This window comes from Kitasatospora sp. NPDC023176, from assembly GCF_055560495.1.
On sequence record NZ_JBVHIP010000003.1, the window covers coordinates 167,165 to 261,637 of the forward strand.

91 protein-coding genes, 8 tRNA genes, 1 pseudogene and 1 riboswitch (1 of these 101 running past the window's edge) are annotated in these 94,473 nt (G+C 72.4%); of the genes and pseudogenes, 24 read left to right on the plus strand and 76 right to left on the minus strand.

Features of this window, described 5'->3' with window-relative positions:
- Both fmt and def read right to left on the minus strand, forming a co-directional pair.
- A protein-coding gene (fmt, locus tag ACZ3YL_RS06710; RefSeq protein WP_188307388.1) for a methionyl-tRNA formyltransferase crosses the window boundary here: on the minus strand, positions 1-226 show its 5' portion. The gene continues 734 nt to the left of window position 1, outside the view; the window shows 226 of its 960 coding nt (coding positions 1-226); its start codon is at positions 224-226; its stop codon lies beyond the left edge, outside the window.
- Positions 227-263: 37 nt separating this feature from the next.
- Positions 264-809 carry a peptide deformylase gene (def, locus tag ACZ3YL_RS06715; RefSeq protein WP_188307389.1) on the minus strand — a complete coding sequence of 182 codons (546 nt, stop codon included), beginning with the start codon at positions 807-809 and terminating at the stop codon, positions 264-266.
- Between the two features lie 254 nt (positions 810-1,063).
- Between def and ACZ3YL_RS06720 the strand changes: the two are divergent.
- Positions 1,064-1,531, plus strand: a pseudogene (locus ACZ3YL_RS06720) (hypothetical protein); the annotation flags it as partial.
- Positions 1,532-1,899: 368 nt separating this feature from the next.
- Here the strand turns inward: ACZ3YL_RS06720 and ACZ3YL_RS06725 are convergent.
- The 14 genes from ACZ3YL_RS06725 to pyrR all read right to left on the minus strand — a co-directional run bounded on the left by ACZ3YL_RS06725 (position 1,900) and on the right by pyrR (position 18,435).
- A complete protein-coding gene (locus ACZ3YL_RS06725; protein ID WP_465655936.1) occupies positions 1,900-3,984 on the minus strand; it encodes a primosomal protein N' in 2,085 nt (694 codons plus the stop codon).
- Positions 3,985-4,081: 97 nt separating this feature from the next.
- Positions 4,082-5,290, minus strand: coding sequence for a methionine adenosyltransferase (gene metK / locus ACZ3YL_RS06730; RefSeq protein ID WP_188310002.1), 1,209 nt, complete (start codon positions 5,288-5,290; stop codon positions 4,082-4,084).
- Between the two features lie 150 nt (positions 5,291-5,440).
- Positions 5,441-6,658: a bifunctional phosphopantothenoylcysteine decarboxylase/phosphopantothenate--cysteine ligase CoaBC gene (gene coaBC, locus ACZ3YL_RS06735; RefSeq protein WP_465655937.1), complete on the minus strand. Its 1,218-nt coding sequence runs from the start codon at positions 6,656-6,658 to the stop codon at positions 5,441-5,443.
- Between the two features lie 156 nt (positions 6,659-6,814).
- Positions 6,815-7,084 carry a DNA-directed RNA polymerase subunit omega gene (gene rpoZ / locus ACZ3YL_RS06740; protein WP_188297240.1) on the minus strand — a complete coding sequence of 90 codons (270 nt, stop codon included), beginning with the start codon at positions 7,082-7,084 and terminating at the stop codon, positions 6,815-6,817.
- Positions 7,085-7,121: 37 nt separating this feature from the next.
- Positions 7,122-7,679 (minus strand): guanylate kinase, encoded by a 558-nt coding sequence (gene gmk, locus ACZ3YL_RS06745; RefSeq protein ID WP_188310000.1) that lies wholly within the window; start codon positions 7,677-7,679, stop codon positions 7,122-7,124.
- 48 nt (positions 7,680-7,727) lie between these two features.
- The gene (mihF, locus tag ACZ3YL_RS06750) at positions 7,728-8,054 is read right to left on the minus strand and encodes an integration host factor, actinobacterial type (protein WP_188309999.1); all 327 of its coding nucleotides are present in this window, start codon (positions 8,052-8,054) and stop codon (positions 7,728-7,730) included.
- Positions 8,055-8,426: 372 nt separating this feature from the next.
- Positions 8,427-9,260 carry an orotidine-5'-phosphate decarboxylase gene (pyrF, locus tag ACZ3YL_RS06755; protein ID WP_188309998.1) on the minus strand — a complete coding sequence of 278 codons (834 nt, stop codon included), beginning with the start codon at positions 9,258-9,260 and terminating at the stop codon, positions 8,427-8,429.
- Positions 9,261-9,289: 29 nt separating this feature from the next.
- Positions 9,290-10,393, minus strand: coding sequence for a quinone-dependent dihydroorotate dehydrogenase (locus ACZ3YL_RS06760; RefSeq protein ID WP_188309997.1), 1,104 nt, complete (start codon positions 10,391-10,393; stop codon positions 9,290-9,292).
- Between the two features lie 89 nt (positions 10,394-10,482).
- Entirely contained in the window at positions 10,483-13,791 is a 3,309-nt protein-coding gene (carB, locus tag ACZ3YL_RS06765) for a carbamoyl-phosphate synthase large subunit (protein WP_188309996.1), read from the minus strand.
- Entirely contained in the window at positions 13,784-14,941 is a 1,158-nt protein-coding gene (gene carA, locus ACZ3YL_RS06770; RefSeq protein ID WP_188309995.1) for a glutamine-hydrolyzing carbamoyl-phosphate synthase small subunit, read from the minus strand. Before carA ends, carB begins: the two co-directional genes overlap by 8 nt.
- Positions 14,938-15,510: a PH-like domain-containing protein gene (locus ACZ3YL_RS06775; protein WP_188309994.1), complete on the minus strand. Its 573-nt coding sequence runs from the start codon at positions 15,508-15,510 to the stop codon at positions 14,938-14,940. Before ACZ3YL_RS06775 ends, carA begins: the two co-directional genes overlap by 4 nt.
- Positions 15,507-16,811 (minus strand): dihydroorotase, encoded by a 1,305-nt coding sequence (locus ACZ3YL_RS06780; RefSeq protein ID WP_188309993.1) that lies wholly within the window; start codon positions 16,809-16,811, stop codon positions 15,507-15,509. Before ACZ3YL_RS06780 ends, ACZ3YL_RS06775 begins: the two co-directional genes overlap by 4 nt.
- Entirely contained in the window at positions 16,808-17,806 is a 999-nt protein-coding gene (locus ACZ3YL_RS06785; RefSeq protein ID WP_188309992.1) for an aspartate carbamoyltransferase catalytic subunit, read from the minus strand. The genes ACZ3YL_RS06780 and ACZ3YL_RS06785 overlap by 4 nt, the downstream gene beginning before the upstream one ends.
- A 5-nt stretch (positions 17,807-17,811) precedes the next feature.
- Entirely contained in the window at positions 17,812-18,435 is a 624-nt protein-coding gene (gene pyrR / locus ACZ3YL_RS06790; protein ID WP_188309991.1) for a bifunctional pyr operon transcriptional regulator/uracil phosphoribosyltransferase PyrR, read from the minus strand.
- A gap of 334 nt (positions 18,436-18,769) precedes the next feature.
- Between pyrR and bldD the strand changes: the two genes are divergently transcribed.
- The gene (gene bldD, locus ACZ3YL_RS06795; RefSeq protein WP_030056198.1) at positions 18,770-19,273 is read left to right on the plus strand and encodes a transcriptional regulator BldD; all 504 of its coding nucleotides are present in this window, start codon (positions 18,770-18,772) and stop codon (positions 19,271-19,273) included.
- A gap of 153 nt (positions 19,274-19,426) precedes the next feature.
- On the opposite strand, the gene ACZ3YL_RS06800 is transcribed toward bldD, so the two are convergent.
- From ACZ3YL_RS06800 to rpmB, 10 genes are all read right to left on the minus strand, one after another.
- Entirely contained in the window at positions 19,427-20,347 is a 921-nt protein-coding gene (locus ACZ3YL_RS06800) for a hypothetical protein (RefSeq protein WP_188309990.1), read from the minus strand.
- Between the two features lie 172 nt (positions 20,348-20,519).
- Positions 20,520-21,341: a thioesterase family protein gene (locus tag ACZ3YL_RS06805; protein ID WP_188309989.1), complete on the minus strand. Its 822-nt coding sequence runs from the start codon at positions 21,339-21,341 to the stop codon at positions 20,520-20,522.
- Between the two features lie 176 nt (positions 21,342-21,517).
- The gene (gene nusB / locus ACZ3YL_RS06810) at positions 21,518-21,955 is read right to left on the minus strand and encodes a transcription antitermination factor NusB (protein ID WP_188309988.1); all 438 of its coding nucleotides are present in this window, start codon (positions 21,953-21,955) and stop codon (positions 21,518-21,520) included.
- A gap of 4 nt (positions 21,956-21,959) precedes the next feature.
- Positions 21,960-22,523, minus strand: coding sequence for an elongation factor P (gene efp, locus ACZ3YL_RS06815; protein ID WP_188309987.1), 564 nt, complete (start codon positions 22,521-22,523; stop codon positions 21,960-21,962).
- Between the two features lie 78 nt (positions 22,524-22,601).
- The gene (locus ACZ3YL_RS06820) at positions 22,602-23,708 is read right to left on the minus strand and encodes an aminopeptidase P family protein (protein ID WP_188309986.1); all 1,107 of its coding nucleotides are present in this window, start codon (positions 23,706-23,708) and stop codon (positions 22,602-22,604) included.
- Positions 23,709-23,838: 130 nt separating this feature from the next.
- A complete protein-coding gene (gene rpmF, locus ACZ3YL_RS06825; protein WP_188309985.1) occupies positions 23,839-24,012 on the minus strand; it encodes a 50S ribosomal protein L32 in 174 nt (57 codons plus the stop codon).
- A gap of 10 nt (positions 24,013-24,022) precedes the next feature.
- Positions 24,023-24,286, minus strand: a complete 264-nt coding sequence (rpsR, locus tag ACZ3YL_RS06830) for a 30S ribosomal protein S18 (protein WP_188309984.1) — start codon at positions 24,284-24,286, stop codon at positions 24,023-24,025.
- 56 nt (positions 24,287-24,342) lie between these two features.
- On the minus strand, positions 24,343-25,512 hold the full coding sequence (locus ACZ3YL_RS06835; RefSeq protein ID WP_465655940.1) for a CobW family GTP-binding protein: 1,170 nt from the start codon (positions 25,510-25,512) through the stop codon (positions 24,343-24,345).
- 5 nt (positions 25,513-25,517) lie between these two features.
- On the minus strand, positions 25,518-25,823 hold the full coding sequence (rpsN, locus tag ACZ3YL_RS06840; protein ID WP_188309982.1) for a 30S ribosomal protein S14: 306 nt from the start codon (positions 25,821-25,823) through the stop codon (positions 25,518-25,520).
- Entirely contained in the window at positions 25,823-26,059 is a 237-nt protein-coding gene (gene rpmB, locus ACZ3YL_RS06845) for a 50S ribosomal protein L28 (protein ID WP_188309981.1), read from the minus strand. Before rpmB ends, rpsN begins: the two co-directional genes overlap by 1 nt.
- Positions 26,060-26,191: 132 nt before the next feature.
- Here rpmB and rpmG point away from each other — a divergent pair, with 132 nt between their 5' ends.
- A complete protein-coding gene (gene rpmG, locus ACZ3YL_RS06850; RefSeq protein WP_359829676.1) occupies positions 26,192-26,356 on the plus strand; it encodes a 50S ribosomal protein L33 in 165 nt (54 codons plus the stop codon).
- Positions 26,357-26,447: 91 nt separating this feature from the next.
- A complete protein-coding gene (locus ACZ3YL_RS06855; RefSeq protein ID WP_188309979.1) occupies positions 26,448-26,696 on the plus strand; it encodes a type B 50S ribosomal protein L31 in 249 nt (82 codons plus the stop codon).
- 66 nt (positions 26,697-26,762) lie between these two features.
- Here the strand turns inward: ACZ3YL_RS06855 and ACZ3YL_RS06860 are convergent, their stop codons facing one another.
- A complete protein-coding gene (locus ACZ3YL_RS06860; protein ID WP_188309978.1) occupies positions 26,763-27,335 on the minus strand; it encodes a helix-turn-helix domain-containing protein in 573 nt (190 codons plus the stop codon).
- 151 nt (positions 27,336-27,486) lie between these two features.
- Here ACZ3YL_RS06860 and ACZ3YL_RS06865 point away from each other — a divergent pair, with 151 nt between their 5' ends.
- Positions 27,487-28,338: an EamA family transporter gene (locus tag ACZ3YL_RS06865; RefSeq protein ID WP_465655943.1), complete on the plus strand. Its 852-nt coding sequence runs from the start codon at positions 27,487-27,489 to the stop codon at positions 28,336-28,338.
- A gap of 18 nt (positions 28,339-28,356) precedes the next feature.
- Here the strand turns inward: ACZ3YL_RS06865 and nicT are convergent, their stop codons facing one another.
- Positions 28,357-29,472 carry a Nickel transporter NicT gene (gene nicT / locus ACZ3YL_RS06870; protein ID WP_465655945.1) on the minus strand — a complete coding sequence of 372 codons (1,116 nt, stop codon included), beginning with the start codon at positions 29,470-29,472 and terminating at the stop codon, positions 28,357-28,359.
- Positions 29,473-29,504: 32 nt separating this feature from the next.
- Positions 29,505-29,698, minus strand: a riboswitch (cobalamin riboswitch).
- Between the two features lie 81 nt (positions 29,699-29,779).
- On the opposite strand from nicT, the gene ACZ3YL_RS06875 reads away from it, so the two are divergent.
- Both ACZ3YL_RS06875 and ACZ3YL_RS06880 read left to right on the plus strand, forming a co-directional pair.
- A complete protein-coding gene (locus tag ACZ3YL_RS06875; RefSeq protein ID WP_188309975.1) occupies positions 29,780-30,163 on the plus strand; it encodes an ArsR/SmtB family transcription factor in 384 nt (127 codons plus the stop codon).
- Between the two features lie 69 nt (positions 30,164-30,232).
- Positions 30,233-31,906 (plus strand): hypothetical protein, encoded by a 1,674-nt coding sequence (locus ACZ3YL_RS06880; protein ID WP_317621519.1) that lies wholly within the window; start codon positions 30,233-30,235, stop codon positions 31,904-31,906.
- Between the two features lie 46 nt (positions 31,907-31,952).
- Here ACZ3YL_RS06880 and ACZ3YL_RS06885 read toward each other — a convergent pair whose 3' ends face one another.
- The 9 genes from ACZ3YL_RS06885 to mltG (ACZ3YL_RS06925) all read right to left on the minus strand — a co-directional run bounded on the left by ACZ3YL_RS06885 (position 31,953) and on the right by mltG (ACZ3YL_RS06925) (position 41,802).
- Positions 31,953-33,956: an AAA family ATPase gene (locus ACZ3YL_RS06885; RefSeq protein WP_465655948.1), complete on the minus strand. Its 2,004-nt coding sequence runs from the start codon at positions 33,954-33,956 to the stop codon at positions 31,953-31,955.
- A 72-nt stretch (positions 33,957-34,028) separates the two neighbouring features.
- Entirely contained in the window at positions 34,029-34,838 is an 810-nt protein-coding gene (locus ACZ3YL_RS06890; RefSeq protein ID WP_188309973.1) for an Fpg/Nei family DNA glycosylase, read from the minus strand.
- A gap of 67 nt (positions 34,839-34,905) precedes the next feature.
- On the minus strand, positions 34,906-35,808 hold the full coding sequence (locus ACZ3YL_RS06895) for an AAA family ATPase (RefSeq protein ID WP_465655950.1): 903 nt from the start codon (positions 35,806-35,808) through the stop codon (positions 34,906-34,908).
- Positions 35,809-35,921: 113 nt separating this feature from the next.
- The gene (aroQ, locus tag ACZ3YL_RS06900) at positions 35,922-36,350 is read right to left on the minus strand and encodes a type II 3-dehydroquinate dehydratase (protein ID WP_188310087.1); all 429 of its coding nucleotides are present in this window, start codon (positions 36,348-36,350) and stop codon (positions 35,922-35,924) included.
- Positions 36,351-36,358: 8 nt separating this feature from the next.
- Complete coding sequence (gene aroB, locus ACZ3YL_RS06905) at positions 36,359-37,450, minus strand: 3-dehydroquinate synthase (protein ID WP_465655952.1); 1,092 nt, start codon at positions 37,448-37,450, stop codon at positions 36,359-36,361.
- Complete coding sequence (locus ACZ3YL_RS06910) at positions 37,443-37,964, minus strand: shikimate kinase (protein ID WP_188310084.1); 522 nt, start codon at positions 37,962-37,964, stop codon at positions 37,443-37,445. Before ACZ3YL_RS06910 ends, aroB begins: the two co-directional genes overlap by 8 nt.
- The gene (gene aroC / locus ACZ3YL_RS06915; protein ID WP_188310083.1) at positions 37,961-39,145 is read right to left on the minus strand and encodes a chorismate synthase; all 1,185 of its coding nucleotides are present in this window, start codon (positions 39,143-39,145) and stop codon (positions 37,961-37,963) included. The genes ACZ3YL_RS06910 and aroC overlap by 4 nt, the downstream gene beginning before the upstream one ends.
- Before the next feature lie 163 nt (positions 39,146-39,308).
- Positions 39,309-40,139, minus strand: coding sequence for a shikimate dehydrogenase (locus tag ACZ3YL_RS06920; RefSeq protein WP_188310082.1), 831 nt, complete (start codon positions 40,137-40,139; stop codon positions 39,309-39,311).
- Between the two features lie 34 nt (positions 40,140-40,173).
- Entirely contained in the window at positions 40,174-41,802 is a 1,629-nt protein-coding gene (gene mltG / locus ACZ3YL_RS06925) for an endolytic transglycosylase MltG (RefSeq protein WP_188310081.1), read from the minus strand.
- Here mltG (ACZ3YL_RS06925) and ACZ3YL_RS06930 point away from each other — a divergent pair.
- Entirely contained in the window at positions 41,791-42,009 is a 219-nt protein-coding gene (locus ACZ3YL_RS06930) for a hypothetical protein (RefSeq protein ID WP_465655955.1), read from the plus strand. The genes mltG (ACZ3YL_RS06925) and ACZ3YL_RS06930 overlap by 12 nt on opposite strands.
- Positions 42,010-42,194: 185 nt before the next feature.
- Here ACZ3YL_RS06930 and mltG (ACZ3YL_RS06935) read toward each other — a convergent pair whose 3' ends face one another.
- The 5 genes from mltG (ACZ3YL_RS06935) to ACZ3YL_RS06955 form a co-directional block, all read right to left on the minus strand.
- Positions 42,195-43,424: an endolytic transglycosylase MltG gene (gene mltG / locus ACZ3YL_RS06935; RefSeq protein WP_188310079.1), complete on the minus strand. Its 1,230-nt coding sequence runs from the start codon at positions 43,422-43,424 to the stop codon at positions 42,195-42,197.
- Positions 43,425-43,583: 159 nt separating this feature from the next.
- Positions 43,584-44,075, minus strand: coding sequence for a Holliday junction resolvase RuvX (ruvX, locus tag ACZ3YL_RS06940; protein ID WP_188310078.1), 492 nt, complete (start codon positions 44,073-44,075; stop codon positions 43,584-43,586).
- Entirely contained in the window at positions 44,075-46,744 is a 2,670-nt protein-coding gene (alaS, locus tag ACZ3YL_RS06945; RefSeq protein WP_188310077.1) for an alanine--tRNA ligase, read from the minus strand. The genes ruvX and alaS overlap by 1 nt, the downstream gene beginning before the upstream one ends.
- Positions 46,744-47,184, minus strand: coding sequence for a DUF6167 family protein (locus tag ACZ3YL_RS06950; RefSeq protein WP_465655959.1), 441 nt, complete (start codon positions 47,182-47,184; stop codon positions 46,744-46,746). Before ACZ3YL_RS06950 ends, alaS begins: the two co-directional genes overlap by 1 nt.
- Positions 47,185-47,188: 4 nt before the next feature.
- A complete protein-coding gene (locus tag ACZ3YL_RS06955; RefSeq protein ID WP_188310075.1) occupies positions 47,189-47,668 on the minus strand; it encodes a DUF948 domain-containing protein in 480 nt (159 codons plus the stop codon).
- A 219-nt stretch (positions 47,669-47,887) separates the two neighbouring features.
- Between ACZ3YL_RS06955 and ACZ3YL_RS06960 the strand changes: the two genes are divergently transcribed.
- Entirely contained in the window at positions 47,888-50,107 is a 2,220-nt protein-coding gene (locus ACZ3YL_RS06960; protein ID WP_465655961.1) for an ATP-binding protein, read from the plus strand.
- 48 nt (positions 50,108-50,155) lie between these two features.
- Positions 50,156-50,473 carry a tetratricopeptide repeat protein gene (locus ACZ3YL_RS06965; protein WP_188310073.1) on the plus strand — a complete coding sequence of 106 codons (318 nt, stop codon included), beginning with the start codon at positions 50,156-50,158 and terminating at the stop codon, positions 50,471-50,473.
- Between the two features lie 94 nt (positions 50,474-50,567).
- Here ACZ3YL_RS06965 and rpsD read toward each other — a convergent pair whose 3' ends face one another.
- The 7 genes from rpsD to ACZ3YL_RS07000 all read right to left on the minus strand — a co-directional run bounded on the left by rpsD (position 50,568) and on the right by ACZ3YL_RS07000 (position 58,336).
- Complete coding sequence (rpsD, locus tag ACZ3YL_RS06970) at positions 50,568-51,182, minus strand: 30S ribosomal protein S4 (RefSeq protein WP_030240707.1); 615 nt, start codon at positions 51,180-51,182, stop codon at positions 50,568-50,570.
- Between the two features lie 312 nt (positions 51,183-51,494).
- Positions 51,495-52,961 carry a replication-associated recombination protein A gene (locus ACZ3YL_RS06975; protein ID WP_317621530.1) on the minus strand — a complete coding sequence of 489 codons (1,467 nt, stop codon included), beginning with the start codon at positions 52,959-52,961 and terminating at the stop codon, positions 51,495-51,497.
- 48 nt (positions 52,962-53,009) lie between these two features.
- On the minus strand, positions 53,010-53,828 hold the full coding sequence (gene ppk2 / locus ACZ3YL_RS06980; RefSeq protein ID WP_317621529.1) for a polyphosphate kinase 2: 819 nt from the start codon (positions 53,826-53,828) through the stop codon (positions 53,010-53,012).
- Positions 53,829-53,951: 123 nt separating this feature from the next.
- Positions 53,952-54,470 carry a GNAT family N-acetyltransferase gene (locus ACZ3YL_RS06985; RefSeq protein WP_188310072.1) on the minus strand — a complete coding sequence of 173 codons (519 nt, stop codon included), beginning with the start codon at positions 54,468-54,470 and terminating at the stop codon, positions 53,952-53,954.
- Between the two features lie 97 nt (positions 54,471-54,567).
- Complete coding sequence (gene aspS, locus ACZ3YL_RS06990) at positions 54,568-56,358, minus strand: aspartate--tRNA ligase (RefSeq protein ID WP_188310071.1); 1,791 nt, start codon at positions 56,356-56,358, stop codon at positions 54,568-54,570.
- Complete coding sequence (hisS, locus tag ACZ3YL_RS06995; RefSeq protein ID WP_188310070.1) at positions 56,355-57,617, minus strand: histidine--tRNA ligase; 1,263 nt, start codon at positions 57,615-57,617, stop codon at positions 56,355-56,357. Before hisS ends, aspS begins: the two co-directional genes overlap by 4 nt.
- 11 nt (positions 57,618-57,628) lie before the next feature.
- The gene (locus tag ACZ3YL_RS07000; protein ID WP_465655969.1) at positions 57,629-58,336 is read right to left on the minus strand and encodes an MBL fold metallo-hydrolase; all 708 of its coding nucleotides are present in this window, start codon (positions 58,334-58,336) and stop codon (positions 57,629-57,631) included.
- A gap of 240 nt (positions 58,337-58,576) precedes the next feature.
- On the opposite strand from ACZ3YL_RS07000, the gene ACZ3YL_RS07005 reads away from it, so the two are divergent.
- Both ACZ3YL_RS07005 and ACZ3YL_RS07010 read left to right on the plus strand, forming a co-directional pair.
- Positions 58,577-59,407, plus strand: a complete 831-nt coding sequence (locus tag ACZ3YL_RS07005; protein WP_188310068.1) for a peptidylprolyl isomerase — start codon at positions 58,577-58,579, stop codon at positions 59,405-59,407.
- A gap of 264 nt (positions 59,408-59,671) precedes the next feature.
- On the plus strand, positions 59,672-60,901 hold the full coding sequence (locus ACZ3YL_RS07010) for a DUF349 domain-containing protein (RefSeq protein ID WP_188310067.1): 1,230 nt from the start codon (positions 59,672-59,674) through the stop codon (positions 60,899-60,901).
- A gap of 68 nt (positions 60,902-60,969) precedes the next feature.
- Here ACZ3YL_RS07010 and ACZ3YL_RS07015 read toward each other — a convergent pair whose 3' ends face one another.
- The 16 genes from ACZ3YL_RS07015 to pgsA form a co-directional block, all read right to left on the minus strand.
- Positions 60,970-63,483, minus strand: coding sequence for a RelA/SpoT family protein (locus ACZ3YL_RS07015; RefSeq protein ID WP_411293108.1), 2,514 nt, complete (start codon positions 63,481-63,483; stop codon positions 60,970-60,972).
- Between the two features lie 96 nt (positions 63,484-63,579).
- Positions 63,580-64,131: an adenine phosphoribosyltransferase gene (locus ACZ3YL_RS07020; protein ID WP_188310065.1), complete on the minus strand. Its 552-nt coding sequence runs from the start codon at positions 64,129-64,131 to the stop codon at positions 63,580-63,582.
- A 27-nt stretch (positions 64,132-64,158) separates the two neighbouring features.
- The gene (secF, locus tag ACZ3YL_RS07025) at positions 64,159-65,256 is read right to left on the minus strand and encodes a protein translocase subunit SecF (RefSeq protein ID WP_188310064.1); all 1,098 of its coding nucleotides are present in this window, start codon (positions 65,254-65,256) and stop codon (positions 64,159-64,161) included.
- 4 nt (positions 65,257-65,260) lie between these two features.
- Positions 65,261-67,111: a protein translocase subunit SecD gene (gene secD / locus ACZ3YL_RS07030; protein ID WP_465655973.1), complete on the minus strand. Its 1,851-nt coding sequence runs from the start codon at positions 67,109-67,111 to the stop codon at positions 65,261-65,263.
- A 146-nt stretch (positions 67,112-67,257) separates the two neighbouring features.
- Positions 67,258-67,665: a preprotein translocase subunit YajC gene (yajC, locus tag ACZ3YL_RS07035; RefSeq protein WP_465655975.1), complete on the minus strand. Its 408-nt coding sequence runs from the start codon at positions 67,663-67,665 to the stop codon at positions 67,258-67,260.
- Positions 67,666-67,924: 259 nt separating this feature from the next.
- Positions 67,925-68,995 (minus strand): Holliday junction branch migration DNA helicase RuvB, encoded by a 1,071-nt coding sequence (gene ruvB, locus ACZ3YL_RS07040; protein ID WP_188302434.1) that lies wholly within the window; start codon positions 68,993-68,995, stop codon positions 67,925-67,927.
- 118 nt (positions 68,996-69,113) lie between these two features.
- On the minus strand, positions 69,114-69,725 hold the full coding sequence (gene ruvA / locus ACZ3YL_RS07045; protein ID WP_188302435.1) for a Holliday junction branch migration protein RuvA: 612 nt from the start codon (positions 69,723-69,725) through the stop codon (positions 69,114-69,116).
- Positions 69,722-70,291 carry a crossover junction endodeoxyribonuclease RuvC gene (gene ruvC / locus ACZ3YL_RS07050; RefSeq protein ID WP_188302436.1) on the minus strand — a complete coding sequence of 190 codons (570 nt, stop codon included), beginning with the start codon at positions 70,289-70,291 and terminating at the stop codon, positions 69,722-69,724. The genes ruvA and ruvC overlap by 4 nt, the downstream gene beginning before the upstream one ends.
- Positions 70,292-70,480: 189 nt before the next feature.
- A complete protein-coding gene (locus tag ACZ3YL_RS07055) occupies positions 70,481-71,239 on the minus strand; it encodes a YebC/PmpR family DNA-binding transcriptional regulator (RefSeq protein ID WP_188302437.1) in 759 nt (252 codons plus the stop codon).
- 89 nt (positions 71,240-71,328) lie between these two features.
- A complete protein-coding gene (gene pdxT, locus ACZ3YL_RS07060) occupies positions 71,329-71,946 on the minus strand; it encodes a pyridoxal 5'-phosphate synthase glutaminase subunit PdxT (protein WP_188302438.1) in 618 nt (205 codons plus the stop codon).
- A 96-nt stretch (positions 71,947-72,042) separates the two neighbouring features.
- Positions 72,043-72,954 (minus strand): pyridoxal 5'-phosphate synthase lyase subunit PdxS, encoded by a 912-nt coding sequence (pdxS, locus tag ACZ3YL_RS07065; RefSeq protein WP_063346811.1) that lies wholly within the window; start codon positions 72,952-72,954, stop codon positions 72,043-72,045.
- A 128-nt stretch (positions 72,955-73,082) separates the two neighbouring features.
- Positions 73,083-73,628, minus strand: coding sequence for a LemA family protein (locus ACZ3YL_RS07070; RefSeq protein WP_317620867.1), 546 nt, complete (start codon positions 73,626-73,628; stop codon positions 73,083-73,085).
- A 43-nt stretch (positions 73,629-73,671) separates the two neighbouring features.
- Entirely contained in the window at positions 73,672-74,040 is a 369-nt protein-coding gene (locus ACZ3YL_RS07075; protein WP_188302439.1) for a 5-carboxymethyl-2-hydroxymuconate Delta-isomerase, read from the minus strand.
- Between the two features lie 227 nt (positions 74,041-74,267).
- On the minus strand, positions 74,268-75,443 hold the full coding sequence (locus ACZ3YL_RS07080) for a glycosyltransferase family 4 protein (protein ID WP_188302440.1): 1,176 nt from the start codon (positions 75,441-75,443) through the stop codon (positions 74,268-74,270).
- 48 nt (positions 75,444-75,491) lie between these two features.
- Positions 75,492-76,469 carry a phosphatidylinositol mannoside acyltransferase gene (locus ACZ3YL_RS07085; RefSeq protein ID WP_188302441.1) on the minus strand — a complete coding sequence of 326 codons (978 nt, stop codon included), beginning with the start codon at positions 76,467-76,469 and terminating at the stop codon, positions 75,492-75,494.
- 16 nt (positions 76,470-76,485) lie between these two features.
- A complete protein-coding gene (gene pgsA, locus ACZ3YL_RS07090; RefSeq protein WP_188302442.1) occupies positions 76,486-77,133 on the minus strand; it encodes a phosphatidylinositol phosphate synthase in 648 nt (215 codons plus the stop codon).
- Between the two features lie 242 nt (positions 77,134-77,375).
- Between pgsA and ACZ3YL_RS07095 the strand changes: the two genes are divergently transcribed.
- Positions 77,376-79,424: an elongation factor G-like protein EF-G2 gene (locus ACZ3YL_RS07095; RefSeq protein ID WP_465655984.1), complete on the plus strand. Its 2,049-nt coding sequence runs from the start codon at positions 77,376-77,378 to the stop codon at positions 79,422-79,424.
- Positions 79,425-79,481: 57 nt separating this feature from the next.
- On the opposite strand, the gene ACZ3YL_RS07100 is transcribed toward ACZ3YL_RS07095, so the two are convergent.
- Positions 79,482-79,925 carry a thiol-disulfide oxidoreductase DCC family protein gene (locus ACZ3YL_RS07100; protein ID WP_188302444.1) on the minus strand — a complete coding sequence of 148 codons (444 nt, stop codon included), beginning with the start codon at positions 79,923-79,925 and terminating at the stop codon, positions 79,482-79,484.
- 200 nt (positions 79,926-80,125) lie between these two features.
- On the opposite strand from ACZ3YL_RS07100, the gene ACZ3YL_RS07105 reads away from it, so the two are divergent.
- On the plus strand, positions 80,126-81,772 hold the full coding sequence (locus tag ACZ3YL_RS07105; RefSeq protein ID WP_465655986.1) for a hypothetical protein: 1,647 nt from the start codon (positions 80,126-80,128) through the stop codon (positions 81,770-81,772).
- 88 nt (positions 81,773-81,860) lie between these two features.
- Here ACZ3YL_RS07105 and ACZ3YL_RS07110 read toward each other — a convergent pair whose 3' ends face one another.
- The 4 genes from ACZ3YL_RS07110 to ACZ3YL_RS07125 form a co-directional block, all read right to left on the minus strand.
- The gene (locus ACZ3YL_RS07110) at positions 81,861-82,421 is read right to left on the minus strand and encodes an HIT family protein (protein WP_188302446.1); all 561 of its coding nucleotides are present in this window, start codon (positions 82,419-82,421) and stop codon (positions 81,861-81,863) included.
- Between the two features lie 86 nt (positions 82,422-82,507).
- Complete coding sequence (gene thrS, locus ACZ3YL_RS07115) at positions 82,508-84,487, minus strand: threonine--tRNA ligase (RefSeq protein ID WP_465655989.1); 1,980 nt, start codon at positions 84,485-84,487, stop codon at positions 82,508-82,510.
- Between the two features lie 96 nt (positions 84,488-84,583).
- A complete protein-coding gene (locus ACZ3YL_RS07120) occupies positions 84,584-85,750 on the minus strand; it encodes a hypothetical protein (protein ID WP_188302448.1) in 1,167 nt (388 codons plus the stop codon).
- A gap of 32 nt (positions 85,751-85,782) precedes the next feature.
- Entirely contained in the window at positions 85,783-86,337 is a 555-nt protein-coding gene (locus tag ACZ3YL_RS07125; RefSeq protein WP_465655991.1) for a DUF4365 domain-containing protein, read from the minus strand.
- A 149-nt stretch (positions 86,338-86,486) separates the two neighbouring features.
- On the opposite strand from ACZ3YL_RS07125, the gene ACZ3YL_RS07130 reads away from it, so the two are divergent.
- Positions 86,487-87,254 carry an exonuclease domain-containing protein gene (locus ACZ3YL_RS07130; RefSeq protein ID WP_465655993.1) on the plus strand — a complete coding sequence of 256 codons (768 nt, stop codon included), beginning with the start codon at positions 86,487-86,489 and terminating at the stop codon, positions 87,252-87,254.
- A 62-nt stretch (positions 87,255-87,316) separates the two neighbouring features.
- On the opposite strand, the gene ACZ3YL_RS07135 is transcribed toward ACZ3YL_RS07130, so the two are convergent.
- Positions 87,317-87,388, minus strand: a tRNA-Val gene (locus ACZ3YL_RS07135).
- A gap of 212 nt (positions 87,389-87,600) precedes the next feature.
- A tRNA-Val gene (locus ACZ3YL_RS07140) sits at positions 87,601-87,672 on the minus strand.
- A gap of 435 nt (positions 87,673-88,107) precedes the next feature.
- On the opposite strand from ACZ3YL_RS07140, the gene ACZ3YL_RS07145 reads away from it, so the two are divergent.
- Positions 88,108-88,521 carry an SsgA family sporulation/cell division regulator gene (locus tag ACZ3YL_RS07145; protein ID WP_030056266.1) on the plus strand — a complete coding sequence of 138 codons (414 nt, stop codon included), beginning with the start codon at positions 88,108-88,110 and terminating at the stop codon, positions 88,519-88,521.
- A gap of 415 nt (positions 88,522-88,936) precedes the next feature.
- Positions 88,937-89,506, plus strand: coding sequence for a CGNR zinc finger domain-containing protein (locus ACZ3YL_RS07150; RefSeq protein ID WP_188302451.1), 570 nt, complete (start codon positions 88,937-88,939; stop codon positions 89,504-89,506).
- Between the two features lie 24 nt (positions 89,507-89,530).
- Here ACZ3YL_RS07150 and ACZ3YL_RS07155 read toward each other — a convergent pair whose 3' ends face one another.
- Complete coding sequence (locus tag ACZ3YL_RS07155; protein WP_465655995.1) at positions 89,531-89,986, minus strand: hypothetical protein; 456 nt, start codon at positions 89,984-89,986, stop codon at positions 89,531-89,533.
- Positions 89,987-90,098: 112 nt separating this feature from the next.
- Here ACZ3YL_RS07155 and ACZ3YL_RS07160 point away from each other — a divergent pair, with 112 nt between their 5' ends.
- A complete protein-coding gene (locus ACZ3YL_RS07160) occupies positions 90,099-90,599 on the plus strand; it encodes a DsbA family protein (RefSeq protein ID WP_188302453.1) in 501 nt (166 codons plus the stop codon).
- Between the two features lie 25 nt (positions 90,600-90,624).
- On the opposite strand, the gene ACZ3YL_RS07165 is transcribed toward ACZ3YL_RS07160, so the two are convergent.
- From ACZ3YL_RS07165 to ACZ3YL_RS07175, 3 genes are all read right to left on the minus strand, one after another.
- Complete coding sequence (locus tag ACZ3YL_RS07165) at positions 90,625-91,482, minus strand: GNAT family N-acetyltransferase (protein WP_188302454.1); 858 nt, start codon at positions 91,480-91,482, stop codon at positions 90,625-90,627.
- Between the two features lie 80 nt (positions 91,483-91,562).
- Positions 91,563-92,393: an aminotransferase class IV gene (locus ACZ3YL_RS07170; protein WP_465655998.1), complete on the minus strand. Its 831-nt coding sequence runs from the start codon at positions 92,391-92,393 to the stop codon at positions 91,563-91,565.
- A gap of 12 nt (positions 92,394-92,405) precedes the next feature.
- Positions 92,406-93,491 carry a chorismate-binding protein gene (locus tag ACZ3YL_RS07175; protein ID WP_465656000.1) on the minus strand — a complete coding sequence of 362 codons (1,086 nt, stop codon included), beginning with the start codon at positions 93,489-93,491 and terminating at the stop codon, positions 92,406-92,408.
- A gap of 347 nt (positions 93,492-93,838) precedes the next feature.
- Between ACZ3YL_RS07175 and ACZ3YL_RS07180 the strand changes: the two genes are divergently transcribed.
- From ACZ3YL_RS07180 to ACZ3YL_RS07205, 6 genes are all read left to right on the plus strand, one after another.
- Positions 93,839-93,911 (plus strand) — tRNA-Gly (locus tag ACZ3YL_RS07180).
- Between the two features lie 40 nt (positions 93,912-93,951).
- Positions 93,952-94,025: transfer RNA gene (locus ACZ3YL_RS07185), tRNA-Cys, on the plus strand.
- Positions 94,026-94,059: 34 nt separating this feature from the next.
- Positions 94,060-94,131: transfer RNA gene (locus ACZ3YL_RS07190), tRNA-Val, on the plus strand.
- Positions 94,132-94,172: 41 nt separating this feature from the next.
- Positions 94,173-94,244: transfer RNA gene (locus ACZ3YL_RS07195), tRNA-Val, on the plus strand.
- A gap of 44 nt (positions 94,245-94,288) precedes the next feature.
- Positions 94,289-94,360 (plus strand) — tRNA-Val (locus tag ACZ3YL_RS07200).
- A 44-nt stretch (positions 94,361-94,404) separates the two neighbouring features.
- Positions 94,405-94,473: transfer RNA gene (locus ACZ3YL_RS07205), tRNA-Val, on the plus strand.

A 94,473-nucleotide genomic window follows, 5' to 3' on the forward strand; every position in this document is an offset into this window, starting at 1 on the left:
TGAGCCGGGCGACGAAGTCCGGGTCGCTGGGCTTCGCCGGCTTGAGGACCTCGATCCCGGCCTCCTCGGCGCGCTGGGCGACGGGGCTGGCGACCAGCTTGCGCCCGCGCCCGGCGGGGGCGTCGGGGCGCGTGACCACCGCGACGACCTCGTGCCGGTCGGAGGCGATCAGCGCGTCCAGGGCGGGAACGGCGACCTCGGGGGTGCCGGCGAAGACGAGACGCATCAAGTGCCTTTCTGCATACGAAAATCGAGGAACGGGCTCAGCGCGCGGAGCCGAAGGTGCTGTGCGGCGAGACCTTGACGACGGGCGCCGGCCCGCTGCCCCAGTCGGCCTCCCGGATGGCCTTCAGTGCGGCCTTGCGCTGCTCCCGGTCGAGCCGGTCGATGAAGATGATGCCGTCCAGGTGGTCGGTCTCGTGCTGGATGCACCGGGCGAGCAACTGGGTGCCCTCCAGCGTGACCGGGTCGCCGTACATGTTGAAGCCCTTGGCCACCACGCCGTGGGCGCGCTTGGTGTCGTAGCGCAGTCCGGGCAGCGACAGGCAGCCCTCCGGGCCCTCCTGCTCCTCCTCGCTGAGCGACAGGTCCGGGTTGATCAGGTGCCCGGTGACGCCGTCCACGTGGTAGGTGAACACCCGCAGCGAGACGCCGAGTTGGGGCGCGGCCAGGCCGGCGCCGGGGGCGCCGAGCATAGTGTCGGTGAGGTCGGCGACCAGGTTCCGCAGTTCCTTGTCGAAGGTGGTCACCGGCTGGGCGGTGGCCCGCAGGACGGGGTCTCCGAAGAGACGGATCGGCTGGATCGCCACGGGGTACGGGCTCCTGTCCGGGTGGGCGCGGGCTTCGGGCGACGACTGTTCCCCGCAAGTCTATGCAACCCGCTCAGGCGCCCCGACGGGCCGTCCTCGGACGCCCGCATCTGCTACTGGCATATCCCGAACCTGCCGAGCCGCGTTACCCCGGCCCCCGCTTCGGCGTTGGTCAAGAGAGATTGACCGGGGCCGGGCGCACGGGACACCGCGCCCCGGCCGAGCTGAACCGTACGGAAGGTGGCACGTAGGCCATGGCCGAGCAGATCAATCACGACGCCCGGGCGCGGGCGAGCCTGCACCTGCTGGTGCGGGACATCGAGCGGGTGAGGCGCCAGGTCGACGCGCTGCGGACGCTCACCGCCCAGCTGGGAAACGTCTACCGACCGCGCCGTCCGAGCACCTCGGCCGGCTTCGTGGTGTACGGACGGGCGCCGGCGCCGACCGTGCGCCTGGCGCAGGAGCTGCGGGAGAGCGTGGAGACCCTGGTGGCTGCGGCGGTCGAGTTCGACCGGGCGCTGGGCTTCTCCTGGGACTCGGTGGGTTCCGCCCTCGGGGTCACCAAGCAGGCCGTGCACCGCCGCTACGGCATGCGCCGCCCGACCAGCGAACTCCTCGCCGCCAGCGGCGCCGTCCCGGGCCCCGCCCGGCCGGACCGCTCCGAGGAACTCCCCGCCCCCACCGAACGCGGCGGCCTGGCCACCACCGTCCCCGCGGCCCGACAGGGCGGCCTGGACCGCTCCAGCCTGGAGCGCAGCGCCTTGGAGCGCAACGCCATCGACCGCACCCCGCTGGACCGCGCTCCCATCGACCGCGACCGCACCCCGGTCGAGCGCCCGCAGACCGGCATCCCCCTCCGCGGCTGACCACCCCCGACCACGCCCGGGCCACCCGGGGCGGGGTGGCCCACTCACCCCGCCCCCAGCGCCCCACCTCAGCCCCACCTCAGCCCACCTCACCCCGGCCGCCCCCGGCAGCGGCCCCCAGCGCCCCACCCCGCCCCCAGCACCCCGGCGACCGAGCCCTCAGCGGCCGAAGCCCTCAGCAGCCCGGGCCGCTCGGCGACCAGAGCCCCCGGCCGCGGCCCCCGCTACCCGATGTCCGTCGGATCCACCCGCACCCGCACCGGTTCCGCCGTCCGCAGCGCGATCCGCGCGATCTGCGCCGCCTTGAGCGCCGCCGCCAGCGCGGTCCCCTGCCCGGGCGCCACCCGCAGCAGCGCCCGCTCCTGTTCCTCCCCGCGCAGCGCGGGCACCGGCACCGGCCCGAGCACGTCCGCACCCTCCGGCAGCCGGATCAGGTTCAGCAGGTCGGCGACGGCCGCCGGGCTCCCGCTCACCGCGGCCATCCGCGACACCGGCGGGAAGTGCAGCTGAGCCCGTTCGTCCCGCTCCAGCCCAGCGTGCCCCAGCGGGTCCCAGCGCACCAGCGCCTGCACCGGCCGGGCCGAGGGCTCGGCGACCACGACGACCGTCCCGCCCTCCGTCGAGGGCCGGGCGAGCGCGGCCGCGGCGAGCCAGAGCCGCAGGGTCTCCTCCCCGGCCCGCAGGTCGGGCCGGCTGAGCAGCGCCCAGCCGTCGAGCAGCAGCACCGCGCCGTACCCGGAACCGCCCTCGACGACCGGCTCCGCGCCCGGGGTGGAGATCACCAGCGAGGGCTCGTCGGGCACGGTGTCCAGCACCGCGTCCCGCCCCGAGGTCCGCACCGGGATCCGCGGGAACGCCTTGCCCAGTTCCTCCGCCGTGCGCCGGGCACCGACCACCTGGGCCCGCAGCCGGAAGGAGCCGCACTCGGGGCAGTGCCAGTCGTTCTCGGCCTCGCCGCACCAGCCGCAGGTCAGCGCGGCGTCCGCCGAGGGCGCCTCCAGCGGCCCCTCGCAGCGCCGGCAGCGGGCGGGGGTGCGGCAGCGCCCGCAGGCCAGCCGGGGCACGTAGCCGCGCCGGGGCACCTGGATGAGCACCGGGTGCCCGGCCGCCAGTGCCTCCCGGGCGGCGTCCCAGCCGACCGAGGGCAGCCGGGCGGCCTGGGCGGCGGCGTCCCGGTGCTGGTCCTGGTCGGTGACGGTGCGCACCCTGGGCGCGACCTGCCGCACCACCTCCCGGTCGGCGACCAGCGGCCGCGCCCACCCGGTGCTGACCAGCTGGGCGCCCTCCACGGTCACCGCGTGCCCGCCGAGCAGGACGGCGGCGCCCTCCTCGGCGGCGCGCAGCAGCGCGACCTCGCGCACGTGCGGATGGGGGGCGCGCGGGTCGCTGTGGCTGCCGTCGCCGTCGGACCAGACCACGACCAGCCCGAGGTCGCGCACCGGCGCGAACATGGTGGCCCGGGTGCCGATCGCGGCGTGCACCGAGCCGCGGCTGACCGCGAGCCAGCGCCGGTAGCGCTCGCGCGGGCCGAGTTCGGCCTCCAGGGCCACGTGCATCCCCGGTCCGAGCAGCTCGGTCAGCGCCTGGTCGACCCGGGCCACCGACCGTCGGTCCGGCAGCACGACGAGCGCGCCGCGCCCGCCGGCCAGTGTCGCGGCGACCGCCCGGGCGATCTCGTACGGCCAGCCGGGCCCGGGCAGGGCGGCCCACACCGCGCGCGGCGATCCGCCGCCGGCCAGTGCGGTGAGGAAGTCGGGCCCGGCCGGGTAGCGCTGCCAGCCGCCGGGGGCGGGGGCCGGCGGGCGCGGCAGCGGCGGCGGGGAGGGTTCGGCCTCGGCCTTGGCGTGCCGGGGCGGTACGGCGAGCTGCAGCACGTCGGCCAGGGTGCCGGCGTACCGGTCGGCGACGGTGCGGCAGAGCCGGAGCAGCTGCGGGCTGAGCACCGGTTCGGGTGAGAGCACCTGGGCGAGCGGGGCGAGCGGGCCGGCGAAGTCGCTCTTCTCCAGCCGGGCGACGATGAACCCGTCGTGCAGTTCCCCGCCCTCGCGCTGGCCCTTGACCACCCGCGCCCCGAAGCGCACCCGCACCCGGACGCCCGGCTGGGCCTCCTCGGCCATGGCGGCCGGCACCTCGTAGTCGAAGAGCTTGTCGATGGTGAGCACGCCCTTGTCCACCACGACCCGGGCCACCGGCAGGTGTTCGGCCCGTTTGGCCCCATGCCACGTCCGGGGCTTGGCCCGCTTGACCGTCTCCCGGATGAACGCCAGCTGCTCCGGCTCGGCGGCCCCGTTCTCCCCTGTGCTGCTCATCGCTCCCAAGTACTACCAGGTCACACCGACACCGCGCACACAGCGGAGCGGCGCCCGCCCCCGAACAGGGGCGGACGCCGCTTCGAAGCCCGGGGGGTCAGTCCTGGACGGCAGCCTTCAGCTGCTCCACCCGGTCGGTGCGCTCCCAGGTGAAGTCCGGCAGCTCACGGCCGAAGTGGCCGTACGCGGCGGTCTGCGAGTAGATCGGCCGCAGCAGGTCCAGGTCGCGGATGATCGCGGCCGGGCGGAGGTCGAAGACCTCGGAGACGGCCTTCTGGATGGAGAGGACCGGCACGCTCTCGGTGCCGAAGGTCTCCACGAACAGGCCGACCGGCTCGGCCTTGCCGATCGCGTACGCGACCTGCACCTCGGCGCGGCGGGCGAGGCCGGCGGCGACGATGTTCTTCGCCACCCAGCGCATCGCGTACGCGGCCGAGCGGTCCACCTTGGACGGGTCCTTGCCGGAGAAGGCGCCGCCACCGTGGCGGGCCATGCCGCCGTAGGTGTCGATGATGATCTTGCGGCCGGTGAGGCCGGCGTCGCCCATCGGGCCGCCGATCTCGAAGCGGCCGGTCGGGTTGACCAGCAGGCGGTACCCGTCGGTGGTCAGCTTGATGCCCTGCTCGGCCAGCGCCTTCAGCTCCGGCTCCACGACGAACTCGCGGATGTCCGGGGTGAGCAGCGACTCCAGGTCGATGTCACTGGCGTGCTGGGTGGAGACGACCACGGTGTCGAGGCGGACGGCCTTGTCGCCGTCGTACTCGATGGTGACCTGGGTCTTGCCGTCGGGGCGCAGGTACGGGATGGTCCCGTTCTTGCGGACCTCGGTGAGGCGGCGGGAGAGGCGGTGCGCCAGGGTGATCGGCAGCGGCATCAGCTCGGGCGTCTCGTCGGACGCGTAGCCGAACATCAGGCCCTGGTCGCCGGCCCCCTGCTTGTCCAGGTCGTCCTCGTCGCCCTCGACCCGGGCCTCGTACGCGGTGTCGACACCCTGCGCGATGTCGGGCGACTGGGCTCCGATGGACACCGACACGCCACAGGAGGCGCCGTCGAAGCCCTTCTTGGAGCTGTCGTAGCCGATCTCCAGGATCTTGTCCCGGACGAGCTGGGCGATCGGGGCGTACGCCTTGGTGGTCACCTCGCCGGCCACGTGCACCTGGCCGGTCGTGATGAGCGTCTCCACGGCGACCCGGGAGGTCGGGTCCTCACGGAGGAGCGCGTCAAGGATGGTGTCGCTGATCTGGTCAGCGATCTTGTCGGGGTGTCCCTCGGTCACGGACTCCGAGGTGAACAGGCGGCGAGACACAGCGCTCCCTGGGGTTGCAGCGGCTGCTGACTGAAGGCCCCCGGCGAACCGGGGACATCCGGAAAGACTTGATTCCTGGATTCTAACGGTCTGCTTCCGCCGAACGTCACCCGCTTCCGGAAATCAAGACCGTTCTCCAGCGGGTCTCGATCAGTTCCGACCCGGTTCCAGCCGCTTTGCGACCAGATCCCAGATCACGTCCGCGAGGGCCTCCTTGGGGCCCACCGGTACGGGGGTCTCGCTGCCGTCCGCGCCCAGCACCACGGCCTCGTTGACGTCCTGCCCGAAGGCCTTTCCGTCGCCCACCTCGTTGACCACCAGCAGGTCGCAGCCCTTGCGGGCGAGCTTGGCGCGGCCGTTGGCGAGCACGTCGTCGGTCTCCGCCGCGAAACCCACCACCAGCTGGCCCGAACGGGGGCGGTGCGCCGACAGCTCGGCCAGCACGTCGGGGTTGCGGACCAGCGCCACCGGAGCCGGCTCGACCCCCTCGACCTTCTTGATCTTGCCGGTCGCGTACTCGGCGGGCCGGAAGTCCGCCACCGCCGCGGCCATCACCACGGCGTCCGCGTCCGCGGCCGCCTTCAGCGCCGCCGCGCGCAGTTCCAGCGCGGTCGAGACGTGCACCACGTCCACCCCGGCCGGGTCGGGCAGCTCGGCGTTGGCGGAGACGAGGGTCACCCGCGCCCCGCGCGCCGCGGCCGTCACGGCGAGCGCGTAGCCCTGCTTGCCGGAGGAGCGGTTGCCGAGGAAGCGCACCGGGTCCAGCGGCTCCCGGGTGCCGCCGGCCGAGACCACCACGTGCCGGCCGGCCAGGTCGGTCGGCACCGCCCCGCCCCGGCGCAGCACGGCCCGGCAGGCCTCGAAGATCGCGCCGGGCTCGGGCAGCCGCCCCTTGCCGGTGTCCTTGCCGGTGAGCCGCCCGACGGCCGGCTCCAGCACGATCACACCGCGGCGGCGCAGGGTGGCGACGTTCTCCCGGGTGGCCGGGTGCTCCCACATCTCGGTGTGCATGGCGGGCGCCAGGACGACCGGGCAGCGGGCGGTGAGCAGGGTGTTGGTCAGCAGGTCGTCGGCGAGCCCGTGGGCGGCCTTGGCGATCAGGTCGGCGGTGGCGGGGGCGACCACCACCAGGTCGGCCTGCTGCCCGATCCGCACGTGCGGCACCTCGTGCACGCGCTCCCAGGTCTCGGTGGCGGCGGGGCGGCCGGACAGCGCGGCCCAGGTGGCCTCGCCGACGAAGTGCAGCGCCGCCGCGGTGGGCACCACGGTGACCTGGTGGCCGGACTCGGTGAACCGGCGCAGCAGCTCGCACGCCTTGTAGGCGGCGATCCCGCCGCTGACACCCAGAGCCACCCGAGGAGCGTCCACCGTCAGACACCCACCTTTCTCCCGATCCGGAACCCGCCCACCCTACGACCCCTCAGCCGCGCCCCACACCGCGGCCCGGCCCACCGGGGCCGGAAAACGCCGGAGGGCCCGGCGGAACGAATTCCGCCGGGCCCTCCGGGACGGTACGAGGCTGCCTCAGGCGGCGCCCTCGACCGCCTCGGCGGTCAGCATGCCCGCGTTGATCTCGCGCAGCGCGATCGACAGCGGCTTCTCGTGCACGTGGGTGTCGACCAGCGGGCCGACGTACTCCAGCAGGCCCTCGCCGAGCTGGGAGTAGTACGCGTTGATCTGGCGCGCGCGCTTGGCGGCGTAGATCACGAGGCTGTACTTCGAGTCGGTGGCCTCAAGCAGCTCGTCGATCGGCGGGTTGATGATGCCCTCGGGCGCGGTCATGGAAGAGGACACGCGAAAACCTTCCGAAAGGGTGGAAAAGACTGACAGGTCAGGCTACACCGAGCAAGGCTAGCAGTTCGGCCGCTACCTGCTCGACGGAGGTGTTGACAAGGGTCCTGTCGAACTCGGCCTCGGCCGCGAGCTCGACCCTGGCCGCCTCCAGCCGCCGCTCGATCACGTCCTGCGCCTCGGTGCCCCGGCCGGTCAGCCGACGGACCAGCTCGTCCCAGCTCGGCGGCGCCAGGAAGACCAGCTGGGCCTCCGGCATCGACTCGCGCACCTGGCGGGCGCCCTGCAGGTCGATCTCCAGCAGGACGGGCTCGCCGCGCTCCAGCTTCTCCAGTACGGCCGCACGCGGGGTGCCGTAGCGGTTGCCCGCGAACTCGGCCCACTCGAGCAGCTCGCCGTTGGCGATCAGCTTGTCGAACTCGTCGTTGTCGACGAAGTGGTACTGGACCCCGTTCTTCTCGCCGGGCCTCGGGTGCCGGGTGGTGGCCGACACCGAGAGCCAGACTTCGGGGTACATCTTCCTCATATGAGCGACGACCGTGCTCTTGCCGACCCCCGAAGGGCCGGAGAGCACGGTCAGCCGCGGACGCTCACTCATGCACCGATTATCCCGGATCGCGGACGATCCCGGGACCACGGGGCACGGTCAGACGGCGCCACCGCCGAACTCACGCTCCAGGGAGGCGATCTGGTTCGTTCCGAGACCGCGGACACGGCGGCTCTCGCTGATGCCGAGGCGCTCCATGATCTGCTTGGCACGAACCTTGCCGACGCCCGGAAGGGACTCCAGCAGGGCCGACACCTTCATCTTGCCGATCACGTCGTTGTCGTTCTTGCCGGCCTTGATCACCTCGTGCAGGGAGGCGCCGGAGTGCTTGAGCCGGTTCTTGACCTCGGCGCGCTCCCGGCGAGCCTCGGCGGCCTTGGCGAGCGCGGCGGTGCGCTGTTCAGGGGTAAGGGGCGGAAGAGCCACGCCGTTCACCTCAGGGTGTGGAAGGAAGGGATTGAGCTATGACTGGTTTGGTACCGGGACACCGTCCGCAAGGGGAGCCCAATGGGGAACCACAGGGCCCTGACCTGCGGGAGCTACAGATTTCGCAACTCGCCGATGACCTATCGCCGGACACTACCCGCATTGCGGCGCCGCGTCAGGAAAAGAACACGAAAAGTCCTGGTCAGCCAAGGCCGACCAGGACTTTCCGGGGCAAAATGACCGCGATTGCGAAACTTTGACGGGGTCGATGTGACGGCGCTCACGTCAACTCCGGTGCCGCCCCGCCGTCCTGCGGACACTGCGTACGGTCACCGGTCGGCTACCAGCCGGCCACCGGCCGGGCCGCCTCCGCTACTTGACGGCGTCCGCGAACTCGCCGACGAAGCGCTCCGCGGCCTCCCGCAGGGCCGGCACCGACGGCCCGTGCTTGAGCACGTCCCGGCTGACGCTCGGCACCACGTTGATCACCGAGGCGCCGAACACCCGCGGCAGGTCCGCCATGGTCGCGCCCTGGGCGCCGATCCCGGGGGCCAGCAGCGGGCCGTTGATGGCCAGGTCCACGCCCGCGTCGGCCAGCGTCGCGCCGACCACCGCGCCGAAGGAGCCCAGCGGCGCCGCGTCCGCGTTCTCGGCCGCCAGCTGGCGCAGCACCGACGCGGCGACCGGCTCGCCGTCCGCGCCGACCGCGCGCTGCACCTCGGCGCCCTCCGGGTTGGAGGTGAGCGCCAGCGCGAACACCCCGCAGCCCTGCTCGCGGGCCAGGTCCAGGGCCGGGCGCAGCGAGCCGAAGCCCAGGTACGGGCTGACCGTCACGGCGTCCGAGAACAGCGGGCTGCCGGGCGACAGGAAGGCCTCCGCGTAGGCGGCCATGGTGGAGCCGATGTCGCCGCGCTTGGCGTCCATCAGCACCAGCGCACCGGCCGCACGGGCCTCCTCGACGGTCTTCTCCAGCACCGCGACGCCCTTGCTGCCGAAGCGCTCGAAGAAGGCGGCCTGCGGCTTGAGCACGGCCACCCGGTCGGCCAGCGCCTCCACCACGGTGCGACTGAAGGTCTCCAGCCCGGCGAGGTCGTCACCGAGCCCCCAGGCGGAGAGCAGGGAGGCGTGCGGGTCGATGCCGACGCAGAGCTGGCCGCGGGTGTCGAGGGCCTGGCGCAGCCGGGCACCGAACGGGGCGAGGGTCATGTCGTCCTTTCCAGATCCAGTACAGGGGTTCACGAGCTGCGGACGGCGCTGCCGACGGCCGCCGCCAGGTTGCGGAAGCCCGCGGCGCGGACCCGGGCGGAGAGGCCCCGGTGGATCCGGCGGCACCAGAACGGCCCCTCGTAGATGAAGGCGCTGTAGCCCTGCACGAGGTCGGCGCCGTGGATGATCCGCTGCCAGGCGTCCTCGGCGGTCTCCACGCCGCCGACCGAGACCAGCGTCAGCCGGCCCTCGGTGCGGGCGCGCAGCCGCTGCAGCACCTCCAGGGCGCGGGCCTTCAGCGGGGCGCCGGACAGGCCGCCCAGGCCGATCTCCCGGACCCGCTCGGCGTCGGCCCGCAGGCCCTCGCGGCCGATCGTGGTGTTGGTGGCGATGATGCCGTCCAGGCCCAGCTCCAGGGCCAGGTCGGCGACCTCGTCGATGTCCTCGTCGGCCAGGTCGGGGGCGATCTTGACCAGCAGCGGCACGCGGTGCGCGGTGGTGCGGTCGGCGGCCTCGCGGACGGCGGCGAGCAGCGGGCGCAGGTGGTCGACGGCCTGGAGGTTGCGCAGCCCGGGGGTGTTCGGGGAGCTGACGTTGACCACCAGGTAGTCGGCGTACTTGGCCAGCCGCTCGGTCGACTTGACGTAGTCGGCGACGGCGTCGGCCTCCTCGACCACCTTGGTCTTGCCGATGTTGACGCCGATCACCGGGGTGGAGCTGGTGTGCGGGCGGGCGGCCAGCCGGGCGGCGACCCTGGCCGAGCCCTGGTTGTTGAAGCCCATCCGGTTGATCAGCGCGCGGTCCTCGACCAGGCGGAACAGCCGGGGCGTCGGGTTGCCGGGCTGGGGCTCGCCGGTGATGGTGCCGATCTCGACGTAGTCGAAGCCGAGCATCGCCAGGCCGTCGATGCCGACGCCGTTCTTGTCGAAGCCGGCCGCGAGCCCGAACGGGCCGGGCAGGTCCAGGCCGAGGGCCCTGGTGTGCAGCGCCCGGTCGCGTGGGGCGAGCACCAGTCGCACCAGGGTGCGCAGGCCGGGCACCGAGGAGGCCAGCCGGATCCAGAAGAAGGCGAGGTGGTGGGCCTTCTCCGGGTCCATCTTCTTGAACACGAGGTCGAACAGGAACTTGTACAAAGTGGGGTCAACTCCCGGATCGATGACCGGACTTGGTCATGGAAGTGGGGGGCACCCGACTGGCTCCGGTGCCCCCCACTGCGGTGGTGCTACTTGCGACCGGCGTTGATCAGCTCGGCGTGCTCCTGGAGGGACATCACTCCGACCTCGTCGCGCAGCAGCGCGTCCATGCCCTGGACGGCCGCGCCCATCGCCTGGACGGTGGTCAGGCACGGCACCCCGCGGGAGACCGCGGCGGTGCGGATCTCGTAGCCGTCGAGGCGACCACCGGTGCCGTACGGCGTGTTGATGATCAGGTCGACCTCGCCGTCGTGGATCAGCTGGACGATCGTCCGCTCACCGTTCGGGCCCTCGCCCTCGCTGTGCTTGCGCACCAGCGTGGACGGGATGCCGCCGCGGTGCAGCACCTCGGCGGTGCCGGCGGTGGCGAGCACCTCGAAGCCGAGGCCGACCAGCGCCCGGGCCGGGAAGACCAGGTTGCGCTTGTCCCGGTTGGCGACCGAGACGAAGACCTTGCCCTTGGTCGGCAGCGCGCCGTACGCGCCGGACTGCGCCTTGGCGTAGGCGGTGCCGAAGACCTTGTCGATGCCCATGACCTCGCCGGTCGAGCGCATCTCCGGGCCGAGCACGGTGTCCACGCCGCGGCCGTGGATGTCGCGGAAGCGGCTCCACGGCATCACGGCCTCCTTGACCGCGATCGGGGCGTCGGCCGGCAGCGTGCCGCCGTCGCCCTCGGCCGGGAGCAGGCCCTCGGCGCGCAGCTCGGCGATGGTGGCGCCGAGCGAGATCCGGGCGGCGGCCTTGGCCAGCGGCACGGCGGTCGCCTTGGAGGTGAACGGGACGGTGCGGGAGGCGCGCGGGTTGGCCTCCAGCACGTAGAGGATGTCCCCGGCCAGTGCGAACTGGATGTTGATCAGGCCGCGGACGCCGACGCCGCGCGCGATGGCCTCGGTGGAGGTGCGCAGGCGCTTGATGTCGTAGCCGCCCAGGGTGATCGGGGGCAGCGCGCAGGCGGAGTCGCCGGAGTGGATGCCGGCCTCCTCGATGTGCTCCATGACGCCGCCGAGGTAGAGCTCGGTGCCGTCGTAGAGCGCGTCGACGTCGATCTCCACCGCGTCGTCCAGGAAGCGGTCGATCAGCACCGGGTGCTCGGAGATCAGACCGGCGTGCCGCTCCAGGTAGGAGGCGAGCGAGGCCTCGTCGTAGACGATCTCCATGCCGCGGCCGCCGAGCACGTAGGACGGGCGGGCCAGGACCGGGTAGCCGATCTCGTCGGCGATCGCCTTGGCCTCCGCGAAGGAGAAGGCGGTGCCGTGCTTGGGGGCGGGCAGCCCGGCGTCGCGCAGCACGCGGCCGAAGGCGCCGCGCTCCTCGGCGAGGTCGATCGCCTCGGGCTGGGTGCCGACGATCGGCACGCCGTTGTCCTTGAGCGCCTGGGCCAGGCCCAGCGGGGTCTGGCCGCCGAGCTGGACGATCACGCCGGCCAGCGGTCCGGCCTGCCGCTCGGCGTGGACGATCTCCAGCACGTCCTCCAGGGTGAGCGGCTCGAAGTAGAGCCGGTCGGAGGTGTCGTAGTCGGTGGAGACGGTCTCCGGGTTGCAGTTGACCATGACGGTCTCGTACCCGGCCTCGGCGAGCGCGAAGGAGGCGTGCACGCAGGAGTAGTCGAACTCGATGCCCTGGCCGATGCGGTTGGGGCCCGAGCCGAGGATGATCACGGCCGGCTTGGTGCGCGGGGCGACCTCGCTCTCCTCGTCGTAGGACGAGTAGAAGTACGGGGTCTTGGCGGCGAACTCGGCGGCGCAGGTGTCGACGGTCTTGTACACCGGGCGGATGCCGAGGGCGTGGCGCACCTCGCGGACGACGTCCGCGCGCAGGCCGCGGATCTCCGCGATCTGCTGGTCGGAGAAGCCGTGCCGCTTGGCGTGGCGCAGCAGCTCGGGGGTGAGCTCGGCGGCCTCGGCCAGATCGCCGGCGATCTCGTCCAGCAGGAAGAGCTGGTCGACGAACCACGGGTCGATCTTGGTGTACTCGAACACCTCGTCCGGGGTGGCGCCGGCCCGGATGGCGTCCATCACGGTGTTGATCCGGCCATCGGTCGGCACGGTGGCCTTGGTCAGCAGCTCGGCCTTGTCGCCGACCGGACCGGTCCAGTCGAACTGGGAGCCCTTCTTCTCCAGCGAGCGCAGCGCCTTCTGCAGCGCCTCGGGGAAGTTGCGGCCCAGGGCCATGGCCTCGCCGACGGACTTCATGGTGGTGGTCAGCGTCGCGTCGGCGCTCGGGAACTTCTCGAACGCGAACCGCGGCACCTTGACCACGACGTAGTCGAGGGTCGGCTCGAAGGAGGCCGGGGTCTCCTCGGTGATGTCGTTGGGGATCTCGTCCAGGGTGTAGCCGACGGCCAGCTTGGCGGCGATCTTGGCGATCGGGAAGCCGGTGGCCTTGGAGGCGAGCGCCGAGGAGCGGGAGACGCGCGGGTTCATCTCGATGACGATGACCCGGCCGTCGACGGGGTTGACGGCGAACTGGATGTTGCAGCCGCCGGTGTCGACGCCGACCTCGCGGATGACGGCGATGCCGATGTCGCGCAGGATCTGGTACTCGCGGTCGGTGAGGGTCATCGCCGGGGCGACGGTGATCGAGTCACCGGTGTGCACGCCCATCGGGTCGAAGTTCTCGATGGAGCAGACGACCACGACGTTGTCGTTCTTGTCGCGCATCAGCTCCAGCTCGTACTCCTTCCAGCCGAGGATGGACTCCTCCAGGAGCACCTCGGTGGTCGGCGAGAGGGCCAGGCCCTGGCCGGCGATGCGGCGCAGGTCCTCCTCGTGGTGGGCGAAGCCGGAGCCGGCGCCGCCCATGGTGAAGGAGGGGCGGACCACGACCGGGTAGCCGCCGAGCGTGTCGACGCCGGCGAGCACGTCGTCCATGGTGTGGCAGATGACCGAGCGGGCGGACTCGCCGTGGCCGATCTTGGCCTTGACGGCCTCGACGACGCCCTTGAACAGCTCGCGGTCCTCGCCCTTGTTGATCGCCTCGACGTCGGCGCCGATCAGCTCGACGCCGTACTTCTCCAGCGTGCCGGCCGCGTGCAGCGAGATCGCGGTGTTGAGCGCGGTCTGGCCGCCCAGGGTCGGCAGCAGCGCGTCGGGGCGCTCCTTGGCGATGATCTTCTCGACGAACTCCGGGGTGATCGGCTCGACGTAGGTGGCGTCGGCGATCTCCGGGTCGGTCATGATCGTGGCCGGGTTGGAGTTGACCAGCACGACCCGCAGGCCTTCGGCCCTGAGAACGCGGCAGGCCTGGGTGCCCGAGTAGTCGAACTCGGCGGCCTGGCCGATGACGATCGGGCCGGAGCCGATCACCAGGACGGACTTGATGTCAGTGCGCTTAGGCACGCTGGCCCTCCATGAGCTTCACGAAGCGGTCGAACAGGTAGGCGGCGTCGTGCGGGCCGGCGGCCGCTTCGGGGTGGTACTGCACGCTGAAGGCGGGCACGTCGAGCGCCTGGAGGCCCTCGACCACGTCGTCGTTGAGGCAGACGTGGGAGACCTCGACCCGCCCGTAGGGGGTGTCGCTCACCTTGTCCAGCGGCGCGTTCACGGCGAAGCCGTGGTTGTGGGCGGTCACCTCGACCTTGCCGGTGGTGCGGTCCTGCACCGGCTGGTTGATGCCGCGGTGGCCGTACTTGAGCTTGTAGGTGCCGAAGCCCAGGGCACGGCCGAGGATCTGGTTGCCGAAGCAGATCCCGAAGAACGGGGTCTTGCGCTCCAGCACGCCCTGCGCGACGGCGACCTGGTGGTCGGCGGTGGCCGGGTCGCCCGGGCCGTTGGAGAAGAACACGCCGTCCGGGTTGACGGCGTAGAGGTCCTCCAGGGTGGAGTTGGCCGGCAGCACGTGCACCTCGATGCCGCGCTCGGCCATCCGCTGCGGGGTCATCGCCTTGATGCCGAGGTCCAGCGCGGCGACGGTGAACTTCTTCTCACCGATCGCGGGGACGATGTACGGCTCGGTGGTGGCGACCTCGGCGCACAGGTCGGCGCCCTTCATCTCGGGCGCCTGCTGCACCCGGGCGAGCAGCGCGGCCGGGTCGGCCAGCGTCTCGCCGGAGAAGATGCCGCAGCGCATCGCGCCGCGCTCGCGCAGGTGGCGGGTCAGCGCGCGGGTGTCGATGCCGCTGATGCCGACGACGCCCTGGCGGGTCAGCGCCTCGTCCAGCGAGCGGCGGGAGCGCCAGTTGGACGCCACCCGGGCGGGGTCGCGCACGACGTAGCCGGCGACCCAGATCTGCTGGGACTCGTCGTCCTCGTCGTTCCAGCCGGTGTTGCCGATCTGCGGGGCGGTCATCACGACCACCTGGCGGTGGTACGACGGGTCGGTCAGGGTCTCCTGGTAGCCGGACATGCCGGTGTTGAAGACCGCCTCGCCGAAGGTCTCGCCGGTCGCGCCGTAGGCCTGACCGCGGAAGGTCCGGCCGTCCTCCAGGACGAGCACGGCAGGGACACGCTCCCGCCGTTGGCGCTGCGTGGTGGGGGCAGGTGCGGTCATTGCGCGGCCTCTTCCGTCTTCTTCGTCTTCGTAGTACGTGTTGCGAGCTGGGTGATCGCCTCGACCCAGGCGGTGTGCTCATCGGGGTGGTCGGCCCGGAAGCCGGAGTCCAGCTCGGTGCCCTCGTGGGCCCAGCTGACCACCAGCAACCCGGAGGGGACGACCTTGCCGGCGATCCCGGAGTCCGTCCGGGCACCGGTGAGGTGCTCGGCCGGGATCCAGAAGTCGACGTCGCCGGGGCGGTGCACCAGCAGCCCGTCCTCGCCGAGGGTGAGGTCGGCCCGGCTGCGGGTGCCCAGGCCGTGCGCGACGACCCGGTCGAGCCAGTTCCCGGCGGTGGTGGTGCCGTGGTACCGCCCGCTGGTCTCCAGGATGGTCCGCCCGGCGCGGGCCGGCACGGCGGGCAGCGGCGGGATCCCGGACTGCAGGGTGCGCCGCCAGTTCCAGCCCTGGCGCATCAGCCAGTAGACCAGGCCGATGATGATCAGCAGCCCGACCGACCAGCCGATGTAGCCGGGCCAGTCGGTGACCTTCGCCTGCTCCCTGGCGAGCGTGGCGTACGCCGTCACGCGATGCCGCCCTGCTCGGCCAGCTCACCGGCCAGCACGGTGGCGCGGCCGCGCAGGAAGGTGGCGTGCACCCGTCCGGGCAGGTCCATGCCCTTGTAAGGGGTGTTGCGGCTGCGGGTGGCGAAGCTCTCGGGGTTCACGGCACCACGGTACGCGGGATCGAAGAGCACCAGGTTGGCGGGCTCACCCACCGAGATCGGCCGGCCCTGCCCGCTGAGACGGCCGATCCGGGCCGGGCGGTGCGACATCCGGTCCGCGACGCCCTCCCAGTTCAGCAGGCCGGTGTCGACCATGGTCTGCTGCACGACCGACAGCGCGGTCTCCAGGCCGACCATGCCCATCGCGGCCACGGCCCACTCGCAGTCCTTGTCCTCGGCCGGGTGCGGCGCGTGGTCGGTGGCGACGGCGTCGATGGTGCCGTCGGCGAGCGCCTTGCGCAGCGCCTGGACGTCCTCGGCGGTGCGCAGCGGCGGGTTCACCTTGTACACCGGGTCGTAGGAGCGGACCAGCTCGTCGGTGAGCAGCAGGTGGTGCGGGGTGACCTCGGCGGTGACGTCCCAGCCCTTGGACTTGGCCCAGCGGACGATCTCGACCGAGCCGGCCGTGGAGAGGTGGCAGACGTGCAGCCGGGAGCCGACGTGCGCGGCGAGCAGCACGTCGCGGGCGATGATCGACTCCTCGGCGACGGCCGGCCAGCCGCCCAGCCCGAGCTCCCCGGAGACCTGGCCCTCGTTCATCTGGGCGCCCTCGGTCAGCCGCGGCTCCTGGGCGTGCTGGGCGACGACGCCGTCGAAGGCCTTGACGTACTCCAGGGCGCGGCGCATCAGCACCGCGTCGTCCACGCACTTGCCGTCGTCGGAGAAGACCCGGACGCCGGCCGCGGACTCGTGCATGGCGCCCAGCTCGGCGAGCTTCTTGCCCCCGAGGCCGACGGTGACGGCGCCGACCGGCTGCACGTCGCAGTAGCCGGCCTCCTGGCCGAGCCGCCAGACCTGCTCGACCACACCGGCGGTGTCGGCCACCGGGGTGGTGTTGGCCATCGCGTGCACGGCGGTGAAACCGCCCATCGCGGCGGCCTGGGTGCCGGTGAGCACGGTCTCGGCGTCCTCGCGGCCGGGCTCGCGCAGGTGGGTGTGCAGGTCGACCAGGCCGGGCAGGGCGATCATGCCGGTGGCGTCGATCTCGATGTCCGCCTCGACGGCCAGGCCGGTGCCGATCGCCTGGATCACGCCGTCGGCGAGGTGGAGGTCCTGCGGGGCGCCGCCCAGGATCTTGGCGTTGCGGATCAGGTAGCTGGTCACTGAGCGGTCTCCACGGAGTCGGTGCGGGGGGCGGCGGCGGGTTCGGCGGGTCCGTCGGCGAAGACGGCGCCGCCGAGCAGCAGGTAGAGGACGGCCATCCGGACGGAGACGCCGTTGGCGACCTGCTCGACCACGGTGCAGCGCGGCGAGTCGGCGACCTCGGCGGTGATCTCCATGCCGCGGACCATCGGGCCGGGGTGCATCACGATGGCGTGCCCGGGCAGCTGGGCCATCCGGATGCCGTTCATGCCGTAGCGGCGGCTGTACTCGCGCTCGGTCGGGAAGAACGCGGCGTTCATCCGCTCGCGCTGCACCCGCAGCATCATCAGGGCGTCGGTCTTGGGCAGCACCCGGTCGAGGTCGTAGCTGACCTCGCAGGGCCAGTTCTCGATGCCGATCGGCAGCAGGGTCGGCGGGGCGACGAAGGTCACCTGGGCACCGAGGGTGGTCAGCAGGTGCACGTTGGAGCGGGCGACCCGGCTGTGCAGGATGTCGCCGACGATCGTGACCCGGCGGCCCGCGAGGTCGTTGCCCGACCCGGCGTTGAGGTGGCGGCGCATGGTGAAGGCGTCGAGCAGCGCCTGGGTGGGGTGCTCGTGGGTGCCGTCACCGGCGTTGATCACACTGCCGTGCAGCCAGTCCGACTGGGCCAGCCGGGCCGGCGCGCCCGAGGCGTGGTGCCGGATGACGACCGCGTCGGCGCCCATCGCCTGGAGGGTCAGCGCGGTGTCCTTGAGGCTCTCGCCCTTGGAGACGGACGAGCCCTTGGCGGAGAAGTTGATGACGTCCGCGGACAGCCGCTTCTCGGCGGCCTCGAAGGAGGTCTTGGTCCGGGTGGAGTCCTCGAAGAAGAGGTTGACGACGGTGCGACCGCGCAGCGTGGGCAGCTTCTTGACGGCCCGGCCGGAGAGCTGGGCCAGCTCCTCGGCGGTGTCCAGGATCAGCAGCGCGTCGTCGCGGCTGAGATCGGCGGCGGAGACGAGGTGGCGCTTCACGCGGGTTACTCCGGGAGGTGCGGTTCGGTGGGCTGGGAGGCCATGGCCTGCGAGCTGCGGGCGGTGTGGTCGCGGTCGCCGACCAGGACGGCGTCCACGCCGTCGGTGTCGGCCAGCCGGACCTGCACGGCCTCGCGCAGCGAGGTCGGGAGGTTCTTGCCCACGTAGTCGGCCCGGATCGGCAGCTCCCGGTGGCCGCGGTCGACGAGGACGGCGAGCTGCACGGCGCGCGGGCGGCCGATGTCGCTCAGCGCGTCGAGCGCGGCGCGGATGGTGCGGCCGGAGAACAGCACGTCGTCGACGAGGATGACGAGCTTGCCGTCGATGCCGCCGGGCGGGATCTCGGTGTGCTCCAGGGCGCGGGCGGGCTTCAGCCGCAGGTCGTCCCGGTACATGGTGATGTCCAGGGTGCCCAGCGGGATCTCGCGCCCGGTGATCTGGGCCAGCCTGCCGTGCAGGCGGCGGGCGAGGTGGACGCCCCTGGTGTGGATGCCGAGCAGCACGACGTCCTCCGCGCCCTTGGCGCGCTCGACGATCTCGTGCGCTATCCGGGTGACGACCCGGGCGATGTCCGTGGCGTCCAGCACCTGGTGCGGCGGCCGCGGCGTCTGTTCGTGGTGTGTGGTCATGCCGAAGCGGACCTCCTTCCCCGCCTCACTGGACGGGCCTTAAAGGATGTCTGGGAATCTGCCCCCGCCGACCGGGCGTGGGCTTCGGGCCATCCTACCAGCGCGCCGGACGGGCAAATGGACCGCCACCATTCCGCTTCGCCGGGTTCACATACCAGATGCGCCGACGATGCGGGCTATTCGCACGACTGCCCCATTCGGCTTGACGCAACTACCTTACTCTACGTAACCTCACAGTGAGTTACGAGACGGACGTCGAACCCACCGGTAACGACGTCGGCGAATCGCCCGTGACCCACCACTGAACGCGAAGCAATCTCGTCCGGGGAGATCAATGTCCAGCGACTACGCGAAGCAGCTCGGAGGCAAGCTCCGAGCGATCCGCACTCAGCAGGGGCTCTCCCTGCACGGTGTCGAGGAGAAGTCCCAGGGGCGCTGGAAGGCAGTCGTCGTCGGCTCCTACGAGCGCGGCGACCGTGCGGTCACCGTGCAGCGGCTGGCCGAGCTCGCCGAGTTCTACGGCGTGCCGGTGCAGGAGCTGCTGCCCGGAGGCACCCCCGGCGGCGCGGCCGAGCCGCCGCCGCGCCTGGTCCTCGACCTGGAGAGACTGACCCAGGTCCCGTCCGAGAAGGCCGGGCCGCTGCAGCGCTATGCGGCGACCATCCAGAGCCAGCGCGGCGACTACAACGGCAAGGTCCTCTCGATCCGTCAGGACGACCTGCGCACTCTGGCCGTCATCTACGACCAGTCGCCGTCGATCCTCACCGAGCAGCTGATCTCCTGGGGCGTGCTCAACCCCGACGCGCGCCGCGCGGTGCGCGAGGAGGACGCGAGCTGACGCTCGCCGGCTTCTCTCGGTAGGCACGTCACTGCCATGCGCTGTTTTCCTCAGTGCTGGCAAGCAGAAACGTCACGGCGCGGTTCCCCGGATCAGGGGAGCCGCGCCGCGGTGTCGCTGTGACCGCCACCTCGGCCAGGCCTCGGCCAGACCTCAGCAGACCGTCCCCAGGCTGTAGCCCGGCTGCGCCGCGATCCCGTCCAGCCGGACCGGGCGGGCGGCCGGCGCCCAGTCCGGCCCGCTGCTCGACCAGGCCCAGGCCGCCGGCAGGTACTCGCCGCAGGAGGCGGCCGAGCCCTGCGAGCCGTGGAGCACGGCGACCGCGGGCAGCTCCAGCGCCAGCCCCGCGCACAGCACGGCGCAGACCAGCTCCAGGTCCTCGTCGTTGATCCGCACCACGCCGTCCTCCCACTGCAGCACCCGGGCCGCCGCGGTCAGCTTCCCGCCCGGCGCCTCCACCCGCAGCCGCAGCTCGTACACCCCGGCGCCCGCGCCGACCAGCATCCGGCGGAACACCTCGCCCCCGCGCTGGTAGGCGGCGCGAACCCAGCGCACGTGCTCCTCGTCCGTCTCCGCCGCGCCCCCGTACAGCCCGCCGTCGAGCAGCAGGTCGGCGTGGCAGAGCGTCAGCCCGTTCTCCCGGGCCCGGACCAGCCGCGGCACGAAGTCCCCGGCCAGTTCCTCGCCCTGATAGGCCAGCAGCTGGGTGTGCAGCGGCGGGTTGACCAGGTAGCGGTCCCGGGCGGCGGGCTCGGCCGGGTCCAGTCCGTGCAGCAGGCAGAACTCCGCGAAGTCCTGCGGGTGGAACATCCGGGCCCGGACGGTCTCGAACCGCTCCAGCGCGTCGGCCAGCAGCTCGGCGGTGTCGGCCAGGTAGCGCTCGTAGTCGGGGGCGTCGCAGACCCCCCAGGCGCGGGCCCGGGCGAAGTCCGCGGCGCTGGTGAGCACCCCCATGACGAACGCCTGCTCGGCCCCCTCGACCCGCTGCGGCCGGTGCGGCGCCCGCAGCGCGGGGCGCGGGCCGCCGGCGGTGCAGTCGGAGTTGCGGCGGGCGCGGCCCTTGCGGCTGGTCATCGGGGGCTCCTGGCGTCGGCGGACGGGCGTCTGGCGGTGACGGTCAGCGGCGGAGCTCGCCGCTGACCGTGTTACTCCCCAGTTCCGCGCGCCACACACGTACGGCGTGTCACAGGAATGTAACCACCGGTAATAGCCGAGTTCGCCGAGTCGTCAGGAGCCAGGCCAAGCCCTATCGCGGCACCCGGGCCAGCTGGCGGGACTGGGCGACCAGGCGACCGGCCTCGTCCCAGATCTCGGCGTCCTCCTCGAAGTAGCCGCCGGCCATGTTGCGGGTGGAGTGGACGACCCGCAGCCAGCCCGGGGCGGGCTTGGCGCGCAGGTGGACGGTCAGCTCGACGGTCGGGGCCCAGCCGGGCAGGCCGAGGTCGAAGGTGACCGGCGGCAGCGCGTCGGCGACCAGCAGGAGCAGCAGCGGGTCGGGCTCGCGGCCGTCGGCGAGCCGGAACCAGCCCTGGATCCGGCCGTTGCCGGAGGGCTGTCCGAGCGCCCAGCCGACGGTGGCCGGGTCGAGCCGCAGGTCGAAGCGCTCCAGCAGGGCGGCCTGCTCGACCAGCTGCCGGGGCGCGTGCTCGATGCCGATGCACTGCTCCGGCGGCGGCAGCTGCGGCGGGGTGGCGCTGGTGCGCACCTCGCCGTCGGCGGTGGCGAGGTCACCGTGGCTGGCCACCACCCGCAGGCGTTCGACGCCGTCCTGGCTGAGCGAGGCGGTGCCGGTGGACAGGCCGCGGCCGGAGCGCAGCACCTCGGTGCGGACGGTGGCCGGGCCGGGGGTGGAGGCGGACAGGTAGTAACCGCTGATCGACACCGGGTCCGGGTGCTGCCCGTGCTCCAGCGACAGCGCGTGTCCGGCCACGGCGAGCAGCAGCCCGCCGTTGACCCCGCCGCCGATCTGCCAGCCGGCGCCGAGTTCGGCCTCGTAGCGGCCGGCCTCCTCGGGGTGTCTGGTCAGGGCGATGCCCCGGTCGAACTCGCTGCGGGTCGCGGTGGTCATGGGTGGCCTGCCCTTCAGTGCGCTGACGCGGTCGCCGGCGGTCCCGCCAGCGAAGTTACTGGCGAGTAGGGATCCACATTACGCCCACCGGGTGCACCTGACGACTGTCGGATCAGCGAAACGGCCGCCGGACCCGAAAGTTCGGGTCCGACGGCCGTTCCACAAGGCGTCACCGGTTACCGGCGGATGCTCGGCTTCAGTTCCATGAAGCGGGCGAGCATGCCGTTGACGAAGGCCGGGGAGTCGTCCGTGGAGAACTCCTTGGCGATCTCGACGGCCTCGTCCAGGACGACCGCGTCCGGGACGCCGTCCTCCCAGATCAGCTCGTACGCGCCGAGCCGCAGGACGTTGCGGTCCACGATCGGCATCCGGTCGAGGGTCCAGCCCACCGCGTACTGCTCGATCAGGTCGTCGATGCGACCGGCGTACTGGACGTACCCCTCGATGAGCTCCATCGTGTACTCGCCGACCTGCGGGGTGCCCTCGTCGGGCTTGGGCTCGCGGGCGCGGGCCACCCAGTCGGCGAGGACCTGCTGCGGGTCGACCCCGCGGTGGTCGGCCTCGAAGAGGATCTGGAAGGCCCGGGTACGGGCCTTGCTACGTGCGGCCGACACGGACTTACTTCACCCGGCCGAGGTAGCTGCCGTCGCGGGTGTCGACCTTGACCTTCTCACCGGTGGTGATGAAGAGCGGCACCTGGATCTCGGCACCCGTCTCCAGGGTGGCCGGCTTGGTGCCACCGGTGGAGCGGTCGCCCTGGACGCCCGGCTCGGTCTCGGCGATGGTCAGCTCGACGGAGGTCGGGAGCTCGATGTAGAGCACCTCGCCCTCGTTCTGCGCGACGAGGGCCTCGAAGCCCTCCAGCAGGTACTTGGAGGCGTCGCCGACGACGGCGGGCTCGATGGTCAGCTGGTCGTAGGTGTCCATGTCCATGAACACGAAGTTCTCGCCGTCCTTGTACGAGAACTGCATGCCGCGCTTGTCGACGTTGGCGGTCTCGACCTTGGTGCCGGCGTTGAAGGTCTTGTCGACGACCTTGCCCGTCAGGACCTCCTTGAGCTTCGTACGCACGAAGGCCGGGCCCTTGCCGGGCTTGACGTGCTGGAACTCGACGACGGACCAGAGCTTGCCGCCCTCCAGCTTGAGGACCATGCCGTTCTTGAGATCGTTCGTGGAAGCCACGGGCGCACTTACTCCTGGATATAGCTGTCAAGGAACCAAGGGGTCGCGTCCTGTCGCCGACGGCCTTCGGGGCCGCCGTCACAGGGCGAGGAGCTCCTTGGTGGTGATGGTGAGCAGCTCGGGCCCGCCCTCCTCGAGGGGGCGTACGACGAGCGTGTCCTCGATCCGGACCCCGCCCTTGCCCGGGAGGTGGACCCCTGGGCCGACGGTGACCGGCACGCGGCTGTCCAGTTTACCCATGTCCGAAGGACCGAGGCGCGGCGCCTCCCGGATCTCCAGCCCGATGCCGTGGCCCACCGGGTGCGGCGAGGCCTCGGTGTGGCCGGCCGCCTCCAGGACCTGGCGGGCGACCCGGTCGGGCACGCACTGCTCCACCCCCGGGCCGAGCGCCTCCCGGCCGGCCCGCTGGGCCCGGAAGACCAGCCGGTGCAGCTCGACCTGCCAGGGCGCGGGAGCGGCCCCGATCACGAAGGTCCGGGCGGTGGAGACGCCGTAGCCGCGGTACTGGGCACCCATCACCACGGTGAGGAAGTCACCCTCCTCCACCCGCCGGTCGGTCGGCTGGTGGGCGGGCTGGCCGGAGTGGCCGCCGGTGCCGACGGACACCGGGAAGGCGGCCCGGTCGGCGCCGTGGTCGATCATCCGGCGCTCCAGCTCCATCGCCAGGTGCCGCTCGGTCCGGCCGACCAGGATCGACTCCAGCAGCTCGCCGAGCGCCTGGTCGGCGATCTCGGCGGCGATCCGCAGGTCGGCGATCTCGTGCTCGTCCTTCACCACCCGCAGCCGCTCCACCAGCCGGCCGAGGTCCGTCAGCCGGGCCCCCTCCAGCAGGCCCGCCACCGCCCGGTGCCGGGTGACGGTCAGGTCGTGCTCCTCCACCGCCAGGCCCCGCACCCCCAGCCGCCCGGCCGTGGCCGCGGCGGCCAGCGCGGTGTCCGACCCGGCCGGCACCGGCACCTGGGTGACGTCGGGGGCGATCAGGTGCTCCCCGGAGTCGTCCGGCGGCAGGTCGTCCGGCAGCGTCAGCAGCGTCCGGTCCCGGGTCAGCAGCAAGGTCGCCCCGCAGGGCGCGCAGCCCGTCAGATACCGCACGTTCGCCGCCCGGGTGATCAGCGCCGCATCGGCCCCGGCCGCACCGCAGTGCTCCCTCACCCGCTCCCGCCGACCCGCGTACGCATCCGCCATGCGTCGAGCCTACGAACCCTCGGCCCGAACCGCCCGCCGAGCACCCCCGCCGGATGCTCCGGCACCCCACTGCGCCCCGCGCGCCCCCGCCCGCCCCTCCCCACCACCTCCCCTCCCGTGCGGTTCGCCGCTACCGCGCCTCCGGATCGATCAGCCCGCGACGGTAGGCCGGGACGAGGTTCTGCGGGACGAGCAGCTCGCGGCCGTCGAGGGTGATCGGCACCAGCTTGGGAGCGGTCGCCTTCCACTGGGCGCGGCGGTGCCGGGTGTTGCTGCGGGAGGTCCTGCGCTTGGGGACTGCCATCGGGGGGCTCCTATCGGGTGGTGCCGGAGGCGTACGGGAGGAGGGCCATCTCGCGGGCGTTCCTGATCGCCCGGGCCATCGCCCGCTGCTGCTGGACGGTTAGGCGGGTGACGCGCCGATGGGGGCCCCTCCCGGCCGAAGGCTGGGGGAGGATCTTGCCGCGGTCGGAGACGAAGCGGCGCAGCAGGTCGGTGTCCTTGTAGTCGATGTACTCGATACCGGCCGCGATCAGCGGGTTGGGGCGGGCCTTCGGCGGGGTGGTGCGTTTGCGCATGGGTGCTCCGTTTCAGAGGTTCCGGAGGTTTCCGGGCTTCGGGGGTTCCGGGGGCTTCAGAGGTGGACGGGGTCGAGCAGGTCCTGGAAGGCGTCCGGGAGGGCCTTCCAGCCGGGTTCGCCGGCGGCGAGTTCGGCGTCGGTGAGCAGGCAGGAGTCGAGCAGTTCGGTGATGCCGTCGACGTCCAGCCCCTCGGCGGTGAAGCTGAGCTGCTGGACCCGGTCGCCGTGCAGCGGGTGCCAGTCGAGGGCGGCGGCGGCGCGGCGGGCCGGCGGGTAGAGGTCCCAGGCGGCGTCGGGCAGGGCGGAGAGCCACGGCCCGCACTCCTCGACCGCGAGGTTGGCCCCGGCCGCGTCCCAGGCGAGCATCAGGTCGGGCCGGTTGGCCAGCCAGAACCGGCCGCGGCTGCGTTGGGCGGCCGGGACGAGCAGTTCGAGGGCCCGGTGCAGCCGTTCCGGGTGGAGGGGGCGGCGGCGCTCCCAGACCAGGGTCGCCACCCCGGCCTCGTCGCCCTCCTGGGGGAGCAGCGCGATCGCCGGGTTGACGCGGTCGCGGGCGGCGGCGACGTCGAAGCCGCCGAGCGCGGCCCGGGTGAGCGCGCCGGTGCCGAGCCGGACCACCCGGGCGGTCGGGTGGAGCCGGCGCAGCAGTGCCCGCCCCGGCGCGTGCGCCGCGGCGCACGGCACGGCGAGGGTGGTGGCGTACTCGACCTGGTGGGCGAGCGCCTCCGCGCGGGTGCGGTCGTCCCGGGCGGCGGTGTGTTCGCCGTGCTCCAGCAGGTCGTCGGGGACGGAGAGTTCGGCGATCAGCCGGTCCGGGTCGACGGCGGTGACCACGCCCGCGAGTTCGATCGCCTCCGCCAGGAGCCGGCCGTCCACCTCGCCGCCGGCGAGCACCTCGACGGCGGGGTGCGGGTCGCTGCCGCCCCAGAGTTCGACCACCGCGAGCCCGTACCGGCCGCCGTCGGCGATCTCCAGCAGCCGGGGCAGCAGGTCCTCGCGCAGGGCGCAGCAGCCGCAGTCGTTCACCAGCGGGACCGTCGCGGTGTCGAACGCCCCGCCCGCGTCCCGCAGTTCGCGGTGGACGAGGCCGCGGGAGGCGTCCCGCAGATCGTGCCGCAGCACCACGGCATCCACCGCAGTGGCCGTCAACTCCTGGACGGCGGACCGGCGTTCGTCCTGGTGGAGGCCGGCGACCACGACCACCGGGAGCCTGGTCCCGTCCATGCCGCTCACCAGCTCGCCTTGCGGACGCCCGGCAGGTGCCCGGCGTGGGCGTGCACCCGCAGGTTGACCCGGGAGAGGCCGAAGGCGCGCAGGTAGCCGCGGGGGCGGCCGTCGACGGCGTCGCGGTTGCGGACCCTGGTGGCGCTGGCGTCGCGCGGCTGGCGGGCGAGTTCGGCCTGGGCGGCGGCGCGCTCGGCGGGGGCGGTGCCGGGGTGGGCGATGATCCGCTTGAGTGCGGCCCGGCGCTCCGCGTAGCGGGCGACGGTCGCGCGGCGCCGCTCGTTCTTGGCGATCTTGCTCTGCTTGGCCATCAGACCTTCTCCCCCCGGGCGCGGATGCGGGCGACGGCGGCCTCGATGCCGATCGTGTCGATGGTGCGGATGCCCTTGGCGCTCAGGACGAGCCGCACGTGGCGGCCCTCGCTGGGCAGCCAGTAGCGCTTGCGCTGGATGTTGGGGTCGAAGCGGCGCGGGGTGCGGCGGTGCGAGTGCGAGATCGCGTTGCCGAAGCCGGGCCGGCGGCCGGTGAGCTGGCAGTGGGCGGACATGGGTGCTCCCTGGCGTCCGGGAATGGGCGGGACGATGGTCACGTTACACCAGATGAAAATGACTTCCATTTCGGTGTACGGTTCCGACCCAGCCCCGGAATCCCGCACCACCAGGCCCCAGGAGGACGCCCGATGGCCCGCAGCGAACTGCGCCCGGTGATCAAGCTCCGCTCCACCGCCGGCACCGGCTACACGTACGTGACCCGCAAGAACCGCCGCAACGACCCGGACCGGATGGTCCTGCGCAAGTACGACCCGGCCGCGGGCCGGCACGTCGACTTCCGCGAAGAGCGCTGACCCACCACCCCGCCGACCCACCACGTCCCGCCACCCCACCACCCCACCGACCCACCGCCCCGCTGACCCACCACCCCGGAGGAGCCCAGCCATGAAGCCCGGAATCCACCCCAGCTACCGCCCGGTCGTCTTCCGCGACAAGGTCGGCGGCCTCGCCTTCCTCACCCGCTCGACCGTCACCAGCGACCGCACCGTCGAGTGGGAGGACGGCAACACCTACCCGGTGATCGACGTCGAGATCTCCTCGGCGAGCCACCCCTTCTACACCGGTCAGTCCCGGGTGCTCGACACCGCCGGCCGGGTGGAGCAGTTCCGCCGCCGCTACGGCGACCGGCACTGACGGCACGACGCCGGAACGGCGCCCCCCGACCAGGGGAGGCGCCGTTCCGGCGTGCACGGGAGGGGCTCAGCGCGGCGGCGGCACCGACACCACCATGGTCAGCCGCAGCTCCCGCTCCCCCGCGTTGCGGTAGACGTGCGCGAAGGAGGCGTCGAAGGAGACCGTGCTGCCGGCCGGCACCGCGTGCTCGCGCTCGCCGTGCACCAGGGTCAGCTCGCCCTCGACGACCCGGAGGAGTTCCACCGTCCCGGCCGGGTGCGGCTCGGAGGAGTACTCCTCGCCGGGCGCCATCCGCCAGTCCCACAGCTCCAGCGGCCCGGGGGCCTCGATCCCGTGCAGCAGGGTGCCCGTCCCGCCGGCCGGTCCGGTCCAGAGCGGGACGGCCTGGTCGCCGGGCACGATCCGGACGTCCGGGCCCTCCTCGTAGTCGAGCAGGGTGGCGATCGAGACGCCGAGCGCATCGCCGAGCCGTACGACGGTGGCCACGCTCGGATTGGTGCGGCCCTGCTCGATCTGGACGATCATGCCGCGGCTCACCCCGGAGCGGGCGGCCAGGGCGTCCAGGGTGTGGCCGCGCTCGGTGCGCAGCCGCTTGACGTTCCGGGCGAGGGCCCGGGAGACGAGGTCGGGGTCCGGCACGCGGGCAGTCCTCCGGTGTCCACCGTACGAGAAGTACAGAATATTGTTCGGCCGAGTTCAGTTCAGTGCACTACGCTGCCGTTCCAGCAACGAGTCCATCCGACTGTACTTCGGAGTGCATTGTGCTGTCCTCGAACCCCGGGTCGCTCCGGTGACCGCCCTGCTCGCCCTCGCCGCCAGCCTGCTCACCGGCCTGGGCGACTTCGGCGGCGGCGTCCTCACCCGCCGGCTGCCCGCGCTCGCCGTCGTGGTCGTCTCCCAGGCCACGGCCACCGCCGTCCTGCTCCTCGCGCTCCTGGCCACCGGCGGCCCGGCCCACGCCTCCCCGGCGCTCTGGTACGCCGTCGCCGCTGGGGTGATCGGCCCGTTCGCGATGCTCGCCTTCTACCGGGCGCTCGCACTCGGCCCGATGGGAGTGGTGTCCCCGCTCGCCACCGTCGGCGTCGTGGTGCCGATCGGCGTCGGGCTCGCGGACGGCGAGCGGCCCGGCCCCGGCCAGCTGGCCGGGATCGCGGTGGCGGTGGCCGGCGTGGTGCTGGCCGGCGGCCCCGAGCGCGGCGGCCCGGCCGCGGCCCGCACCGCTCTGCTGCTCACCCTGGCCGCCGCCTTCGGCTTCGGGGCCACCATGTCACTGCTCTCGCAGGCCTCGGCCGGCGGCGGACTGCTGCTCGCGCTGTTCGTCCAGCGGCTCGTCAACATCCTCGTCGGCGGTGCCGCGCTGCTGATCGGGCTGCGCGGCACCGACACCGCCGGGCTGCTGCCGGAGCTGCGCTCCCGCCTGCCCCTGCTCACCTGCGTCGGGCTGGCCGACGTCGCGGGCAACGCCGCCTACGCGATGGCCTCGCACGGTGACTCGCCCGCGACGGCCGCCGTGCTCGCCTCGCTCTACCCGGTGGTCACCGCCCTGCTGGCGCGCGGCGTGCTGAAGGAGCGGCTGCGCCCGGTCCAGGTGGTCGGCGCCGGGCTCGCCGTCGCGGGCACGCTGCTGCTCGCGGCGGCGTGACCACCGGGCGGCCTCCCGCTACGGCCGCTTCGCGGGCGTCCAGCGCTTCTCGACGCCGGTCAGCTTCCAGTAGGCGATGGCGATCGCCCACACCACCACGAACAACCCCGCGATCGCGTAGCCGACGTTGTCCAGCGAGATGTCCGCGATGAACCCGGTCACCGGGTCGGTCAGGTCGAGCTTCTCGTGCAGCACGCCGACCAGCTCGATGGTGCCGATGATGAAGGCCACCGCGATCGACAGCCCGGTGATGGTCAGGTTGTAGTACACCTTGCGCACCGGGTTGGAGAAGGCCCACTGGTACGCGAAGTTCATGAACGTCCCGTCCAGGGTGTCGAACAGGCTCATCCCGGCCGCGAACAGCAGCGGCAGGCAGACGATCGCGTACCAGGGCAGCCCCGCCGCCGCGCCCGAACCGGCCATCACCATCAGGGTGACCTCGGTCGCGGTGTCGAAGCCCAGGCCCAGCACCATGCCGACCGGGAACATCTGCCCGGGCCGGGTGATCGAGCGGGTCGCCCGGTTCAGGATCCGGGCCATGAAGCCGCGCGAGTTGAGGTGCTCCTCCAGCTCCGCCTCGTCGTACCTTCCGGCCCGCATCGAGCGGAACACCTTGAGGATGCCGAGCAGCGCCGCCAGGTTGAGCGCCCCGATCAGGTAGAGGAAGGCGCCGGAGGCCGTGGTGCCGACCAGCCCGAGCCACTTGTGGGTGGCCGAGTCGTCGTCCATCAGGGTGTTCGCCAGCTGAGCGCCGCCCGCCACCAGGGCGGCCATCAGGACCACCATCGAGGAGTGCCCGAGGGCGAACCAGAAGCCCACCGAGACCGGACGCTTGCCGTCCGCCATCAGCTTGCGGGTGGTGTTGTCGATCACCGCGATGTGGTCCGCGTCGAAGGCGTGCCGCATGCCCAAGGTGTACGCGGTGATGCCCAGGCCGACCCCGAACACCTGGGTGCCGACCGTGTAGCCGTGGGGCGCGACCAGGAAGACGAGCGTCCCGAAGGCCACCACGTGCATGGCGAGGATCACCCCCATCAGCCCGGCGGTACGGAAAGTGTCCTCGCGCTTCCACCGGAAGGTGGGCAGGACGGAGGGGGCCGCCTCGGCAGGCGTGGCGGTTTCGGGCAGGGTCATCTTCGGATCACGCTCCAGCACCTCGTGGAATGACTTCGTGAGATGCCGTGGCCGGTCTCCTGGCTTACGGGGCTTCCGGACCCGCCTTCCCAGGCGCACGAGGCGCCCAGTGGCACGTGGGTTCGGACGACTGTCCCCCGATCACAGTGGCGAGGGCCGCTCCGGAATGGGACCTGTTGAGGGTCCGTCACCGGTCTTCCCGAGCACCACGGCGGGGAACACCGTAGGGGCGGGACCGCACCCCCGCAAGGCTGCGCACCTGTGCAGGTGTCCAGGATCACAGGTCGTGAGCTGCCAGAATGTCCGCATGCATCTCGTACCGGCCGACCGCGCGGGCCACCGCACCATCGACGGACACCGGGTCTGCGAGGCCATCGCCGCCATCGGGGACACCGCCCACGTCCGGTCCTGGGCCGAGCGGTTCTCGCTGCTCTCCGACCCCGGACGGCTCGCCCTGCTGCTCGCCCTCCACCGGGCCGGCCCGCTCGCCGTCAGCGACCTGGCGGTCGCCACCGGCATGCGCGACCCGGCCGTCTCCCAGGCCCTGCGGCTGCTCCGCACCGCCGGCGTGGTCACCGGCGACAAGGACGGACGCGTGGTGCGCTACCGGCTCGTGGACGACGCCCTGCGCCCCCTCCTCGACGAGTGCGCCGCCGGCGAGCACGAGGAGCCCACCGCGGCGGCGGGCTGACCGACACTCGGAACTGCCCGTCTCCCGCGAACGGACGCCTAGGCGCGGCCGGATGAGTACGATCACGATGTGCCGTCCCACCCCCACGTCTGGCCCGCCGACCGCTGGAACACCCGCCCGGTCAAGGCCCGCGTGCTGGCGGTCGCCCGCACCCTCACCTCCGCGACCCGGGTCCTGGACGTCCTCGCCCTGCTGAACCCGGACGGCATCGAGCGGTACTTCACCGTCAACCCCGGCTCCGTGTTCGCCGACCGCGCCCTGGACGAGTACCTCCACGGCCTGCCCGGCTACACCGTGCTGGACTGGGAGGACGCCGTCCGACGCCGCTTCGACCTGGCCGTCGCCTGCGCCGTCCACTCCTCCATGCACCGCCTGGACGCCCGCCTGGTCGTCCTCCCGCACGGTGCCGGCTACAACCGGCTGGTCACCGAGTCCACCGGCGACCAGGTGAGCGCCGCCGGCCTCTCCCGCAACGAACTCACCCACCACGGCCGGGTGTTCGTGGACGTCCTCGGCCTCTCCCACCCCGAACAGCTGGACCGGCTGCGGACCTCCTGCCCCGAGGCCCTGGACGTCGCCCGGGTCGTCGGCGACCCGTGCTTCGACCGGATCCTGCGCAGCGAACGCTCCCGTGACGGCTACCGCGCCGCACTCGGCGCCGTACGCGGCCGCCGGCTCGTCGTCGTCGACTCCACCTGGAGCGAGCACTCGTTATTCGGCCGCCACCCCGACCTCCCCCAACGGCTGGTCCGCCAACTGCCCGCCGACGAGTACACGGTGGCCGTCGTGCTCCACCCCAACATCTGGAGCCGACACGACCCCGAGGCCCTGCTCGACGACGCCTGCCGGATGGGCCTGCGGCTCATCCCGCCCCACCAGGGCTGGCAGGCCGCGCTCGTCGCCGCCGACTTCATGATCGGCGACCACGGCTCGGTCTCCGTCTACGGCGCCGCCCTGGAACGCCGAACGATGATCGTCGCCACCGGCGCCGCCGAACTCGACCCGCACTCCCCCGGCTACGCCTTCGGCCAGAGCGCCCCCGTCCTCGACCCCGACGGGGACCTCGCCGCCCAGCTCGAACGCGCCCTCGCCCGGGACCCGGCCGACCTGAGCGACCTCACCGACCGCTCGCTGGCCCACCGCGGCGAATCCGCCCGGGTGCTGCGCCCGCTGCTCTACTCCTTCCTCGACGGCGTGGACGAACCCGCGGCCGCACCGGTCCTGCGCCCCTATCCCCACCCCGTGCCCCGCCCCGGGAGCACCCAAGGGCCCACCGCGTACGACGTCGAGGGCAAGAGCGAGGGGACGGAGGTCAGCCTGCGGCGCTACCCGATCGACCCCGTCGACCACACCCCGCGCGGCTTCCACGCCTTCACCGACGACCACCCCGGCGACGCCCTGCGCCACACCGCCGAGGTCCTCGCCCGCACCGAGCCGTACGCCGAACGCCCGGCCGCCCACTGGCTCGCCGACACCTTCGCCGAACTGCCCGGCCTCGCCGTCGCCGTGGCCGCCCTCGGCCCGGCCCGCCACGTGCTCCGGCTGCGCACCGGCCTACTGCTGGAGGCCCGCGCCGAACCGGCCTTCGCCGACCCCGACCCCGTCCTCGACCCGCTGCTGCTCGGCTCCGCCGTCGCCTGCTGGCTCGCCGACGGCGGCGACCCGGCCGGCCTGCCCGAGCACGGACTCACCGTCCACACCGGCGAGCACCGCACCCGGGTCGCCTTCACCACCGGTCCCTAGGACATCTCCGACGATCCCCGCCGGGCGCGCGGCGCTGGGGCGCGCCCTAGGAAGCCAGCTCCCGCAGCCGCGCCCGGCTGCGCTCGGCCAGCTCCGGATCGTCCAGTTCCTCCGCGAGGGCGACCAGCAGGGTGTGGGCCTGGGCCTCCTTCGGGTACGCCTTCCGCTCACCGGCCCGGCGGACGCACTCGCCCGCGGCGTCGACGGCCAGGTCGAGCTGCCCGAGCGCCCGGTGGGCCCGGGCGCGCACCAGCGGCAGCTTCATCAGCATGTCGTGGTCGTCGGTGTCCGAAGCCCGGGCGGCAGCCTCCGTCAGCACGGCCAGCGCCTCGTCCGGCCGCCCGTCGGCGATCAGCGCCTGCGCCAGGTTGTAGCTCTGCACGATCTCGCCGTGGGCATCGCCCCGGTTCTCCGCCAGGGCCAGCGTGAACCGTTCCACCGCCTCGCCCGGACGGCCGTCGGCCAGGCACAGCAGGCCGTCCGTCTCGTACAGCACGCCCACCACCCGGCGCTCGGCCACCAGCGGCAGCTGCTCCGCGGCGAGCGCCAACTGCTCGGCGGCCTGCCCGTACTCCTTGCGCTCGTAGTGGGCGCGGGCGAGCTGGTTGCGCATCCGGACCACCGCGCCCGGCTGGTTGTCCCAGTGGGCCGACTCGACGCCCAGCCGATGGGTGGCGATCCAGTCCTGGTAGAGCTTGCGGCTGTGGTAGAGCGGCCACAGCGATTCGCAGAGCCGCCACACCTCGCCGTGCCACCGCTGCTCGGCCGCCGCCTCCACCACCGCGCGCAGATTGGCCCGTTCGGCGTGCAGCCACTCCAGGGCCGCCGCCCCGGAGCCGAAGCCGGGCAGTCCCTCACCTCCGGGCTCCTGCAGCCGAAGCCGCGCCCCCATCGCCCGGTCCGCCAGCGAGCAGCGGCCCCGGTAGTAGGCCACCACCCGGGCCAGCAGGTCGACCCGGCCGGGGAGTTCGCGGGTCCGGCCGTAGGCGTGCAGCCGCACCACGTCATGGGCCCGGAAGCGGTCCTCGGCGTCGGCGTCGAGCACCTCGTCCACCAGGTGCACGGCACGCAGTTCGGTCAGCGCCCGCGCGGCCTGCTCGACGCCCGCCGCGCGGGCCAGTTCGGCCGACACGAAGGGGCCCGGGTGCACACCGATCAGCCGGTAGAGCGCCCGGCCCTGCGGCGACAGCCGCTCGTACACCGCGTCGTAGGTCGGGCCGAGGCCATTCTCCTCGTCCTCCAGCACGGCCAACCTGCCCTCCCGGTCGCGCAGTTCGGCCACCACCCGGCCGACCGGCAGGTGCTCCCGGTCCAGCAGCTGGCTCCCGACCGCGTTCAGCGTGAGCGGCAGCCCGCCACACTCCTCGACCAGCTCCGCCAACTCCGCCTCGGTGCCCCGCCCGACGCCCAGCCACCCGCGCACCAGCTCGGCGCCGGCGGCCGCGCTCAGCGGCCCGAGCTGCCGCACCTCGGCGCCGTCCATCCGCAACGCGGGCAGCCGGCGCCGGCTCGCGACCACCACCAGCCCGCTGGACGGGAGCAGCGCCCGGACTTCGGCGGCGTGCTCGACGTTGTCCAGGAAGAACAGGCAGCGGCGTTCGGCGGTGACCGTACGGAACTCGGTGAACCGCTCGGCCTCCGCTGCCGGGGGTTCGGAGCCGAGCGCGCGCAGGAAGCCGGCCAGCAGGTCCGGCAGGTCCACCCCGCTCTGGTGCCGGTAGGCCAGCAGGTCCGCGTAGAGGTCCCCGTCCGGGAAGCTCGTCCGGTGCTCCTCGGTGAACTTGGCGATCAGCTCGGTCTTCCCGACCCCGCCGAGTCCGGTGAACACCACGATCCCGAGCCCGCCGGCCTCGACCCGGCCCAACGCCTCGGTCAGCGCGGCGAGTTCCGGCTCGCGGTTGACGAAGGGGCCGTGCGGCGGCCGGACCTGACGGGGCCTGGGCACGGACGCCGGCTGGTGGAGGTGCAACGAGCCGATGCTGCCCGCCTGGACCACGTGGCCGCCCACCGTGGCGCCTGACACGGTGTTCGCCACCTCGCGCGGATCCATCCGCCTGCTCCCTCCGGCCGGTCGGGCCCCAGCCTACGGGCTGGGCACCCGCCCGGTGGGCGGATCAACCGCTCAGGCCGCCTGGCAGGTCGGGCACCAGAACAGGTTGCGGGCCGCGTGCGCCTCCGTCCGCACCTCCGTGCCGCAGACCAGGCAGGGCATCGCGGCACGGCGGTAGACGTACACCTCGCCGCCGTGGTCGTCCACCCGGGGCGGGCGGCCCATCGCCTCCGGGGTGTGCTCGGGGCGGACGGTGTCGATCCGGCCGGCCGCGACGCCTTCGTGCATCAGGGCGACCAGGTCGGCCCAGATCGCGTCCCACTCGCGGCGGGTGAGGTCGCGGCCGGCCCGGTGCGGGTCGATGTGGTGGCGGAACAGCACCTCGGCGCGGTACACGTTGCCGACCCCGGCCAGCACCTTCTGGTCCATCAGCAGCGCGGCGACGGTCGTGCGGCTGCCCGATATCCGGCGCCAGGCGGCCTCCGGGTCGGCGTCGGCGCGCAGCGGGTCAGGGCCGAGCCGGGCGGCGACGGCGGCCTTCTCGGCGTCGGTGACCAGCGCACAGGTGGTGGGACCGCGCAGGTCGGCGTAGCCGTCGTCGTTGGCCAGCCGCAGCCGGACCAGGCCGACGGGCTCGGGCGCGGGGCCGGTGCCGAAGGTGAAGCCGCCGTAGAGGCCGAGGTGGACGTGCACCCAGGCGCCCTCCTCGAAGCCGAGGAAGAGGTGCTTGCCGGTGGCCTCCGCGCCGGTGAGCAGCTGCCCGTCGATGGCCTTGGCCTCGTCGGCGAAGCGGCCCTGCGGGCTGGAGACCCGCACCGGGCGGTCGCCGAAGGCCGTACGGTTCTGACCGGCGAGGCGGTGGATGATGTGGCCTTCCGGCACGGGTTCAGCTCCCCGGGTGGTTTCGGCGGGACGGCTCCATCATCGCAGCCGCCGACGACACCCCGGTTCAGCGGACCGGCATGCCCATCAGCCGGGCCATGATGACGCGGTCCAACTCGGCGGCCGTGCCGGCCACGTCCAGGTACGAGTTGTCGATGATCGGCAGCCCGGAGTTGTACCAGCCGGCCATCCGCCCGTGGATGCGCGCCACCTCCTCGTCACCGAGCCGCCGGGTGCCGCCGCGGCGGGCGTTGCGGCGCAGCACCGAGTCCAGGCTGGGCAGCAGCACGACCGGGATCATGCCGGGGCCGATGTGGCGCTTCCAGCCGCCGAGGCCGATCGCCGGGCGGTCCGGGAAGACGGCGTCGTCGATGATGCAGGAGATGCCGTTGGCCAGGTAGTTGCGGCAGGCGAACCCGCAGGTGCGGCGGGCCAGCCGGTACTGGGCCTCGGAGGCGTTGTTCCAGCCGGCCTGCGGGTTGGCGAAGCCGGACTGCACCCACTCGCGGACGTCGTCCAGGCTGATGTGCGCCGTCGGGGTGGCCCGGCGCTCGGCCCAGTACCGGGCCACGGTGGTCTTGCCCGCCCCGGCCGGGCCGATCAGCAGGACGGCGATGGGACCGGCGGGCGCGTGCCGCTGCGGCGGGTGGGCGGGGAGCTGGACGGGCGTGCCGGCGGGCAGCACGAAGTGCCCGGTGCCGCCGGCCGGGACGGGCGCGCTGGGCGCGGGCGGCGCCGCCTGAACAGGAGCCTGAACCGGAGCCGGAGCAGGAGCCGCAGCGGGCGCGGGCGCCGCAGCCGGGGTCCGAGCCGCAGCGGGCGCGGGCACGGGCGCGACCGGAGGCGGCGGCACCGGCGCGACGGCGGGAACCGGCGCCCCCGGAGGAGCCACCCCCGCACCGCCCCCCGGCGGCACCGGCGGAGCGACGGGACGCGGCGGGACCTGCCCACCTCCGGCGTACTGCGTCATGGCACCTCCCGACACCTCTCAGCGGGGACACTACACGGCGGCCCGGCGGCGGGCCCAGTCCACCGCCGGGCCGCTGAGCAGCCGTCAGAGCCGCTGACCGGCGATCCGAGCCGTCACCGCGAGGTGAGCTGCTCCGCCAGCGCCCGCAGCGCCAGCTCGTACGAACCGATCCCGAAACCCGCGATGGTGCCGGAGGCCACCGCCGCGATCACCGAGGTGTGCCGGAAGGTCTCCCGCGCGTACGGATTGGAGATGTGCACCTCGATCAGCGGCGCGGTGCGCTGCGCCGCGGCGTCCCGCATCGCGTACGAGTAGTGGGTGAACGCGCCCGGGTTGATCACCACCGGCACCTGCCCGTCGGCCGCCTCGTGCAGCCATTCCACCATCTGCTGCTCGGAGTTGGTCTCGTGGACCTCGACCTCGAAGCCGAACTCCCTGCCCAGTGCGGTACAGCGCTCGACCAGCCCGGTGTACGAGGTGGCGCCGTAGACGTCCGGCTCGCGGCTGCCCAGTCGGCCGAGGTTGGGGCCGTTGAGCACCATCACCCTGGTCACGCCGAGACCTCCGCGTAGGCGGCGACCAGCAGGGACGGGTCGGGGCCCTCCAGGACGGAGGTCTTGCCGAGGCCGTCCAGGACGATGAAGCGGATCAGGTCGCCGCGCGACTTCTTGTCGATCTTCATCGCGTCCAGCAGCTTGGGCCAGGCGTCCGCCCGGTAGCTCAGCGGCAGGCCGACCGAGGCCAGTACGGTGCGGTGGCGGTCCGCCGTCTCGTCGTCCAACCGGCCCGCCAGGCGGCCGAGTTCGGCGGCGTAGACCATGCCGATGGAGATCGCCGCGCCGTGCCGCCACTTGTAGCGCTCGTTGCGCTCGATGGCGTGGCCGAGGGTGTGGCCGTAGTTGAGGATCTCGCGCCGGCCGGACTCCTTGAGGTCCCCGGAGACGACGTCGGCCTTGACCTGGATGGCCCGGCGGATCAGCTCGACGGTGTGCGGGCCGGCCGGCGTCTTGGCGCCCTCGGGGTCGGCCTCGATCAGGTCGAGGATGGCCGGGTCGGCGATGAAGCCGCACTTGATGACCTCGGCGAGGCCGGAGACGTAGTCGTGCTTGGGCACGGTCTCCAGGGTGCCGAGGTCGGCCAGCACGCCCACCGGCGGGTGGAAGGCGCCGACCATGTTCTTGCCCTCGGCGATGTTGATGCCGGTCTTGCCGCCGACGGCCGCGTCGACCATGCCGAGCAGCGTGGTGGGCATGGAGATCCAGCGCACCCCGCGCAGCCAGGTGGCCGCGACGAAACCGGCCAGGTCGGTGGTGGCGCCGCCGCCGAGGCCGACGACGACGTCGCTGCGGGTGAAGCCGGTCTGTCCGAGCACCGACCAGCAGTACGCGGCGACCTCGACGCTCTTGGCCTCCTCGGCGTTCGGCACCTGGAGCCCGATCGCCTCGTACCCCTCGCCGGCCAGGTCCTCGCGGATGGCGTCGGCGGTGGCGGCCAGCGCCTCCGGGTGGATGATCGCGACCCGCTTGGCCCGCGTCCCGATCAGCGGCGCCAGTTCACCGAGCAGCTGGTGCCCGATCAGCACGTCGTACGGGTCGTGGCCGGCGCTGCCGCCGACGTGAATCCTGACGGTGGTGTCAGTCATGGGGGGTCTTCAGCTCCAGTGCTTCCAGTACGGCGTCCGCGACCTGCTCGGGGGTGCGGTCGGCGGTGTCGACGACGGCGGTGGCCACCTCCAGGTAGAGGGGGCGGCGGGCCTCCATCAGCTCGCGCCAGCGGGCCCGCGGGTTGACGGCCAGCAGCGGGCGCGGGGCGTCCAGGCCGACCCGCTTGACGGCGTCGCCCAGCGGGACCTCCAGGAAGACCACCGGCAGCTCGCGCAGCAGCTCGCGGGTGGCCGCGGCCAGCACGGCGCCGCCGCCGAGTGCCAGCACTCCGCCGTGTTCCCCGGCGGCCGCGCGCACGGCGCGGACCTCCAGCTCGCGGAAGTGCGGCTCGCCCTCGTCGATGAAGATCTCCGGGATGGGCTTGCCGGCCAGCGCCTCGATGTCGGCGTCGGTGTCCCGGAAGCCGACGCCCAGGCGCTCGGCCAGGGCCCGCCCGACGGTGGACTTGCCACTGCCGGGCGGGCCGACCAGCACGATGACCGGAGAAGTCATCGGATGATCAGGTTGTCGAGGTAGCCCTGCACATTGCGACGGGTCTCCGAGACGTTGTCGCCACCGAACTTCTCGTTCACCGCGTCGGCCAGCACCAGCGCGACCATCGCCTCGGCGACGATCCCGGCCGCCGGCACCGCGCAGACGTCCGAACGCTGGTGGTGCGCCTTGGCCGGCTCGCCGGTGCGCACGTCCAGGGTCTGCAGCGCCCGCGGCACGGTCGCGATCGGCTTCATCGCGGCGCGCACCCGCAGTACCTCGCCGGTGGACAGCCCGCCCTCGGTGCCGCCGGAGCGGCCGGAGGTGCGCTTGACGCCCTCGGTGGTCGGGACGATCTCGTCGTGCGCCTTCGATCCGGGCACCCGGGCCAGCTCGAAGCCGTCGCCGACCTCGACACCCTTGATCGCCTGGATGCCCATCAGCGCGGCGGCCAGCCGGGCGTCCAGCCGGCGGTCCCAGTGCACGTGCGAGCCGAGGCCCACCGGCACGCCGTACGCGAGCACCTCGACCACGCCGCCGAGGGTGTCGCCGTCCTTGTGGGCCTGGTCGATCTCGGCCACCATCGCCTTCGAGGCGTCCGCGTCCAGGCAGCGGACCGGGTCGGCGTCCAGCCGGGCCTCGTCCGCGGGCAGCGGCAGCACGCCGGCCGGCGCCTTGGCGGCGGCCAGCTCGACCACGTGGCTGACGATCTCGATCCCGGCCACCTCGCGCAGGTACGCCCGGGCGACGGCGCCCAGCGCGACCCGGGCGGCCGTCTCCCGGGCGCTGGCGCGCTCCAGGATCGGCCGGGCCTCGTCGATCGAGTACTTCTGCATGCCGGCCAGGTCGGCGTGGCCGGGCCGGGGGCGGGTCAGCGCCTCGTTGCGCGCCAGGCCCGCCAGCACCTCGGGGTCGACCGGGTCGGCCGACATGACCTGCTCCCACTTCGGCCACTCGGTGTTGCCGACCATGATCGCGACCGGGCTGCCCATGGTCAGGCCGTGCCGGACACCACCGAGGAAGGTCACCTCGTCCTGCTCGAACTTCATCCGGGCCCCGCGGCCGTAACCGAGCCGACGGCGCGCCAGCGCGTCGGCCACCACGTCGGTGGTGACCGGTACACCGGCGGGCAGGCCTTCCAGCGTCGCGACGAGTGCGGGGCCGTGCGACTCCCCCGCCGTCAGCCAGCGCAACGTACCCAACGGAGCTCCTTCATCAGCGGGCCGGCCCACGGCACCGCCGCGGCCCGCCCGAGCGTGCCTTCCGTCCGAATCCTTTCATGACCCGGCGGCACCCGGTGGCACAGTCCGCGTGACGGACGACAACCGGTCACACGGCGAAACGACCGGGCCCGAGCCGACGGGCTCAGCGCCCGGCCAGTGCCCGTTCCCCGGCCGCGCGCATCGCCGCGAGCGGCCCGGGGGTGCGCCCGGTGAAGGCCTCGCTCTGCAGCACCGCCTGGTGGACCAGCAGGTCCAGCCCGCCCAGGACGGTCGCCCCACGCTCGGCGCAGGCGGCCGCCAGCGCGGTCGGCCACGGGTGGTACAGCACGTCGAACAGGGCGCCCGGGGCCGCCGGCAGCGCGCCGGCGAAGGCGTCGGTCGCCCCGACCGGCGTGGTGGAGACGGTCAGCGGCCGCTCCAGCGCCTCGGCGCCGCGCTCCCAGTCGGCGGTGCGCACGGGCACGCCGAGCCGCTCGCCCAGTTCGGCCATCTCCCGGGCCCGCTCGGCGCTGCGCACGTAGACCGTCACCTCGCCGGTGCAGATCTGGGCGAGCGCCGCCAGCGCCGAGGACGCGGTGGCCCCGGCGCCCAGGACGGCGGCGGCGGACACCTCACCGATGCCGCGCTCGCGCAGGGCGTTGACCAGCCCGGGGACGTCGGTGTTGTCCCCGGTGCGCCGCCCGTCGGCGGTGAACACCACGGTGTTGACCGCGTCCACCGCGCGGGCCGCCCCGCTGACCTCGTCCAGCAGCGGGATGACCGCCCGCTTCAGCGGCATGGTCAGCGACAGCCCCGCCCACTCGGCCTCGTCCAGTCCGGCGAGGAAGCCGGGCAGGCCGGCCTCGTCGACCTCGAAGCGGTCGTAGCGCCAGCCGTCCAGCCCGAGCGCCGCGAAGGCGGCCCGGTGCAGGTCCGGCGAGAGCGAGTGGGCGATCGGCGAGCCGAGGACGGCCGCCCGGTGCTTGCTGGTCAACGCTGCCTCTCCGTGAACGACGTTTCGGTGACGGCTACTTGGTGGTGCAGTGCAGGCCGACCTTGTCGAAGCCCTGGCCCGCCGCCTTGCAGTACGCCTCGACGTTGGCCGCGTGCTCCTTGTCCGTCTCGGCGAAGAGGGTCTTGGTCGGGGACATCGCGATGAAGTACAGCCACTTGCCGTCCGCCGGGTTGAGCACCGCGTTGAGCGCCTCGTCGCCGGGGTTGGAGATAGGCGTCGGCGGCAGGCCCGGGTTGATGTAGGTGTTGTACTTGTTGGACCCGTCGTTGATGTCCTTCGACGTGAGTTCCTTGCGGCCCAGCGAGTACTGCAGCGTGGTGTCCATGCCGAGGGTGTGGCGCACGGCATCGCTCGCCAGACGGTTCTGGATGGTCCTGGCCATCTTGGCGAAGTCGTCCGGGTTGTTGCCCTCGCGCTGCAGGATGCTCGCCTCGATGAGCACCTCGTAGCCGTTCTTGAGGCCTGCCTTGGAGGCCTGGCCGTCCAGGTTCGCGTACTTGTCGGTGGCGTTCTTCACCATCTGCTTGAGCAGGTCCTCGGGCTTCATGCCGTCGGCGATGTTGTAGCGGGTCGGCCAGAGGAAGCCCTCGATGTTGCCGTTCGCGTACGCCGGCAGCCCGAGGTCGTTGACCTGGGCCTTGGCGATGCCCGCCGTGGTGCCCTTCTGCAGCTTCAGCTTGGTGTCGATGATGGCGTAGATCTCGGAGGAGCTCTTGCCCTCCGGGAACACGATCGCCGCGCCGCCCGCCTGGTCGAGCAGTTCCTTGACCGCGGCCGCGGCCGGCATCTCCTTCTTCAAGGTGTAGAAGCCGTACTGGATCGTGCCGCACTTCGGCTCGGCGTCGCAGGCCTTGGTGAAGGCGTCGACGCTCTTGACCACACCCGCAGCCTTCAACGTGGCGCCGATCTGACCGCCGACCGCGCCCTGCTTGACCTCGACCTGGACGGAGCCGGTGCCCTCACCGGTGAAGTCCGGCGGCGGACCGAAGTGGTCCTTGTAGAAGCCGTAGCCCCACCAGCCCGCACCGCCGAGCAGGCCGAACAGCACCAGAGCGACGACCAGGCAGGCGCCGCTGTTGCGACGGCCCGCCTTCTTGCCGCTCTCCTTGCGCTTCTTCTTGGCCTCGCGGGAGTCGTCCTGCTTCCCGAGGAAGCCGCTCTCCTCGGCCTCGGCGTGCTCGTCGAGGTAGACGTCGTCGCCGTGCCGCTCGGCCTCGTGGTGGCCGTCCCACTCCTCGGCCTCGGGCTCCCGCGCCCCGCCGACCGGGCCGGCGCCCGCCTCCAGCGCGGCGGCCTCGGCCTCCCAGTCGATCCCGTCCGGGCCGGGCCCGGCGGGCGCGGGCGCCGCGGCCTGCTGCTGAACCTGCTGGGGAGCGGCCCGCTGCTGCACGGGCTGCTGCTGGACCTGCTGCTGCACCGGCATCTGCTGCTGGGGCATCTGCTGGTGGGGATAGCCCTGCTGCGGCATCCCCTGCTGCATCGGCATCTGCTGCTGGGGGCCCCCCATCTGCTGGAGGTGGCCCTGCTGGGCCATGCCGTGCTGCTGGTACCCCTGGTCGAAGCCCTGGTCGAACCCCTGCTGGGGCATCTGCTGCTGCGGATAGCCCTGCTGCTGGTACCCCTCCGGGTATTGCTGCTGCATGCCCGGCTGCATCTGCATCTGCTGCTGCGCGTACCCCTGCTGTACGTCCCCGTACGGCTGCTGGCCCTGCTGGCCCTGCTGCGGGTACTGCTGCTGCCACTGGCCGTCCTGCTGGCCGGGGACCGGCTGCTGGCCGCCGTACCCGGGATCACCGGGGTGCCACGGCTCGCCCTGGGGGCCGTAGCCCCCACCCAGATCGGTCATTGATCCCCTTAACCGACGGTGACGACCGGAGGATCGGACCGGCCGTCCGGGACGACGCAGTCCCGGCTGATTCTCGAACCGGCGTGCTAGCGCAGCGCCTGGGAGGAGACGTTACCGTACCGCAGCCGTACCCCCGCCCGGGCGGACGCACTGTCAGTGAGCGACCTCACGCTCGGCGTACGGGGCTGTCACGGTGCGGTCGCCCCCGGGGCCGGGGGTGTCTCGGTGGCCGTGCCGGAGGCCGGGGTGCTCGGCTTGGCGGCCCGGGCGGCGTTGAACTCCGCGACGTTCTTCTGCTGCACGTCGAAGCTGTCGGTGAAGCGGGTGTCGCCCGGCTTCACGGTCACGAAGTACACCCAGTCCCCGGGCGTCGGGTCCAGGGCCGCCATGATCGCCTGCCGTCCGGGATTGGAGATCGGCGACGGCGGGAGCCCCGGGTGCAGGTAGGTGTTGTAGGGGGAGTCCAGCTTGGTGTCGGTGACCGTGGTGTTCAGGGTCGAGCGGCCGAGCGCGTAGTTGATGGTGGAGTCGAGCTGCAACGGCATGCCCTTCGCCAGCCGGTTGTAGATGACCCGGGCCACCTTGCCCATGTCCTCGGTGTTGTCGGCCTCGCCCTGGACCATGCTGGCGACGGTGACCAGTCCGTAGAGGCTCTGCCCGAGGTTCTGCGCGACGACGTTGGCGTCGTCCCGGCTGAACTCCTTCCCCGCTCGATCGACCATCTGCTTGAGCAGCTCCAGCGCGGTGGTCCCGTCGGTGACGGCGTAGGTCGCCGGGAAGAGGTAGCCCTCCGGGCTGCCGTTGGCGAAGTCCGGCAGGCCGAGCTCGGCGCTCTGCTCCTTGGCGGCCTTCTGGGTGGTGCCCTCGGGCAGGTTCAGCTTCTTGTCGATCGCCGCGTAGATCTGGTAGCCGCGCCAACCCTCGGGAATGGTCAGGCCGTTGGCGTTGGCCGGGTCGATCAGGATGGAGAGCGCGGCGGCGGCCGACATCTTCTGCTTCAGCGTGTACGTCCCGGGCTGGATCCGCCCCGCGGCCGCCGCGCTCCCCTTCGCCGCCCGGGTGAAGGCGAGCGAGCTGGCCACCACCCCGTTGCGGACCAGCGCGGAGGCGATCTGGGACAGGCCCGCCCCTTCCGGCACCGACACCTGGACGCTGCCGTTGCCCTGCCCCGTGTAGTCGGCGGCGGCCGAGGGCTTGCGCTGCTGCTGGAGCCAGGTGTAGCCGGTGAGCCCGATCCCGCCGAAGACCGCGATCAGGGCGAGGGCGGTGAGCGCGCAGGCCAGTCCGTTACGCCGTCGGTGCGGATCCGGCGCATCGGAGCGCGGCCGGGGCGCACCCGGAGGACGGCCCTCCGGCTCCAGCACCGGCGCACCCAGGTGCCCCGGGGTGAGACCCGGGTGGAAGTCCTGGTCGATCATGGCTCGCGGTCCCCTCGGCGGTCCCGAATCGCTGAGAATCGTTCCCGGTCGTTTCGGATCGATCCATAGCGACCCGAAACGGACAGGGAAACGAACGAAAGAGGGGTCCGTGCGGACGCGTCCGCACGGACCCCTCTTCGGGACGTTAGATCAGGCCGGTCAGCCGACCGCCTCGACGCTCTCACCGGGCGGGCGTCCGCTCACCCGTTCGGTCTCAAGGGCGCTCTGGAGGATCACCACCGCGGCGGCCTGGTCGACCACCGAGCGGCCCTTCTTCGCCTTGACCCCGGAGGCGCGCAGCCCGTGGGTCGCGGTGACGGTCGTCATCCGCTCGTCCACCAGCCGCACCGGCACCGGGTAGAGCCGGTTGGCCAGCCGCGAGGCGTACGCCCGGACCTTCTCCGCCGCCGGGCCCTCCTTGCCGCTGAGCGACCGCGGCAGCCCGACGACCACCTCGATCGCGTCGTACTCCTCGACGATCGCGGCGATCCTGGCCTGCGACTTCACCCCGGCCGGGACGGTCTCCACCGGAGTGGCGAGCACCCCGTCGGGGTCGCAGGACGCGACCCCGATCCGGGCGTCGCCGACGTCGACGGCGATCCGCCGTCCACGTCGGAACGGGGGCCTCCAGGGCCCCTCCCCGATCTCCATCAGCTGGCGCGCTCCGCGACCAGGCCGCGCACCGCGGCGATGGCCTCGCCGACCGCGGCCGGGTTGGAGCCGCCGCCCTGGGCGACGTCGTCCTTGCCGCCACCGCCGCCGCCGAGGGTCTTGGCGGCGGTGCGGACCAGCTCGCCGGCCTTGATGCCGCGGCCGCGGGCGTCCTCGTTGGTGGCGATCACGGTCAGCGGGCGGTCGTTGGCCACGGTGAACGCGGCGACCACGGCCGGGCGGGCGCCCAGCCGGCCGCGCACGTCCAGGACCAGCTTGCGCAGCTCGTCCGCGCCCACGCCGTCGGCCACCTGCGCGGCGACCACGGCGATGCCGTGCACGTCCTCGGCCGAGTCGGCCAGGCCCGCCGCGGCGGCCAGCACCTTCTCGGCGCGGAAGCGCTCGATCTCCTTCTCGGCGTCCTTGAGCTTGCCGAGCATGCCCGAGATCTTCTCCGGCAGCTCCTCCGGGCGGCCCTTGACCAGCTCGGTGAGCTGGGCCACCACGGTGTGCTCGCGGGCCAGGAACTTGTACGCGTCGACGCCGACCAGCGCCTCCACCCGGCGCACGCCGGAGCCGATCGAGGACTCGCCGAGCAGCTTCACCAGGCCCAGCTGGGCGGTGTTGCCGACGTGGGTGCCACCGCACAGCTCCTTGGAGAAGTCGCCGATGGAGACGACCCGCACCTCGTCGCCGTACTTCTCGCCGAACATCGCGATGGCGCCGGCCTTGCGGGCCTGGTCCATCGTCATGACCTCGGCGGTGACCTCCAGCTCGCGGCCCAGCACGTCGTTGATCTTCTGCTCGACGTCCACCAGCACGCTGCCCGGAACGGCGGCGGGCGAGCCGAAGTCGAAGCGGAAGCGGCCCGGGGCGTTCTCGGAGCCGGCCTGGGCCGCCGTCGGGCCGAGCGCGTCGCGCAGCGCCTGGTGGGTCAGGTGGGTGGCCGAGTGGGCGCGGGCGATCGCCCGGCGGCGGTCGGTGTCGATCGTGGCGTACGCCGAGGCGCCGAGCACGACCTCACCGAACAGCACGCCGCCCGAGTGCACGATGACGCCCGGGACGGGCTGCTGCACGTCGCGGATCTCGACGACCGCGCCGGACTCCAGCCGGATCCGGCCGTGGTCGGCGAGCTGGCCGCCGCCCTCGGCGTAGAACGGGGTGCGGTCGAGGATCAGCTCGACCTCGTCGCCCTCGGAGGCGGCCGGCGCCGGAACGCCGTCCACCAGCAGGCCGACCACGGTGGCCTCGCCCTCGGTCAGGGCGTAGCCGGTGAAGACGCTCGCGCCGGACTTGTCGGCGACCTCGCGGTACGCGGCGACGTCGGCGTGGCCCATCTTCTTGGCCTTGGCGTCCGCCTTGGCACGGTCCCGCTGCTCCTGCATCAGGCGGCGGAAGCCGGCCTCGTCCACCTGGAGGCCCTGCTCCTCGGCCATCTCCAGGGTGAGGTCGATCGGGAAGCCGTAGGTGTCGTGCAGCTTGAACGCCTGGTCGCCGGAGAGCACCGCGCCACCGGACTGCTTGGTCTCGGTCACCGCGGCGTCCAGCAGGCTGGTGCCGGCCTTCAGGGTCTGCAGGAAGGCCACCTCCTCGGCGACGACGACCGTCTCGACGCGCTTGCGGTCGGCCTCCAGCTCCGGGTACTGCGGGGCCATCGCCTTGATCGCGACGTCGATGAGCTCCTTGGCCACCGGCTCGGTGGCACCCAGCAGGCGCATGTTGCGGATGGCACGGCGCAGGATGCGGCGCAGCACGTAGCCGCGGCCCTCGTTGCCGGGGGTGACGCCGTCGCCGACCAGCATCAGCGCGGTGCGGATGTGGTCGGTGACCACGCGCAGCGAGACGTCCGCCTTGTGGTCGGCGCCGTAGGTGTGGCCGGTGAGCTCGGCGGCGCGGTCGAGGATCATCCGGCTGGTGTCGATCTCGAAGAGGTTGTCGACGTCCTGCAGGATGGCGGCGAGGCGCTCCAGGCCGAGACCGGTGTCGATGTTCTTGCTCGGCAGGTCGCCGAGGATCTCGAAGCCGTCCTTGCCGTCGCCGTGGCCGCGCTCGTACTGCATGAAGACCAGGTTCCAGATCTCCAGGTAGCGCTCGCCGTTGACCGCCGGGCCGCCCTCCTCGCCGTACGCGGGGCCGCGGTCGTAGTTGATCTCCGAGCACGGGCCGCACGGGCCGGGCACGCCCATCGACCAGAAGTTGTCCTTCATGCCGAGGCGCTGGATGCGCTCGGACGGCACGCCGATGACGTCACGCCAGATCTGCTCGGCCTCGTCGTCGTCCTTGTAGACGGTGATCCAGAGCTTCTCCTTCTCCAGGCCGTAGCCACCGTCCGCGACGGGAGTGGTGAGCAGCTCCCAGGCGAACTTGATGGCTCCTTCCTTGAAGTAGTCACCGAAGGAGAAGTTGCCGCACATCTGGAAGAAGGAGCCGTGCCGGGTGGTCTTCCCGACCTCCTCGATGTCCAGGGTGCGCACGCACTTCTGGACGCTGGTGGCGCGCGAGAACTGCGGCTTGACCTCGCCCAGGAAGTAGGGCTTGAACGGCACCATGCCGGCGTTGACGAGCAGCAGGGTGGGGTCGTCGGCGACCAGGGACGCCGACGGAACGACGGTGTGGCCGCGCTCCTCGAAGAAGCGCAGCCAGCGGCGGCGGATCTCAGCCGACTCCATTAGTGGTCCTTCCGGTTCGTTCCGCCCCGCGGCAGGGCTCGGCGGGGCGTTTCTTCAATGGTCTGAGGGGTGGTGCGGCCCCCGCCGTCAGGCAGGGCGCGGGCGGGGGGCAGGGCGGCGGCCGGGCGACCGGGCGCCGCCGAGATAGCTCGGTACTGCGGCTCGCCGCGCAGGACACGGCGGGTGCGGTGGCTGCTCCGGGGCTCCGCCACGGCGGTGCCGCGCAGGCCGAGGTCGTCCTTCAGCTGCTCCTCGCGCTCGGCCATGCCGGAGCGCACGTCCTGGGCGAACTGCTTGGCGAGGTCGCCCAGGTGCAGCGCACCGCGCGCGGCGGTGCCGGAGAGGCTGTCCGGGGTGAGCCGCTGCACGGCGCCGTTGGCCTTGTTCACAGCCCACACCGCGGCGCCGGCGCCGACCGCCATCCAGAAGATCCGTGCCATGCCGTCAGCCCCTCACCGCGCGCCGGACCCGGGAGAGCAGGCCGCTCCTGGGCGCGGTCGCGGCGCGCACCTCGGCCCGGATCAGCCGCGCCAGCTCGTCGCGCTCGGCGGGCTGCGCCGGCACGTTCGGCAGGGTGCCCTGCTGCTTGGCGACGGCCTTGCGGACGCCGTAGCTGAAGGCGGCGACCTTCATCAGCGGTCCGCCCAGGGTGGCGGCCGCGGTGGAGGAGAGGGCCTTGGCGTTGGCGGCGGCGTCCTGGACGTTGGCGGTGATCTCGTCCACCCGGTCCAGCTGCTCGTTGGCGCTGCGCACCGCGGCGCCCGCGTCGGTCAGCAGGGGCACGGCCTGCTCGGTGACGGCGGAGACCAGGACGGCGGCCTCCTTCAGCACCCGGGAGAGGCGGACGAGCACGACGGCGAGCAGGGTGACCAGGACCGCCCAGAACACGGCGACGAGCAATCCGGCCAGCTCTCCCACGGACACCTTTGCGCGCTCCCTCGCCTTGTTGCTTTTCAGGGGGAACCCTATCGCGCCGACGCCCGCTTTCCGGACCGGGTCACGGCCGTGGCCTCGTCCGGGTGTGCGAACCGCGCGCGTAACCTACCGGCCGGTCACCTCGTTCTGCCAGGCGGGCCGTCGCCCGTACGGCCCGACGCACGTCCGGACCGCCGCGGTCCGGGCCGGGACAACGGGGAGCAGCGCTTGGCCGGCGACTGGACAGCACAGCCCGCGGCGTGGCCGCGCGAGCCGGAGCCGGGACGGCTCCCGGCCGAGGTGACGGGGTTCGTCGGGCGGCGGCGGGAACTGGCCGAGCTGGCCGGCCTGCTCGCCGGAGCCCGGCTGGTGACGGTGACCGGCCCCGGCGGGGTGGGCAAGAGCCGGCTCGCGCTGCGGGCGGCGGCCCGGGCGGCCGGGGCGTTCCCGGACGGCACCTGGCTGGTGGACGTGGCCCCGGTGCAGGATCCGCTACTGCTCGGCCACGCCGTGCTGGAGGCGCTGCGGCTGACCGACGGCACCGCCCGGCCGCCGCTGGACGTGCTGGGCGACCACCTGGCCGGGCGCCGCCTGCTGCTGGTGCTGGACGGCTGCGAGCACCTGGTGGAGGCCTGCGCCGAGCTGACCGACGCGCTGCTGCGCGGGGTGCCCGGCCTGCGGGTGCTGACCACCAGTCGGGCCGCGCTGCGGGCCTCGGGCGAGCACCTGCTGACACTGGCCCCGCTGCCGGTCGACCCGCTGCCGCAGCCGCGGGCCGGCCTGGGCGTGCTGCCGGACGCGGTGCGGCTGTTCGCCGACCGGGCCCGGGCGGTGCTGCCGGCCTTCGAGGTGACCGAGGCGAACGCGGAGGCGGTCGGCCTGCTCTGCCGCCGGCTGGACGGTATCCCGCTGGCGGTGGAGCTGGCCGCCGGGCGGCTGCGGGCGCTGTCGGTGGAGCAGATCACCGCCCGGCTGGACGACCGCTTCCGACTGCTCACCGGGGGCTCCCGGACGGCCCTGCCGAGACACCGGACGCTGCGCACCACGATCGGCTGGAGCCATGAGCTGTGCACAGTGCAGGAACGTTTACTCTGGGCCCGCCTGTCGGTCTTCGCCGGCAGTTTCGACCTGGAGGCCGCCGAGTACGTCTGCGCCGGCGAGGGCATCGAGCCCGAGGACGTGCTCGACCTGCTCGACGAACTCGTCGCCAAGTCCGTGGTACTGCGCGAGGAGAGCGCCTTCGGCGTCCGCTTCCGCCTGCTGGACACCCTGCGCGAGTACGGCGGCCACTGGCTGCGCGCCGCCGGCGAGGAGCAGCGGCTGCTGCGCCGCCACCGGGACTGGTACCTGGGCGTGGCCACCTGGGGCGAGGTGGAGTGGTTCGGCCCCCGGCAGGCCGAGACCGCCGAGCGCACCCGGCTCGCCCACACCAATCTGCGCGCCGCGCTGGAGTTCTGCCTCGCCGAGCCCGGCGAGGAGCAGATCGCCCTGCTGCTGGCCGGCACCCTCTGGTTCTACTGGGTCGGCTGCGGCCACCTCGGCGAGGGCCGGCACTGGCTGGACCGCGCGCTCGCCCTGGACCGCGAACCCACCGAGGTCCGGGCCAAGGCCCTGTGGGTGACCGGCTACACGGCCACCCTCCAGGGGGACCTCGGCGCCGCCCGCCCCGCCCTGGAGGAGTGCCGCCGCCAGGCGCTGGACACCGGCGACGACCGGGCGCTCGCCTACGCCGTCCACCGCCAGGGCTGCGCCGCCCTGATCGGCGACGACCCGGAGCGCGCCACCGAGCTGTTCGAGGAGGCGCTCTGGCACTACCGGACCATCGGCGAGCTCAACAGCAACGTGGTGATGGCCATGATCGAGCTGGGTCTCACCTACCTGATCCAGGGCGACCTGGACAGCGGCGAGCGCTGGTTCGGCCAGGCCCGCGAGGTCTGCGAGGAGCACGGCGAGCAGTGGGCGTACGCCTACGTGCTGTACGCGACGGCCTACTCGCACTACCTGGACGGCGCCGTCCAGCCGGCCCGCGCCCTGGCCCGCGAGTGCGTCCGGCTGAACCACCACTTCCACGACCTGCTCGGCATCGTGCTGGGGATCGACCTGCTGGCGCTGCTGGAGACCGAGCCGGCCGGGCCGGGCGAGCCGGCCGACCTGTGCGAGGCCCGGGTGCTGCAGGGCGCGGCGCACCGGATCTGGCGCGCGGTCGGCAACCCGTTCCTGGGCTCGCGTTCCTTCTTCGGTCTCCACCAGGAGTGCGCCGAGCGGGCTCGCGCCGGGCTCACCGAGCAGGAGTACGAGGACTGCTTCCGGGCGGGCGGCCGGCTGGAGCTGGACGCTGCCGTCTGGCGGGCGCTCGGCGGCGGGGGCTCGGCGGACGGCCCGGAACCCGGCTCCGGCCCCTGCTCGGTGCCGCCCGCGCCGGCCCCGGCACCGGTGCGGAATAGCTGAAACTTGCCGATTGCTTGAGCGAGCAAGGATCCACCCGGAAGGAGCATCATGGCCATCCACGACGAGTACCGCCTCGCGAACTTCTACTTCGAGTCCAAGGCGTACACCGACGCCGCCCGCATGCTGGAGGGCGTGCTGGCCGAGGAGCCGGCCAACCTCTCCGTCCGGCTGCTGCTGGCCCGCAGCTACTTCCACTCCGCCCAGCTCGGCCGCGCCGAAGCCGAACTGCGCCGCATCCTCGAACTCGACCCGGCCGAGGACTACGCCCGGCTGATGCTCGGCCGCACCCTGGAGCGCCGGGGCCGCGCCGAGGAGGCCCGCCCGCACCTGCGGCTGGCCGCCGCCATGACCGGCACGGACCTCTGAGGCACCGGCGCCGGAGGAAAGCAGGGAGCCCCCGCCGCCTCGAAGGGCGACGGGGGCTCGCTGGTGGTTCCGCGAAGTGCGAACCGAGCGCGGGTCAGCGCGAGTAGTACTCGACGACCAGCTGCTCGTCACAGATCACCGGGACCTCCTTGCGCTGCGGCGCACGGTCCAGGCGGAAGGCCAGGGCCTTCAGGTTGACCTCGAGGTACTTCGGGGTCTGGCCCTCACCCGCGTAGCCACCCTCACGGGCGACCTGGAAGGGGACCTTCTCCTTGGAGCGCTCGCGGACGGTGACCACGAAGCCCGGCTTCATCTGGAACGACGGCTTGTTGACCTTGCCGCCGTTGACCTCGATGTGGCCGTGGACGACCATCTGGCGGGCCTGGTAGATGGTGCGGGCGATGCCCGAACGCAGGACCAGGGAGTCCAGACGGGTCTCCAGGTCGGCGACGAGCGCCTCACCGGTCTTGCCCTCGGCCTTCTTCGCGCGGTCGAACGCGCGCGCCATCTGCTTCTCGCTCAGGTCGTACTGGGCGCGCAGACGCTGCTTCTCGAGCAGACGGACCTTGTAGTCCGAGTTCTGCTTGCGACCACGGCCGTGCTGGCCGGGCGGGTACGGGCGGGCCTCGAAGTACTTGACGGACTTCGGGGTCAGCGGCACGCCGAGCGCACGCGCGATCTTGACCTTGGGACGCTTCTGGTTCGCCATGAACCAAACCTTCCTTGCTTACGAATACGGCTTTCACCAGGTGTTGACGGAGGTCGCATGTCGCGACCCGGAGAAAACCCCGACGCCTGCGCGAAGGGATCAGCCGCTCTCCGGAGCCGGGCACAAGATGTGCTGGTCACACGAAGGGCCCGGAGAACCGGGCCGTCCGCGACACCGAAACGGTGCGCGACGCTCCTGATGCGGGCCTCCCGGAGGAGGCCTACCGCCGGTGTCCCGCTGGTGCGGCCGGTCGGTGGGGTCTCCCCCGCCGCCGTCCCGGGACATGGCACTCCGACGAAGTATACCCGTCGATCACTCGCCCTCTTCCCCGGGCCGCCGCTCCGCCTTCGGCTCCACCGGCTCGGGCTTCTTCGCGGGCTGCTTCTCGGGCTTGGTCTCCGCCTTCTTCTCCGCCTTCTTCTCCACCCGGCGTTCCCCGCGCAGCCGCCCTCGGGTCCACTCCACGGTGTCCGCGTAGCGCACCTCGCCGCCGCGCCGGTTCGGCCGGTAGTACTCCCGGCCGTGCACCGAGTCCGGCGCGTACTGCTGGGCGGCGATGCCCTCCGGCAGGTCGTGCGGGTACTGGTACCCCCTGCCGTGGCCGAGCTTGCCCGCGCCGCCGTAGTGGGCGTCCCGCAGGTGTGGCGGGACGGCCCCGGCCAGCCCCTGCCGGACGTCCGCCAGCGCCGCGTCGATCGCCAGGTAGGCCGAGTTGGACTTGGGCGCCAGGGCCAGCGCGATCGCCGCCTGGGAGAGGATGATCCGGGCCTCCGGGAAGCCGATCAGCGCCACCGCCTGGGCCGCCGCCACCGCCGTCTGCAGCGCCGTCGGATCGGCCAGGCCGACGTCCTCGCTGGCCGAGATCATCAGCCGCCGGGCGATGAACCGCGGGTCCTCTCCCGCCTCGATCATCCGGGCCAGGTAGTGCAGGGTGGCGTCCACGTCGCTGCCGCGGATCGACTTGATCAGCGCGCTGGCCACGTCGTAGTGCTGGTCGCCGTCCTTGTCGTAGCGCACCGCCGCCTGGTTGACGGCGGTCTCGGTGGTGGCCAGCGAGATGCTCGCCTCGCCCTTCTCCAGCGCCGCCCCGGCCGCCGCCTCCAGGGTGGTCAGCGCCCGCCGGGCGTCCCCGCCGGCGAGCCGCACCAGGTGGTCCTCGGCCTCCTCGGTCAGCTCCAGCGCGCCCTCCAGGCCGCGCTCGTCGGCCACCGCGCGGCGCAGCAGCGCCCGGATGTCCTCGTCGGTCAGCGACTCCAGGGTGAGCAGCAGCGAGCGGGACAGCAGCGGGGAGATCACCGAGAAGTACGGGTTCTCGGTGGTCGCCGCGATCAGGGTGACCCAGCGGTTCTCCACCGCGGGCAGCAGCGAGTCCTGCTGGGCCTTGGAGAAGCGGTGGATCTCGTCCAGGAACAGCACCGTCTCCCGGCCGGACATGCCGACCGCCCGCCGGGCGCCGTCGATCACCGCCCGGACCTCCTTGACCCCGGCGGTGATCGCGGACAGCTCGACGAACCGGCCCTCCACGGCCTGGCTGATCACGTGCGCGAGGGTGGTCTTGCCGGTGCCCGGCGGACCCCAGAGGATCACCGAACTGGTGGCCGCCGGGCCGCGCGAGTTGGCGACCAGCCGCCGCAGCGGCGAGCCCGGCTTCAGCAGCTGCCGCTGCCCGGCCACCTCGTCCAGCGTGCGCGGGCGCATCCGCACGGCCAGCGGGGCCCGGCCGGGCTCCCTGGCCTGGCGTTCCTCGGCGGCGGCGGTGAAGAGGTCCGGTTCGTCCACACCGGAAGCCTAGTAGAGGCGACCGACACCCCTCCCGTATGGCTCCGGCTACGCCAGTCCGGCGGCGTGGTCCGGAACGTACTTCTGCAGGTCCCGCGGGGGCCGCTGGTAGCCGCGGGAGGCCGGGCGGGGCGGCAGCTCGATCCTGGGCGGGGTGACCTCGCGGTACGGCACGGAGGAGAGCAGGTGGGCGATCATGTTGATCCGGGCCCGCCGCTTGTCGTCGCTCTCCACCACGTGCCAGGGCGACTGCGGGATGTCGGTGTAGACGAACATCTCGTCCTTGGCCCGCGAGTAGTCCTCCCAGTGCGCGATCGACTCCACGTCCATCGGGGAGAGCTTCCAGCGCTTCATCGGGTCCTCCAGCCGGGCCCGGAACCGCTGCTCCTGCTCGGTGTCGCTCACCGAGAACCAGTACTTGCGCAGCAGGATGCCCGCCTCGATCAGCATCTGCTCGAAGGCCGGGCACTGGTGCAGGAACTGCCAGTACTCCTCGTCGCTGCAGAAGCCCATCACCCGCTCGACCCCGGCCCGGTTGTACCAGCTGCGGTCGAACAGCACGATCTCCCCGGCCGCCGGCAGGTGTTCGGCGTACCGCTGGAAGTACCACTGGGTCTTCTGCCGCTCGGTCGGGGTGGGCAGCGCCACGACCCGGGCGATGCGCGGGTTCAGGTACTCCGTCACCCGCTTGATCGCCCCGCCCTTGCCGGCCGCGTCCCGCCCCTCGAAGACCACCACCAGGCGGGCGCCCTCGACCCGCACCCACTCCTGGAGCTTCACCAGCTCCTGCTGCAGCCTCAGCAGCTCGCGCTCGTACGGCTTGATCCCCAGTCGTTTCGGCTTCGCGGTCCGCTGCTCCTCGGCCACCCTCGGGTCCTCCGTCCGGCTGCTGCTGATGACCCTTCACCGTAGGCGCCGAACGCTGACTCCGCAGGTCGGGGCGGACCGGTCGGGGCGGACAAGCCCGGGGAGGACTCGCAGGACGGACGACTACACCTCGACGAACGGCTCCGGATAGCGGCAGAGCCCGCGCGGGCCGCCGTCGTAGGCCGTGAGCGGGAGCGCCTGGAAGTACGCCTCCGGCACCTCGAACGGCCCGGAGACCTCGTGCCGCCCGGCCGGGGTGAAGCCGAACCGCCCGTAGTACTCCGGGTCGCCGAGCACCACCACCAGCTTCTCCCCCGCCGCCTCGGCGGCCGACAGCGCGGCCCGGACGACGAGTTCGCCGACGCCCTGGCGCTGCCACTCGGGCGCGACCGCGACCGGGGCGAGCGCCAGCGCGTCACCGGTCCCGCCGCCGTCGCCGACCCGCAGCCGGGTCAGCAGGGCGTGCCCGATCACCAGCCCCGTGTCGTCCACCGCGACCAGCGACAGCCCGGGCAGCCAGGCGGGGTCGCGGCGCAGCGCGTCCACCAGGTCCGCCTCGTCCGGGCCGGGGAACGCGGCCATGTGCACGCGTCTGGTCGCCGGGGCGTCCTGCGGACATTCGACTCTCGTTGTGACCTGCATGGGTCAACCCTCCCTGTGTCACACGACGTTGTGGACCGGCCCCGGACGGTGGGTGGACCGTCCGGGGCCGTCGCAGGTTAGCGCGTATGACGAGGCATCAGCTCTTGGGCTGCGCCTCGGACTTGGCATCCTCGCGGACCTTCGGCTGGGCGTCCACGCCGGCCTCCCGGCGCTGCGCCGGGGTGATCGGGGTCGGAGCGCCGGTCAGCGGGTCGCCACCGGTGGACGTCTTCGGGAAGGCGATGACGTCGCGGATGGTGTCGTACCCGCCCAGCAGGGTGACGATCCGGTCGAGGCCGAAGGCGACCCCGCCGTGCGGCGGCGGGCCGTAGTTGAAGGCGTCCAGCAGGAAGCCGAACTGCGAGGCCGCCTCCTCCTCGGAGAGGCCGATCGCGTCGAACGCCCGCTTCTGCACGTCCCGCTGGTGGATACGGATCGAACCGCCGCCCAGCTCCGAGCCGTTGAGCACCAGGTCGTAGGCGTTGGACAGCGCCGAGCCCGGGTCGGTGTCGAAGCTGTCCAGCGACTCCGCGGTCGGGGCGGTGAACGGATGGTGCACCGCGTGCCAGCCCTGGAACTGGCCCTTGTCGTCCTCGATCGGCTCGAACATCGGGAAGTCGACGACCCAGAGGAACGCCCACGCGGACTCGTCGATCAGCTCGCAGCGCTTGCCGATCTCCAGACGGGCGGCGCCCAGCAGCTCCTGCGAGGCGCGCTCCTTGCCGGCCGCGAAGAAGACCGCGTCGCCGTTCTTGGCGCCGGCCGCGGCGGCGAGGCCGGCCAGGTGCTCCGCGGAGAGGTTCTTGGCGACCGGGCCGCGCAGCTCGCCGGTCTCGGCGTCGATCAGCACGTAGGCCAGGCCCTTGGCGCCGCGCGCCTTGGCCCAGTCCTGCCAGGCGTCCAGCTGCTTGCGCGGCTGGGAGGCGCCGCCCGGCATGACCACGGCGCCGACGTACGGGGCCTGGAACACGCGGAACTCGGTGCCCTTGAAGTACTCGGTGAGGTCGGTGAGTTCCTGGCCGAAGCGGACGTCCGGCTTGTCGGAGCCGTAGCGGCCCATGGCGTCCGCGTAGGTCATCCGCGGCAGCGGGTTGGGGATCTCGTAGCCGTGCACCTCGCGCCAGACGGCACCGATGATCTTCTCGCCGAGGGCCAGGATGTCCTCCTGGTCGACGAAGGAGGCCTCGATGTCCAGCTGGGTGAACTCCGGCTGCCGGTCGGCGCGGAAGTCCTCGTCGCGGAAGCAGCGGGCGATCTGGTAGTAGCGCTCCATGCCGGCCACCATCAGCAGCTGCTTGAACAGCTGGGGCGACTGCGGCAGGGCGTACCAGTGGCCGGGCTGCAGGCGGACCGGGACGAGGAAGTCGCGGGCGCCCTCGGGGGTGGAGCGGGTGAGGTACGGCGTCTCGATGTCGAGGAAGTCGTTCTCCTCCATCACCCGGCGGATGATGTTGTTGACCTTCGAGCGCAGCCGCAGGCCCTTGGCCGGGCCCTCGCGGCGCAGGTCCAGGTAGCGGTAGCGCAGCCGGACCTCCTCGTTGACCGTGCCGGGCTCGTACTCGGCCACCGGGAACGGGAGCGGGGCGGCCTCGGAGAGGACCTCGATCTCGCTGACGACGACCTCGACCGCGCCGGTCGGGATGTCCGGGTTCTCGTTGCCCTCCGGGCGGACCCGGACGTCGCCGACGACCTTGACGCAGTACTCGGCGCGCAGGCCGTGCACCGAGTCGAGGTCGCGGACCACGATCTGCACGGTGCCGGAGGCGTCGCGCAGGTCGATGAAGGCGACGCCGCCGTGGTCGCGGCGGCGGGCGACCCAGCCGGCCAGGGTGACGGTGGTGCCTGCGTGCTCCGGGCGGAGCGTGCCCGCGTCGTGCGTGCGGATCACAGCTGCTTCTCCTTCAGGGTGGTGACGAGTGCGTCGAGGGCGACGGGGGTCTGCTCGCCGGTGCTCATGTCCTTGAGCTGGACGACGCCCTCGGCGAGGTCCCGGTCACCGGCGATCAGGGCGAAGCGGGCGCCGGACCGGTCGGCGGACTTCATGGCGTTCTTGATGCTCTTGACACCGAAGGCGAGGTCGGTGGCCACGCCGGCCCGGCGCAGCTCGACCACCTTGGCGAACAGCAGGTTCTTGGCCTCCTCGCCGAGCGCGACGGCGTAGACGGAGGTGGCGGCCGGCAGTTCGAGGGCGACGCCCTCGGCCTCCAGCGCCAGGTAGGTGCGGTCCACGCCGAGGGCCCAGCCGACGGACGGCAGCGCCGGGCCGCCGATCATCTCGGACAGGCCGTCGTAGCGGCCGCCGCCGCCGATCGCGGACTGGGCGCCGAGGCCGTTGTGCACGAACTCGAAGGTGGTGCGGGTGTAGTAGTCCAGGCCGCGGACCAGCTTCGGGTCGTCGACGAAGGCGACGCCGTTGGCGGTGAGCAGCTCGCGCACCTTCTCGTCGTACGCCTTGCACTCCTCGCACAGGAAGTCGCGCAGCATCGGGGCGCCGACCAGCTGCTCCTGCACCGACTCGCGCTTGTCGTCCAGCACGCGCAGCGGGTTGATCTCGGCGCGGCGGCGGGTCTCCTCGTCCAGGTCCAGGCCGGAGAGGAACTCGATCAGGGCGGCGCGGTAGACCGGGCGGCACTGCTTGTCGCCGAGGCTGTTGAGCAGCAGCGAGTAGTCGCTCAGGCCCAGCGAGCGGAAGGCGTCGTCGGCCAGGATGATCAGCTCGGCGTCCAGCGCCGGGTCCTCGGCGCCGATCGCCTCCGCGCCGACCTGGGAGAACTGGCGGTAGCGGCCCTTCTGGGCGCGCTCGTAGCGGTAGTACGAGCCGGAGTACCAGAGCTTGACCGGCAGGTTGCCCTGCTTGTGCAGGTTGGCCTGGAGCGCCGCGCGCAGCACCGAGGCGGTGCCCTCCGGGCGCAGCGCGAGGTCGTCGCCGCCCTTGGTGGTGAGGGTGTACATCTCCTTGGAGACGATGTCAGTGGACTCGCCGACACCGCGCGAGAACAGCTTCACGTCCTCGAAGACCGGGGTCTCGACGTAGCCGTAACCGGCCCGGCGGGCGGGCGCGGCGATGCGCTCGCGGATCGCCAGGAAGGTCGCGGAGCTGGGGGGCAGCAGGTCGTAGGTGCCCTTGGGGGCGGTGAAGGTGCTCAACTTCTCTTCCGTCACATTCCTCGTCGCGGGAAAGCCGGGGCGCCGGCCGCCCCCGCTGCCTGTCGGAGGTAGGGGTTGGTGGCGCGCTCGCGGCCGATGGTGGTCTGTCCGCCGTGGCCGGAGAGGACCACGGTGGCGTCGTCGAGGGGCAGGCACACCCGGGCCAGCGAGCGCATGATCGCTTCGCCGTCCCCGCCCGGGAGGTCGGTACGCCCGATGGAGCCGGCGAACAGCAGGTCGCCCGAGAACAGCACCGGGGGGAGGTCCTCGGCACCGGGCGTCCGGAAGGCCACCGACCCCCCGGTATGGCCCGGGGCGTGGTCCACGGTGAGCTGCAGGCCGGCCAGCTCCAGCACGCTGCCGTCGGTGAGCTCGCGCACGTCGTCGGGCTCGCCGACGGTCAGCTCGCCCATCAGCTGGGTGCCCAGGGAGCGGCCGAGCGACTTCTCCGGGTCGGACATCATGTACCGGTCCTCGGGGTGGATCCAGGCCGGGATGCCGCGGGCGCCGCAGACCGGGACCACCGAGGCGACGTGGTCGATGTGGCCGTGGGTGAGCAGCACGGCGACGGGCTTGAGCCGGTGCTCACGGATGAGTTCCTCGACACCGCTCGCGGCCTGGTGGCCGGGATCGACGATGACGCACTCCTCGCCCGCCCCCGGGGCGACCAGGTAGCAGTTGGTGCCCCAGGCTCCAGCGGGGAATCCGGCGATGAACACGCGCGTCCTTCGGGTCTGTGCGGCGGGGGGCTGCGGTGGCTACCAGTAGTGATGACGTAAGGGAAGCCTACCGGCGGTGCGGGTCCGGTTGCGAACCAGATCCACGGTGACGGGCTGGGCCACCTGACAGGTTCACCGCGCCCTTACGGGCCCGGTCCCTACACTTGGCCGCCGATGGATGCGATGATCCGCTCCGGAACCCCTCCACATTTTCCCGCACATGCTCAGGAGACACGGCCGGTGGTCAGCAGCGAACAGCGGCGGCGGCAGCTCGCCCGCGAGAAGTACGAGCGCCAGATGGAGCGCCGCGCCGAGGCGGCGTCCGCCCGCAAGCGGCGCAACACGATCCTGGGCGCCTCGCTCGCCGTGGTGGTGCTGGCGGGCGGCGGCACGCTGTTCGCCACCGGGGCGTTCAGCTCCGACGACAAGGACAAGAGCGCCTCGGCCGCCTCCAGCGCGCAGGCCGCGCCGACCCAGGCCGACCCGACCGCCGCGCCGACCCGCAAGCCGGTCGAGGGCTGCGCCACCCCGGCGCCGGGCTCGCCCAACAACAAGCAGTTCAAGGCCGAGCCGGCCATGTCGATCGACCAGGGCGCCTCGTACACCATGGCGCTGGACAGCAACTGCGGCAAGGTCACCATCGCGCTGGACGCGGCCAAGGCCCCGCACACCGTGAACTCGTTCAACTTCCTGGCGGGCGAGCAGTTCTTCGACCACACCAAGTGCCACCGGCTGACCACGGACGGCATCTTCGTGCTCCAGTGCGGTGACCCGACCGCCAGCGGTTCGGGCGGCCCCGGCTACAAGTTCGCGGACGAGAACCTGACCGGCGCGACCTACCCGGCCGGCACCGTGGCGATGGCCAACTCCGGCGCGGGCACCAACGGCAGCCAGTTCTTCCTGGTCTACAAGGACACCCAGCTGCCGCCGAACTACACCCCGTTCGGCAAGATCACCGGTGGTCTGGACGTGGTCCAGAAGATCGCCGCCGCGGGCACCCTGGAGGGCTCCCCGGACGGCCACCCGATGGCCGACGTCACCTTCAACTCGGTTACCGTGTCGAAGGGTTGACCGACCCCGGGGCCACCGGCGGCGGGCGCGCCAAGCGCCCCCGCCCGGCCCCGGACCGAAATCGCCCGGCCCGGATGCGGACAGCACCGGGCCTGGTCGCCTATGTTGGCGTTGTATAGGGTGCCCGGACCCGCCTAGCCGTCACCCTCGGCAGCAAGGCACGGCGGACGGGGACGGCGGACTCATCGGTCCGCCGCACATCAACTGTGGACGACGGTCGCGCGCCGCCCCGGCGCGGGCGCGACGTCATGTGGAGGACGCGCTATGAGCAGCGACCCGTGGGGCCGTGTGGACGAGCAGGGCACGGTGTACGTCAGGACGGCCGACGGCGAACGCGTCGTGGGTTCCTGGCAGGCCGGCTCGCCCGAGGAGGCCCTCGCCTACTTCGAGCGCAAGTACCAGGGCATCGAGGTGGAGATCGGCCTGCTGGAGAAGCGGGTGCGCACCACCGACCTGGCCGCCAAGGACGCCCAGACCGCGCTGGAGCACCTCCGCGCTCAGGTGACCGAGGGCCACGCGGTGGGTGACCTGGACGCGCTGGCCAAGCGGCTGGACACGCTCACCGGTGAGATCGAGAGCCGCCGGGAGGAGCGCAAGGCCGCCCGCGCCAAGGCGCAGGACGAGACCCGCTCCGCCAAGGAGGCCCTGGTCTCCGAGGCCGAGCAGCTCGCCGAGTCCACCCAGTGGCGGGAGGCCGGCGACCGGCTGCGCGCCCTGGTGGACACCTGGAAGGGCCTGCCGCGGCTGGACCGCAAGAGCGACGACGAGCTGTGGCACCGCTTCTCGCACGCCCGCTCGGTCTTCTCCAAGCACCGCAAGGCGCACTTCGCGACCCTGGACGCCGAGCGCGAGCAGGCCCGGCAGGTCAAGGAGGCGCTGGTCTCCGAGGCCGAGGCGCTCTCCTCCTCCACCGACTGGGGCACCACCGCCGCCACCTACCGCGACCTGATGGCGCGCTGGAAGGCCGCCGGCCGGGCGCAGCGGGACGTCGAGGACGAGCTGTGGGCGCGGTTCCGCGGCGCCCAGGACGTCTTCTTCCAGGCCCGTTCCGCGGTGTTCAGCGAGCGGGACGCCGAGCAGGTGGAGAACCAGAAGCTCAAGGAGGCGCTGGCCGCCGAGGCCGAGGCGATCCTGCCGATCACCGACCTCAAGGCCGCCAAGGCCGCGCTGCGCGAGGTCAACGAGCGCTGGGAGGCCATCGGCCACGTGCCGCGCGACGTCCGTCCGAAGCTGGACGGCCGGCTGACCGCGGTCGAGCGGGCCATCCGCGAGGCCGAGGACGCCGACTGGAAGCGCTCCAACCCGGAGGCCAAGGCCCGGGCGGCCGGCATGGTGGGCCTGTTCCAGGCGAAGGCCGACAAGATCCAGACCGACCTGGACAAGGCCCGCGCCGCCGGCAACGCCTCCAGGATCGCCAAGCTGGAGTCCGAGCTCTCCGGCGTGCAGACCCTGCTGGAGCAGGCGCACAAGAGCCAGGAGGAGTTCAGCGGCTGATCCGTCGGCCCACTGAACGGCGAAGGCCCCCGGGGTGCTCCCCGGGGGCCTTCCTCATGCGCCGTGTCTCACTTGCGGGCCGAGGTGACCCGGTAGACGTCGTACACGCCCTCGACGCCGCGCACCGCCTTGAGCACGTGGCCCAGGTGCTTGGGGTCGCCCATCTCGAAGGTGAAGCGGCTCATCGCCACCCGGTCCCGGGAGGTCTGGACCGCCGCCGACAGGATGTTGACGTGCTGGTCGGAGAGCACCCGGGTGACGTCCGAGAGCAGCCGGGAGCGGTCCAGCGCCTCGACCTGGATGGCCACCAGGAAGACCGAGGACTGGGTGGCCGCCCACTCGACGTCGATCATCCGCTCGGGCTGCTGGCTCAGCGACTCGACGTTGACGCAGTCGGCGCGGTGCACCGAGACGCCGTTGCCACGGGTGACGAAGCCGACGATCGGGTCGCCCGGCACCGGGGTGCAGCAGCGGGACAGCTTGACCCAGACGTCCTCGACGCCCTTGACGATCACACCCGGGTCGCCCTTGGCCCGGCGGCGCACCGCCCGCCGGTTGTCGTGGGTCGGGGTGGCCGTCTCGGCGAGGTCCTCGGTGGCGCCCTCCTCGCCGCCGAGCGCCTGGACCAGCTTCTGGACGATGTTCTGCGCGGCGACGTGCCCCTCGCCGATGGCGGCGTAGAGCGAGGAGATGTCGGGGTAGCGCATCTCGTGGGCCAGGGTGACCAGCGAGTCGCCGGTCAGGATCCGCTGGATCGGCAGGCCCTGCTTGCGCATCGCCCGGACGATCGCCTCCTTGCCGTGCTCGATCGCCTCCTCGCGGCGCTCCTTGGAGAACCAGGCGCGGATCTTGTTGCGGGCGCGCGGGGACTTGACGAAGCCCAGCCAGTCCCGGGAGGGGCCGGCGTTCTCCGCCTTGGAGGTGAACACCTCGACGGTGTCGCCGTTCTCCAGGGTCGACTCCAGCGGCACCAGCCGTCCGTTGACCCGAGCCCCTATGGTCCGGTAGCCGACCTCGGTGTGCACCGCGAAGGCGAAGTCGACGGGGGTGGCGCCGGCCGGGAGGGCTATCACGTCGCCCTTGGGGGTGAAGACGAAGACCTCGTTGCTGGCCAGGTCGAAGCGCAGCGACTCCAGGAACTCGCCCGGGTCGGCGGTCTCCTTCTGCCAGTCCAGCAGCTGCCGCAGCCAGGCCATCTCGTTGACGGCGCCGGCCTTGTCGTCCTTGCGGACCTGGGTCGGGGTGTCGGTGCGGACCTTGGAGGCCCCGGCGACGGCGCGCTGCTTGTACTTCCAGTGCGCGGCGATGCCGTACTCGGCCCGCCGGTGCATGTCGAAGGTGCGGATCTGGAGTTCGACGGGCTTGCCGCCGGGGCCGATCACCGTGGTGTGCAGCGACTGGTACATGTTGAACTTGGGCATCGCGATGTAGTCCTTGAACCGCCCCGGCACCGGGTTCCACCGCGCGTGGATGGTGCCCAGCGCCGCGTAGCAGTCGCGGACGGTGTCGACCAGGACCCGGATGCCCACCAGGTCGTAGATCTCCGCGAAGTCCCGGCCCCGGACGATCATCTTCTGGTAGACCGAGTAGTAGTGCTTCGGCCGGCCGGTGACGGAGGCGGTGATCCGGGCGCCGTGCAGGTCCGCCTGGACCTGGTCGATCACGGTCGCCAGGTACTCGTCCCGCTTGGGGGCGCGCTCGGCGACCAGCCGGACGATCTCGTCGTACATCTTGGGGTAGAGGATCGCGAAGGCGAGGTCCTCCAGCTCCCACTTGATGGTGTTCATGCCCAGCCGGTGCGCCAGCGGGGCGTAGATCTCCAGCGTCTCGCGGGCCTTCTTCTCCTGCTTCTCCCGCTTCAGGTAGCGCATCGTGCGCATGTTGTGCAGGCGGTCGGCCAGCTTGATCACCAGGACCCGCGGGTCCTTGGCCATCGCCACGACCATCTTGCGCACGGTCTCGGCCTGCGCGGCCTCGCCGAACTTGACCCGGTCCAGCTTGGTGACGCCGTCGACCAGCAGGGCCACCGAGTCGCCGAAGTCCTTGCGCAGGGTCTCCAGGCCGTAGTCGGTGTCCTCCACGGTGTCGTGCAGCAGCCCGGCCATCAGCGTCGCGGCGTCCATGCCCAGCTCGGCCAGGATGGTCGCGACGGCCAGTGGGTGGGTGATGTACGGGTCGCCGCTCTTGCGCTTCTGCCCTCGGTGCCACTTCTCGGCGACGGCGTAGGCGCGCTCGATGTCGCGCAGCAGCGCCGGGTCGGCCTTGGGGTCGTTCGCCCGGATCGAGCGGAACAGCGGTTCCAGGACGGGGTTCAGCACGCTGGAGCGCTGGCCGCCGAGGCGGGCCAGTCGGGCGCGCATGCCGCCGCTGCCGGAGCCGCGGCCGAGCGGGGAGAGCTGGCGCGAGGAGGTCGGTGTCGGGCGTGCCGGGGTGGCCCCCGAGGGCGTGGGACGGTCTTCGGGGGCGGCCGCTGCGGCCGTGGGCACAACCTCGTCGGGCAAGGACACTCCTCGGGGCACCGGGGCCGACCCCTGCCGAGGCCCGTACGGTCCGGGCGCAACCGGGAGGGGATGAATCTTCATGGTACCGAGCCGGGCGGCTCGCCGTTCATCCGGCCGGGCCCGGAGACGGAAGGGCGGCGGTCGGATGATCCGACCGCCGCCCTTCCCTCATGACCTTCAGACCGTGACCAGCGTCTCCAGCGGAGCGCCGGCCAGGTGCCCGGCCAGCCGCTCGCGGCCGTCCAGGAAGCCCAGCTCCATCAGCACCACGACGCCCACCAGCTCGGCGCCGGCCTCCTTCACCAGGTCCAGCGAGGCACCGATGGTGCCACCGGTGGCCAGCACGTCGTCCACCACCAGCACCCGCTCACCGGGCGCGAAGGCGTCGCACTGCACCTCCAGCGTCGCCGAGCCGTACTCCAGCTCGTACGAGCGCCGGAACACCTCGCCGGGCAGCTTGCCCTGCTTGCGGATCGGCACGAAGCCGAGCCCGGCCGCGACGGCCGCCGGAGCCGCCAGCACGAAGCCGCGCGCCTCCAGGCCCACCACCTTGGTCGCCCCGAGCGCCTTCGCCCGGTCCGCCAGCGCCCGGGTGAGGGCGCCGAAGGCCTCGGCGTCGGCGAGCAGCGGCGCGATGTCCTTGAACAGCACACCCGGCTTCGGGTAGTCCGGGACGTCCCGGATCCGGCTGTTCAGCAGCTCGGCCAATGCGGTGTCGGCGGTGGTCACGGTTCTGTCCTCAGGGTCGGGTGCGGTTCAGCGCTTGGTGGACGGACGGCCCTTGTCACGCGGGGCGCCGGCCGAGCGGCCACGCTGACCGACCATACCCGCAGGCTGATCGTCGTCCGCGCCCTCGTCCGCCACCACCGCGTCCGAGGCCTCCGCCTTGGCGGCCGCGGCCCGGTGCTGCAGGACGCGCTTGCGCAGCGCCTTCATCTCCGGCTGCTCCTCCTTGAGCTGCGCCAGCAGCGGGGTGGCGACGCAGATCGAGGAGTAGGCACCGGCCGCGAGGCCGATGAACAGCGCGAGCGAGATGTCGTTCAGGGTGCCGGCGCCCAGGAGGCCGCCGCCGATGAACAGCAGCGCGGCGACCGGCAGCAGCGCCACCACGGTGGTGTTGAGCGAGCGCACCAGGGTCTGGTTGAGGCCCGCGTTGGCCGCCTCGCTGTAGGTGAGCTTGTTCTGCTTGGTGATTCCCTTGGCGTTCTCCTTCACGGTGTCGAAGACGACGACCGTGTCGTAGAGCGAGTACCCGAGGATGGTCAGGAAGCCGATCACCGTACCGGGGGTGACCTCGAAGCCGACCAGGGCGTAGACGCCGATGGTGATCAGGAGGTCGTGGATCAGCGCGACCAGGGCGGCCAGCGCCATCCGCCACTCGAAGGCGATCGCCAGGTAGACCGTCACCAGGACCATGAAGACGACCAGACCGGTGAGCGCCTTGTTGGAGATCTGCTTGCCCCAGCTGGGGCCGATCACCTGGGCCTCGACGGTGTCCAGCGGCACGCCGAGCTTCTGCGAGAGCTGCGAACGGATCTCGTCCGAGCTCTTCGGCTCGTCGGTGCTGACCTGGATGCGGATCTTGTCGTTGTCGGTCGACTGCACCAGCGGGTGCGAGGAGACGACGCCGTCGGCCGTGTCCTGCGCCTGCGAGATCGTCAGGCCCGGCTTGGTCACGGTGTAGACCGAGCCGCCCTTGAACTCGATGCCCAGGTGCAGGCCCATCGCCAGGCCGATCGCCGCGACCAGCACGATCACGCCGGAGATGGAGTACCAGAGCTTCCGGCGCCCGACGAAGTCGAAGCTGACCTCGCCCTGGTAGAGCCGGTGTCCCAGATTGGAGAAGCGCGACACGGTGTCAGGCCTCCTTCACGGCGGCAGAGGAGGGGTTGCGACGACGGCTGCTGCGCAGCGGCGGGCGGGCGCCCAGCCGCTTCGGGTCCACACCGGACCACGGGTGGCCGTCGGAGAAGAACTTCCGTCGGGCCAGCAGCGTGATCAGCGGCTTGGTGAAGAGGAAGATCACCACGACGTCCAGCGCGGTGGTCAGACCCAGGGTGAACGCGAAGCCCTGGACCTTGCCGACCGAGACCACGTAGAGCACCGCGGCACAGAGGAAGGACACGAAGTCCGAGACCAGGATGGTGCGCCGGGCCCGCGGCCAGGCCCGCTGGACCGCCGGGCGCAGCAGGGCGCCCTCGCGGACCTCGTCGCGGATGCGCTCGAAGTACACGATGAAGGAGTCCGCGGTGATACCGATCGCGACGATCGCGCCGCAGACCGCCGGCAGGTTCAGCGCGAAGCCGATCCCGCCGCCGAGCAGGCTCATGATCGAGTAGGTCAGGGCCGCCGAGACGAGCAGACCGCCGATCGAGACCAGGCCGAGGCCGCGGTAGTAGAGCAACGAGTAGGCGACCACCAGCAGCATGCCGATCGCGCCGGCGACGAGGCCGGCCTTCAGCTGGTCGCTGCCCAGCGCCGGGGAGACGGTGGTGATGTCGCCCTTCTGGAACTCCAGCGGCAGGGCGCCGAAGCTCAGCACGTTGGAGAGGTCCTGCGCCTCGGGCTGGGTGAACTGGCCGGTGATGACCGCGCTGCCGCCCGGGATCGCGCTCCTGACCTCCGGGTGGGAGACCACCTGGTTGTCCAGCACGATGGCGAACTGGTTGTTCGGCGGGGCCTGGGTGGCCAGCGCGCCGGTGACCTTGGTGAAGGCGTCGGTGCCGGTGCCGTTGAACTGCAGCTGGACCTGCCAGCCGGCACCGGTCTGGGTGTCGAGGCTGGGCTGGGCCTTGGAGACGTCCGAGCCCTTCACCGCGACGGGGCCGAGGGCCAGCTTCTCGTAGTAACCGGCCTTGACGGGCTTCTGCGAGCAGGCGACCACCGCCTTGTCGTCGGCGCCGGTCTGGGCGGCGCGCGCCTCGGGCTTGGTGCAGTCGAGGTCGGCGAACGCGGTCTGCAGCTCCGGCGGGACGGTGCCCTGGGTCATCGCGGCGGTCAGGTCGGCGGCGCTCGGCTGGGTGGGCTGGGCGCTCGGCGCGGCCGAACCGGTGGCGGCGGCGGACGGGCTGGCACTGACGCCGGTGGCGGCGGCGGTCGGGGTGGAGCCCTCGGCAGCCAGCGCCTCACCGACCGAGCGGCCCTGCTTGGTGGCGCTCGCGCTGGCGGAGGCGGAGGGCGCGTGGCTCGCGGAGGAGCTCGCGCCGGCCGCGGGGGTCGCACCGGCCGAGGGGGCGGCGCTGCCCGACGGGGCGGCGTTCGGGGTGCCCGAGGCGCCGGCGGACGGGGAGCCGGTGGGCGCGGGCGGGGTCACACCGCTGGGCGCCACCGCCAGGACCGGACGGAAGAACAGCTTGGCGGTGGTACCGACCTGGTCCGCCGCGTTCTGCTTGTCGCCGCCCTTGGGGATGTTCACGATGATCGTGTCCGAGCCCTGGGTCTGGACCTCCGCCTCGGAGACACCCATTCCGTTGACCCGGCGCTCGATGATCCCGACGGCGATGTCCATGCTGGACTTGTTGATCGCCTTGGGGTCCTTCGACTTCGCGGTCAGCGTGATGCTGGTGCCACCGGCGAGGTCGATACCGAGCCGGGGCTTGGTGTTGCCCGTCCCGAACATGAGGGCGACCAGTCCGACGGTGACGACCAGGATGAGGGCCAGCGCCCGCCCTGGGTAGCCGTCGCGCGGGCGCGACTTGGGTGTTGCCACCTTGCTCGTTTCTCCCTGTCCATGCCACTTTCCCGACCGGACCCCCGTCCGGCTCGTGGCGGGACGGGGGCATGGCGGGTCTGCGGCCCTGAGGTCCTGTGGGCTCGCGGCACTGCGCCGCGCGGCCGGGCGGGTGCCCGGCCGTACTACTTGCTCGCGGGAGCCCCGCCCTCGACATCGCCCTTCTCGGCGTTGTCCTTGGTGAGCGTCAGCGGCTTGTCCTCGACCGGCGCGGCGTCGGCGTCCTCGGCCTCCGGCTCGGACAGCTCGTCGTCGGCGGGGCGACCGTTGATGATCGCGTCGTACTCCTGGGGGTCCAGGACGGCCGCGACGGCGCTCTTCGTGAAGTGGGTGACCACGCCGGGCGCGATCTCCAGCTCGACGGTCTCGTCGTTGACCGCCTTCACCTGGGCATACAGGCCGCCGATGGTGCGCACCCCCGCCCCGGGCTCCAGCGCCGTCTGCATCTGCTGCATCTGCGACTGGCGCTTCTTCTGCGACCGGAACATGAGCACGATCGCGATGATCGGGAGGAGAAGGATGATGAGGTTCACTGCAGCCAGGGTCCTTTACGGGCCGCCGGCCGGCGGCCTGTGTGGTATGGGTCGGCCCGTCAGGTGAGAGGGGCGGTCCGGCGGAGTCTAGGCGACCCCGAACTGATCGGACAACGCCAAGCATCGCATCCTGCCACCGAAAGTGGCGACCCTCGGTCCGTACGGTTTCCCGGGACTTCTCCCCTGCCTGCTTCCCGGGGCACGGCACCGGGCCGGGCCGGGAACGGCCGCCGTCTCTCACCCGTTCGGCCGGGAGCGGTCAACCCGCGTCCGGCGGGAACAGCTCCGGCTGGGGCGGCACGGTGCCACGTGTGGTCTGGACCGGAGGGGTCAGCCCGAGGTGCTGCCAGGCGGCGGCGGTGGCGATCCGCCCGCGCGGGGTGCGGGCCAGCAGGCCCTCGCGGACCAGGAAGGGCTCGGCCACCTCCTCGACCGTCTCGGCCTCCTCCCCCACCGCGACCGCGAGAGTCGACAAACCGACCGGACCGCCGCCGAACAGCCGCAGCAGCGCGTCCAGCACCGCGCGGTCCAGCCGGTCCAGGCCCCGGGCGTCCACCTCGTAGACGGCCAGCGCCTGGGCGGCGATCCCGGCGGTGACCACACCGTCGTGCCGGACCTGCGCGTAGTCGCGGACCCGGCGCAGCAGCCGGTTGGCGATGCGCGGGGTGCCGCGCGAGCGCCCCGCGATCTCGGCCGCGCCGGCCGGGTCTATCTCCACGTCCAGCAGCGCGGCCGAGCGGTGCACCACCTGCTGCAGCTCGGCCGGGGCGTAGAACTCCATGTGCCCGGTGAAGCCGAACCGGTCGCGCAGCGGCGGCGGCAGCAGCCCGGCCCGGGTGGTGGCGCCGACCAGGGTGAAGGGCGGCAGCTCCAGCGGGATGGCGGTGGCGCCCGGGCCCTTGCCGACGATCACGTCGACCCGGAAGTCCTCCATCGCCATGTAGAGCATCTCCTCGGCCGGCCGGGACATCCGGTGGATCTCGTCGAGGAAGAGCACCTCGCCCTCGGTGAGCGAGGAGAGGATCGCCGCGAGGTCCCCCGCGTGCTGGATGGCCGGGCCGGAGGTGATCCGGATCGGGGCGCCCAGCTCGGCGGCGATGATCATGGACAGGGTGGTCTTGCCCAGCCCGGGTGGCCCGCTCAGCAGCACGTGGTCCGGCGCGCTGCCGCGCTTGCGGGCCGCCTGGAGCACCAGGGACAACTGCTCGCGCACCCGCTCCTGGCCGATGAACTCGTCCAGCAGCTTGGGGCGCAGCGCGGCCTCCACCGCCTGGTCCTCGCCGTCGGCGGCGGCCGTGACCAGCCGGTCAGCGGGTTCCGAGTCGTACATCCTCGCGGGCTCCAGAGTCTCCGGTGTGGCCGGTGTGGCCGGTGTCGCCGGTGTCAACGGCGTCGGTCGTGTCAACGGCGTCGACGGTGTCGACAAACGGACAGGTCGTCAGGTGGGTTCAGCGGGCGCGGTTGAGGCCGCGCAGGGCGAGCCGCAGCAGTGCGCCGACGTCCGTCGTCTGCTGCGCCTCCGCCTCCGGGGTGACGGCCGCGACCGCCTCGTCCGCCTCGCGCGGGGCGTAGCCGAGGCCGGTCAGCGCGGAGTGCAGTTGCTCGCTCCACGGCGCCGGAGCACTGGCGATCGGCTTCTGCGCCGGCACCGCGCCGTGCGGTGCACCCAGCTTGTCCTTGTACTCCAGCAGCAGCTTGGCCGCCTTCGCCTTGCCGATGCCCGGCACCGCGACCAGCGCCTTCTCGTCCCCGCCCGCCACCGCCGCGCGCAGGGCGTCGGGGCTGTGCACGCCGAGGATCGCCTGGGCCAGCTTGGGGCCGACGCCCGGCGCGGCCTGGAGGATCTCGAACACGGCCCGCTCGTCGTCGTCCGCGAAGCCGAACAGGGTGAGCGAGTCCTCCCGGACCACCAGCGAGGTCGCCAGCCGGGCGGGCTCGCCCAGCCGCAGGCCGGCCAGGGTGTTCGGGGTGCACTGGACGGCCATGCCGACCCCGCCCACCTCGACCACCGCGGTTCCGGAGGCGATGGCCGCCACCGGTCCTTGCACGAAGGCGATCACCGACTACTGCCTTTCACGGAGAAGGAGCCCCTCGGGGGCGTGGAGCGGGCGGCCTGGGCGGCGGCCTGCGCCGCGGCCTGCAGCCGGTTGGTCGTCCCGCCGCGCCAGATGTGGCAGATGGCCAGCGCCAGCGCGTCGGCGGCGTCGGCCGGCTTGGGCGGGGCGTCCAGTCGCAGCAGGCGCTGCACCATGGCCGTGACCTGCGCCTTGTCCGCCCGGCCGGAGCCGGTGACGGCGGCCTTGACCTCGCTGGGGGTGTGCAGGGTGACGGGGATGCCGCGCCGGGTGGCGCAGAGCATGGCGACCGCGCTGGCCTGGGCGGTGCCCATCACGGTACGGACGTTGTGCTGGGCGAAGACCCGCTCGACCGCGACCAGGTCGGGCCGGTACTCGTCCAGCCAGCTCTCCAGACCCTGCTCGACCAGCAGCAGCCGCTGCCCGATCTCGGCGTCGGCCGGCGTGCGCACCACGCCCACCCCCGCCATCCGCAGCGGCCGGCCCGGCGCGCCCTCGACCACGCCGACCCCGCACCTGGTCAGCCCTGGGTCCACACCCAGCACCCGCACGTCACGCCCCGCCTCTCTGCGACCCGCCGCTCACCCGTGATTCGCCACTCGCTTCCGGGCGCGGCGAAGGACCTGCGAAGGCTATCGCCCGGGTCCGACAATCCCGCCGACGACACCGGCCCGGCGGTCCTGGGACCACCGGGCCGGGCAGTGAGAACGATCACTCGCCGTCGATCGATCGACGCCGTGTCACTCGGCGTCGAGCTGCGCACCGACCTCGTCGGAGATGTCGAAGTTGGCGAAGACGTTCTGCACGTCGTCGCTGTCCTCCAGCGCGTCGATCAGCTTGAGGATCTTGCGGGCGCCGTCGACGTCCAGCTCGACCTGCATGCTCGGGAGGAAGTTGGCCTCGGCCGAGTCGTAGTCGACGCCGGCGTCCACCAGCGCGGTGCGCACGGCGACCATCTTGGAGGCCTCGGAGACGATCTCGAAGGACTCACCGAGGTCGTTGATCTCCTCGGGCTCCTGGTCGAGGACGACCTCGAACAGCTTGTCCTCGTCGACACCGTCGGCCTTGGGGACGATCACGACGCCCTTGCGGTTGAACAGGTACGACACCGAGCCCGGGTCGGCCATCGAGCCGCCGTTGCGGGTCATCGCGACGCGCACGTCGGAGGCCGCACGGTTGCGGTTGTCGGTGAGGCACTCGATCAGGACGGCGACACCGTTCGGGCCGTAGCCCTCGTACATGATGGTCTGGTAGTCGGCGCCGCCGGCCTCCAGACCGCCACCGCGCTTGACGGCGCGGTTGATGTTGTCGATCGGGACCGAGCTCTTCTTCGCCTTCTGGATGGCGTCGTAGAGGGTCGGGTTACCCGCCGGGTCGGGCCCACCGGTCTTCGCCGCCACCTCGATGTTCTTGATCATCTTGGCGAAGAGCTTGCCGCGCTTGGCGTCGATCACGGCCTTCTTGTGCTTGGTGGTAGCCCACTTAGAGTGGCCGGACATCGCCAGCTCCTTTACGTCGCCAATGGAAATGAACAGATGAGATCTTACCGGTGTCGTCACCGGTGGGACGCACACGGCTACACCGGTGCCTACCGGGTGGCGAGGTGCTCCTCGACCATCTTCACGAAGTAGGCGTGCACACGGTGGTCGCCGGTGAGCTCCGGGTGGAACGAGGTGGCCAGCAGGTTGCCCTGGCGCACCGCCACGATCCGGCTCTCCGGGCCGTCCGCGCCGGGCAGCTCGGCCAGCACCTCGACACCCGCGCCGACCGCCTCGACCCAGGGGGCGCGGATGAAGACGCCGTGCACCGGGGCGTCGTCCATGCCCTTGAAGGCGATGCCGGACTCGAAGGACTCGTTCTGGCGGCCGAAGGCGTTTCGGCGCACCGTCATGTCGATGCCGCCGACGGACTCCTGGTCCTCCCGGCCGTCGAGGATCTTGTCGGCCAGCATGATCATGCCCGCGCAGGTGCCGTACACCGGCATGCCGGCGGCGACCCGCTCGCGCACCGGGTCCATCACGCCGAACAGCAGCGCCAGCTTGGACATGGTGGTGGACTCCCCACCGGGGATCACCAGCGCGTCGACCTCGGCCAGCTCCTCGGCACGGCGCACCGGACGGGCGAGCGCGTCGGCCTCGGCCAGCGCCACCAGGTGCTCGCGGACGTCACCCTGCAGGGCGAGGACGCCGATGACTGGAGTGCTCACGGTCTTCAACCTCAATCGATCGTTACTACGGACGGACGCGGCGCGGCCCGCCGCACGCCGAAGCGCTGCGGCGGGCCGGCCAGGAGCGGGGGGCGACTACCAGCCGCGGTTGGCGTAGCGCTCGGTCTCCGGCAGGGTGTCGCAGTTGATGCCGACCATGGCCTCGCCCAGGTTGCGGGAGGCGTCCGCGATGATCTTCGGGTCGTCGAAGAAGGTGGTGGCCTTCACGATGGCGGCGGCACGCTTGGCCGGGTCGCCCGACTTGAAGATGCCGGAGCCGACGAAGACGCCCTCGGCGCCCAGCTGGCGCATCAGCGCGGCGTCGGCCGGGGTGGCCACGCCACCGGCGGAGAACAGCACGACCGGCAGCTTGCCGAGCTCGGCGACCTCCTTGACCAGCTCGTACGGCGCGCGCAGCTCCTTGGCGGCGGCGTACAGCTCGTTGTTGTCGAAGCCGCGCAGCTTGGCGATCTCGTTCTTGATCTGGCGCAGGTGGCGGACGGCCTCGACGACGTTGCCGGTGCCGGCCTCGCCCTTCGAGCGGATCATGGCCGCGCCCTCGGCGATGCGGCGAAGGGCCTCGCCCAGGTTGGTGGCGCCACAGACGAAGGGGGTGGTGAAGGCCCACTTGTCGGAGTGGTTGACCTCGTCGGCCGGGGTCAGCACCTCGGACTCGTCGATGTAGTCGACACCCAGCGACTGGAGCACCTGGGCCTCGACGAAGTGGCCGATCCGGGACTTGGCCATCACCGGGATGGAGACCGCCTCGATGATCTCCTCGATCATGTTGGGGTCGGACATGCGGGCCACGCCGCCGTCCTTGCGGATGTCGGCGGGCACCCGCTCCAGGGCCATGACGGCCACCGCGCCGGCGTCCTCGGCGATCTTCGCCTGCTCGGCGTTGACCACGTCCATGATCACACCGCCCTTGAGCTGCTCGGCCATGCCGCGCTTGACCCGGGCGGTACCGATCTGCGGCTGGTCTGCGGTGGTGGGGGTGGTGGACACGTGAGACCTCACTCGAAGATTAACCAGTGCTATCGCCCTATGGTAGGCGGAACGGGTGACCCAACCATGCGCCACCAAGTCCAGCCCGGACGACGGGATGCGACAATCGGGCCGTATCCGGGGACAGCCTAAGCAGGCGCTCCCTCGGGCGTAAGAGCGGGCGGCGGAGCATCGTCCATCTCGAAGGCCATCGGGAACGGCGCCTTGCCCGCCAGCCGGAAGTACCGCACCAGTCGGTGCTCCCGCACCGCCCGCGCCGCCCGCACCGCGTCGTTGTGGAACCGACGGGCCATCGGCACCCGGCGCACCGCGGCCGTCAGATCACGAACCGCCTCCTCGCCACCCGGCTCGGCCACCAGCGCCGCCACCTGCTCCGCCTCCTCGAACACCGCCCGCAGCGCCAGGCTCAGCTGACTCTCCGCCACCTCGCGCTGCTCGTCCTCGGCCTGCCGGGCCGCGTGCGCCGCGTCCAGCAGCAGCAGCGAGGCCGCCGGATCCAGCAGCGAGGACGTCGCCAGCTCCATCGCCACCGAGGCCCGGCGGACCAGCTGCGCGTCCAGTGCCGCCCGCGCGGCGTCGATCCGGGCGTGCAGCCGGTCCAAGCGGCCGGCCGTCCAACTCAGGTACATGCCGAACAGCACCACGGCCACGCCGGCCCAGATCCAGGTAGTCACGGACCGCTACGTTACCGGGTGTCACCAGCCGCCCCGCCCGGCGTCAGCCCTGAGCGGTCCCGCTGCGGTAGCTGCCCCGGTCGATGTCCGCGATGTTCACCGCGGTGAACAGCCTGGTCCCCGGCAGCGGCCGGACGTGCTGCGCCAGCAGCGCCACCACGCCCTCGCTCAGCGCCGCCTTCGCCTCCGGCGTACGGCCCGGGAACACCTGGAACTCGACGTACACCTGGGCGTCGCCCACCACCCCGGTGCTGCCGACCACCAGCTCCTCGCTCTGCCGGAACAGCGTCTTGCAGGACCCCGGCTTCGCGTCGATCGTCTCCTCGGCCAGCCGGTTGATCGCCAGGCCCAGCGCGCGGCGGTCGAAGGTCCCGGCCAGGCTGGACGAGTAGTCGACGGAGATCTGCGGCATCGTTTCCCCCAGGGGTCACAGTGGTGCGGTCGGCCCGACCCTAGCCGCACCCTCACCCAGCCCCGCGGAAGCCCCCACCCCCGCGCTCCCCGCGCTCAGTCCCCGGCCGGGCCGAAGGCGCCCGGATGCGACTCGCCCGCCCGCCTCCGGGCGCTCCCGGCCCGGCGCCGAGGCTCCTCGCTCCGGCGCCCCCTCCTGCGGCGGTCGCTAGTCGCTCATCGCTTTCGTCACCGGCGCGTCCTTCGGCTCGGAGCGTGGCGCACGTCCTCCTCGACCACCGCCGCCGCCCCGGCCGTCACCGTCTCGTAGACCGCCAGGATGTCCGCACCGACCGTCGACCAGTCGAACCGCCGCACATGCCGCGAGGCCGCCTTGCTCAGCTCCTCCAGCCGCACCGGATCCCCCAGCAGCCGCAGCGCCGTACGGGCCAGCGCGTCCGCGTCCTCCACCGGGAACAGCTCACCGGCGTCCCCGCCGTCCAGCACCTGCTTGAACGCGTCCAGGTCGCTGGCCAGCACCGGGGCACCCGCCGACATCGCCTCGACCAGGATGATCCCGAAGCTCTCGCCGCCGGTGTTCGGCGCCACGTACAGGTCCACGCTGCGCAGCAGCCGGGCCTTCTCCCGGTCCGAGACCATGCCGAGGAACTCCACCCGCTCACGGACCTCGGGCGCCAGGCCGGCCACGGCCTCCTCCTCGTCGCCCTTGCCCGCGACCAGCAGCCGCACCCCCGGCCGCTCGGCCAGGATCCTCGGCATCGCCGCCAGCAGCGTCGGCAGGCCCTTGCGCGGCTCGTTGATCCGGCCGATGAAGCCGATCGTGCCCGGCTCCCCGGCCGCCGCGCCGCCGGTCCAGCGCTCGTCCGGCTCGGCCTCCGCGAAGAACCCGACGTCCACGCCGTTCGGGATCACCACCGCGTCCCCGCCCAGGTGCTCCACCAGGGTCCGCCGGGCGTACTCCGACACCGCGATCCGGGCCCGCATCTTCTCCAGCCCCGGCTGGAGGATCGGCGAGGCCGCGATCATCGCCCGCGAGCGCGGGTTCGAGGTGTGGAAGGTGCCCACCATCGGCCCGCTGGCCGACCAGGCGGCCAGTATCGACAGGCTCGGCGAGGTCGGCTCGTGCACGTGCAGGATGTCGAAGCGCCCCTCGCGCAGCCACCGCCGCACCCGGGCCGCCGACAGGATGCCGAAGCTCAGCCGCGCCACCGAGCCGTTGTACGGCACCGCCACCGCCCGCCCGGCCGAGACCACGTACGGCGGCAGCGCCTCGTCGTCCTCGGCCGGCGCCAGTACCGACACCTCGTGCCCCAGGCCGATCAGGTGCTCGGCGAGGTCCCGGATGTGGAACTGCACCCCGCCGGGGACGTCCCAGTCGTACGGGCAGACGATGCCGATCTTCACAGGTCCTCAAGCTCCTTCGGGCGGTCGTGCGGTCCTGATCGGCCGGGCTCAGGCCCCGGAGGCCTCGGCGGCGGGCTCGGCCGCCGGCACCGGCGCCGCCCCGGGGCGCGCCGCGGCGTGTCCGCCCCCCACCGTCTCACGGGACGGCAGGTCGGCCAGCCAGAACTTCTGCAGCATGTGCCAGTCCTGCGGGTGCTCGCTGATCCCGCGCTCCCACACGTCCGCCATCGCCTGGGTCATCGCCAGCGTCCGCTCCTTGCGGTCGCCCTCCTCCGGCACCGGGACCTCCGGGTGGATGGTTCCGCGCAGCACCGGACCGTCGTACCAGAGCGTCACCGGCAGCAGCGCCGCCCCGGTGCGCTGGCTCAGCGCCGCCGGGCCGGCCGGCATCCGGGTCGGCTCGCCGAAGAAGGACACCTCGATGCCCGCCTCCGAGAGGTCCCGGTCCCCCACCAGACAGACCAGCTTGCCCGCGCGCAGTCGCCGCGCCAGCGTGCCGATCACGTTCACCCCGCCGCCGGACAGCGCCAGGACCTCCATGCCCTGGCCCTCCCGGAACTCGACGAACCGGTCGAACAGCCGCTCCGGCTTCAACCGCTCGGCGACCGTGGTGAACGGGTGGCCCAGCTGCGCTATCCAAGTGCCCGCCAGGTCCCAGTTGCCCATGTGCGGCAGCGCCACCACCACGCCCCGCCCGGACTCCAGCGCCTCCTCCAGGTGCTCGAGCCCGCCCACCTGGACGTCCCGGAGGACCCGCTCCCGGCTCCACACCGGCAGCCGGAAGGACTCCATCCAGTACCGCAGGTACGAGCGCATCCCGGCCCGCGACAGCCGCCGCAGCGCCGCCTCGTGCAGCCCCGGACGGACCCTGCGCAGGTTCGCCTCCAGCTGGCGCACCCGCGGACCGCGGCGGCGCCAGGCGTAGTCCGCCAGCCGGTCGAACAGCCACCGCGCCACGGGCTCCGGCAGGTGCTTCAGCACCGCCCACCCCAGCGCGTAGGCCCAGTACACCAGTCGGTCCGTCATCGCAGGACGCCCCCCATCAGCTCCCGGCCGCCGCTCGGTCGGCCTCGAACGCCTCACGGCGCACGGTCACCATCCGCTGGACCACCGTCACCAGGCTGCCCGCCGCGACCAGCCACAGCGCCACCGGCAGCAGCCACTCCACGTACGGCACCCCGAACGTGTGCAGGCCCGCGATCCCGGCCGCCACCAGGCTGATCACCAGCCGCTCGGCCCGCTCCACCAGCCCCGACACGTCGCACGGCAGGCCCTGGCTCTCCGCCCGCGCCTTGGTGTACGACACCACCAGACCGCTGGCCAGGCAGAAGATCGCCACCGCGCACAGCAGGTTGTTGTCACCCTTGCCCGCGTACCACATCGCCAGGCCGCCGAAGATCGCCGCGTCCGCGACCCGGTCCAGCGTGGAGTCCAGGAAGGCCCCCCACTTGCTGGTCCGGCCCAGCTGCCGGGCCATGTTCCCGTCCACCAGGTCCGAGAAGATGAACAGCGTGATCGTGATGGTGCCCCAGAAGAACTCCCCACGCGGGAAGAACACCAGCGCACCGACCACCGAACCGGCGGTACCGATCAGCGTCACGGCGTCCGGGCTCACGCCCAGCCGGATCAGGAACGCGGCGAACGGGGTCAGAACACGTGTGAAGAAGGCACGCGCGTATTTGTTGAGCATGGCCTTCCCAGCCGCTCCGATTCTCCCGGATACCCGCCTGGCGCAGCGTGCGCAACAGACGGCCGGACGAATGAGCACGCCCGACCCACCCATCGTAGCCACGCCCGGGACACCCTCCGTCGCACGCACCGCCGGACCGCACCCCGGCGACGGCCCCCACACGTACGGTCACCGACACGCGCCCGACAGGACCCGCCCCTAAACTGCCAAGGACAGCCTCGGCGCCACGGGAGGAGACCCCGATGCCCGACCGCAGCACCGCCCGAGCCGGCCAGACACCCGCCGTCACCGGCCCGCAGGACCTGCGCAACGTCGTCCTCGTCGGCCCGAGCGGTGTGGGCAAGACCACCCTCGCCGAATCCCTCGCCCTCGCCGCCGGCGCCACCGGCCGCGCCGGACGCGTCCCCGACGGCACCACCGTCTCCGACCACGAGGACATCGAGCACCACCAGCAGCGCTCCGTCCAGCTCTCGCTGCTCCCGCTCGAATGGAAGGGCGTCAAGATCAACCTGATCGACCCGCCCGGCCACCCCGACTTCGCCGCCGAGATGCGCGCCGCCCTGCACGCCGCCGACGCCGCCGTCTTCGTCGTCTCCGCCACCGACCCGGTCACCGCACCCACCCGCGCGCTCTGGCGGGAGTGCGCCGCCGAGGGCATCCCCCGCGCCATCGCCGTCGCCAAGCTCGACCTCGCCCGCACCGGCTTCGACGACATCCTCACCAGCTGCCACGACGCCTTCGACCTCGGCCCGGACACCCTGCGCCCGCTCTTCCTGCCCGTCCTCCACGACGGACACCCCGACGGCAGCGTCGACCTCCTCACCGGCGACACCTACGGCGAGGCCACCCCGCTCCCCGACACCGGCCCCGCCCACGACAGCCTCGTCGAGGCCATCTCCGGCCAGGACGACACCCTCATGGAGCGCTACCTCGCCGACGACCCCCTCGACACCGACTCCCTCGAAGCCGGAATGCGCCGCGAAGTCCTCGCCTGCGCCCTCCACCCCGCCGTTCCCACCAGCGACAACGGCCTCGGCGCCGCCGAACTCCTCGACCTGATCGCCCACACCTTCCCGAACCCCACCGAACGCACCCGCCCCGCCCCCGACTGCGACCCCGACGCCCCGCTCGCCGCCCAGGTCGTCCGGGTCACCGGCGACGCCTACGTCGGCCGGATCAGCCTGCTGCGCCTGTACGCCGGCACCCTGCGCCCCGACAGCCGGATCCACCTCGTCGGCCCCGCCCACACCGCCGGCCAGAACGGCGACGAACGCGTCACCGCCCTCACCAGCCCGTTCGGCAAGCTCCAGCGGCCCGTCCCGCACGCCGTCGCCGGCGACCTCGTCTGCGCCGCCAAACTCACCACCGCCCGGGCCGGCGACACCGTCCACGACCCCGGCCACCCCGTCGAACTCGACGGCTGGACCCTCCCCGAACCCCTGCTGCCGATCGCCGTCGAAGCCCACAGCAAGGCCGACGACGACAAGCTCTCCCAGGCCCTCACCCGGCTCACCGCCGAGGACCCTGCACTACGGCTGGAACAGAACCCCGACACCCACCAGCTCGTCCTCTGGTGCACCGGCGAGGCCCACGCCGAGGTCGTCCTCGACCGGCTGCGCACCCGCCACGGCGTCCATGTCGACACCGTCGAACCCAGGGTCGCCCTGCGCGAGACCTTCGGCACCGCCGCCGCCGGCCACGGACGCCTCGTCAAACAGTCCGGCGGCCACGGCCAGTACGCCATCTGCGACCTCGAGGTCGAGCCCCTCCCGGCCGGCTCCGGTTTCGAGTTCCAGGAACACGTCGTCGGCGGCTCCGTCCCCAAGCACTTCATCCCCTCCGTCGAGAAGGGCGTCCGCGCCCAGCTCGCCAAGGGCATCGCCACCGGCTTCCCGCTCGTCGACGTCCGGGTCACCCTCACCGACGGCAAGGCGCACTCCGTCGACTCCTCCGACGCCGCCTTCCAGAACGCCGCCGCCCTCGCCCTGCGCGACGCCGCCGAGCACGCCGTCGTCCGACTCCTCGAACCGGTCGCCGCCGTCAGCGTCCTGCTGCCCGACGAGTACCTCGGCACCGTCCTCGGCGACCTCTCCGCCCGCCGCGGCCGTGTCCTCGGCACCGAGATCGGCGGCCAGGGCCTCACCCTGCTGCGCGCCGAAGTCCCCGAACTCGAACTCGTCCGCTACCCGGTCGACCTGCGCTCGCTCACCCACGGCACCGCCGAGTTCTCCCGCGCCTACCTGCGCCACGAACCCATGCCCCCCGCCCTGGCCGAGCGCTACACCGCCTGACCGCCACCGTGGCCCCGGCCGGGAGCCACCCCGGCCGGGGCCACACAGGCTGACGAGCTACACCGACCCGGCGGGCTTCCGGTTCGGCAGCGCACACGCCGCCGTGCCCCCCGGCATCCGGTGCCGGTTGCGCGCCACCCAGCGGTACACCACACCCGCCACCGGCCGCACCGGCGCCAAGGTCAACACCGCGCCCAGGTACGCCCACGCGCCCCCGGTCCGCAGCAACAGCCGCGCCACCGCCTGCGCGCCCCCGTACACCCGGCCCCCCGGGGTCACCCACAGCACCTCGCGCTCGGCCCGCTCGGCCGAGACCTCACCCAGGCCGCCCGCCACCGCGTCCAGCGCCGGCAGGTCCGCGAACTGGAACGGCACCGACTCCCAGCCACCCGAGGCCAGAGTCTGCCGCAGGAACCTCTCGCCCCAGCGCACACAGGACGAACAGAACGCGCAGTCCCCGTCGAAGACCAGCACCGGATCCTTCACGACAACCCCCTTCATCGTCTCCACCGTCCATCCTGCCCCACCCTCACACCGTCGGCCCGGGCGGGTATCGACCCGGCCGAAGCTGGGCATCATGCCTCTCAGGCCCTGGTGCGGCCGGAACGCACCGGTTCGTGACGGTACTTCAGACGATCATCCGCGCAGGGGTGCCACGGCACGGTAACCTGCCGCTGACAAGGGGAGGAGCAGACGCCACCGTGGCCACACTCGACATGACCCCGGGTGCGCAGATACCCCGGACCGACGCCGGCCCGCAGACCGCCGTCACCCAGGCACTCTCCTCGGCCGCCTACCGTGACGGCGAGATCGACAAGTTCGTCACGGACGTCACCGACGCCACGGCGAAGAAGGGCCGCTTCGCGCTCTTCCGCCCCAACCTCGGCGAGGCCTTCAGCAAGGCGCTGATCTCCCGCGCCCTCGGCGGCGACCGCAAACCCCTCGTCCCGTCCTTCGGCGTCGACACCCGCCAGGTCGTCGAACACTGCCTGGCCGCCGAGGAACTGCGGCACGCCCGCGACCGGCAGCTCAGCACCGTCACCGTCGTCACCGGCCTGCTCTTCCTCCCCGGCACCCTGATCTGGCTCGGCGCCTTCCAGCTGCGCGCCTGGCTCAAGCGCGACAACGCCCGCGGCGCCGACACCTACGGCGCCCTCGCCCTCATCGCGGCCGCCGTCCTCGCCGGCTTCCTGCTGCTGCGCCCCCCTGCGGTGGGCTTCCTGGGCATCTACCTGCGGATCACCATGCTCGCCCCGGTCCTCGGCTGGTACCTCGCCCGCCGGATCGTCGAGCGCTCCGCCAAGGACCTCCGCACCCGCTGGCAGGACCTGGTCGAGGGCAGCGCCGTCGCCGCCACCGTCGCCAAGGCCGTTCCCCGCGACGACCTGGACAAGAAGGCCAACGAACTGCGTGACCAGCTCGGCCGGCTGGAGGCGGAGCAGGAGACCAACGTCCACCACTACGCCGGTCCGAAGGGCATCCTCGGCGCCGGCCGCCGCTGGGGCGAATGGCGCCTGGCCGACACCCTCCACCCCGCCGAGGGCCACGCCGACTTCCGCGCCTTCCACCCCTGGGACCTGGTCCGCCGGATCTCCGCCCACCTCAAGGGCCTCGGCGTCAGCCACGTCGCCAACAGCGGCATCCCCAACGTCAACATCAAGCAGTGGGTGGTCTTCGACGTCAGCGAGGGCGCCGACGAGATCAGCCGCCCCGGCAACGCCGACATGGACGGCGACCGGATGCGCGACTTCGCCGTACAGAGCATCGCCGACAAGCAGACCTTCTCCGGCGGCCCCCGGCACTACCTGGCCACCCAGTTCATCACCCACGACGGCAAGCTGGTCATCACCTTCACCGTCACGGTGACCCTGCTCGCCAACGTGCTGAACATCTCGGTGGCCGGCTACGCGCTCGGCCCGGTCAAGGGCGTCTTCTTCGACAAGCCCAAGGACAAGGAGAAGTCCGTCGCCAAGACGATGCGGTTCTGGGAGGAGCGCACCGTCAAGCTCCCCCTGATCGACAACGACGAGGTGGTCCGCCAGGCCGTCCGCGCCCCCTTCCACCGGATGCCCAGCCTGCTCGGCTGGCTCGGCGGCGGTCTCGGCCTGCCCGAGCCCTTCGGACTGCGGCACTCCTGGGTGGGCACCGCCTGGAACAACCGCTCCATGGTCGACAACGCGATGAACGCCTCCGTCCCGGTGCTCAGCGCGGTCCACGCCGCCACCCTGGAGTTCCTCCAGGAGCACGACCTGGACGCGGAGCGCTTCTTCAAGACCCGCACCTCGATCATCAAGTCCGAGGCGCAGGGAAGCCGGCCGTACAACGTGGACGAGTTCAGCGCCGGCTGATCAAGAACGCTCGCCGGGAACGACGTACGAAGAGGGGCCCGCCACCCGGGAGTTCGGTGGCGGGCCCCTCTTCGCGTGCGCGTCCGGCTCAGCCCTGCGGCCAGACCTCGGCCAGCATCTTGCGGGTGTCCGCCAGCAGCTGCGGCAGCACCTTGGTGTGGCCGACCACCGGCATGAAGTTGGTGTCCCCGCCCCAGCGCGGCACCACGTGCTGGTGCAGGTGCGCCGCGATCCCGGCCCCGGCCGCCGTGCCCTGGTTCATCCCGATGTTGAACCCGTGCGCCCCCGAGGCCGCGCGCAGCGCGGTCATCGCCCGCTTGGTGAAGTCGGCCAGCTCGACCGTCTCCGCCTCGTCGAGGTCGGTGTAGTCGGCCACGTGCCGGTACGGGACCACCATCAGGTGCCCGCCGTTGTACGGGTACAGGTTCAGCACCGCGAACACGGCGCTCCCCCGGGCGATGATCAGCCCCTCCTCGTCGCTCAGCGACGGGATCGAGCAGAACGGACAACCGTCGTCCGGAGCCGGGCCGGTGGGCTTGTTCTCACCCTGGATGTACGCCATCCGATGGGGGGTCCACAGGCGGCGGAAGCCGTCCGGCTCACCGACACCCCGCTGCAGTTCCGGCTCAGTCGTCATGCTGATCAGCATATTCGCCCGACGGTGCTTGCAAAGCCGCGCGGGGCAGACTCATCGAGAGCCTGCCCCGCGCAATCCCCGCCCTGGCGGGGCCGACGTCACACCTGGATGCGACGCTCCACCGCGTCCACGATCTCGGCGATCGCCTCGTCGACCGACACACCGTTCTTCTGCTCGCCGTTGCGGTAGCGGAAGGACACCGCACCCGCCTCGACGTCGTCGTTGCCGGCGATCAGCATGAACGGCGTCTTGCTGCGCTGCGCATTGCGGATCTTCTTCTGCATCCGGTCGTCGGAGGTGTCCACCTCGACCCGGATCCCGTGCTTCTTCAGCTTGGCCGCGACCTCCTGCAGGTACGGCACGTGCTCGTCGGTGATCGGGATGCCGGTCACGGTGACGGGGGCCAGCCACGGCGGCATGGCGCCGGCGTAGTGCTCCAGCAACACCGCGAAGAACCGCTCGATCGAGCCGAACAACGCACGGTGGATCATGACCGGCCGCTGACGCGAGCCGTCCGCCGCGGTGTACTCCAGGTCGAAGCGCTCCGGCAGGTTGAAGTCCAGCTGGATGGTCGACATCTGCCAGGTACGGCCGATGGCGTCGCGCGCCTGCACCGAGATCTTCGGACCGTAGAAGGCCGCGCCGCCCGGGTCCGGCACCAGCGGCAGGCCCTGCTTCTCGGCCACGGCGGCGAGGACCGCGGTGGCCTCCTCCCAGGTCTCGTCGCTTCCGACGTACTTGACCGGGTCCTTGGTCGACAGCTCCAGGTAGAAGTCGGTCAGACCGTAGTCGCGGAGGAGGTTGAGCACGAAGGTCAGCGTGGAGTCGAGCTCCTCCGCCATCTGCTCGCGGGTGCAGTAGATGTGGGCGTCGTCCTGCGTGAAGCCGCGGGCACGGGTCAGGCCGTGCACCACGCCCGACTTCTCGTAGCGGTACACCGTCCCGAACTCGAAGAGGCGCAGCGGCAGTTCACGGTACGAGCGGCCGCGCGCGTCGAAGATCAGGTTGTGCATCGGGCAGTTCATCGGCTTGAGGTAGTAGTCCACGCCCTCGTCGAGCTGCATGGGCGGGTACATACCGTCCGCGTACCAGTCGAGGTGGCCGCTCTTCTCGAAGAGCTTCCCCTTGGTGGCGTGCGGGGTGTAGACGAACTCGTAGCCCTCTTCCTCGTGCCGCTTGCGCGAGTAGTCCTCCATCGCGCGGCGGATGACGCCGCCCTTGGGGTGGAAGACCGCGAGGCCGGAGCCGATCTCCTCCGGGATGGAGAAGAGGTCGAGCTCGTTGCCGAGCTTGCGGTGGTCGCGCTTCTCAGCCTCGACCAGGAAGTCCAGGTGGGCCTTGAGCTCGTCCTTGGTCGGCCAGGCGGTGCCGTAGATGCGCTGCAGCATGGGGTTCTTCTCGCTGCCGCGCCAGTAGGCGGCCGCGTTGCGCATCAGCTTGAACGCCGGGATGTGGCGGGTGCTGGGCAGGTGCGGACCGCGGCAGAGGTCGCCCCAGCAGTGGTCGCCGCTCTTGGCGTCCAGGTTGTCGTAGATGGTGAGTTCGCCGGCGCCGACCTCGACGTCGGCGCCCTCGCCGGCGGTGGCGGCGGAGCCCTTGAGACCGATCAGCTCAAGCTTGTACGGCTCGGCGGCCAGCTCCTCGCGGGCGGCCTCGTCGGTGACCACGCGGCGGGAGAACTTCTGCCCCCGCTTGATGATCTCCTGCATCTTCTTCTCGATGGCCTTGAGGTCATCGGGGTGGAAGGGCTTCTCGACGTCGAAGTCGTAGTAGAAGCCGTCCTTGACCGGCGGCCCGATGCCGAGCTTGGCCTCGGGGTAGAGCTGCTGCACGGCCTGGGCCATGACGTGCGCGGTGGAGTGGCGCAGGATGTCCAGGCCGTCCTTGCTGTCGATCGCGACCGGCTCGACCTCCTCGCCGTCCTGGACGGCGTAGGCGAGGTCCTTGAGCTGGCCGCCGACGCGGGCGGCGATGATCGAGCGGTCGTCGGCGAAGAGCTCGGCGGCCGTAGTGCCCGTCGTCACCACGCGCTCTTCCCGATCGGGTTCGCGGCTGATGATTACCCGGACGTCCGTCACCGGTCTCTCCTGACGTGCTGGATTCAGAGGACGCAACACTGCGCTGCGCGTGACGATGGTACCGAGAGCGTCACCCGCGCCGCTCACCTGCGTCCGCTACGCCTGCTCTCCCCCGTCCTGGAGTCCCTTCAGCAGCCGCTCGCGGTCGCCCTCCGCCCAGCCGCACAGCTCCAGGCCGTGGGCCCGGGTCAGCCGGCGGAAACCGTCGCGCCGCTCCAGCCGGCCGGAGACCCGGACCGGGACGCCGGCGAGGTGGGCTTCGGCGGCGAGCCGGTAGTCGGGGTCGGCCAGGCGCACCTTGAGTTCGCGGACGTCGGCGCCGCCGAGCACCCGCAGCCGTACCGAGCCCGGTCCGGCCGGGTCGGGACGCTTGAGCCGGACCACCACGCCGACCACGGTGACGTCGACGGCGGGTTCGAGCCGTTCCAGCAGTTCGGCGGCCTCGGCCAGGGCGGGCAGGTCGCCGGGCGAGAAGTCGAGCTCGATCCGTCGGTCGCCGAAGCCGCCCGGGGTTCCGGCGGCGGGCGACCAGGCGACGGTGAGCCGGGCGGCGGTCGCGCCGCGCACCAGGTCCTCGACGGACTGGACGAGTTCCCGGCTGACCCCGGAGCGGACGGCGTTCTCCAGGGCCTCGGGCCCGCCGCTGACCCGGCGGTAGTCGACCGCGTCGCGCAGCGCCTCGAGCGCGCGGACCAGTGTGGTGACGGCGGTCCGGCCCTCCGGGGCGGGGGCGTAGGCGGTGAGGGCGGCGCCCTGCTCGACGGCGCCCTGCTCGACGAGCATGACGCGCTCCAGGAAGTCCCCGGCCAGGCCGTCCAGCCGGGCGCCGAAGTAGGCGGCGGTGGTCCGGCCGGCCTTGGCCCCGGCGGCGAGCATCGCGCGCGCCGCCCGCTGGAGCCGTTCGGCGTCGTCCCAGGGGGTGGCGTCGGCGGGGCCGGGCAGGTCCCGGCGCCAGCACAGCTCGTCGCCGGGGACGGCGAGGGCGAGCAGGATCGATCGAGCGGAGGGGGTCCGGGAGCGGGAGAGCGCGGTGACGGCGTCGGTGAGGAGTTCGACGGCGTCGTCGAAGCCGTCCGCGGTGGGGACGAGGAGGCTGGTGCCGGGTTCGCCGTCCGGCGGGGTCCAGCGGCCGTACCGGGCGGCGGGGCCGCCGCGTCGGACCCAGCCGTGCCGGGCGAGCAGGGTGGCGAGCACCGCGGGGTCGACGGTGGCCGGGTCGGGCAGGGCCCGCGCCGGGTCCTGCGGTCCGTTCGGCAGGGTCATGGGCGTGCTTCCTCGCTGCCGGGGCCGGGCGGTCACGGGCTGCCGCCCGCACCGACCCGGGCCATGATGTCGCAGAGCGCGCGGTCGTCGAAGACCTTGTCGGTGGGCACCCGGACGTTGGTGCGCCGCTGCCCGGTGACGGGGTGGCCGGCCAGGTTGACCCAGTAGCAGCAGTGCCGCAGTTCGAGGGCGTCCGGGCGGGCCAGCAGCCAGTGGTCGACCCGGCGCGGCAGCAGCATCACGACCAGGATGCGCGGGACGGCGACCCGGGCGCGGGCGAGCTTGCGCAGGTGGTCGTTGTCGAGGGTGAAGCTGAAGAACGGCCCGGCCGGATCGGGTGCGATCTGCTGGGTCGCCTTGAGCTGGATCTTGATGGTGACCTCGTCGTCCACCTCGTGCGCCCGGGAGCCGTGGCTGACCTGCCAGTCGATGCCGTTGTCCGGGAACGGCTGGGAGAGCGAGCACCCGGCCGCGGCGGCGACCGCGTGCAGGTAGCCGACCTGCAGCGTCTCCATGCAGGCGGTGACCGCGAGGTTCCCCCTGAGTGCGGCCGCCGCCTCATCGGGCTGCGGCTGTGTCAGTGCCATCGCCCCGTGGCCTCCCCCGGCTCCGGGCCCGTCCGAGTCGAACGGCGCGTCCTTGGGCAGGATCCCCGGTCGGGGCTGGGCCAAACGGGTTGAGCGGGCGTCAGAACCGGGTATCACCCTGGCGCGGAACGCACGCCTGAGGGGCAGTCATGCAGCAGCACTGGTACACCGGCCCACTCGCCTCCTTCGACACCGAGACCACCGGCGTGGACGTGGAGTCCGACCGGATCGTCTCCGCCGCCCTGGTCGTCCAACTCGCGCCGGGCGCACCGGCTCAGACCACCACCTGGCTCGCCGATCCGGGCATGCCGATCCCGGACGGCGCCCGCGCGGTGCACGGCATCACCGACGAACAGGTCCACAGGCACGGCCGGCCGGCCCGCGCGGTGGTCGCGGAGGTCACCCGCGCCCTGGCGGCCCAGGCGCGGGCCGGCCGGCCCGTGGTGGTGATGAACGCGCCCTACGATCTGACCCTGCTGGACCGGGAGTTGCGCCGTCATCACGGGCTGGCGCTGAGCACCTGCCTGGACGGTGCCGGGCTGGTGGTGCTGGATCCGCGCGTGCTGGACAAGCACGTGGACCGCTACCGCAAGGGCCGCCGGACACTGACCGACCTGTGCGCCCACTACGGAGTGGACCTCGCCGGGGCGCACGACGCGGCGGCGGACGCGACGGCGGCCCTGTCACTGATCCGGCGAATAGGCGCCCGCTACCCGGCGGCGCTCGGCGGGCTGACTGCGGCGGAGCTGCACCTGCGGCAGGCGGTCTGGCACGCGGCGCAGGCGCGCGGGCTGCAGGCCTGGTTCGACCGCTCGGGGACGCCGGAGCGGGTGGACCTCTCCTGGCCGCTGCGCCCGGCCCGGTGCGTCTGCGGTCGTCGACTGGAGCCCGGGCACGGTTGCGAGGCGGCCGCGTAACCGGCCCCGAACGCGCCACAGGCCCTGACCGGTTTCCTGGTCAGGGCCTGCGTGCTGTCCGGTGGGCGATACTGGGATCGAACCAGTGACCCCTTCGGTGTGAACGAAGTGCTCTCCCGCTGAGCTAATCGCCCGGGCAACGAGATGAACTCTAGCACCATTCGGAGGCAGTCGTACAACTCGGTCTTCCGGAGTAACGGCCGACACATCCACAGAACTCGCACTCAGCGCGGAAGGTGACTGAGCCTCAGCCGGATTTGCCACCGTTGCCCCGAATGGATTCCGGAAATACATGTGAGGCCCAGCCGATAACCGACTGGGCCTCACATATCACAATGCATTCCGGTGGGCGATACTGGGATCGAACCAGTGACCCCTTCGGTGTGAACGAAGTGCTCTCCCGCTGAGCTAATCGCCCGGGTGCAGGGAAAACATTACCGCATCCCGAGGGGTGCTCCGAACACCCCTCCCGCCCACCACCCCTCCCCTCGGTCCCGGGCGCCGGGGGCGGGCCCGCCCGGCCCAGCCCCGGCTCCCACCACTCCACCGGCCCCGTCCGCGCGCACGACTGGTCGGGCCCGACCGCACCACCCGCTCCCCTGTTCCCGACCCACCCGGCGCTTCCCACCGGCCCGCCGGATGCCCCCGGACATGCCACCCCGGAAACCGACCGAGAAGAACCGCCGGTAATGCCCCGGGCGGGTACTCCGCGACGATTCCGCAATGCGCCGTAAGGGGTACGACTCGCGCCCGAATCGGGACAGAGGGGTTTACATCGGTCTTGGGGGTGGGATGGTCCGTTCGCCGACGTGCGAATCCCCGAGCGCACACTGAGCGAAAGGCCATGGCGCTTATGAACACCACGGTCAGCTGCGAGCTGCACCTGCGCCTCATCGTGTCCAGCGAGTCCTCACTGCCCGTCCCCGCGGGCCTGCGCTACGACACCGCCGACCCCTACGCCGTGCACGCCACGTTCCACACGGGCGCCGACGAGACCGTGGAGTGGGTGTTCGCCCGAGATCTCCTCGCGGAGGGGCTGCACCGACCGACCGGTACCGGCGACGTCCGGGTGTGGCCGTCCCGCAGCCACGGGCAAGGGGTGGTCTGCATCGCACTGAGCTCTCCGGAAGGAGAAGCCCTGCTGGAGGCCCCGGCCCGGGCGCTTGAGTCGTTCCTCAAGCGGACGGACGCCGCGGTGCCCCCCGGCACCGAACACCGTCACTTCGACCTCGACCGGGAGCTGTCCCACATCCTCGCCGAAAGCTGACCCCGACCGGAGGCGGTCCAGCCCCGCTGCCGGCGGGGCCGAACTCCCTGCCGTGATCGCTGCCGTCCTACTCGGGGGCACGGCAGCAGACTCAGCCGCGCACGACGCGGTCTCGGGGCCGGTGGACGGCCCGCTCCCACCGGAGCGGGGCCACAGCACCGCAGGCGCCCGGCACCGGAGCCGGCCATCCGTACGGGTGGCCGGCCTCGCTGTCGGGCGCCGTCGTCGTTTCCGGGGGCGTTCGGGCTCCACACCCGGGAGGTGCGCCGGGGGGACGGCGCCCGCTTTGGGACGCTCTGACGGAATCCGTACAGACCTTCGAACAAACGCGCCGCCCTTATGCCGCAAGGGCCGGTATGGTCTGGGGTAACCGTGGACGCGGGGTACCGGAGTCCCCTGCGCGAGGAGTCCCAACGTGCTGATCACCCATGACACCGAGTGCGCGCTGAGCATCCTCGTGGATCTGCTCAACACGGCACCCGAGGTGTGCGGCGACGAGCGACTGCCGGACGTCGCCGCGCTGGACGCCTTCGTGGTCCGCCAGGAGATCAGCGAGATCGACTCGCTGACCGAGGACGACCTGCGCCAGGTGCACGAGCTGCGCACCCGGCTGCGCGAGGTGTTCCGGACGGAGTCCACCGAGGCGGCCGCCGAGCTGGTCAACGCGATCGTCGCGGCCGCCGGGACGACGCCCCGGCTGGTCAATCACGACCACCACGACTGGCACATCCACTACTTCGCGCCGCACGCCGCGCTCGGCCCCCACCTCGCGGCGGAGCTGGGCATGGCCCTGGCCTTCATCCTGATGGCGGGCGAGCGGGAGCGGCTGCGCCGGTGCGAGGCGCCGGACTGCGCGCGGGTCTTCGTGGACCTCTCCCGGAACCGCTCGCGGCGCTACTGCGACAGCCGGACCTGCGGCAACCGGCTGCACGTCGCCGCCTACCGGGCGCGGCAGCGGTCCGCGGAGGCCGTCGCCTCCGCCTGACGCTCCCGCTCCGGCCCGCGCGCCTCAGATGCCGCGCTTGCGGAGGATCTCCTCGATGTCGGCGAAGTCCCCGAGGCCGTCGTCCCGCTTGCCCGTCTGCTTCTTCCCGGGCGCCTTGGGCGCCTGAGCCACGGCCGGGCGTTCGGGGCTCGGCCCGGCGGCGGCCGGGCGCTCCGGGGAGGCTTCCACCGCTCCGCGGCGATCGACCCAGCGGGTGGCGACCAGCAGCGCGGCGGAGACGCCGAGCAGCACGATGCCGGTCCACACCCGGGGGTCGAAGACCAGCTCGGTCGCCCAGTCGGCGAACGCCCGGCCGATGGTGCTCGCCAACGGGAACAGGCCGGTCAGGTAGAGCCCGGCGGGCAGCAGGGCCACCGCGAACCAGCGGGTCGCCGAGCGGAAGCGCCGACGCCAGGCCCGTAGGCCCGCGACGGCCACGCCGCCGGCCGTGAGCAGGAAACTGATCGCCGCGGTCAGCACGAGTGGGCCCCTTCGTCTCCGGTCGTCCTGGTCATCGGGTACCTCCCTGTCGGTCCGCCCTCGGGCGCACCGCCGGGCGGGAACGGGCACGCACTAGTGGAACACTGGGGGGATGATCGATGGTTCCCTCCCCCGACTCGAGTTCTGGTGCGACCTCCAGTGCCCGGACTGCCGTACCGCCCTGGACGACGTACGGGCGCTGCGCGCGCAGTACGGTGACGCGCTGCCCGTGGAGCTGCGGCACTTCCCGCTGGAGAAGCACAAGCACGCCTACGCCGCGGCGGAGGCGGCCGAGGAGGCGTTCGCCCAGGGTCTGGGGTGGCCGTTCGTGGAGGCGCTGCTGGCCCGGGTCGAGGAGCTGGACGCCCGGGGACAGCAGGTGCTGCTGGAGGTGGCCAGGGAGGTCGGGGCGGACGTCGAGGAGGTCGACACCGCGCTGGTCGACGGCCGGCACATGCTGATCGTGGACTCCGACCAGGCCGAGGGCAAGGCGATCGGGGTCACCGGCACGCCGACGTACGTGATCGGCCGCGAGCGGCTGGACGGCGGGAAGAGCCAGGACGGGCTACGCGAGCGGATCGTTGCCGCCATCGAGGCCGCGAAGGCTTCCTGACGACGCCTGACGTTCCGTCAACTCCTCACAACTGCTTGCCGAAGCAGCGGTTGACGATCCGGTAGCCGAGCGAGGCGTAGAGCCGGAGGGCGACCTCGTTGCCGGAGAAGACGTTGAGGCCGAGTTCGCGCACTCCGGCGGCCAGGCACTCCTGCTCGGCGAGCAGCATCAGAGTGCGGCCGTGTCCCCGGCCCCGGTGGGCCGGGGACACCTCGACCACCATGACCCAGGCGAGCGGGGTGCCGTCCGGCAGGTCGCGCAGGCGGAGGTTCACCCAGAGCGAGCCGAGCGGTCCGCCCTCCACGCCGCCCACACCGCCCGCGCCGTGGAGCCGGCGCAGGGCGACGCCGGGGGTGTCGGCGCCCTGCTGGAGGACGTTGCGGTGGTCCAGGCTCGACTTGGCGTGGGCCTGCTCCTCGGTGAGGCCGGAGTCCATCAGGGAGCGGACGTACTCCCGGGCCGCCCGGTCGATCCAGGCCGGGAACTCCTCGGCGCCGATCGGGCGGGCGGTGACGCCGACGGGCAGGGACGGGGCGGTGGTCAGGCTCTTGCCCAGGTTCCGCATCCGCTCGGTGTAGCCGAGGGTGATGGCGAGCCCGCGGGCGATCGGGGCGGACTCGGGGACCACCACATCCGCCCGGGTACAGCCCCAGGTGCGCAGCACCTCCTCGGCGGCCAGTGCGCCGAAGGTGCCGCGGCCCCGGCCCCGGCCCTCCAGGACCTCCAACTCCGATATCTCGCCCCAGAGTTGGCTGCCATGGCGGGCCGAGGTGGTGCGCAGCGAGCCGACCTGGTGGCCGTTCGCGAGGATCCGCCAGCGTCTGGTGCGGCCACCGGCCGCGGTGGGTGTCTCAGGGCCCTCGGGGCGCAGCGTGGTGGTCATGTCGTGGTCCCTTCCCCTCGCCGGGAAGGTTATCCACGTGGTCCGCGGCGTCTCCCCGGGGCGTCTGCCCGGGCGGGGGATCAGGGGTCGAGGTCGTCGCCGCTGCGCTGGGCGAAGACGTCCATGGCCTTGGCGGTGACCGGGCCGATGCCGGGCAGTTCGCGGTCGTCGACGCGGGTGACGGCCTGGACGTCGCGGGTGGTGGAGGTCAGGAAGATCTCCTCGGCGTCCCGCAGGGCGCTGAGCGGGAGGTCGGCCTCCTCGGCACCGCACCAGTCGATGACCAGCTGCCGGGTGATGCCGGCGAGGCAGCCGGCGGCGAGGGTGGGGGTGAGCAGGCGGCCGCCGAGGACGACGAAGACGTTGGTGCCGGTGCCCTCGCAGAGCAGGCCGGCGGTGTTGGCGAACAGGGCCTCGGAGGCGCCGGCGCGGTGGGCGGCGGCCAGGGCGACGACGTTCTCCGCGTAGGAGGTGGTCTTGAGGCCGGCGACCGCACTGTGCTCGTTGCGGCGCCAGGGGACGACGAGGGCGGCCGTTTCGTCGGGGCGGCGGTTGATCGCGCCGAGGGCGACCACCAGGGTGGGGCCGGTGGTGCCGCGCTCGGAACCGAGCGGGGCGTTGCCGCCGGTGAAGGTGACGCGCAGGCGGGCCAGCGGGGCCGGATTGGCGGCGAGCACTTGGTCGCACGCCTCGCGGACCAGATCGTGGTCGGGGTCGGGCAGACCGAGGCCGCGGGCGGAACGGGTGAGCCGGTCGAGGTGGCGGGTGACCGCGAAGGCCCGGCCGTCGACGGCCTTCAGCGTCTCGAAGACTCCGTCGCCGGTGGTGAGGCCGTGGTCGAGGACCGAGACGGCGGCGTCGGCGGAGTCGACGAGGGTCCCGTTGACCCAGCTCGTGGTGCGGTTGTCCATCGAGGGCTACTCCTAGGCGCGGTGCGGCTCATGGTCGGTGTGGGTGTCGCTGTCGGTCTCGCTGCCCGACGCTATCGCGACCAGCCGGGCGGCCTTGAGCTCGGTTTCGGCCCATTCGCGCTCGGGGTCGGAGCCCCAGGTGATGCCGGCGCCGGTGCCGAAGCGCAGGACAGGCGTCCGCCGGTCCTGCCGGTCGAGCCAGAAGGTGCGGATGCCGACGGCGAGTTCGCCTTCGCCGCGGTCGGCGTCGACCCAGCCGACAGCGCCGCAGTAGGGGCCGCGGGGGGCGGTCTCCAGGGCTTCGATGATCCGCAGGGCGCTGGACTTGGGGGCGCCGGTCACCGAGCCGGGCGGGAAGGTGGCGGCGAACAGTTCGGGCCAGTCGGCGCCGTCGCGCAGGGTGCCCTCGACGGTGGAGACGAGGTGGACCAGCCCGGGGTGCTTCTCCACGACGCAGAGGTCGGGGACGGTGACGGTGCCGGTCCCACAGACCCGGCCGAGGTCGTTGCGGACCAGGTCGACGATCATCACGTTCTCTGCGTGGTCCTTCTCGAGGAGGTCGTCCTCGGTGCGGCCGGTGCCCTTGATCGGCCCGGAGGAGACCGTGCGCCCGGAACGGTGCAGATAGAGCTCGGGGGAGGCGGTGGCGATCTCGACGCCGTGCTCGGGCAGTCGGATGGTGCCCGCGTACGGGGCGGGGTTGCCACGGGCGAGGAGGCCGGTGAGGGCGTCGATGTCGCTGCGGTCGGGGTCGGGCAGCGGCGCGGACAGCACTCGGCACAGGTTGGCCTGGTAGACCTCGCCGGCGGCTATGTGCTCGCGGATGCGGCGCACGCCCGCGGTGTAGGCGGCGCGGTCCAAGGAGCTGTGCCAGCTGCCGGCGGCCGGGCCCTGCCAGCCGGCGCCCGAGGGCGGGGCCGGGGCGGGGCGGACGTCGTCGAAGCGGGCGCAGGTCAGCCGGCCCTCGAAGTCGTAGGCGACGGCCCAGTAGCCGGAGGAGTCGAGCGCGGCCGGGTCCGAGGTGACGTCTCGCAGTCCGGTGGCCAGGCGGCCGCCGAAGCGGGCGAGCGGGGTGCGGGGGTCGGGGTGGCCGGACACGGTTCTCCTGCGCGGTGGTGCTGGGGGCGGCGGTGCCTGAAGTGTAGGTCGGGGGCGTGGCCCGGGTCGGGCCCCCACTCCCCCGAGCTCCGCGCTCCCCGCGCCCCCGCGTACGAGCAGCCGAGTGCGTCGCGCGGGTGTGCGCCGGGTGACTCGCGGATGATCGTCCGGCAGCGCCGCAGGTGGTGACCGGTGACCAGCCGGAAGGGCTGACGGGACGGCACTGCGCCGGCATCCCCTCGGCACGCTGCGGGAACGGATTTTTAGCTGGCCCGGGAATCCGCTAGAGTTCAACACGTCGCCGGGGAGCGCAGCCGAAGAAAAGCGGTGAAGATCCCGGGAGACAGGCGGACGTGGCTCAGTTGGTAGAGCATCACCTTGCCAAGGTGAGGGTCGCGAGTTCGAATCTCGTCGTCCGCTCGATGGAGAACAGTGTAAGGTCGTTCTTCATGCGTTGCCTGGTGGAGTGGCCGAGAGGCGAGGCAACGGCCTGCAAAGCCGTGTACACGGGTTCAAATCCCGTCTCCACCTCCAAGAGGTCCCCCGGTTTCCATCGGGAGGCCTCCCCGCGCGATTAGCTCAGCGGGAGAGCACTACCTTGACACGGTAGGGGTCACTGGTTCAATCCCAGTATCGCGCACGTCGGACCTTCCGAGGTCTGCTGCACAACCGCCTCACCAGGCGCGATTAGCTCAGCGGGAGAGCACTACCTTGACACGGTAGGGGTCACTGGTTCAATCCCAGTATCGCGCACCGTAACAGGCCCTTCGAGGTCTGCTGCACAACCGCCACATCAGGCGCGATTAGCTCAGCGGGAGAGCACTACCTTGACACGGTAGGGGTCACTGGTTCAATCCCAGTATCGCGCACCGTAACAGGCCCCTCGGGGTCTGCTGCACAACCGCCACATCAGGCGCGATTAGCTCAGCGGGAGAGCACTACCTTGACACGGTAGGGGTCACTGGTTCAATCCCAGTATCGC

Excerpts from the sequence above, each read along its gene's own strand:
- ACZ3YL_RS06725 (WP_465655936.1), bottom strand. The coding sequence starts at position 3,984 with ATGAGCAGCACAGGGGAGAACGGGGCCGCCGAGCCGGAGCAGCTGGCG.
- gmk (WP_188310000.1), bottom strand. The coding sequence starts at position 7,679 with ATGAGTGAGCGTCCGCGGCTGACCGTGCTCTCCGGCCCTTCGGGGGTC.
- pyrF (WP_188309998.1), bottom strand. The coding sequence starts at position 9,260 with ATGACCCTCGCCCCGTTCGGTGCCCGGCTGCGCCAGGCCCTCGACACC.
- carA (WP_188309995.1), bottom strand. The coding sequence starts at position 14,941 with ATGACCGCACCTGCCCCCACCACGCAGCGCCAACGGCGGGAGCGTGTC.
- pyrR (WP_188309991.1), bottom strand. The coding sequence starts at position 18,435 with ATGACCACACACCACGAACAGACGCCGCGGCCGCCGCACCAGGTGCTG.
- bldD (WP_030056198.1), top strand. The coding sequence starts at position 18,770 with ATGTCCAGCGACTACGCGAAGCAGCTCGGAGGCAAGCTCCGAGCGATC.
- ACZ3YL_RS06800 (WP_188309990.1), bottom strand. The coding sequence starts at position 20,347 with ATGACCAGCCGCAAGGGCCGCGCCCGCCGCAACTCCGACTGCACCGCC.
- ACZ3YL_RS06805 (WP_188309989.1), bottom strand. The coding sequence starts at position 21,341 with ATGACCACCGCGACCCGCAGCGAGTTCGACCGGGGCATCGCCCTGACC.
- ACZ3YL_RS06820 (WP_188309986.1), bottom strand. The coding sequence starts at position 23,708 with ATGGCGGATGCGTACGCGGGTCGGCGGGAGCGGGTGAGGGAGCACTGC.
- rpmF (WP_188309985.1), bottom strand. The coding sequence starts at position 24,012 with ATGGCAGTCCCCAAGCGCAGGACCTCCCGCAGCAACACCCGGCACCGC.
- rpsR (WP_188309984.1), bottom strand. The coding sequence starts at position 24,286 with ATGCGCAAACGCACCACCCCGCCGAAGGCCCGCCCCAACCCGCTGATC.
- ACZ3YL_RS06835 (WP_465655940.1), bottom strand. The coding sequence starts at position 25,512 with ATGGACGGGACCAGGCTCCCGGTGGTCGTGGTCGCCGGCCTCCACCAG.
- rpsN (WP_188309982.1), bottom strand. The coding sequence starts at position 25,823 with ATGGCCAAGCAGAGCAAGATCGCCAAGAACGAGCGGCGCCGCGCGACC.
- rpmB (WP_188309981.1), bottom strand. The coding sequence starts at position 26,059 with ATGTCCGCCCACTGCCAGCTCACCGGCCGCCGGCCCGGCTTCGGCAAC.
- rpmG (WP_359829676.1), top strand. The coding sequence starts at position 26,192 with ATGGCCCGCAGCGAACTGCGCCCGGTGATCAAGCTCCGCTCCACCGCC.
- ACZ3YL_RS06855 (WP_188309979.1), top strand. The coding sequence starts at position 26,448 with ATGAAGCCCGGAATCCACCCCAGCTACCGCCCGGTCGTCTTCCGCGAC.
- nicT (WP_465655945.1), bottom strand. The coding sequence starts at position 29,472 with ATGACCCTGCCCGAAACCGCCACGCCTGCCGAGGCGGCCCCCTCCGTC.
- ACZ3YL_RS06875 (WP_188309975.1), top strand. The coding sequence starts at position 29,780 with ATGCATCTCGTACCGGCCGACCGCGCGGGCCACCGCACCATCGACGGA.
- ACZ3YL_RS06885 (WP_465655948.1), bottom strand. The coding sequence starts at position 33,956 with ATGGATCCGCGCGAGGTGGCGAACACCGTGTCAGGCGCCACGGTGGGC.
- ACZ3YL_RS06895 (WP_465655950.1), bottom strand. The coding sequence starts at position 35,808 with ATGACGCAGTACGCCGGAGGTGGGCAGGTCCCGCCGCGTCCCGTCGCT.
- aroQ (WP_188310087.1), bottom strand. The coding sequence starts at position 36,350 with ATGGTGCTCAACGGCCCCAACCTCGGCCGACTGGGCAGCCGCGAGCCG.
- aroB (WP_465655952.1), bottom strand. The coding sequence starts at position 37,450 with ATGACTGACACCACCGTCAGGATTCACGTCGGCGGCAGCGCCGGCCAC.
- ACZ3YL_RS06910 (WP_188310084.1), bottom strand. The coding sequence starts at position 37,964 with ATGACTTCTCCGGTCATCGTGCTGGTCGGCCCGCCCGGCAGTGGCAAG.
- mltG (WP_188310081.1), bottom strand. The coding sequence starts at position 41,802 with ATGCAGCAGCAATACCCGGAGGGGTACCAGCAGCAGGGCTATCCGCAG.
- mltG (WP_188310079.1), bottom strand. The coding sequence starts at position 43,424 with ATGATCGACCAGGACTTCCACCCGGGTCTCACCCCGGGGCACCTGGGT.
- ruvX (WP_188310078.1), bottom strand. The coding sequence starts at position 44,075 with ATGGAGATCGGGGAGGGGCCCTGGAGGCCCCCGTTCCGACGTGGACGG.
- alaS (WP_188310077.1), bottom strand. The coding sequence starts at position 46,744 with ATGGAGTCGGCTGAGATCCGCCGCCGCTGGCTGCGCTTCTTCGAGGAG.
- ACZ3YL_RS06950 (WP_465655959.1), bottom strand. The coding sequence starts at position 47,184 with ATGGCACGGATCTTCTGGATGGCGGTCGGCGCCGGCGCCGCGGTGTGG.
- ACZ3YL_RS06965 (WP_188310073.1), top strand. The coding sequence starts at position 50,156 with ATGGCCATCCACGACGAGTACCGCCTCGCGAACTTCTACTTCGAGTCC.
- rpsD (WP_030240707.1), bottom strand. The coding sequence starts at position 51,182 with ATGGCGAACCAGAAGCGTCCCAAGGTCAAGATCGCGCGTGCGCTCGGC.
- ACZ3YL_RS06985 (WP_188310072.1), bottom strand. The coding sequence starts at position 54,470 with ATGCAGGTCACAACGAGAGTCGAATGTCCGCAGGACGCCCCGGCGACC.
- ACZ3YL_RS07010 (WP_188310067.1), top strand. The coding sequence starts at position 59,672 with ATGAGCAGCGACCCGTGGGGCCGTGTGGACGAGCAGGGCACGGTGTAC.
- ACZ3YL_RS07015 (WP_411293108.1), bottom strand. The coding sequence starts at position 63,483 with ATGAAGATTCATCCCCTCCCGGTTGCGCCCGGACCGTACGGGCCTCGG.
- ruvB (WP_188302434.1), bottom strand. The coding sequence starts at position 68,995 with ATGTACGACTCGGAACCCGCTGACCGGCTGGTCACGGCCGCCGCCGAC.
- ACZ3YL_RS07055 (WP_188302437.1), bottom strand. The coding sequence starts at position 71,239 with ATGTCCGGCCACTCTAAGTGGGCTACCACCAAGCACAAGAAGGCCGTG.
- ACZ3YL_RS07075 (WP_188302439.1), bottom strand. The coding sequence starts at position 74,040 with ATGCCGCAGATCTCCGTCGACTACTCGTCCAGCCTGGCCGGGACCTTC.
- ACZ3YL_RS07085 (WP_188302441.1), bottom strand. The coding sequence starts at position 76,469 with ATGACGGACCGACTGGTGTACTGGGCCTACGCGCTGGGGTGGGCGGTG.
- pgsA (WP_188302442.1), bottom strand. The coding sequence starts at position 77,133 with ATGCTCAACAAATACGCGCGTGCCTTCTTCACACGTGTTCTGACCCCG.
- ACZ3YL_RS07095 (WP_465655984.1), top strand. The coding sequence starts at position 77,376 with ATGCCCGACCGCAGCACCGCCCGAGCCGGCCAGACACCCGCCGTCACC.
- ACZ3YL_RS07100 (WP_188302444.1), bottom strand. The coding sequence starts at position 79,925 with ATGAAGGGGGTTGTCGTGAAGGATCCGGTGCTGGTCTTCGACGGGGAC.
- ACZ3YL_RS07110 (WP_188302446.1), bottom strand. The coding sequence starts at position 82,421 with ATGCTGATCAGCATGACGACTGAGCCGGAACTGCAGCGGGGTGTCGGT.
- ACZ3YL_RS07120 (WP_188302448.1), bottom strand. The coding sequence starts at position 85,750 with ATGACCCTGCCGAACGGACCGCAGGACCCGGCGCGGGCCCTGCCCGAC.
- ACZ3YL_RS07125 (WP_465655991.1), bottom strand. The coding sequence starts at position 86,337 with ATGGCACTGACACAGCCGCAGCCCGATGAGGCGGCGGCCGCACTCAGG.
- ACZ3YL_RS07130 (WP_465655993.1), top strand. The coding sequence starts at position 86,487 with ATGCAGCAGCACTGGTACACCGGCCCACTCGCCTCCTTCGACACCGAG.
- ACZ3YL_RS07145 (WP_030056266.1), top strand. The coding sequence starts at position 88,108 with ATGAACACCACGGTCAGCTGCGAGCTGCACCTGCGCCTCATCGTGTCC.
- ACZ3YL_RS07160 (WP_188302453.1), top strand. The coding sequence starts at position 90,099 with ATGATCGATGGTTCCCTCCCCCGACTCGAGTTCTGGTGCGACCTCCAG.
- ACZ3YL_RS07165 (WP_188302454.1), bottom strand. The coding sequence starts at position 91,482 with ATGACCACCACGCTGCGCCCCGAGGGCCCTGAGACACCCACCGCGGCC.
- ACZ3YL_RS07170 (WP_465655998.1), bottom strand. The coding sequence starts at position 92,393 with ATGGACAACCGCACCACGAGCTGGGTCAACGGGACCCTCGTCGACTCC.